The following is a 102138-nucleotide window of genomic DNA, read 5'->3' on the forward strand; positions in this document are numbered from 1 at the left end:
TCACGGTTGAACCTCCAGATGAATCACGCCGTGATACCCTCCGCGCGGACATGAGCGAACCACCTCGAGCGNCCAGGTCCCGACGAGGGAGGCCAGAAGGGGAAACTCTCCGCGATGGCTCCGGGGGCCGGACTCCTCCCATCGGGGCGCTTCCAGNAGAACCAGGGGCTGACTCTCCCGGTTCACCCTCCATCGCGCGCCGTCCAGGAGNTAGAGGGTCTCTTCGGGNGTGACGGTGCAGTTGCGGTGGTTTTCCCGATACTCCATGCGGAGCGTGTAGGTTTCGTCCTGCCGCAGCAGGGCCGTTCCACCCTCTTCAAGAGAGATTTCCCGCCCCGACTGATCTATGATGGTGTAGAGGTAGTCACAGGCGAAGGCAGGAGCCAGGGGAACAAGAAAAATGGTGAGTGTGATCAGCAGGCCTTTGTGTTTCATCCTCCCATTATCATTCCCCGTGGTGAACGTTCCGGGGGGGCTTTGTGAGGATTATGTGAAGATTTCGCTGTAGCCGAGGTCCTCAGNAACCTCGGGGAGTTTCGGGGGCCTCGGGGCCTTCGGTGCGAGCCGGGTTCCGGGGGATTGTCATGACAAATCTGGTCCCCTGGTCCTGCGAGCTCGTCGCCTCGAGAGAGCCCCCGTGAATCCGGGCGATCCGGAGAGCGATGGTGAGTCCCAGCCCTGATCCCGGGGTNCTTCGCGCGTATTCCCCCCGGTAGAGCCGGTCAAAGAGATGGGGCAATTCCTCAGGGGGAATAGGGGAGCCGCTGTTCGTAACGATGATCCGGGNCTCCCCGGGAGCGCATTCCAGAACGCACCGGACCGTTCCTCCCCGAGGTGCGTGGCGAAGGGCATTTTCCAGGAGGTTCGCCGTTGCCCGGTAGAGCAAATTCTGATCGCCCGTGATCNTCTGTGGTGGCGCAGTTTCCTCCTGCGGCAGCGCGGACTTTTCCGGAGAGGAGTCGGCCCCGCGGATCCCGGTCGGAGCAGNGNGGATATCCCAGAAGAGAGAGAGCTCTCTGGTTTTTCCCTCCTCGTTAAAGCGGTCCTGCAACCCCGCCAGGAAGGACTCCGGGGAGAAGGGGCGGATATCGGGGGCAAGGTCTGGAGCCTCGAGCCGCATCAGTTCATCCAGGTTCCGGATCAGCACCTCTATTCTTCCCAGCTCCCGCAGCATCCGGTGGATCCTCTCGGGTTCAGGAGTGTAGATGCCATCGGCGATCGCCTCCATCTGGGCCGTAACCATGGCCACGGGGGACCGAAGGTCGTGGACGACATCCTGGACCCACTGGGCGCGAAGCTGCTGCTCATTCCGGAGCCGTTCAGCGAGAATGTTGGCTGACCGGGCAATGGTGCTGATCTCCCGGGCACCCGCTTCGGGTATGGGAGAGAGGGTCTCTCCCGAGGCGATGCGGTCGATCCCGGCNGCCACCTCTGCCGCGGGGCGGGCCAGATACCTCGCCAGGAGCCCCGAGGAGATCATGGCGAGCGCTCCCGCCGCCACGAGTGCCCCCAGGGCGGCCCGGAAGAGCGCTTCCTGGAGGGCCAGGTTGGCTGTGTCCCGGTGGAATTGCGCTGTGCCAAAGGCGTAGTAGCCGATGTGCTCGCCTGCTTCGTTCNGGACCTCTCGCAGGGCCGTTTCTCCNGCNTCGCGCCGACGTCCTGCTCCGCGATTGGAGTAGATCATCTCCCGGGAGGTGNCAAATATAAAGACCGGGAGATCAGAAGGGAGGCGCGAGAGCGCCTCCGGTGGCGGAGCCCCGGGGAGAGGGGTTTGCTCGTGATGGTGCTGGAGGATCTCTGTGGCGATCGCCTTGACCGAGCTTTCCCGTTCTCTGCCCCAGGCGGTGACCGAGCGGGTGTATCCCGAGAAGAGGCCCGCCGCCAGGATGGCCAGCAGGAGGAGCACGGTGAGGAAAAAAGCGCCCAGGGTTCTTCGAAAGAGACTTGTCATCGTCCCGAATCCTTCCCGCCGGAGGGTGAGGACTCGCTGTCAGAGGAGGTTCTGCTGGAAAGGGAGGTTCCGGCAAAGCGATAGCCGAAGCCGCGTACCGTCTCGATCCAGGCCGGATTCCCCATCTTGGAACGGATATTCTTGATGTGGGTATCCACGGTTCGGGTTGAGGCGTCATGGATATAGTCCAGAGCTGACGAGAGAATCCGCTCGCGCGAGAAAAGGATCCCTTCGTTTTCGGCGAGCAGCAAGAGGACGCGCCACTCCGCCGCTGTGAGATCCAGGTGATTCCCTGCCAGGGTAATTCGGTGAGCCTTCTCGTCCAGAGCGAGATATCCCGTTTCGGGCGAGCCGGGAAGAACCCATCGGGTCTCCTCATCCCGGGAAGGGCCAGGTTCTCCGGGCGGGAGGGGCGCTGGCCCGGGGGGGGCGCGCTTGAGGACGGCCTGGACCCGGAGCATGAGTTCCTTCATGGAGAAGGGCTTTGTCACGTAGTCGTCTCCGCCCAGTTCGAACCCCGTGATCCGGTCCGATTCGGAGGTGCGGGCCGTCAGAAAGATTATCGGTGTGGTCAGGTGTTCCCGCAGGGATCTGGCGAAGTGAAAACCGTCGCCGTCGGGGAGCATCACGTCCAGGATAAAGAGATCAGGNTCTGCCTCCCTGGCGGCATCGATCACGCCGGNGAGGGNGCCGAAGGGACAGACCTGGTGTTCCGCCAGGGTGAGATAGGAGACGATCGCCTCCCGGAGCCCCTCGTTATCTTCGATTACGAATACCCGTGCCATGGATCCGAACCTCCTTCCTGGTCATGTCAGGCCGTGTCTGGTGATGTATCAAGTCCGGGGATACCGGGTCTCNCCATGGGGGATCATCCCAGGGCACCCTGCAGGACCTTCATCTCTCCTGTGACTGGCTCCTCCAGAGAGGATAGCCTGTACNGAGATCTTTCTCCACACCGTGGAAGTTTTCACCTCGTCTTTTCTTCTGGGGCTTGCCCTTGTGACCCCGTGGTCTTGCCCCCCCTGGAGGTGGTATCTTACCCGGGCTATGGATCTTTCATCAGAACGGTTCCTGAAAATACTGGATATTCTGGAAGAGGAGTATCGTGAGACTCCGAGCATGCTCGATTATCGTTCACCCTTCGAGCTGCTGATCGCGGTCATTCTCTCGGCCCAAACCACGGACGAGCAGGTCAACGCTATCCTCCCCGCTCTTTTTGGCCGTTTCCCCACGCCCCGGGAGCTCGCGGCGGCCCCGCAGGAAGAGGTGGAGGGGCTGATTCACTCGGTCGGATTCTTCCGGAGAAAAAGTCAGAGCATTATTGGTGCAGCCCGACATCTTTTGAACTATCATGAAGGTATGGTGCCGGACTCTATGGAGTCCCTCGTGAAAATTCCCGGTGTAGGACGAAAGTCTGCCGGGGTAGTGCTGTTGCACATCTACGGTGAGCCGGCAATCATCGTGGATACCCATTTCGGACGGGTCGTGCGGCGCCTGGGATTCAGCAGGGCCCTGGATCCGGTCCGGATCGAGCGCGACGTGGCGGAGGTTTTGCCACGACAGCACTGGAATGCCGCGAGTATGCGGTTGAACTACCACGGGCGGCGCTTCTGCTTTTCGCGCAAGCCCGCCTGCGACGGGTGTCCCCTGGCAGGGCTCTGCCCCTCCCGGGGCGAGGGCAGTGCTGCCGGGGAAGGGCAGGGGGAGCCCTCGTGACAACAGAGGAGCTCCGGGATTTGGCCCGGGAGGAAGGGCTGGAGTGGCTGGCGGTGATTGATGCCAGGGCAGCTCCCGAGGAAGAGGAGGTTTTTCGGCAATGGCTTTCCCAGGAACGGCACGGCACAATGGCCTGGCTGGAACGCCACGCACCGGTCAGGTATCGCCCCCAGGAGCTGCTTCCGGGGTGTCGTTCCATGATCTCCGTGGGATTCAACTATTATCAGCCTCTGCCCCCGGAGCCGGAAAGGCCGGCAGGGAGGGTCGCCCGCTACGCCTGGGGGCGGGATTATCACAAGGAACTGGGCAAGCGGCTCCGGCGCCTGGTCCGGGCCTTGCAGGATCGCTTTCCCGGGGATCACTTTCGCAGCTGGACCGATGCCACTCCGCTGGCAGAGCGGTATTACGCAGAACTCTCGGGGTTGGGGTTCACCGGCAGGAACAACCTGCTCATCCACCGTCGTTTCGGGAGCTGGTTTTTTCTGGGGGAGATCCTTTCTACGGCATCCCTCGCGGAGCACCGGCCTCACCAGGAAGAGGAGTGCTCCTCTCGAGCTGCCTGCCCCCACCGATGTTCCCGGTGCATCGATTCCTGTCCAACCCGGGCGCTGATCGGGCCACATCGGCTCGATGCCAGCCGGTGCATCTCCTATCTCACCATAGAGTATCGGGGGGTGATCGCCCCCGACCTGGCCGATTCCCTGGGGAACTGGGTCTTTGGATGCGATCTTTGTCAGGACTGCTGTCCTCTCAACGGGGGAGTTCCCTCCACCAGGACGGAGGAGTTTCTCCGTCACCGCAGCGGAAGCTTTCTCGTCCTGGCAGACCTTCTCTCCCTGCGGGAGGAAGACCTCCTCTCCCGCTTTGCCGGAAGCCCTCTCATGCGGGCGGGTCGGACCAGACTGGTGCGAAACGCCTGCATCGCTGCCGCCAATTCGGGGAATCTCGAGCTTCTTCCTTTGGTCAGAGCGCTAAGGGAGGATGCCGACCAGGTCGTCGCTGCCCAGGCAGAACAGGCCGTAGCCAGACTGGAGGAACGCCGTGACGGAGCTCCCTGAAAGTGTACAACAGAGATTGCAGGAGCTGGCCGAGACGTTCCTTGCCCGGCTCCCCGGAGATCTTCGGGCGTTGCAGGCGCAGCTCGATCAGTCCCAGACGGGAGATCAGGAGGCGTTACGGGGATTCCGGCTGGGGATCCACCGCCTTGCAGGAAGCGCTGCAACCTTCGGGTTTGAACGGTTGGGGAATGAGGCCCGACGCCTCGAGGAAGGGGTAGAGCTGGATCTTGCGCAGCGGGACAGGAACCCCTCGCAGGGTACCCTTCAGGGTTTTGCCGATTTTCTGGCCGTGGCCCGGCAGGTTCTGGGTGAGGTCCCCTGTGATCTGGAGGAACTCGAGTGCGAACCGGAGGAGGAAGCGTCTCTCCCCGCGAGGCAACAGGAAGCCCGCCACGCCGACGGCGGGATCGGTCGCGAGGCTGACGGTGAGGCTGACGGCAAGATCAGCGATGAGGCTGACGATGAGGCCGCCGAAGCTCCCGCGATCCCGGCAGAGACAGACCGGGTGGTGGTGCTGCTCGGCGCTGTCCCAGGGCTGCCCGAAGACCTGGCGGAACAGATGGCGGTCTTCCGCTTTGCCCTTCTTCTGGTACCCGAGATCGACCTGCTTCCCGAGGTGTGCGAGCTCCGTCTGGGGAATAGTCCCAATACCTACCGGTCCATGGCCCTGGTGGCTGGCGTCGATTTTTTCGCCGGCGATCCTCGATGTCTCCAGATTCTGGCTCGCCTGCGGGAACGCTACGGAGACCGAATTGTCTTTTCCCTGGTCGGGGTGGAGGACGATTTTGCCAGCCGTCTTCGGTCTGTGCGCTACGGGGCCAGCATCTTTCTGCCCGCCCCCCTCGACGTGGCCTCCTTTGTGGAGCGTCTGGACGATATCCTGCGAAGCAGGAGCGCGACTCCCTACCATATTCTGATCATCGATGACGACCCCGAGCAGGTCTCCGATACCGCCCTGATTCTGCAAGAGGCGGGGATGGTCACCTCGGTGGTAACTGACCCCAGCAATATCTTCCGCGTTCTCGTGGAATATCGGCCCGAGCTCATCGTTATGGATATGTATATGCCCCAGTGCAGCGGAATAGAGCTCACCAGGATCATCCGTCAGAACGAGAGCTTCGTGGGCGTTCCCATTGTCTATCTCTCGGTGGAGCAGGATACGGAAAAACAACTCGAGGCTCTGCGCAGTGGTGGCGACGGGTTCTTTGTGAAACCTGTAATCCCCGAGCATTTTGTTACTGCGATTCGCCTTCGGGCCTCGCGCACCAGGGCGATGCGTTTTTACATGGAGCGGGACTCCCTTACGGGCCTGCTGAACCACACGAACCTCAAGCAAAACCTGGACCAGGAGGTCCAGCGCGCCCGTCGTATCGGGCTCTCCCTGAGTTTTGTCATGATCGATTTGGATCACTTCAAGCAGGTAAACGACCGCTACGGCCATCTTGCGGGGGATCGGGTCCTGAAGAACCTGGCCAGGCTCCTGAGAGAGCGCCTCCGGCGCAGCGACACCCTGGGGCGTTACGGTGGGGAGGAGTTCGGACTGGTCCTCTTCGATACCGATGCTTCCTGGGCAGAGACGATCATGGAGGAGATCCGTCGGGATTTTTCCACCCTGCGTCAGAGCGATGGAACCAGGGATTTCACGGTGACCCTGAGCTGCGGAATCGCCGANTACCCCCGGTTCTCCTCGGCGGGNGCCCTGAATGAAGCGGCCGACAAGGCTCTGTATCTGGCCAAGGAGCGGGGTCGAAACAGGACGGTGATCGCCCCCTCGTGACGCTCTTTCTCNTGCCTTCCTTCTGCGGACTGGGGGTCGGTCCCCTGCGGATCAGCTCNCCNGGGNGGGCGGGGTTTCTCGGACGGTGGTTCTGCGGCAAAAGAGCTCCTGCCAGCAGGCACCCCGCCACCAGGACAGCGGTTCGGGGCCGGGCGATATCGAGATCGCGCTCAGCCAGAATGCCCGGGTTGCGGGGACAGAGAGCTTTTGGTTGAGCAGGAAGCCTTGGGCCTCAGGGGGAATAATCTCCCGGGGTTCCCAGGAGCAGACGATCCTGCTTTGAGGGGTGCTGAAGGATCGCTCCAGGAGAGATCCTCCGCCTCCGCTTCCTCCGTCTGATGGCCGGGCGTCTGTTGCCCGGGAGGACGATCCCCCCGGAAGAGCTTCTCGCAGTTCCCGAAATCCCCTGATTTCCAGGGGAAATCCCCAGGGGCTTCCTTCCCGGGAGTCAGGGGAATTTGAGGTGTCAGGAGCGTCGCAGGCCCTCCCGCCTGATTCTTCGGCGGTGAGGCATTGCAGGAGATGCTTCTTTCTCAGTCTCTCCAGGGTTTTGATCGTGGCAGATATTTCCTGCGGGTCGANCCCGGGGGGGCAGGGGGGGGCGTTCAGGGGGGAGAGGGGAGCCAGGGGGATCAGCGGGGGAAAGAGCCGCGTTGAATCCAGGCCGTAGCGCTGGAAGAGAAGATCCTGGAGATCTATCCAGGATCGTTCGATGTTGGCCGGTAACCGTAATACAGACACAATAATAGGCATTTGTCGGAGTCTATGCTACAGTATATCTATCATGGACGCAATTCTCCGCACGACCAACGAACAAATCCTGGGGGTGCTTCAGGGGTGGGAATCCCTGGAGGCGCTCTCGGTGCTCCGTTTTGGAACCGATCGTTACGATCCAAGTTTTTTCATCAGCTACGACGTCTACCATCGCGGGGCTATCCCCGGGCCGGGGGAGCGGGAGGANCTCTTCACCTTTGCNGCGGGCTTTGAGTCGACCCGGGATGGCGAGAAGGACCGAATCATGCTGGAAGATATCCCTCTCCGGCTCGAGTATAAATGTATNGATCAGGTTGACCACCTTGTGAGAGCTGCCTCGGAGGGTGCCGCCGAGGCGTGGTCGGTCTCGACCTACGGATTTTTCCGGCTTCTCCAGGCAACGGCGGTTCTGGAACGCGGGGACTGGCTCCGTTCGACCCGCAAGACCCTGCAGTATCTGCCCGACTCGTTCTGGCGCGCCCGGATCGCCGCCTGCCAGGCACGGATGGACCACGTTCTTGCCGATCTCACCAGCGCGGCCTACGCGGGGGAGACGCTCTTTTACCAGCTCTCCCTGGCGGCCTTTCTGGAGACGCTGGCGTCGCTCCTCTTCGCGGTGAACCGGGAGTTCGAACCCCCGGGTCGGACCCTCCAGGACTCGCTCCTGGCACTCCCGGTACTTCCCGAGGAGTTCGAGACCCGCCTGGCCTATCTCTTGCGCTCCGATGTCGATATCAGCGATACCCGCAGGCGGGAAATCGCCCGGCTCATCACTCTGAGTGCGCTTCGTCTCTCCTGAGAGGGGTCCGGACCGGCTGTACCCGGATCCGGAGCTCATCATTCTGCCCCAGTCGCGGGTGAACGCCTCCGGACCGGCTACACCCGGATCCGGAACCTCCCCGAAAAGAAAGGTAATTCTCATGACTGTTTTCTCCCGGGTTTTTCCCCGGACAGCTGACGTTGTTCGATCTGCGCGATCGTTGGTTCTGGCCCTCCTGATGATTCTCGGTGTCTCTCTTCTCACGGGGTGTAACACCTCCCTGGATTCCCTGAAGGTTGTCGTCCAGGGTGATGAGGGGGAAATNCCCCTGAAACTGCGCGATCTTGGCAGGCGGCGCACCGAAGAAGAAACCCTGGTGGGGCCCCTGGAAGAGGGAAAACGACCCTTCCGGTACCGCATCGAGGCAGCCCGGGAGGAGCCCCTTTCGGTATCGGGGTCCGATCCCCGGCTCATCGTGACCGTTTCGGGCGATATCACCGGTGGAGAGGTGCTTCTCTTTGCGGGAGATGAAGGCCTGCGCTATTCCTTCGGGGACGTNCTCATNGACAAAAGGACCGACACAGGCGGGGAAGAACCTCGACGGTATCGCCTCTCGTTCCCTCTGGCATCGCTGCGGAACGGCCCCTGGGAGGTGGAGTTCCGTGCACCCCGGGGATCCCGGGGATATCAGGTGGAGGAGCTCCGCTTCGGCCAGAGGAGCCCCGGGATCGCTCTTGGGGAGGTCCTCGAGGCCGACATGCTCCTCCCCCTGATCGCGAAGGATGATTCCCTGGTCTTGCCCGTGACAACCCGGCTCGTGCGGGACCATACCCATTCGCTGGAGATTCGCTACCAGGCNGGGGAAGAGCTGTTCCAGGATCGTCGGGACCGTCCCCGCCAGGAGCTGATCCTGGAAGGACCTGAGGGTGATCGACGATCCCTGCAGGTGAACCTCCGTCCGGGAGAACGCTCTATTGTTCTCTGGCCCCAGCGGTGGCTCCCCCGGGCAGAGTCTNTGACGATTCCTCTTCGNCAGGGTGTGGTTCTGGAGGGGGTNCGCCACCACAGCATCCCCCGGGACCCCCGTGAGCCGATCCTGATGGAGCTGGAGGAGCTCCAGCGATGGCCCCGGGAACTCTGGCGCCGGGACGATTTCGAGCTCTTTGCCTGGTCGGCCTATCCCCGGATACTCTGGATGGATCACCGAAGCTACCAGACCCAGGCGAGGATGTTCCGTCGCCTCGCCTTTTTTGTAGAGAAGCGGGGGTACCAGGGNCGGCTGCTCTCGAATCAGGAACTGGAAGATCTCCACGGCTGGAACGCCCACAACTACCGCCCCGAGGGGTTGGCCGATTTTTTCAACGCCGCCGAGGTGTCAGGNTTTGAACTGAACCCCGAGGANCTGGTTCTCAGGGAGATCGCCCACGACCAGGGGCTTTTGGTGAGACAGACCCCCGAGCAGGCTCCTCCGGGAGAACGGTGGCTTCCGGGAACGGGCGGGGTCCTGAGCATCAGTCAGGAGAGTTTCTCTCCCCTGCGAAGACTCCTCACGGTTCACGAGGCGATGCACGGCGTATTTTACGAGGAGCCGGAGTTCCGTCAGGCCGCCTACAGCTATTGGGATCACCAGTTGTCCCGGCGTGAACGTGATTTCTGGAAGATCTTTTTTTCCTGGATGTCCTACGACCCCGATGACAGGTATCTGATGGTAAACGAGTTTCAGGCCTACCTGCTTCAACAGGGGGAACGGTCGGCTAACTGGTATTTTGGAACGCGCATCGCCGAGCGCATTCGTCGGGCTCTACCGAACCGGGCCTCGGCGATCGATGCTATCCTTCGGGACTATCCCCGCACCTTCATCGACGCTGCGGCAGCGATCAACGAGGCGCTTTTCTCGGCTTCGGGGATGGTAGGGGGCGATCCTTTCTGTCTTATTCCCGGGGAGGAATGATCGGTCCCGAGGTCTTCGCCAGAGAGGGGGGCTCGCCCGGGGAACAGCGATGTAGCCGGGGGAGCGAGCCGCTGATCCCGCTGAAGCCGGAGAGCTCTCAGAAGGGTGAGCCCTTCCAGCGCTTGGGAAACTTCATGGTCTGACCAGTGTCGAAGCGCTCCAAACCGGGAGATTCGGGGCGTGCCCCGGCAGCGTTCCTGCCAGGAGGCCCGTCCCCGGAGGATCCGGACCCACTCACTGATCGTGAATTGCCCCGGCCGGGAGGCCACGGCGCCCAGGACCGCTCTGGCAGCAGGGGTCTCGGCCGTAGAGGGGTGAGTGGCCACGGCAGGGGGCGCTTCCTCTTCCTCACAGCGATCGCATCCGGAACAGGCGCCCTGCGAGACCGTCCCCATAGCTTCCAGGAGAGGTTCTCTCCGGCAGGTTGTCCCGAAGGCCATACGCTGGACACGGCTGGCCACTCCCGTGGCCCGATCTCTTCGGTACTCTGCCTCGGCACGGGGGTCGGCCAGGAGGATCGACTGGGCCCGTTCGCGGTCCCGTCCGGCGCGACCGCTCTCCTGGAGAAAAGCCTCCACCGAATCGGGCAAATAAGTGTGAATCACGGAACGAATATTTCCTTTATCAACACCCATTCCGTAGGCACAGGTTGCGCAGAGTACCGCCCGGGAGGACTCAAAAAAACGGTGCTCCCGAGCTTCCTTCTCGGATGTATCGAGCCCTGCGTGGTACCAGATCACCTGGTCCTCTCCCAGAACGGAGGCGACCAGGGCTGCGTAGAGCCGGGTCTCCCGGCGTGTCCGGCAAAAGACGATTGCCGGGAGAGCCAGGTTCTGCCCCGGTTTCCAGAGGGACCGAACATCATCGGGCGTGGCCAGGGAAAAGATGCTCCGTAGGCCACGCGCGAGGGAAAGACAGGGTTGAACACGGTAGGAAATATTCTCCCGGTCGGGGTTTCCCCGGATGAGCCGGGCCTCCCCCCGGGGGAAGACGCACTCCCTGATTCGGGCCAGGACCTTGTCTCCCGCTGTGGCGGTAAAGGCCGTTACCAGGGGAACCTCGAGTCGATTCAGGGTTTCTCCCAGGGTGAGATAGACCGGTCTGAAGCTGTCTCCCCATTCGCTCACGCAGTGGGCCTCGTCGATCACGGCGTGAACTACCCTGGCCCGTTTCAGATTCTGCTGGATTCTCTCATTTTGAAGGGTCTCGGGATTGGTAATGACGAAGTCTGCGTCTCCCCGGGATATCCTGGTCAGGGCCTTCTCCCGCTCTCTTCCCGACTGTCCTCCCCGGAGCTGGACAACCGAGAAGCCTCCCGAGGCCATGCGTCGGGCCTGGTCGTTCATCAGGCTCAAGAGCGGGTAGATCACCAGGGTGATCCCCGGGAGCGTCGCTGCGGGAAGCTGAAAGCAGAGGCTTTTTCCCGCTCCCGTGGGGAGAATGACGATCTGCTGCCCCAGGGCGAGGGCATCTTCCGATCCCGCAGCGGCCGCCTCCAGAATATTGCTGATCACCAGACGCTGGTAGGGAAAGAGAAAATCCAGGCCGAAACGGTTCCGGGCTATGTCGAGAATCGGGTCTTCCATACACTACGGTACATGAAACTGGGTTCGCGTGATTCCTTTCTGGTGCCCGATCCTTCCCGCAGGGAGAGGCCTTTCCGGCGGGTGGGAGGAGCGCTGCGTGGTTGAACGATGTAACGCTACAGAAAAGGTTCCCGGAAAGTGGATCCTCGCGTAGACAGGAAAAGAGGATTTTACCATACTTTACCGGGAACGATAGTCCGGGGGTGCCTGGAGCCGTTCCGTGGGTCAGATCCCGGAACGAACTACAGCGCAATGGGTGGGGAACCAGAGGAGAAGAGGCAGTTTTACATGAAGAGCTTGAAAACTCCGGAGAAGAGCGTCGCATGACACGTCCCGATCCCAGTGGCCCCAGAGAACCCCTTCTGCGGGACATGCTCCGGCGGGGGAGGCGGGCCTCGGGTACTCTGGCCATGTTGCTTCTGGTCTGGGTTATCTGGAACGAGTCGCTCTCCCTCTATACCATCCTGGAGGGGGCTATCCTGGCGGGCATGGCGCTCCTTGTGACAAACCGTTTTCTTCTGCGGGAACGCTACCAGGGTGTCTATCGCCTTGGGCTGGGGCAGGCCTTCCGCTATGTTGCAGTTCTTCTGGGAGAGATCGTCCGGTCCGGCATTCACGCGATCTACGTAACACTCACCAATCGAATCAACGTGGGAGTTGTGGACGTCCCCACCGATCTCGAGGATACTCTGGCGGGCGTGCTGGTGGCAAACGCGATCACCCTGACGCCGGGAACCGTCACTATCGATTACGACAGGAAGCGTTTCAAGGTCGTCTGGATCGACTGCCCCACCACCGATCCCGAGGAAGCGGGAGAGATGATAAAGGGGCGGTTTGAACGGGTCTTTCGGGGGAAGGAGCCCTCGGGGGATGAAGCTCCGGCAGCAGGGGAGCCACTACCACAGGGGGGAGGGGACAGCTGATGTTTCGTGTGGCAGCTCTGATACTCATCGGTCTTTCCACCTTCGGGAGCCTCTTGAGGGTCATTCTGGGACCCACCGTATGGGATCGTCTTCTGGGGATCGGCTTGGGGGCGAGCAAGGTAACCCTGGCAGTGGTGCTTCTGGCTGTTTCCATCCCCGAATCATATCTGCTGGACCTGGCTCTGCTCTTTGCAGTTCTGGGGTTTCTGGTCACCGTCCTTCTCGCGCGGTTCATAGAGCGCCAGGGTATCGTCTAGGAGCGTCTTTTGTGAGCGTGCTGGAGCTGATTCCCCTTCTGGGAAAGTCAATCATGATTCTTGGTCTTCTGATCACCCTCTTTGGTGTCTACGCGGTGCTTCGTCTCGACGGGTTTTATGCGCGGATCGTGGTGACCTCCAAGGTAGAGGCCCTGGGGTTCATGACCGTNATCGCCGGGGCGAGTATTCTGACCGGTTTCTCCCCGGTCTCGCTGAAGCTTCTGCTGATTCTCCTCTTCGAGCTCCTCACCGTTTCTGCCGGCGCCCACGCGATCGTCCGTTCGGCCTGGATCAGCGGCTACCGGACCCGTACGGTCACGGCACCGGGTGATCCGGTGCCGTCCCCAGGGAGGCCGGTCACGATAGCAGATCAGACCACCACGGGGGATCACTTCCGTGATTGAGACAGGAACGATTCTCCTCATGGGGGTCTTTGCAGCCCTGGCTATTCACAGCACGCTCCTGCGGCGGGCGGTGATCTATCTGGCGGTTTTCTCGCTTCTGGGAGCCTTTCTCTATGTTCTCTACGCCGCACCGGAACTGGCCATTGCCGAGGCGGTGATCGGAAGCGGCCTGGTGACGCTCCTGTATCTGGCGGCCCTGAAGCGAAACAAGGTCTATACCATCGCGGTACTGGCCGAGGGCCACCGGTACCGCATGACCGACGCCTACGTGAACTACCTGGAAAGAAGTCGCGCGCTCCGGGAAATACGGCATTTTTTCGAGTTGCGCGAGATGGAACCCCAGGTGGTTTTTTCCGAAGCAACCCTGGACGAGGCTCTGAGGGGAGACTCCTTCGACCTGGTTATCGTGGAAGAACAGGACGAGATCGTCCTCTACGGGTCCCGTGATACCTTCGCCCTGGAAGAGCTGGAACTGATGTTCCGGATTCACGGTACCGAAGCGGGTGTCCGGGTTGTCCGCTACGACCCCGAGGAGGAAGGGTGAGGTATTTTTTATCAGCCCTGCTGGTTTTAACCGTGTTTGCCGGGGTGACCGCCGTGGGAACCCTTCATCAGGAACAGCTGGAGCCCTCGATTTTTCTGTACATCACCAGTTTTTTCGAGAGGGACACGGCGGCCCACAATGCGATCGCCGCGATTCTTCTCAATTACCGCATGTACGATACGATGTTCGAAGCCCTGATTCTGCTGACCGCGATCATCGGGATGAAACAGTTCCTGCCCACTTCCAAGGAGTTGCGCGATGCCGATGAATAGCTCCGATCTGGCCGAACAGTCCATCGTTCTTCAGGTGGTGATCGGCTTTCTCTATCCCTTTATGCTCCTTCTGGGGTTCTACGTGATTCTCAACGGTCACTATACGCCGGGAGGGGGATTCCAGGGGGGAAGTGTCCTGGCAACACTCCTGGTGGCCCGCTACGTGGTCTCTCCCCGGGAGGACATAAACAGCGAGGAACTCCACCGGTACCAGAGAATTTTTCTGGCTCTTATTCTGGTTGCTCCTGCGGTGGTGCTTTTTCCGGGATTCCTTCACAGTTATCCCCGGATTCGCCCGCTCTATCTGACGGTGATGGATCTGCTCATCGGGGTCCAGGTGGGGTTCGGTGTCGGGGTGGCGGTCTTGCGCTTCGCCTTTTTTGAGGGGACCGGAAAAACATGGCGTTTATAGAATCCCTGACCGTGGCCGATCTGGCGGTGGCGCTCTTTTTTCTGGGGCTCTACGGGGCCATGACCCAGCGCAATATCATCAAGACGATCATGTCCGTGGGAATCATGGACGTGGCGGCGATCACGTTTTTCATGATGGTTAACCACCAGAGTGGTGCACGACCTCCCGTCTCGGGGGCCCACCCCTCGGAAATGGCTGATCCCCTTCCCCAAGCGCTGATGATCACGGCGATCGTTATTGGTGTCTCCGTTGTCGCTATGTGTCTGGCCATGTATATGCGGGTAGCGTACCGGTACGGTACGGCAGACTGGAAAATTCTTATCAGGCGCCTGGAGAAGTAGCCATGGAAGTTGTCGGTTCTCTGGCCCCGGGCGGGCCCTTCTGGATACCCCTCCACGGAATTGTTCTGCTTCCGGTAATCGCTGCTGCCCTGGCCTTCGCCTTTCCCCGCGCCTGGTATCAGAACATTCTGCTGGGTGCCAATGGGGTCCTCACGCTGGTGGCGGTGCTTCTCTTCCGGCAGGTCCGTTGGGGCGGGTCGGTGGTCCAGAGTCTGGCCGGGTGGCATATCCCCGTGGCGATCACGCTGCGGGCAGATCAGCTTTCCACCCCCTGGGTGCTTCTGACTGCGGTCTTCTTTACCGGGGCCTTTCTCTTCAGTACCCGGGGAACGTACCGGGACAAGACCTTCCTCTTTCTTTTCATGGTTCTCGAGGCGGCTATCCTCGGGATCTTCCTGAGCGGGGATATCTTTAATATTTACGTCCTCATGGAACTGGGAATGCTCTCTATCGCGATTCTCATCATGTACAAACAGGAGAAGCAGGCCGTGTACGACGCCATGCTCTACCTGATGATGAACTTTATCGCCATGGCGTTCATGCTCCTGGGGATCGGATATCTCTATCGCCTTACCGGGGTCCTGGATCTTCAGGAGATTCACCTCAGGCTGATGGATCTCGACGATCCCCGGGCGGGGCTGGTTCCCTATGCGCTCATCATGACCGCCGTGGCTCTCAAGTCGGCGCTTCTGCCGCTCTTCGGGTGGCTCCCTCGTGCCCATGGCGCTGCCAGCGCCCCGGCGATCGTTTCGGCTGTCCTCTCGGGGGTTCAGGTAAAGGCAGGAGTCTATCTGCTGGTACGTTTGGGCCAGGTCTTTCAGCCCCTGGTGGAGGCGGAGCTCTTTTTCATGGTGCTGGGTTTTCTCACCTCCACGGCGGGCTTTCTTCTGGCGATCGCCCAGAAGGATATCAAGCTCATTCTGGCCTATCACACGGTGAGTCAGGTGGGATTGATCGTCATGGGACTGAATATGGGGTCTCAGACTGCCTTCTGGGGCGGTATGTATCACATGATTAACCACGCTCTTTTCAAGGGAGTTCTCTTTCTCACGGCGGGAATCATCATAGAGGAGTACGGCACCCGCTCCTACGCCGAGATTCGGGGTGTCTTCAGACGGATGCCAGCTCTGGGGATCGCCACCATCGCAGGGGTTCTGGGGATCACGGGTGCTCCCTTCTTTAACGGGAGCATTTCCAAGTACTTCATTCACCAGGGGCTTCAGGGCAGCCCCGCCGAGCTGGGGTTGTATCTGATCAACTTTGGCACGATTCTCTCCTTTGTGAAATACTCCACCATTCTTTTGGGTCCTCCGCCGGCAACGCCTCCTTCGCCCCGGGATCCCTACGTAGCCACGGTATCGCTCCTTTTCGGGGGGGCCTGTCTGGCAGGAGGTCTCTTCGGGAGTGCTGCGGTGGAGCTCTTTTTCGGGCCATTGATCCCTGCAGGAGGCGCGCTGGCCCCGGAAAAGATCGCGCTTTTTGCGGCCACTCTGGTGCTGGCGCTCCTGACCTACCGCTTCCTGGTCTGCCGCATGGGGGAGGTTCTTCAGGCGGTGCGGATCTTCAAATTCAGTTTCAACCAGGTCACGGTTTTCATGACGCTCTTTTTTGCTGCCCTTCTGGGCTACGCCTACCTCGTGGCCTAGGAGGCCGTCCCAGGGCCGGTCCGGGGGCTGTCAGGGCCAGAGGTCGAGGAACGCTCTGGTCATGGTCCGGATCCTCTCGGGTGATGCCTCGGGAAGGACGCCGCGCCAGAGCGGTGCTTTCCCGCCACCCTTTGCCCCCAGCGGGGCCAGGACTTTCCGGCGGAGTTCTTCCTGGGGGAAGGGGTGGTCTTCTCCCACCACGATCGCCCAGAGCGCCTCGCCTCCGCAGCGGTTTACCAGGATAATGCGGCGCCGTCGATCGGTGCAGGCTTCCTCGGCCAGAGCTTTCAGGAGTTCCTCGGGTTCCTTCTCAAGGAGCAGTTCCCGGGGCGTCTCGGGGGAGTCTGCCGCCCCGAGAATGTGTCGCGCCAGAGCTTCCGTCCGCAGCCGGAGCTCGCGACGCAGATCCTGCAGCTCCCTCTGGCCCGCTTCGATGCGGTGGGGCAGATCCCGGGGATGGCAGGAGAGAAGGGCTGCGCTTCGGGTAATTTCCCGGTGGCGTTCCCGGTAATCGCGGAGCGCCCGGTTTCCTATCTTGAAAGACAGGCGCAGACGGTTGCGGATCGTCTCGTGGCCAACGGTCTGCACCAGGTTCAGAAGCCCTGTGCGCGGAAGATGCACGCCCCCACAGGCCACGCGATCGATCCCCTCGATCTCCACCAACCGTATCGTTCCGGTACGGCTGGTGGGGCGTCGCAGGGGATAGTGTTCCAGCTCCCTTTGGTCCACCGTGAAGGTGCGCACCGGTGCGTCCAGACGAATCTGGTGATTCACCTCGTCCTCTACGGCCTCCAGCGTTTCCCGGGGGAGCGTCTGGAGATCGATCTCGATGGTGGTTATCTCTGCTCCCTGATGGACACTCACCGTGTTTGCTCGGGCGATCCGGAATAGCGCGCCCGAGAGGAGGTGCTGCCCCGTGTGCTGCTGCATATAGTCAAAGCGGTGGTTCCAGTCCAGCTCTCCCGTCAGAATTGTTCCCTCCGATATGCTCTCGCCTGTCCTTTGGGGCGTATCGCCAGGTGTGTAGTCGGGCCTGTGTTCGGGCATGTACTCGGGAAGAGGCGACTCCAGGATATGAAGGATCTTCCCGTCGTGGTCTTTCCGGGTGTTCGTTACGGCGAATCCCTGAAGCGTACCCCGGTCTCCCGGTTGTCCCCCCCCTTCGGGATAAAAGAGGGTTCTGTCCAGGACCAGCTCTCTTCGGTCCCGGGAAATTTCCCTGATTTCTGCCTGGAAGGTTCGCGCCAGGGGATCCTGGTAAAAGAGGTGTTCCGTCATATCTCCACTGTACCAGAACCTCACGGTGTCGGAAAAGGAGGGCCCGGAAGACGCCGTCTCCCCGAGGAGCTCCGAGAGAGCCTGGGGTTCTCCGGGAACACCATGAGCGACCTCTTCCGACAGGCGGCGGTAGAAAGAGTGCCTGCCTTTTGTCATACTTGATCGTGGTACAGGCATTCTTCCGGAAAAGGGGTAAACAGAAGATGGGAGACGATCGATTTCAGAAGTTGCGAAAGATAATGCAGGAGCGCATCCTTTTTCTGGACGGAGCCATGGGGACCAGCATTCAGAAACTTGGTTTGGACGAGGATGACTATCGGGGAGAGCTCTTCCGCGAGATCCCGGGGCAGCTCAAGGGCAACAACGATCTCCTCTCCCTGGTGCTGCCCCGGGAGATAGAGAAAATTCACGAGTCCTTTCTTGCCGCCGGTGCCGACATTATCGAGACGAACACCTTTAACGCCACCAGCACTTCCCAGAGCGACTATGGCCTGGATGATCCGGGCTTTGTCCGGAACCTGAACTGTCAGGGCGCGAAGGTAGCCCGGGCAGCGGCCGACCGCTACACCGCGCTGACCCCTGATCGGCCCCGGCTTGTGGCGGGTGTTCTGGGACCCACCAGCAAAACCCTCTCCCTCTCTCCCGATGTAAACGATCCAGGATATCGGGCGATCACCTTCCAGGAGCTTTCCCGGGACTACACCAACGCTCTTGAGGGCCTCGTCGAGGGTGGGGCCGACCTGATTCTGGTAGAGACGATCTTCGATACCCTCAATGCAAAGGCCGCCCTCTGCGCCATTGGGGACTGGAACCGAAGGGCCCGCCGACCCGTGCCGGTGATGATTTCGGGGACCATCACGGACCAGAGCGGGCGCACTCTGTCGGGTCAAACCGTAGAGGCCTTCTATTACTCTCTCCGGCACGGAAATCCCTTCTCGATAGGTCTCAACTGCGCCCTGGGTGCGGACCAGCTGCGCCAGCACGTTCAGGCACTCGCCCGCGTGGCAGAGCATCCTCTGAGTGTCCATCCCAACGCGGGGCTTCCCAACGAGTTTGGGGAGTATGACCACGCGCCCCGGGACATGGCCACCGTAGTGGGGGAGATGGCCCGGGACGGGCTTCTGAACATTGTGGGGGGCTGTTGTGGGACCACGCCGGAGCATATCAGGGAGATCGTGGAGGTCTGTGGCGATATTCCACCCCGCCGGCCCCGCGAAAACCCCCGCACCCTGCGTCTGGCGGGGCTGGAACCCCTGGAAGTGACGGAAGCGACGGGTTTTGTGAACGTGGGAGAGCGCACCAACATTACGGGCTCCCGAAAGTTTGCCCGTCTGATCCGGGAGGGCCTCTACGATGAGGCCCTCGCCGTAGCTCGGGAACAGGTAGAGCGGGGTGCCCAGATCATCGATATAAACATGGATGAGGCCATGATCGATGGAGCGCGGGAGATGGTGCGGTTCCTCAACCTGATCGCCTCAGAACCCGATATTTCCCGGGTCCCCGTCATGATCGATTCAAGCACCTTCTCCGTGATCGAGGCGGGGCTGGCCTGCGTCCAGGGAAAGGCTGTGGTGAACTCCATCTCCCTGAAGGAGGGCGAAGAGATTTTTATCGACCAGGCCCGAAAGATACTCGACTACGGAGCCGCCACGGTGGTGATGGCCTTCGACGAGGAGGGGCAGGCCGATAGCGTTGAACGAAAGCGGGAGATTTGTCGCAGGAGCTATCGTATCCTGGTGGATCGGGTGGGATTCCCCCCGGAAGACATCATTTTTGATCCAAACATCTTCGCCATCGGTACGGGCATCGAGGAGCACCGGAATTATGCGCTTGATTTCTTCGAGGCCACGCGATGGATTCGTGAACACCTGCCCGGCGCGAATGTTTCGGGAGGGGTGAGCAATGTGAGCTTCTCCTTTCGGGGGATGGATGCTGTGCGGGAGGCGATTCACGCTGTCTTTCTCTACCACGCACTCCAGGCGGGAATGACCATGGGAATTGTGAACGCCGGGCAGCTGGCTGTGTACGACGAGATTCCCCGGGAGCTACGCGATGCTGTGGAAAATCTGGTTCTGAACCGGACAGAGGATGCCACGGAAGTGCTTCTGGAGCTGNCCGAGGGTTACGCCGGCCGCAAGACGGCTCAAAGGGAGAATTTGGAGTGGCGCGCTGCGTCGCTGGAAGACCGTCTGGCCCACGCTCTGGTAAAGGGAATTACCGAATGGATCGAGGAAGACGTAGAGGAGGCGCGACAGCAGGCCCCCAGGGCTCTGGCGGTTATCGAGGGGCCCCTCATGGCGGGGATGAACATCGTGGGAGAGCGTTTCGGCGAGGGGAAGATGTTTCTTCCCCAGGTTGTGAAGAGCGCGCGCGTGATGAAGCGGGCCGTGGCCTGTCTGGAGCCCTTTATCGAGGCGGAAAAGGCTTCGGGTGATGATTCATCTTCCCGGATAAAGATCGTCCTTGCCACGGTGAAGGGTGACGTCCACGATATCGGAAAAAATATTGTCAGCGTCGTTCTGGCGAGCAACAACTACGAGATAATCGATCTCGGCGTGATGGTGCCCGCCGAAGATATCCTCCGGGCAGCCCGGGAGGAATCGGCTGACATCGTTGGGGTCTCCGGGCTGATCACGCCCAGTCTGGAAGAGATGGTCTTTCTTGCACGGGAGATGGAGCGGCAGGGCATGAAGATTCCCCTCATCCTGGGAGGAGCTACCACCAGCAGAGTTCACACGGCGGTAAAAATTGCGCCGGTCTACCCCTCGGCCCCGGTGGTTCACGTGAAGGACGCCTCCCTCGCGGCAGGAATTGTCAAGAATCTTCTCTCTCCCGAGTCCCGCCAGGACTTCGCCCGTGAGATCTCCCGGGGACACCAGAAAGAACGGGAAAAGCGGGAAGCGCGAAACCGGGAACGGACCTTTCTCTCCCTGGGAGAGGCTCGGGAAAAGCGATTTCGCCCGGACCGTTCCGATCTCCCTCCCAAACCAGCCGTGCTGGGGGTGAGGCATTTTCCCGACTATCCCCTGGAATCTCTCCGGGACTATATCGACTGGAGTTTCTTCTTCGTTGCCTGGGAGATGCCGGGGAAGTTTCCCCAGATACTGGATGATCCCCGGCTTGGGGTCGAGGCGAGGCAGCTCTACCACGATGCCCGGGAGATGCTCGATCAGATGATCTCCTCCGGTGATATCGGCGCAGCTGGCGCTATCTTTCTCTATCCCGCAGCATCCACAGAGCGAGATACCATTCAGATCTACCGCGATGAATCACGGCGGGAGGTGATCGCCAGCTGGCACACACTTCGTCAGCAGAAACGAAAGGAACGGGTTCCCTATTATCTCTCGCTCTCGGATTATCTGGCAGAGGAAGGGTCGGGAATCCCCGATTATATCGGAGGGTTTTGTACCTGCGCCGGGCTGGGGCTGGATGAGTATGTTCAGCGATTTCGCGATCACGGTGACGACTACCGGGCAATTCTTGCACAGACCCTGGCTGACCGGCTCGCCGAGGCTCTTGCCGAGAAGCTGCACCAGGAGGTGAGGAAGAACTGGTGGGGCTACGCACCCGCAGAGGATCTCTCGCAGGAAGATATCCTGGCCGTGAGGTACCAGGGGATCAGGCCCGCTCCGGGGTATCCGCCCTGCCCGGACCATCAGGACAAGGAGATGCTCTTCTCTCTTCTGGAGGCGGAAAAGCTGGGCCTTACCCTTACGGAGAGCTACATGATGGTTCCCGCTGCGGCCACCAGCGGCTTCTATTTTTCTCATCCCGAGAGTCGCTATTTCAGCGTGGGAAAGATCCAGCCCGATCAGGTGGAGGACTGGGCCTCACGGAAGGGTATTTCCCGTGCCGAAGCGGAGCGGCTGCTCGCGCCGGTTCTGGCCTACGATGCCGGGCCTTCGCGGTGACGCCTGGACCGCCCGGAGAGCTTTCCCGATTTTCTTCTCCCCTGGTGCGTGATCTGGTCTGGGTTGCCCGCTGTGCGCCCCTGCTCGATATCCGCTGGCCCCCCGGCTCCATCAGGAATGAAGGGAAGCGGCCCTTTCTGGTGAGCGACCCCTCCCACTGGCTGCTGGAAGAGGACCTGGATGCGAGCTGGGAACGGGTGCGGCCCCTCTTGTCGGGTCTGGACGAGGACCCCTCACCGCTTGAACGGTGGATCGCTCCCTTCGCAGGAAGGCGTCGGGGGCACCTCTTCGAAGGGCTCCTGGCCTGGTGGTTTATGATGGACCCTTCCGTGGAGATTCTGGGCATGGATATTCCCCTGTACCGCCTCCAGAGGAGATCCCGCGGGAAGGAGGGCAACAAGAGAGGTTCCTCCCGACGCTCGCTGGGAGAGATCGATTTCATGCTGGATTGGGAGGGAGAGATCGTCCATCTTGAGGTGGCGGTGAAGTACTATCTGGGACTACCCGGGGCAGGCGCAGATCTCTCCCGCTATGTCGGGAGAGATTTCAGGGAACGGCTGGACGAGAAGGTTTCGCACATGCTCAACCACCAGCGGGAAACAACGGGGACCCCCGAAGGGGTGGCGGCCCTGGAGCTCCGAAAGATCCCCCGGCCCGACCGTCGCCTGGTCTCGTTGCGGGGGATACTCTTTCCCGCTTTAGCGGATCTCCCCGACCGGGAGGTGCCCCGATACTGGTGGGGGAGCCCCGGGGACTTTCTTCGTCGTCTTCCGTCTGACTCACGGTGGATGCTGGCCGGGGAAAATCACTGGTTCGGGTCGCCCTGGGGGGGATCCCGGGAGAGCTCCCGGACCGGACTGCGCTCCCGGGACGAGCTTTTTTCCCCGGAGGAGCTGCTCCGGCAGGAGTCGTGGTTTGTTTCGGGACAGCCCTGCCTGGTTATCGGCCGGGAGGAAACTCCCCGGGGCGACAGGGAGTTTTCCCGGGGGTTTATTTGTCAAAGGCAGTTTTAATCTGATAATACAGCGAGAGCAGGGGAAGGGGCTCGCAGTGGATCTTGCGGCAGGGAGGGTCACAGGAGATGCCGTCATTCAGGTTTTCCTCACCCAGGCTTGCAATAAGCTTCTCCGCCGATCCCTCTCCCAGAGCGAGGGCTGCCCAGAGGCTGAAATCTTCCAGCGTTCTCGTCATGGCCCTGCTAAAGAGAGTCGGCACGGTGGCGTTGCTGGTTCTGCTGGGGTCGCAGGGGTGTTTCCAGAGGAGCTGGTCCAGGTTTAACCCGTCCAGAATGAGGAGCTCCTCAGGGGGGTGAATGACCGAAAGCCACCGCGATGTGATGATGCCCGCCCGTTCCCGCGCACGGCCCTGGACAAAGTAATCGGCGCCGGGAGATTCGGTGAAGCGGTAGTAGCTCAGGCTGTCGTAGAGGGCATTGGCGATTCTCCGTTCCAGCTCCTGGTCGTCGCCGGCGCTGCGGAGGGAGTCCTGGATCGCCCGGGCCACGGATTTTCTGAAAGAAACCAGTTGATGCCGGCGGGGTGATATCCGGTCCAGAAAGCGATACTCCTGAACGCTCTGGTTCCGCAGGAGCCGCAACAGCTGGACATCGATGATGCGCTCGAGGAAGGCGTGCATGGCTGGTCTGTCGGGATGTTTGTCCGGAACCCCTCGCCAGCCGGCACGATAATTTACAAAGGGGTGGACCAGGCGGTCCAGCCAGACGTGGCTGATATAGCCCAGAGAAAAAGCCGCCAGTTCTCTCAGGTGCAGCGGGAACCCCGATCGGGGAGCCTCCTCCCGTGATTCTCGCGCCGAGAGCGCCAGGTGCGCCAGAATTCGGGCGTTTCCCTTTCGGTGGAGTATGGCGCCGTACCGGAAGGCTCGGGGTTTCCTGCGATGGTTATGAAGGAAAATATCTGGTCCCTGGGCCCCAAGCACGGCCAGCGATCTCAGGTGAGGGGTGTCGGGAAAAAAACCGGGAGGGATATTCCGCGGGTCGCCTTCGAGCGATGTGATGCAGAATTCTGCCAGAAGGGCATGACTGATATGACTTGGCACAGTAGTATCCTCCTTCCGGCACCAGTATTGAAAAAAGTTTATCTCTCCTGAAGTATAGCGGGTAATCAGCCGTTGCGGTACAGCCCATCCTCGCGTATCATGTCACACATGATTATTCATACCGGAGAAGCCCTGATTGACTTTATCCCCGTCCGGGACGCTGGCGGAAGAACCGCCTTTTTCCCCGCTCCCGGAGGGTCCCCCTATAATGCTTCCATCGCTGTGGCCCGCCTTGAGGCTCCGGCGGCGTTTTTCGGGAGAATTTCCCGTGATTTTTTTGGCGATCAGCTCGTCCAGGGGCTGGTGGATAACGGAGTCTCTACGGAACTGGTTCTGCGCGACCAGGCCCCCTCGACTCTGGCCTTCGTCAAGAAGAACGATCGTGGTGAGGCCCGGTATGCCTTCTTCGCCGAGGGAGCCGCCGACCGGCGTGTGCTCCCTGGGGATCTCCCGGAACTCCCCCAGTCGACCCGGGCCCTTCAGTTCGGTTCGATCGCCCTGATCCCCGATCCCGTGGGTGAAACGATTCTCTCCCTGGCGGAGCACTGTCGGGGCCGGTGTCTCGTGTCCTTCGACCCGAATATCCGGACCTCACTGGTGACGGACGAGGAAGAGTATCGCCGTCGCATCGCCCGGGGAGTCGCTGCCAGCACCGTTGTGAAGGTAAGTGACGAGGACCTGCTCTGGATGAGCGGTTCCCCGAACCTCGAAGAGGGAGCCCGGTCGCTTCTGGAGCAGGGCCCTTCCCTGGTGGTCGTCACCGAGGGCAGCGCCGGTGCTCGTGCCTGGTCCCGGGACATCGCCGTGGCAGTTCCCGCAGAAAAAACCTCCGTTACCGACACGATTGGTGCGGGTGATTCCTTTCACGCAGCTCTTCTGGCCTGGCTCCATCATTCCGGTTTGCTCGATACCGGGGCGATTTCCGGGCTCGGAAAGGACGACATCTCGGCAATGCTCCGTTTTGCGGGGGCCGTAGCAGCAAAGACCTGCAGCCGGGCGGGAGCAGATCCGCCACGGCTCTCGGAAGTCCAGACGCGCTTCCGTTCATGGTAGGAGAAGAACATGGCTCGACATCTGGAAGTTTCCCGAACCACCAAAGAGACCGATATTTTTGCGTCCCTCACCTTGCCCGAGAGTTCCCGGGATCGGGGCGCTGCCCGGGATCAGCCTCCTTCCGGGGGTGGGATCGCCGTAGATACGGGGATACCCTTCTTTGATCACATGCTTCAGGCGTTTCTTTTTCACGGGGGCTTCGCCGGTGAGATCAGGGCCAGGGGAGATCTGGAGATAGACGATCATCACACCGTTGAAGATACGGGTATCGTTCTGGGGACGCTCTTNGCTCGTGTTCCCGGAGAGTTCGGGCCGATTGAGCGTTTTGGCCACTCCCTGGTTCCCATGGACGATGCCCTGGGGGAGGTCGTGGTCGATGCCTGCGGCCGGAGCTATCTGGAGTACCAGGTCTCTTTCCCCCAGCCCTACGCAGGGAGATTCGATCTGGCTCTGGTCCGTGAATTTTTTACCGGCTTTGCCCAGAATGCCCGGATAAACCTGCATATCATCGGCCGCTACGGCCTGAACGGTCACCATCTGGCGGAAGCCCTTTTCAAGGCCACGGGCCGTGCTCTGGGAGAGGCCTATCTTCCTTCGGGGGCTGTGCGGTCCACCAAGGGAGTTCTCTAGGNTCGTGACGATCTATCGGCTGACACCGCAGCCCCTTCCCTCGGGGGGGCTCGTGTTGCGTCTTGGCTGGGGATGGCGGGTGTTCTTTGCGCTCCTCACAGCGATCTTCCTGGGGGTGGTGCTCTACGACGGCCAGGTTCTGAGTATCGCTGGCGTTCTGTCCCTGGTCTCTCTTCTGGCCGCGCTCTACCAGGAGTTCTGGTGTTTCGATCTCTCCTCGGACGAGATTATCTCCCGGGAGGGGCTTCTCTTCGTCGGCCGTACCCGGCGTTACCGGCTCTCCCGGGCCGAGAGACTCCTTCTCCGTCTTCGGGCGCCCTTCGATCCCGACGCGGCGGCCCCTTCCGGGGGAATGCTCCGGTCTCGTCGGCCCGTCTCCGCCCCTTTCCAGCGCGGCTACGTCCAGTTGTTTCTTGAACTCTCGCCGGTTTCGCCGGAGGATGCTCCGGAAGAGGGTTTCCTGCGGGGAGAATCCCTCCTCGTGCAGACCGAATCGCTCCGGAATCGCGAGAGTCTGCAGGAACTGGGGGAAGAGGTCTCCCGTGCCCTGGGAATCCCCCTGGAGCACCGCTTCGGATAGCTCCGGGGTGGGGTGGAAGGTCGGGGGGCAGGGCTTTCCCGCATAAAGGGTAACGGGACACGCACCTCTCGCAGGGGAAGCCCTCCCCGTGTCGGGCTACTCCGGCTGGTCCGTCTCGTTATGGGCAAGAAAGCACGCCACGCGGTGTTCCGGTTCCGTTTCGTGGAGCCGGGGGGCTGCTTCCTTGCACCGGTCCATCACAAAGGGACATCGTCCCGAGAAGATGCACCCCCGGGGCGGATTAATGGGGCTCGGCACGTCTCCCTCCAGAATGATCCGCTCGCGCTTGGCCCCGACCTTGGGGATCGGTATCGCCGAGAGGAGGGCCTTCGTGTAGGGATGGCGGGGCTCGGTGAAAATTTTGTGGTAGGTAGTTATCTCGACAATCTTGCCCAGATACATAACCGCCACGCGGTTACTGATATGACGGACCACGCTCAGATCGTGCGAAATGAACATATATGTGAGATCCAGCCGGTCCTGAAGATCCTGAATGAGGTTCAGAATCTGGGCCTGNATCGAGACATCCAGAGCCGAGACAGGTTCGTCGCAGACCACAAACTTGGGGTCCAGGGCCAGGGCCCGGGCAACCCCCACCCGCTGGCGTCGTCCCCCGTCGAGTTCGTGGGGGAAGGCGTTGGCCAGACGCGGGCTCAGGCCCACCAGCGACATGAGTTCCTGAACCCGTTCGATCCGCTCGGTTCGTGAATAGAGGTTGAAAATCTCAAAGGGCTCGGCGATGATCGCTGCAATGCTCATGCGGGGATCCAGAGATGCAAAGGGGTCCTGAAAGATAATCTGGGCATCCCTGCGGAAGTTCCGGATCTCTCTCCGGGGGAGGGTGGTCACCTCTTTCCCCTGAAAGACCACGTTCCCCCCCGTGGGCTCGACCAGACGGAGCACCGACCGTCCTGTAGTGGATTTTCCGCATCCGCTCTCTCCGACTATCCCCAGGGTCTCGCCCGGATAAATATCGAAGGAAATATCATTTACTGCCTTGAGAGTTCCTCGCTTTGTCTCAAAAAACTGTCTCAGGTTCCGGACCGAGAGAATGGGATCTTTCTGTGTAGCCCTGTCCATGGTGGTTATTCTCCTTCCTGCGCTTTCCCGGCGTCAGGTTCATCGGCTCCCGGCACCAGCCCCTCGTAGATCATGCACTGCACGTGATGCTCCGGGTTCAGATCGGTATGGGCCGGNGACCGGGTGCTGCAGAGATCGATGGCCTGGGGACAGCGGGGATGAAACCGGCAGCCCGGGGGCAGATTTGTGGGGTCCGGCATGAGCCCCTTGATCGGTTTGAGCCGGGGGACCTCCTCGTCCAGACTCGGAATCGAGTTAAAGAGNCCTCGCGTATAGGGGTGACGGGGCGTCTCGAAGAGCCGGGGTGTGGTGCTGTGCTCCACCACCGAGCCTGCGTACATGATCGCCACGGAATCGCAGACCTCGGCCACGACCCCCAGATCGTGGGTAATCAGGAGTAGTGATGTCCCGAACTCTTCCCGCAGGCGTTTCATGAGATCCAGTACCTGGGCCTGAATGGTTACGTCCAGAGCGGTGGTGGGCTCGTCGGCGATCAGAAGTCTGGGATTGCACGAGAGAGCCATGGCGATNCCTACGCGCTGCCGCATTCCCCCTGAAAACTCGTGGGGGTAATCATCGACCCGGCCTTCGGGAATGCCTACCAGTTTCAGCATATCTCTGGCCTGACCTTCGGCNTGTTTTGCCGTGAGATTCTGGTGAAGGGTGATCGCCTCGGTGATCTGGAATCCAACGGTGAGGACCGGGTTCAGCGATGTCATGGGATCCTGGAAGATCATGGAAATCCGGTTCCCCCGGATTCNCCGCATCTCTTCGGAGCGCTTTTTCAGCAGGTCCTCGCCGTCGAACCAGATCTCTCCCGTCTCTATTNTGCCCGGCGGGGCCGGCACAAGCTGCATGATGGAGAGGGCCGTGGTGGTTTTTCCTGCTCCCGTCTCTCCCACCAGGCCGAGGCTCTCGCCCCGTTTCAGCTGGAGGTCCAGATTTTCCACCGCCTGGACAACCCCCTCCTGAGTGGAATAGGTAACGTTAAGATTTTTGATCTCCAGTAATATATCGCTCACGATAACTGCTCCCTACTGTTTCAGCCGCGGGTCGAGGGCATCCCGGAGCCCGTCGCCGAGAAGGTTCAATGCAAAGATGGTGATAACGATGGCCAGGCCCGGGAACGTCGCCACGTGGGGACTCCTGCGGATAAGGTGGCGGCCCGACGAGAGCATGGCCCCCCATTCGGGGGTNGGAGGTTCGATGCCCAGACCGATNAAGCTCAGGCCCGCAGCGGAGAGGATGGCGATNGCCACACCCAGGGTTCCCTGCACGATGATGGGGGCCATGGAGTTGGGCAGGATGTGCTTGGTGATGATTCTGAAGTCGCTCGCCCCCACAGCCCGGGCAGCCTCGATGAACTCCTGNTCCTTGATGGAAATGACCGAGGCCTTCACAATTCGTGCGTAGACGGGAATNTTCGAGATGCCCACGGCGATCATGACGTTCACCAGCCCNCCCCCGAAAGCGGAGACGATGGCAATAGCCAGNAGTATCGAGGGGATCGCCANCAGTACGTCCATACAGCGCATCACCACGTTATCGACANTGCCGCCGTAGAAGCCCGAGAGGGCCCCCAGGGTCCCCCCCGCGATGAGGGCGATGCTCACGGCAACGAACCCGACCTGGAGCGATACNCGGGCTCCAAAGATGATCCGCGAGAGGATATCTCTTCCAAGATCATCCGTGCCGAGCAAGTGCTCCCTGCTCGGCGGGTCGGCGATGCGGGCAAGGTTCTGCTCCCGATAGCCGTAGGGGGCGACAACTTCGGCAAAGAGNGCGGTAAAGATGATTATCCCGATAACGGCGAGGCCTGCCATGGCCATGCGGTTCTGCTTCAAACGCCGCCAGACNTCNGCCCATTGGCTTCGGTGGGCCGTGAGCGCCTTTGCGGCGGGAAGGATTGTCTTGTCAGGGGCGTCGTCTTCCCGGTTTTGGGAGTGCTCACCGAGCAAGGGTTCGGTCTCAAGGCCATCAGATTCGAGTAAATCCGTTTTCAGGAGCGGCGGGTCTGTGGTTCGTCTTGATTCGGGTGTTTCAGATTTCATGGGAGTTATCCTCGTTATTTGTACTGCGCCTTGATGCGGGGGTCTATGTAGGCGTAGAGAATATCGACAAAGAGATTGACAATGCTGAAGGTGAGAGCCAGCAGGAGCACGCCTCCCTGGACGACGGGGTAATCCCGCTGGCGGATGGCGTCAACCATGAGGCGTCCCACACCGGGCCAGGAAAAGATCGTCTCCGTAAGAACGGCTCCCCCCAGGAGGTATCCGAACTGGAGGCCCACCACCGTCACGATGGGGATCAGGGCGTTTTTCAGGGCATGGCGATTGATAACCACCCGCTCGCTCAGCCCCTTGGCTCGGGCTGTCCTGATATAATCCTGACGAATTACCTCGAGCATGCTCGAGCGGGTCATGCGGGTGATAGTGGCCGCCGAACTGGTTCCGATGGTGAGAGCTGGCATGACCAGGTGGGCCGGTGTGCCGTAGCCGCTGGAGGGGAGTACGCGCAGCATGATAGAAAAGAGGAGGACCATCATGATTCCCTGCCAGAAGTTGGGCATGGAGACACCGATGAGGGCAAAAATCATCGAGAACGTATCGAAAAGCGAGTACTGCCGGGTGGCCGAGACGATACCGATGGGAATCCCGATGAGAACCGCTACAAGAACTCCGGCTGCAGCGAGCTGAAGCGTTGCGGGAAAGCGGTTAACCAGCTCCAGGGCTGCGGGTTGCCGAGTCACGAGGGATCGCCCCAGATCTCCCCGGAGGGCGTTAAAGAGGAAGCGTCCGTACTGGATCGCGAAGGGATCGTCCAGTCCCATTTGCGTTCTCAGGGCCTGGACCTCGGACTCCGGGGCGCGTTCTCCCAGGAGAAGCTTCGCCGGGTCTCCCGGGGTAAAGAACATGATCGTGAAAACCACGAAGGACACTCCCAGCATCACCGGGATCAGTAATAACACACGTCTCAGAATATATTTGTACATTTTCTCCTGCCTTGGGCCGGGTCTGAAGTTCCTGGCCGTTTCCCGTCGTATCCCCTGGGGGGTGACAAAGAAATCGCAGAAAGAGTCGGCCCGGGCATCTTTCGGGAGCCGTGCCCTTTCTGCGATATCTTCCCCTGATTCGGGAAGAATCCGACCTCTGCCGGGGAACCGGCAGAGGTCGGAGCTCCCTTCACGGAAGGGAGCGGTAGAGCCAGGCGGGAAGCCTAGTTGTTGTATACCTGATACAGGATATGGTGGCCCGCTGTGTGGGGCTCGAAACCCTGAACATAATCGCGGGTAGCGTTGAGCTCGTCCCGGAAAGCCAGGAAGGCCCAGGGGGCTTCCTCGAAGATGATTTCCTGGGCTCTCAGGTAAGCTTCCTCGCGGGCGGCAGGATCGGGATTCGTCTTGCCCTCCACCAGGAGCCGGTCAACCTCGTCGTTGGACCAGAAGGTGCGGTTCCCGGCATCGCCGAACTCTTCCGAATGAAAGAGGGAGTAGAGGCCGTAATCGGCATCACCGGTGACAGCGACCCAGCCGAGCATGAACATATCGTGTTCTCCCCGGGCCGTTCTGTCCAGGTAGGGAGCCCACTCGACGATCTCGATGCTCGCCGTGATTCCCACCGCCCGGAGTTGTTCCTGGAAGATCTCGGCGTACATTACCCTGACGGGGTTATCGTTGGTCCAGATCGAGGTGGAGAACCCGTTGGGATACCCCGCCTCGGCCAGGAGCGCTTTGGCTCGTTCTACATCGTGGCCGTATCCGGGAAGCCCGGTGTTGGCAAACTGAACGGTAGGGGCGAGTGGCCCCTTGGCGGTTGTAGCGTATCCACGAAACGCCACCTGCGTAGCTGCTTCGACGTCCAGAGCAAGGTTGATTGCCTGTCGTACCCGGACATCGTCGAAGGGTTTCTTCTGGGCGTTGAACCCCATGTAGAAGGTGGTAAGACCCGAAGTCTGAAAGCCTTTGATCTCTTCGAGGGCGGCGAGGTCACGGTAATCGTTGGGTCCCACATCGTAGATAAGATCGACCTCACCCGTTTCCAGGGCGATGGCGCGCTGGGTGTCCTCGGTGATGATGCGGAAGATGATGCGCTCGCTCGCGGCGGGACCCCGGAAGTAGTCGTCGTAACGGCTCAGCGTGAGGGAGTCGCCGGCGCGCCATTCCACGAAGGAGAAGGGGCCCGTTCCAACGGGGTTGCGCCCATAGTTCTCACCTGCCGCCAGAACAGCCGTCTTGTTCAAGATAGCCGTCGCGGGATGGGCCAGGTGGGTAATAAAGGGGCCGAAGGGAAAGGAGAGATGCATCACGAAGTTATAATCGTCGATGATTTCCACCCGCTCCAGGGCGTTCACCAGGAAAGCTGCGGGGGCGTTCAGTTCTCTCATGCGCTCGAAGGTAAACTTGACGTCCTCTGAGGTCAGTTCCTCGCCGTTATGGAAGTGTACTCCCTGGCGGAGGGTGAAGGCAAACTCAGTGGGGCTGATCACCTCGTAGGATTCGGCCAGACCGTCGCCGGTTACGGTAAGGTCCGACGTCTGGTACATCAGGGTGTCGTAGATCTGTTTTTTGACCCGGCTCGAGGGCTGGTCGTTCGTCCGGTGAGGGTCCAGCGACCGGGGATCTCCAGGCATTCCTACTACCAGGGTTTCGGCGTTGCTCCGTTTTGCCGGATGCTCGCTCGCCGTCTCGGCCCCACCGCAGGAAATGAAAAGACCGCCCAAGATAAGTGCGGTACCTGCTGTAATTGCTAAAACACGAAAATCTCTAAAAAAAAGCCGCATATTCTCTCCTTTTTGCCGCCTGTGAATCGAAAACTGCCTCTGTGCGAGTAATCNGTCAATGATACGGCGTTGCCCTGCCACAGGTCAAGGGAAGAAAGGGGGGGAAGGCGTGGTCGCACCGCTTTTATCCCATTCAGAACGATTCCTTCTTGCCCGTGGCCAGCTCGAGCTCTCCCGTGGTGCGGAGGATCTCCTCGATCTGGGAGTGGTTCACGTCGCTTACGCGGGAGATTCGGTAGCCTGATGAGTTTGGTCACTCTGCTGGCTGGTGTCTCTCATAAACCGTGCTGTCCGGCGCAAACCCCGAGGGGATAAAAAAAGCCTGACAGCGTAAGGTTTTACACTGTCAGGCGTTAGCGTGCGGCAGAGAGGACTTGAACCTCCACGTCCTTGCGAACACTAGCCCCTCAAGCTAGCGCGTCTACCAGTTCCGCCACTGCCGCGTCAGAACGATGCGCAAGATAGCATGGCCTTCGGGGAGTGTCAATACTTCCTGACGCACTGCCTGTAATTTTTTCGGCTCCGTTATTTCTGCTCCCCGTGGGGCTCGCCGAAGAGCGCTTCTTCCAGAAGGTCCAGCTGCCGCGAGAAGTGATCCATGGCCAGTTGAACCGGTTCGGGTCGCGTCATATCGACTCCCGCTACCGCGAGTGACTCCAGGGGAAAACGGGATCCTCCCGAGCGGAGAAACCTGAAGTAGGCTTCCCGTTCGCCGGGGCCACCCTCGAGGACCTTCCTTGAAAGGGTGATGGCTGCCGAGATTCCCGTGGCGTATTTGTACACGTAAAAGGCCCGATAGAAATGGGGGATTCTCAGCCCCTCCAGATCGAGGAGATCGGGGATCGTCAGGGTGTCGCCGTAATAGGCCTGGAGCAACTCCCGGTAGGCCTGGCGAAACCAGTCGACCGTCAGGGCCTTTCCGCTCTCAACCTGTTCGTGGACCAGTTTTTCGTACTCGGCGAACATGGTTTGGCGGAAGAGGGTGGCCACAATATCATCGACATGCTTGCTGATGAGGTAGGCTCGCATGGGACGGTCTTGTTTCTGCCCCGTGAACTGATCCTGCCCCAGAAGATGATGCACCAGGAGCTGTTCGTTAAAGGTGCTGGCAACCTCGGCCTCGAAAATCGTGTACTGGTAGTGCTGGAAGGGGTTGTTGCGCACGGAATACCAGGAATGCATGCTGTGGCCCGCTTCATGAGTCAGGGTAAACATGTCCCGTAGTGTGTCCTCCTTGTAGTTCAGGAGGATGTAGGGATCGCCCCGGTAACTTCCTGCCGAGAAGGCTCCGGATCGCTTCCCCTTGTTCTCGTACCGGTCTACCCAGCCTCCCAGGAGCCCTCCCCGCAGGGTGGTGACGTAGTCCTCACCCAGGGGAGCCAGCGAGGCCAGAACCGTCTCGACGGCCTCTTCGTAGGGATTATGGACCGTGATATCGGGGACCAGGGCAACGCGGGTGTCCCAGACGGCGGGGTCCTCCAGGCGCAGGGCGCGGGTGCGAAGACGGTAGTAGCGGTGCAGGAGCGGAAGGTTCTGCCGCACCACCGAGAGGAGATTTTCGTAGACCCGAGAGGGGACATCGTCGGGGAAGAGTCTCGATTCCAGAGCCGAGGAGAAATTTCTCACGCGGGCGCGGTAAATATCGAGGTTGACGCTGCCGGCGTAGAGCGCGGCCAGGGTGTTCTTGTGCTGGTCGAAGGAGCGGTAAAATTGGCGGAAGGCCCTTTCCCGGACGGCCCGGTCCCGATGTTCCAGGAGGCTGCCGAAGCTGGATTGGGTCAGGGTTCTGGGGCCCTCGGGGGTATCCACCTCGCCAAAATCGAGGTCCACGTCCAGGAGGGCGCTGAAACTCCTGGAGGCGGTCTGATTTGCCTCCTGCTGCATCGCCAGAATTCGTTCTTCGCCGGGAGCGAGCGTATGGGGCTTATAACGCAGGACCCGATTCAGGCTGATGCGGTATTCGTCCAGGCGGGGGTCTGCCAGGAGCTCTTCCATCGTGGCGTCCGGAATTTGCTGGATTTCGGGGGCAAAGAAGCTCGTGGCTGCACCGAGGCGGGAGGTGATTTGGGTATATCGGCTCAGCCGGTCCTGGTTTTCGCTCTTCCCGGCGTCCTCGGAGTGGCGAAGCATGGCGTAGTAGCCCAGGCGTTCGTCCAGTTCCTCAATCCTTGTCTGCAGATGAAGCCAGGCCAGGAGGGTATCGGCCGATTCGGACAGGGTGCCCGGGTAGGTGTGAACCTGCTCTTCCAGGCTGGAGAGGATCTGCAGGTCTTTCTCCCATTCCTCCTCGCTCCGGTAGAGCGATCCCAGGTCCCACTGGTCCTTCCGGGGGATATCGTCGCGGTGCGGTACAGTACTCATGCCAGGACGATACGGGAAGGGGCCAGACTGGTCAACCGGGGTTTCCTTTCGGCTGCAGTCCGGCCCCGCACGGTCACGTTCCGGTGGCTTCGATCCAGCCCGCAGCCCGGGCGAGTGCTCTCAGGGCCTTGGCGCGGTGGGAGATCTGATCCTTCTCGGCCTGGGGAATTTCGGCCACGGTCTGGCCGTGCCGGGGCAGGAGAAAGACCGGATCGTAGCCAAAGCCGGTCCTGCCGTCCCGAGGGGTTTCCACAATCTCCCCATGCCAGGTTTCCTGGGCCTGGAGATAGCGGTCAGCATCGTAGAGAAGCACGGCATTGCAGACGTAGTGGGCACCCCGGTCGCGGTGGTTCTGCAGTTCCTGGAGGAGTAGCGCGTTTCTGCCCCTGTCGTCCAGGGGAGGGGTGTCAGGGCTGTTTCCGTAACGGGCCGAATAGATGCCGGGGCGGTTCTCCAGGGCGTGGACACAGATGCCGGAGTCGTCGGCCAGGACGGGGGGGGGCTGGTCTCCGCAGAGGGTGGCCAGCTTCTCCTGCACCGTTTCCAGGGGAACATTCAGGGATGTTCCCGGGCGAAGTTCGCCACGGATCAGCGCGGCGAGCCCCTGGGCCTTCAGGAGCGCGTTCGCGGCGAAGGTCGTGCCATCCTCGACGACGTCGAAGGAAAACCCCAGATCGCGGGGTTGCAGAATCGTTACCGCTGCCGCGAGGTGTTCCAGAATTCCGTCGATCTCCCGTCGCTTGTGCTCATTGTTCGAGGCAAGAAGAATATACATCGTGCGATGCTACTGCGTTGCCAGGGATGATGCAAGGCGTTTCCCGAGGGTGTGAAGGGAGCTGTCGACCGTTCCTTTGGGTATCCCCAGAAGGAGTGCCACCTCTCTGTTCGAGAGGTGCAGGTTTTGACGCTTCAGCCGCTGGATATAGAGCAGCCACAGTCGTCTGTGGTGGTCACTTCGGTCCTTGAGCCTTCCCCGGATCGCAGGATCGGCCTCATGCAGATCCCGCTGGTATCTCATCATGGCTGAGTAGTGCCTGTCCCGGCGTTCCCGCAGAATCGTCCTTCGTTGGACGCGATCGGTCCGGTGCCGCTGACAGTATTCCCTGATGGCAGTGATCCAGGACAGGGGCAGGTCGAGGATGGCCGCGAAGGTCTCGCAGTCCTGACACGAGAGAAGAGGAACATTCTTGCAAAAGAGAAAGAGGAATTGCCTGTTCAGGGATTCCGCTGTTCCTGTTTCCTGGAGTGGGAGCAGGTCCGGCTCATGGGTGCCGTAGTGGAAGGTGATATCGGGCTCTCCCACGAGTTCTTCCCTGGCGAGCCAAAGGTCTCCTTCGTCGGAAAGGTAGATCAGGTTCTTTCGGTGTTCGATTCGTCTCCGCACATATTCCCGGCTGCTGTGATAGAGCGTGGTGGCCAGGTAGGCCTCGAAGGAAGACCCCTGATCCTGGTACCCTGTGGTCATAGGCATAAGCCGGGGATAGAAGTTGGCGATAATGTCTTCCACCTCCTCTCCGCCGAGGCGGTTCCGCCTTGAGAGGGCCTTCCGCATAAACTTCAGCGCCTCTGCAACAAACCTGTCCCACGAGATCTTTCCGGCGAGGTAGTCCTGATGGTAGTGATTCAGTGATTTCATTGTTCTCTCCTTGCCATAGTAAATGCAAAATCTATGCCAAAAAGAGATTGTTTTCGTTTTTAAATGATCATGGAGATAATTGCGGGATGTTTCTGGTGGTTATCTATGGCGATATCTCAGGCGGTATCGAGCAGGGCCTGTCTCAGACGGGGCAGGAATCGGTTCAGAGGCTCTTCTACAAAGGCGCCCGATGCCTTCTGGTGGCCACCTCCGCCAAAAGAGGCGGCCAGGGAACCCATGTCGGTCGTGTCGGTTGATCGAAAGCTGATCGCACACCCCCGGGGTTTTTCCTTTACCAGGGCTACCACCCGAACTCCCTCCACGGCCAGGAGGAGCCGGTAGAGCGCGTCGGAATCGCGGCGCCGGCCGAACTCTCTCTCATCGGCCGCTGTCTGGTAGGTGAGGAGNACCGANCCTTCCAGAAGGCGTTCGGCCCGTTGCAGAAGCCGTGCGATGAGCTGCCTGCTCTCCCAGGATCTGCCCGACGAGAGAAAACGGTCGGTTCCCTGGGGNGANGCCCCTCGCTGTGTCAGTTCTGCTGCTGCCAGAAAGGCAATATGCTGGTGAGGGGCCAGAAAGCGGAAAAATCCTGTATCGGTGGCGAGCCCCAGAAAGAGCCACTCCGCCTCTTCCCGGGTCAGGTCAAGGCCGAGCGATCGAATCAGGGCAAGAGTCAGAATAGTCGCGGCCGGAACCTCGGGAAGAATGAAGTGGACCCCCTGGAGCCGTTCTCCACTGGCGTGATGGTCCACCACGGCCAGGGGCTTTCCCCGGATATCATCGGCCAGGGGGCCGATCCGGTCCGCGCTGGAGCAGTCAACAATGATAACNGCCTCGAAGGAGGCCGACTCCGGGCGCGGAGAAAAATAATGTTCAAAGGGGAGGATCTCCTGTCGCTCGAAGGGACCGGAGTTCACGAGCAGAACCTCCTTGCCCAGTCGTCGGAGGGCGCTACCCAGGGCGAGCTGACTCCCCAGACAGTCTGCATCGGGTTCCTTGTGTCCTGCAATTACAAAAGAATGATACCGGAGGACAAAGTCTTNCAACTCCTCCGGTACCTCGAGAAGGGTGTCTTGTGGCATGTCGCTCCTGCTGCGTCAGTAGACGATACGAAACTCGTCGCTCTCAAAAGCTTCGCGGGGATCCTGGCTGCTCGGCAGGGCTCCCCACGTTCTGTGAGCGCGGTTGGAATGAACAAACAGGCGGAGGTGCGAGACCTCCCCGTTCCGGTAGAACACCGTGAGATAGGGGGCACTGGGGTGAGATGTATAGATTATCTCAGCCTTTCCCGCCGCTTCGGTGAACCATCGGCCAGGTATGTGGACGACGCCCGGGTAGAGATCGGAGCGACTGTAAATAACTTTATAGCCGAGCCTGTGAGGGTAGACGCGCTGGACCTGGACCGTCATGGCGAGCATCGATGACTCTGCTCCGCCCTGATCCTGCGAGAAAACCGGAACCGTCAAAAGGAGAAGGAACGCAGAAACTGCCAACGCCTTGATTGTTCTCATAAAAATATAGTACTACGCCAGCCCCAAGGAAGCAAGCATGACCGCCTTGATTGTGTGTTTCCTGTTTTCTGCCTGATCCCAGACTCGCGAGGCCGGTCCGTCGATGACTGTGGCGGTCATCTCGTTCCCCCTGACAGCGGGCAGACAGTGGAGGAAGATCGCCTCCGGTGCCTGGGCCATGACCTGGTCGGTGACCTGAAAGGGAGAAAGCAGGGCCTTCCGTTCAGCCTCCTGGCCCTCTTCACCCATGGAGACCCAGACGTCGGTGTAGATCACCCTGGCCTCGGGCGGAAGCGATTCAAGATCGGTGTGAACCGTAACGGTGCCGGGGAAGTCCTGGCGTGCGGCCACCGCTGCCAGCAGGTCCGGGTCGGGAGCCAGAGCCCGGGGGCAGATCACATGGTGGTGCATCCCCATAGCAGCGGCTCCCACGAGGAGACTGTTGCTCACGTTATTTCTGCCATCGCCGCAGTAGACCGAGACAACCCCCTCGAGGGCGCCGGTGTGTTCTTCGATGGTAAGCAGATCGGCCAGAGCCTGGGTAGGATGCCACTGGTCGGTGAGTCCGTTCACGACGGGAACTCCGGCGTGGCGCGCCAGTTTTTCCACGGTCTTGTGGCAAAACCCCCGGAACTCGATGATATCGAACATCCGTCCAAGAACCCTGGCGGTGTCTTCTATCGTCTCTTTTGCTCCAAGCTGAATATCGGCGCTGGAGAGAAAGACGGGATGTCCTCCCTCTTCGCCGAAGGCCGTTTCGAAGGCGGCTCTGGTACGGGTTGACCGCTTCTCGAAGAGCATCGCCAAAGTGCGTCCCCGGAAGCGCTGGGGGCGCTCCGCCGTGGCCTGCTCCTGTTTCACCCGGTGGGCGAGGTCCAGGAGATAACGAATCTCCTCGGGGGTAAAATCCATAAGCGCCAGAAGAGATCTTCCTTCAAGAGATTTCACGAAACGGGCCTCCTTCTCAGTGTATCGGTGCTATTCCGCGGAGGAGGCTGGTGCCCTGTCTCTGCGGACGGTAATCTTGTGCATCCCTCTTCGGGAGAGATATATTCGGATCGTCTCTGCATTGTTTGGGACCCTTGTGGTCCGGGCTACCCTGGGGCAGCCTCCTGATCGCCGGTTCTCCGACTGTCGGCATCCCGGGGTGGTTCCTCCGCTNCGTCCCCGCCGGGGAAGGCGATGGGGATGATCTGGTCAACCTGATCGACGTAGAAAAAGTCCAGGCCCCGGGTGTTTTCCCGGGAGAGGATCTCCACGTCGGCCTGGTTTCCCCGGGGAAGTATGACCCGGGAGATATCCCGGCGCTGGGCTGCCAGAAGCTTCTCCTTGATCCCCCCCACGGGGAGNACTCTNCCTGTGAGGGTTAGCTCCCCCGTCATGGCCAGGTCATCCCCCACGGGCACTCCCTTCAGGAGGGAGTAGAGCGCTGTGTAGACGGTAATTCCCGCCGAGGGGCCGTCCTTGGGAATCGCTCCCTGGGGAACGTGGATATGGATCGACTGGGAGGTTCTGTCGAAATTCAGCACCGCCGCAGCTGTGCCCGAGATAATTCTGCTCAGGGCGATGCGGGCGCTTTCTTTCATCACGTCGCCCAGGCTTCCCGTGAGAACCATCTCGCCGGGGCCTTTCAGAAGGGCTGCTTCCACGGAGAGGAGAACCCCTCCCGTTTCGGTCCAGGCAAGTCCCTGGACACGCCCGGGAGGGTTCTCGTCGTGCCGCTCCAGATCGTGGCGATACCGGGGCGGACCCAGGAGACGGTTGATCGTTCCCGATCCCAGAGTCCTGCTGAACGCCTCCGGCGGGGTGCCCTCTTCGAGAAGCTCTCTCGCCAGCTTTCGGGTCACCGAGGCGATCTCCCGTTTCAGGCTGCGAACACCGCTTTCGGTGGTATATTCCGTGATGAGCGTGGTAATTGCGTCCTTTCTGAAGACGATCTTGCNCTCTCCCAGGCCATTTTCCCGGATTTGTTCGGGAATGAGAAAATCCCGTGCGATGCGGCGTTTCTCCGGTTCGGTATACCCGGGAATTTCGATGATCTCCAGACGATCCCGGAGTGCCGCAGGAATGGTATGGAGCGAGTTGGCCGTGGTCAGGAAGGTGACTTGGGACAGATCAAAGGGGATCTCGATGTAGTGATCGGAGAAGGTGCCGTTCTGCTCGGGGTCGAGTACCTCCAGGAGCGCGCTCGAAGGGTCGCCCCGGAAATCGGTCCCAATNTTGTCNATCTCGTCCAGGAGAATGACGGGGTTGTGTTCCTCGGCCCGTTTCATGGCCTGNATGATTCGGCCGGGGAGGGCTCCCACGTAGGTCCTGCGGTGCCCTCTGATTTCTGCCTCGTCCCGGACACCGCCGAGAGAGAGCCTTACAAAGGCTCTGCCCAGGGCGCGGGCAACGGACCGGCCCAGCGAGGTCTTGCCCGTTCCCGGAGGACCGACAAAACAGAGGATGGGGCTCTTGATTTCGGGGTTCAGGGAGTGAACAGCGATATATTCCAGGAGTCGATCCTTGGGTTTCCGCATATCATAGTGATCCTCGTCGAGGATNTCTGCNGCCCGGTGGATGTCGATCGCCTCACGCGGTGCCTGCTCCCAGGGAAGGTCAAGAAGCCAGTCCACATAGGTGCGGATGATGCCGGATTCGGGCGAGACCGGGGGGAGCTTCCTGAGGCGGTCCATTTCCTTGGTGACCCGCTCGGAGACGGCCTGGGGGACGGCCTTTGCCGTGAGGCGCTCCTTTATCTCCCGAAGAGTATCGTCCTCGGAGGAGTCTTCGCCCAGCTCCTTGTTGAGCTCCCGAATTTGCTCCTGCAGAAAGTAGTCGCGCTGGTTTTTCTCGAGGCGACGGCGAACCCGATCTTTTATGGAGCGNTTGAGCTTGAGCAGCTCCACCTCGCCGTTGAGGAGGTCCGAGACGTGTCGGACCCGCTTTACCGTGGATCGTTCCTGGAGCAACTGNAGGCGGCTCTCGCCGTCGAAGGAGACATAGCCAGCTACCAGATCGGCGATCCTGTCGGCACTCTCCGCCGCTGCCACCTTGCGCTGAATGTCAGTGGTGATTACCCCCGAGAGGATGGCGTATTCCTTGAAGGTATCCTGAATAACCCGAACCATTTTGGGGAGCACCCCCTCGGGGTCGGTNCGGTCGGGAACGATCGCCTCGGTCCGGGCCAGAAAGAGTCCCTCCCGGAGGGTTGTGGTCTTCCGGGTAACCCGCTCCTGCCCCTCCAGCATAACCCGCACAGCCCCGTCGGGCATCTTCATGAGTTGTACAATGTGGACGATTGTTCCGGCGGGATGAAACATCTCCGGTGAAGGAGATTCCCCCGGCGGGGGATCGTGNGGGTTCTTCTGGGCCACGGCCAGGACCTTTCGNTCACTCTCCATGGCCTGGCGGATNGCTGCTTTCCCCTCGTCGCGGGTTATCACCAGAGGAAGAAGCATCCCGGGAAAAAAGAAGGTCTCTTTCAGGGGGAGGAGNGGAAGCTCCGGCTGCTCCCGCTTCCCGGGGATNAGTCTCATGCCGANTTCTGGATNACTTCAATGACCGGCTTTTGTCCCTTGAGGATATCATCCTTTGTGATTGCCACGCGNTTNTCNCCCTCCATTGAGGGGATCTCGTACATCACCTCGGTCATGATACGCTCAACGATAGCCCGCAAACCCCGGGCGCCTGTCTTGCGAGTCAGTGCCTGCTCTGCGATTGCCTCCAGGGACCCCTCTTCAAAAACAAGATCAACGTTATCAAGGCGCATCGAGAGCTGGTACTGNTTCACTACGCTGTTTCGGGGTTCCTTCAGGATTCGCGTCAGCGCGGTGATGTCCAGATCCTCCAGCGTGACATGGATNGGAAGGCGTCCCACAAACTCCGGAATGAGCCCGAACTTGATCAGGTCATCGGGATGGATCTGCTTGTAAAGGCTGACCAGGTCTTTTTCGGCCGAGGTCTGCACGTCTGCCCCGAANCCCATGGGTTGCTTGGAGATGCGGGAATCGATGACCCGATCGAGGCCAACAAAGGCTCCTCCCACGATGAAGAGGATGTTCGAGGTATCGATGCGGATCATCTCCTGGCTCGGGTGCTTGCGTCCTCCCTGGGGAGGAACGGAGGCGCTGGTCCCCTCGATGATCTTGAGCAGGGCCTGCTGGACGCCCTCGCCACTCACGTCGCGGGTGATCGAGGCGTTTTCGCTCTTCCGCGCGATCTTGTCGATCTCGTCGATGTAGATGATCCCCCGCTCGGTGGCGGAGATGTTCCCCCCCGCTGCCTGGTAGAGCTTGAGGAGAATGTTCTCGACATCCTCCCCCACGTAGCCCGCTTCGGTGAGGGTTGTAGCATCGGCTATGGCAAAGGGGACTTTCATCTTTCGCGCCAGGGTCTGGGCGAGGAGCGTTTTCCCCGTCCCTGTGGGACCGATCAGGAGGACGTTGGATTTTTCCAGTTCCACCTCGTCCTCCAGGTCGACCTTATGGCTGATTCGCTTGTAGTGGTTGTAGACCGCCACGGAAAGAATCTTTTTTGCTGCGTCCTGGCCGATTACGTAGTTATCGAGATACTCCTTGATCTCCTTCGGACTGGGAACCGTCTCGAGGATGGTGGAGGTGAGGATATCGTCTTCCTCGTCGATCATGCGCTTGCATACATTTACGCATTCGTCGCAGATGTAGACCCCCGGACCCGCGATGAGTCGCCGGGCGTGTTCGGCCTTCTTTCCGCAGAAGGAGCAGGACTTACCGGTTTCATTTTTTTGTTTTATCATTGGTACCTCGAACAAGAATTTCGTCTGCTATCCCGTAGGCTACACCTTCCCGGGCAGACATGAAGTAGTCCCGTTCCAGATCCCGGCCAATCTCGTCGGCGGTTTTCCCGGTGTGGAGGGCGAAGTAGTCGATCAGCATCTTTTTCAGCCGGACGATCTCGCGGGCCTGGATGCCGATGTCCGTGGCCTGCCCCTGGGCCCCACCCCAGGGCTGGTGGATGAGTATCCTGGAGGAGGGAAGGGCCCGGCGTTTTCCCGCAGCTCCTGCCGCGAGGAGGAGCGCCGCCATGGATGCTGCCTGTCCCATGCAGATCGTCTGCACGTCCGGTCTGATGTACTGCATGGTGTCGTAGATGGCGAGCCCCGCCGTGACAGACCCTCCGGGGCTGTTTATGTAGAGGCTGATGTCCTTTTCAGGGTCCTGACTCTCGAGAAACAGCATCTGCGCCACCACGAGGTCGGCAACGGCGTCGTGAATCTGGCCGTCCAGGAAGATGATCCTGTCCTTCAGGAGGCGGGAAAAGATGTCGTAGGAACGCTCGCCGATGCCGGTCTGTTCTACAACGATCGGCACCAGCGTATTGCTCTGTTCATTCATACCCGGAAACTTACCCATTCTCGGCCATCAAGTCCAGATATTTGATCTTGTCGCCGGCTTTCACGGTGCTTTTTTCCAGGAGACGGTCAAAAAGGGCTCGTTCGGCCAGATCCTGCTTCACATAGGAAAGCATATTGTTATTCCGGTAATATTCAAGGATCGGCTCGGGATCGGCCTTTCGCTCCTGGGCGTCCTTGCGAACCTGCTCCTCCGCTTCGTCGTCGCTGATTTCGATTTTCTCGAGCTCGATCAGTTTCTGGGCGATCAGGCTGCGCTTCAGGCGCTCCAGGGCCGAGGGGCGCCACTCNTCAAAGATCTCGTCCCTGGTTTTCCCCTGGAGGGTAAGGAGTTGCTCCAGCTGTTCCGGCGTGGCGCGGTACTGTTCGGCGAGTCCCCGCCAGCTCGATTCGAGCTCCGTCTGTACCATCGAGGCAGGAATATCGAGCGGTGTATTCTCAGATATCTGGTTCATGAGTTCGTCGATCATCATGTTCCGGATCTTCTTCTCGGCGTTCCCGGTGAGGCGCTGCTTGATGTCCTTCCGGAGATCCTTGAGGGTCTCGAACTCGTCGCTCACATCCTGGGCGAACTCATCGTCCAGTTCGGGCACATCGCGCTGCTTGATCGTGGAGACCGTTACCTGAAGGCGTTTTTTCTGCCCCTTCAGGGATTCGTGGTCATCATCGGAGGTGTACTCTTTCTCTATGGTCCGCGTCTCGCCCCGGGAGAAGCCGATCAGGTCCTTGTCGATGCGGTAGAAGTTCTCTTCCTGGCCTGCGGTGATGGTGATATCTTCCTGTCGTGTAGCTTCCAGGGGGACTCCCTGATCGTCGAGTTCTTCCAGTGTGACCGTGACGATGTCACCCTCTGCCACGGCGCCCTCTTCCTTCTCGATAACCAGGGCGTTCTGTTGCCGCAGTTCTTCCAGCTCCCGGTCCTCATCGGCCTTGGTGATGGATACCTTGGGCTCCGTTACGGTGAGGCCCTCGTAGGTTCCTGGAGTGACATCGGGGAAGACATCGTAGGTGACGCTGAAGGAAAGGGGGGCGTCCAGGTCGAGTTCCAGATCTTCTTCTACCAGGGTAGGCCGTGTGTAGGGAAGGGGGCGCTCTTCCACATCCTTCAGGGCCTCTTCAAGGCCGGCCTCGAGGAGGTTCTGAAGGGCCTCAGCGCGGAAGCCCTCGCCGAAACGGCGTTCCAGGATATCCCGGGGCACTTTGCCCTTGCGGAATCCCTTGATCTGAGCCGATTTTGCGTATTTCTTGACGAGGTCGTCGTAGGCCACCCGGACTTCATCCTGGGGGATTGTGATGTGTAGCTGTACCGCCGAGTTTTCGCGTTTCTCGATCTTTTTTTCCTGGATCATCTGTAACCCTCTCGAACATACCAGATTTCAAAATAGTAACAAAAAAGGCGATTCGGGGATTCCCGAACCGCCTTACTATAGAGAGAGCGAGAGACGGGATTCGAACCCGCGACATCCACCTTGGCAAGGTGGAGCTCTACCACTGAGCTACTCTCGCAAAAACGGCTCGCATGACGCGAAACCCGGAGCGGTAGGGTTGGTAACTCCACGATCGGATCTTGCGTCCCTTCCGTGCGAGAGAAGGGACTCGAACCCTTACGCCGTTCCGGCACCAGATCCTAAATCTGGCGTGTCTACCAATTTCACCACTCTCGCTAATGCTAGCCAAAGGCCTGCATTATGTCAAGCACCTGGAGCGCATTTTAGCGCTCCTTTTTGCCAGCCCTGAGCCGTGAAGGGATCGAACCTTCGACCCGCAGATTAAGAGTCTGCTGCTCTGCCAGCTGAGCTAACGGCCCAAAATGTGTTGTACGCCCGGCAGGATTCGAACCTGCGACCTGCGGATTCGAAGTCCGACGCTCTATCCAGGCTGAGCTACGGGCGCATCAACAGGGTGGATGACGGGACTTGAACCCGCAACAACCAGAACCACAATCTGGCGCTCTACCATTGAACTACATCCACCGCGTGTGTCGGGAGGAATATGCCGTGTTGCTCATTTTTTGTCAAGCCGGTTTCGCGATTTTTACCGCCAGGAAGGCGCGCTCCCAGGCGTAATCCCCAGGGGTGATCCCTTCGCACCCCCGGCGAAGTTCCTCCAGAATTCCAGGCTCGCCCAGACGGAGGATCTCTTCTGCCAGGGGCTGGCCCGCACCAAACCAGCTTTGAACCATCGGGGGCGTGATCTTCCGCTGAACCTTGGTGTGGATCCAGGATTGCAGGGCGATGCCATGGGATTCCTCCGGGAGAGGGAGGCGAGAGAGAGNCTCTTCCCACAGGGGAGGGCGCGGGGGAAAGATATTCTTCTCTGCCCGGGAAAGGGTCTCCCCCGTCCGGGCTGACAGGGAGAGAAGGTCTCCCAGGAGACGGGAAGGGACGGTTCCCCGGGATGGATCGAGGTCGAGGAAGAGAAGGGTCCCCCCGGGCGCGATCAGGGGAAGCAGCCGCTCCAGAACGGGCAGGGGAAGATCTCCGGGCCAGAGGCGACAGAGGATCCGGTCGAAGGGCCCCGAGTAGTCACCTGCTTCTGCAGGAACGATCCCCGGTTCTGTCGGGCCCGCTATACGAGGGGCCTCGAGATCCTCCAGGGGAGAACGTTCCAGAAGGTGTCGCATCGATTCGATATCCCGCTGGTCCGATCCCCAGGCGAGGGTGAGTCCCCCGGGGGTTCGTCGCAGCGTCTCCCAGAGGAAAAGCTGGAGGGCGGCCCCGCAGAGAAGAACCCTGTCCGTGGAAAGGGGCCCCAGAAGTGCCAGGGCCTGATCTCTCAGGGCGGTGGCTTCTTCCAGGGTTGCCTCGTCCATGCGCTGGAGCCACCGGCTCGATGCCCCTCGTGATGCTCCCAGGGTGTATATCTGGAGCGGCTGTTCCTGTTCGGCCGCAAGTTGAAGCCGCCGCCGTTCTTCCAGGACCTGTCGGCGCGATCCTTCCCACCCCTGGTCTCCAGGGTGATAGAAGATGTTTCCCTGAAGGGTTTCGGGAAGATACTGTTGAGCGACCCAGTGGTCCCGGTAGGCGTGAGGATAAAGGTAGCCATGTCCGTGCCCCAGAGAAGGCCCGTCTCTGGACGGATCCTGAAGATGTGAAGGAACATCGTCGGAACGAGCCTCCTGAACCGCCTTGATCGCGTCGAAATACCCCAGGGTAGAGTTCGATTTGGGCGCCATGGCGCAGTAGAGCGTGGCCTGGGCAAGGTGGAACTGCCCCTCGGGCATTCCCACCCGATCAAAGGCGTCGGCGCAGGCCGTGACCCGGGAGATCGCCTCGGGATCGGCCAGCCCCACATCCTCGGCGGCGAGGATAAGGAGGCGCCGGAGAATATAGCGGGGNTCTTCTCCCGCCAGGATCATTCGGGCGAGCCAGTAGAGCGCTGCGTCAGGGTCAGACCCGCGGAGGGACTTGATAAAGGCCGAGATCGTGTCGAAGTGGTAGTCGCCGTCCTTGTCGTAGAGGACAGCCCGCCGCTGGATGCTGTCCTCGGCGATCTCCAGGGTGACCTCNATAGAGATTCCCGGGGCAGGGGGGAAGGCATCACCGCTGGTTTCCACAGCGAGCTCCAGGGCGTTCAGGAGCGTCCGGGCATCGCCCGAGGCGGTTCTGACCAGATGATCCCGGGCATCCCGGGTAAGGTTCACCGGGTATCGTCCGTAGCCGCGATCGGTGTCGCCCAGGGCGAAGTCGATCACCCGGTGGAGGTCCTTCTCTGTCAGGGATGTCAGGAGGAAAACCCTGCTTCGCGAGAGCAGGGCCTTGTTGACCTCGAAGAAGGGGTTTTCCGTGGTGGCCCCCACCAGAATGAAGAGGCCCTCCTCAACCCAGGGCAGGAGCGCGTCCTGCTGGCTCTTGTTCCACCGGTGGACCTCGTCGACAAAGAGGATCGTCCGCTGGCCGGTTCTCTCGGAAAAGCTTTGGGCCCTGGTGATTGCCTCGCGGATATCCTTGACCCCGCTGAGAACGGCGTTCACCGANATAAACTGACTGCAGGTTTTTTCGGCGATAACCCGGGCCAGGGTTGTTTTTCCGGTGCCGGGAGGCCCCGAGAGGATGAGCGACTGGAGCTGATCGGCCTCTATGGCTCGGCGAAGGAGTTTTCCGGGGCCCAGGATATGCTCCTGGCCGATGAACTCCTCCAGGGAACGCGGGCGCAGCCTCGCCGCCAGGGGAGGTCGCGCCTGCCCGAAAAGGGATTGTTCCATCGTGGTCTGNGCCGGTTTCTCAGGAAGGGAAGAGTTCCGCAGGGTCTCCCCGTTCGGACGAGAGCTGCCGCTCCTGGAGAACCAGGGCCTCTTCCTGACCGGCGAGCTGGCGGAGTCGTTCTTCCAGATCGGCAATCTCGTTGCGGGTCTTTTCCTGATGCCTGCGACAGTGAGCCAGCTCCTTCTCTACCGATTCCAGTTCCTGGCCCGCCTGGAGTCGTTTCAGTATCGATTCCTGGTGGCTGATCTCCTGCCGGAACTCCCCGATCCGCTGGAGGTGGCTCTCGAATCCGGGGAGAGATTCCTTCTCGACGATCGCCCCGATGGCAGCCGATAGTGTTGTGAGCTCCTCTCTGGCTCGAAGGATGTCCTCCTCCCGTTCTCCCCGGGCACGATCGAGGGCCCGGTTCGCCGAGAGAGCGTTGAACTCCTCTACCAGCTGGCCCGATTCCCGGGTGAGTTCCTGTCGTTCCCGGTCGATCTCCTTCCAGCGCGCTCGTGCGGCCATGAGGGGCTCCGATACCCGGTTCAGTTCCTCGTCGTTTACCTGTTCGATAAAGTCGCCCTGGGCGAGTTGCTCTCCTGTAGTCTGGAGGAGGTCGGGCAGGCGGTTTTCNCGAACGTTCTTCCGATTTCGAAAGTAGAGGGTCTTGCCCCGGGTTTTTATTTTTTCCAGGAGCGGGGCTTTTTCTTCGGAGGTCTCCCTGGACCCCAGAGAATTGATTCGGGATTCCAGATTCTGGATCTCGTCGTGGTAGCTCGCCAGGGTTTCAAAGATCGACGAGTAGCCGGCGTCGATCAGGGATGATTCCTTGAAGAGGCGAAAGGCCACCGCTCCGATCTGTTCATACACTCCCGAGAGCCTCTTGTTCAGGGTGTCACGCTCCTCCTGCAGGCTCTTCAGCTTCCGTTTTATCTCTTCCTGGCGGGCATCGATATGCATCATCCGGTCTATGGCGGTGCTGGCTGTCTCGATCTTTTGCCGGACTGCCTGATATTCCTCCACAAGGGAATCCACCTGGGGTGGGCGTTCCTGCTGCGGAAGATCCACGGCGTAAAGACCCGCCTCCTGGTGGGCCTGCTCGAGCCCCTGCAGTGTCCTGGTTTGTTCCTGTGTGAGGTGGCGGATTCGTTTTTGATAGTCTTTCATGGTTTCTCTCCCTTCTCCTGATCGAACGCCCGGGACAGGCACGGTTCATCCCGAAGTATACGACAAAATCCGGCCCAATGCCCGTCATTATAGTGACCTCGTTCCCGAAAAAGGTCGNACAGAACNGCCAGATTCGTCTGGACGACCCCTGTCCGGATAAAGCTGGCAGGTAATTGAGCACGAAGCGAAGACCGGTCTTTCTGCTCGATACAGGCGTTCAGGTTTGCNATGACCCCTTCGGGAAGGGGTGCTTCGAAATCCTCCTGGGTGAGCCTGCGCTGGTCATCTTCGGCCGTGTCTGGCCGTGTGCGGAGCCAGAGTACTTCCGGAAAGTAGGCCCGGGCCTGGTTCCACCACGACTCGGGGGCCCGAATTTGAAGGGTTACTGCCGAAAGCCACAGCGAAGATTGCGCCGCCTCCCCCTGGTTTCTACGCAGGGAGATCTCCCGGGTGTTGTCGGGGATCTTTATCGTTCTTGGTCCATCCTGCAGGATCACGTCCATAATCATCTCGGGACTCCTCTTCCGGACCCGAAGGTCCGGAGTATCAGTTAAAGAAGTTTGTTATATCCTCGGTATCAGGTTTCTTGAGGATCTTCCGTATACGGTGCTCCATCAGGCGACGCTGATAGCTCTCCTGCAGGGCCCGTGATGCTTCTTCCATGCGTTCCAGAGTCGATCTGCTCTCCAGAAGATGCTGTTTTTGCTCACTACTGAAGACATCGGTCGTTACCAGGAGAAAGGAAAGTTCTTCGTGATCGAGCTGTTCCAGGATTGCTCTGTCGATNTCGTAGCCTGCTGTTCGGGCGAACTGCTCCAGGTGGTGGATCGCTCGCAGGGCAGCCGAGGTATGTTCCTGCTCGTCCCGGGTTTGGGCCGGGTCGTCGTGAAAGATGGTGACCTCTGCTTCCAGGTAGGGCAGTTCCCTATGGAGTCGGGAGACGTGAAAACGCTCGGTTCCCGCCGCAAGAAGATCCAGTCGTCCGTCGTCGTAGCGATTGATCACCGATTCAATCCGGGCGAGACAACCGGTTTTCAGAATGGAGTTGCCCCGGTGGAGAAGGACTCCGAAGGGAAGGTCCTCTTCCAGGCACCGCGCTATCATCAGTTGATAGCGTTTCTCGAAGATGTGCAGGGGCAGGGGCATTCTCGGCAGGAGGACTACTCCCAGGGGAAAGACAGGTATACGTATCACGCCTGTAAAGTACTCACCTCCGGGCGGGGAATCAAATGACAAGTTTGTCCAGGGCTTGGGTTGTTTCTTCCCAGGCTGCATGGATCTCCTCCAGAGACTGTTCCAGGCAAGGTACTCGGGTCTGGCGCTGCTGGATCGCCTGGGGGTCCCGGTATATCTCGGGAAGCGCCATTTCCCGGTGGAGCGCGGCAAGCTCATCCTCGAGCCGCTCGATCTNGGCCATTTGTTCTGCCTCGAGCCGCTGGAGACGGCGAATTTCACCCTTTCGTGCCTTTTGCCGGGCGTAATCGTCGGCGGCTGGGGTGGGTGTGCCCTGTCCGGATGTATCTCCTCGGGATAGGCCGTTTCCGTTGTGCGACGAGCCGGATCCAGGGATCCGCGCCCCGGCAGAATCGGGGTCGTCGAAGATTTTTCCCAGGGAACTTTCCTCGAACTCCCGGAACGTCCCGGGGTAGAACTGCCAGTTCTGGCCCGGTGCCGATCCATCGGGCCAGAGAGCCAGAACATCGGTCGTGACGGCCCGCAGAAAGTGACGGTCGTGGGAAACGATGATCACCGTTCCCCCGTAGGTTTTGAGTGCCCTGGCGAGCACCTCCTGACTGGTAATGTCCAGATGGTTGGTGGGCTCGTCGAGGATCAGAAGGTTAAGAGGCTGCAAAAGAAGGGCTGCCATGGCCAGGCGGGTCCGTTCGCCCCCGCTGAGGACTCCCAGCCGTTTTTCCACGGCCTCGCCCCGAAAGAGGAACGCTCCCAGAATGTCTCGGACCGAAGGAAGCGATTCCGATGAGGCCTGTTCTTCCAGGTAGGTCAGGACGGTCAGGTCTGGGGGGAGCTTCTCCGGGGTGTCCTGGGCAAAATAGCCTGTCAGAACACCCGTTCCCTTTTTCAGGAGGCCCTGATATTCCTGGTCTTCCTGCGCGAGGATGCGGAGCAGGGTCGATTTTCCCGCTCCGTTTCGGCCCACCACGGCCAGCCGTTGTCCCCGGTTCAGGGTGAAGGAGAGGTTTTTCAGCACGTTCCTGGAGCCGTAGCTGCGCGAGAGATCAGCTGCCTCGAGGACGATCTTTCCCGAGGGAGCCGCCGGGGGAAGAGAGATGGTTACCGGGGCAAGATGCTCAGGAATTTCGACCCGTTCTATTTTTTCGAGCATCTTGATTCTGCTTTGAACCTGACGCGCCTTGTTTGCCTGGGCGCGGAAGCGACGGATGAAATCTTCCTGGCGGGAGATCTCCCGCTGCTGTTCCTCCCAGCGTTTTACCAGGAGGGCCACCTCTTCCTCGCGCTGTTTCTCATAGGTGCTATAGGGTCCCCGATAGCGTTTCACCGATCCCAGGAAGAGTTCCAGGATCTCCCGGGTGGTATCATCCAGAAAGGCCCGGTCATGGGAGACCAGAAGAAATCCCCCCTCGAAGGAGGTGAGAAATCCGGCAAGCCAGAGCCGGGATTCGCTGTCCAGATAGTTTGTGGGCTCGTCGAGAAGGAGGAAATCCGGGCGAGCCAGAAGGGTCCGGGCGAGGGCGACCCGCATGGCCCAGCCTCCGCTGAGTGTCGCGATTGGCCGGTCCAGATCTTCCCTGGAAAAGCCCAGCCCCTTGAGAACCCGGTGGAGAAGAACGTGGCGGGTGTGGTAATTGCTTTCTTCCAGTTGTTGATCGATGGCAGCCACTTCAAGGAGAAGGCCCTCGTTGTGGGGTGATGCTGCCAGGGCTTGGGCCTTCTCCCTGCGTTGCTCGGCCAGGGCTCGTTCCCGCCGGAATCCCTCTTCGGCGACCTGGTAGATCGTTGCTCCCGGCGGGAAGGAGCTCTGTTGGGGCAGGTAGGCCACGGTCGCCCCCCGGGCGATGCTCACGCTGCCGCTGTCGGGGGGTGTTTCTCCTGCCAGAATTCGAAGGAGGGTTGTTTTCCCGCTTCCGTTGGCTCCTACCAGGGCAGCGCGGGTGTCCCTGTTCAGGGTAAGTGAGACGCCCGAGAGAACCTGCTGCCCTCCAAAACCGAGGGATGCCTGGGTAACGGAGATCATGAGCGCCCTGTTACTCCTGGTAGAANCGGAAGAAGAGCACGATCGGTGTTGCCGGCTCTGACTGGATCACGCCACGATCGTCGATGGCGCTCTCGGGGATATAGACGAAGCGGACGCCATCGTCGGTGAGGGTGTAGAGAAAGGCCGANGAACGCCCCTCCTGCATGCGGAGTCTTACGGCCCCATCGTAACGGCTCCGCAGATTTCCCGCGATAAAGATGCTGAACTCCATGGTGGCNTGGCCGGTAAAGGCAGCAGGCAGAATGTCCGGGACCAGCCGCTGATACCCTTCCCAGCGCACGCCCCCCCTCTCATCGAGCTCCATGGAGCCAAAGGCTGTGCTCACCAGTCCGCTTCCGCGACTCAGGAACTCTTCCAGNACCTCCCGGCGCCGGTCCCGTTCCTCCTGGATGATTTCCTGNAAATCATCGTCGATGAGGAAGAAGGTCTCTCGCCGCTGACGGTCATTGAGCAGAAAGGTCGCTTCAAGCCGTTCATTACTGCCGAGAGTGAGGGTCAGGTCTGCTTCCTCGAAACGAACCGCATTCAGCCCGGCGGCCTGATATTCCTGATAGGAAAATTCTCTCTCATAGGTTGGCAGGACTATCCGGAAGGATGAGTCATCGAGGTCTCCGAACAGGCCGAAGCGGGGAGAAAAAAGCTCGAGGTTGATCTGACCGGAGCGAATCATCTCTTCGAAATAAAGGGGGCGCCACACCGAAGAGCTGATATCGCGTACCAGGCGGTCCAGCTGATCCTGGTCGTCCGAAGCGTCCAGGGGGCGTCCTCCGGCGCTGATAAGCTCGATACTTCGGCCGAAGACCCACCCGGTAATACCCGATTCCGTGAGCGCCTGGTACCAGTACCCCAGGAGACCTGCCTCGTTGGACATCTCATCGGTGCGGCCCAGGATCTTTACCACTTCTCCGTCGCGCAGGCGATAGAGACGGGTTGTGGTGCGATCGGGCATGGCTCGCACGGGCAGGGCAGTCCGGAGACTGCGGGCATAGGTATCCTGCCAGGGCTCGAAATCCCGAGCAAAGCTTTGGGCAGGATCTTTTTCATCGAAAAGGGTGATTCTGTTTATATCGAGNGTGCGGGACTCCCCCTGGGTCTGAACGGTTACGGTGTTCTGGATACGCGATGTCTCGGTGACAGCCAGGATATCTCCCGCTGAGAAGGACGAGTCCGCTTCGGGCCAGAGCACTACAGCGTAGCCGATAACACGGGGAGAGCAGGAAGCAAGAACAACGAGGGAAGCCCCTAACGCCAAGAGAGATTTCATAGCGCTTCAATATGATCACAACCGGCAACGGCAGGTCAACCGGCACGGGCAGGGCCGTCGGGANTAGCGGTCAATGACCCGTTGACATGCCCGGAGCAAGGATGACCAGAATTCTTCCCTGGCGGAGCAACTCCCGGTTGTGGGGGGATGCCAGTATGCGGTCTGCATCCTCGCGACTTATGATGATATCTGTGGGGTGTACACCAAAGGCCTGGCGCGCCATGATTCGCAGGGGATCCCTTCCGATTCGTTCTTTCCAGGGCTCTTCATCGCAGGTTTCTGTGTAGGCAGCTACGCCCCAGCGGTTGATCGCCTGGGGTAACAGCATGTCCTGCTCCAGGACCGGTCTGAGGTCGGTGTCAAAGATCTCGGGCAGCAGGGCCGGGACGATCCGGGTGGACTCCTCCGTACCCCGCAGGGGGAGTTCTTCGGCTGCGTAGATTAGTAATCCCGTAAATTCCCGAGTAGGAACCCAGGAGAGAACCCGCTCCATTCTGAAGGGATGCTGGTGTTGAAGAAAGAGACTCGCCACGTCGGGGAAGAGCGGGACCCGGTAGCTTTGGGTAACGGAGCGGAAATCCCGGGCCGGACGGGGGAACCCCCGCTCTGCCCGATCAGCGAGGTTCCTGATTTCTGCAGCGAGTTCCGGTTGTGTCAGGATGGCATCCCTGATGGTGCGGGTCGAATCGATTTGCAACGAGAGGAGTTCCGAGAAAAGGAGTGAGGGGAAACTTTCTTCCAGCTCTCGCTGGACCCGGTACAGTTGAGCCGGGTTGCTGCGGTCATTCTCGGAGACCCTTCGGGTTACGGTTATTTCCAGAAGGCTCTCTTCCCAGTTGATGGTGCTTTCTGTGCGGTCAGATTCCAGACCCGTCACGGGGAGGGAGGCTGCAGAGAGGCAGGAGAGGGTGACCAGAATTCTCAAAAGCAGGCTTTGTCGGGTGATGTTCCAAGATGTCGCTGCTGATCTTTCCGAGCGTGCCATTATCGCGATTGTCGGCACCCCCGAGGTGCATCTGAAGGTGCTTCGTTCCGGGAGCCTCCGGTAATGCTAGAAGGCCTCGCCAAAGAGAATTCCTCCCCACTCCCAGTTCCCGTGGACCTCGGGGTCGGCCGGGAAATCGATTCGGCGGAAGTAGAGGTACCACGTGGGAATCCGGTGTGACCAGCCCCAGGTGCGCAGATAGGCCTCGCTGGCGTTGGAATTGACCTCCAGATCCCGGCTGAAACGGACACGGGAGCGACGCAGGAAAGCTCCGATATCAAAGGTGGGGATGTCGCTGTTGGCGTCCATCTCGTCCTGTTGCCAGGACATGGTAAAAAAGTTTTCGCCCGCCCGGTGCCGAAGAAGCGCTGCCGGATCCTGTCGCCACAAGGCGTTTTTTATGCGTGCCACCAGGGTGTCCAGATCCTGGTGGGTCCAGCGACGGCCCGAATCGTAGAAGGTAACCTGGCGTTGCGCCTCCTGGCGCGCGTTCGGTTCCCCTGGAATCTCTGTGCGGGGGTGAGCCAGAAAGACGCGATAGCTCTCAAAGGCCTCTGGCCACCGCCCCGCCTCTCCGTAAGCCTTTGCCAGGTGGTAGGCCACGAGTCCGCGATCCAGGGAGTCGCTGTACTGATCCTGGAGGTAATGCAGGTAGTCTACCCGCTGTCGGGGGTCCTGCTCCAGGGCCAACAGGCGGTTTATGGCAACCCGGTGAGAGGCTACACCGCGCACCGTGACGTCGGGATAGCGGAAGAGAGCCCGTCGGTAATAGTGGCGGGCGAGTTCTCCTGCGCCTTTCTCCCGGTAGAGGTCGGCCGTCACACTCAGATAGTAGCCGTTATTCGGGTCGTCCCGGTATCGCGCTACGTGGGAGGTGAGAAAGGCGATCATTCCCTGGTCTCCCTCGTTCTGGCGTATCGCCCGGGCTGCCCGTTCAACCACGGGAAAGGGAGGCGTTCGTTCTCCGAAAGCTGCGTAGTTCTGCAGGGGGACGATCCGCGCGTCGGCAGGGTCCTGAAAGGAGACCATGAGAAAAGCACCGAGCGTCAGGATCAGCAGGAAGACAGAGGTTGTGATACGTCCCATTTCTCCCTACAGAATATATTGAGTTTCTGTTATTGGCAACATGGGGCTCTGCGGGTACACTACGGGCTCGGGCGGGTGCTCTGGTTGTTGTGAAGGCCCTTCGGGCCAAATCGGGGGCTCCCGCCGGAGGGCTTGAGAGAGGGCGCTGCGGGAACGGGTGGCGCAAGGACAGGTGGCAGACGATAACGACAGAACAGACGAAAGGAGAGTCCTGGTGGAAGAAATCATACGAAAAGAGGGCGACAGGCTTGTTGTGCCAAATAATCCGGTAATCCCCTTCATCGAGGGTGACGGCACGGGGCCCGATATCTGGGCCGCTGCGGTGCGCGTGTTCGATGCCGCCGTAGAGAAAGCCTACGGGGGGAGTCGGAAGATTCAGTGGAAAGAAGTTCTGGCCGGAGAAAAGAGCTTCAGAAAGACCGGGGAGTGGCTCCCCCGGGAGACGGAAGATCTCTTCAGGCACTACCTGGTGGGGATCAAGGGGCCCCTGACTACGCCCGTGGCTGGCGGGTTCCGAAGTCTGAACGTCGCCCTCCGGCAGCGCCTGGACCTCTATGTCTGTTTGCGTCCGGTGGCCTATGTGCCGGGCATCCCCTCACCGGTGAAGCGTCCGGAAGATGTGGATATGGTGGTTTTCCGGGAGAACACCGAAGATGTCTACGCCGGTCTTGAGCTCGAGTCGGGCACGGCCGATGCGACACAGCTCATACAGTTCCTGAAGGAAACCTACGGCTGGGAGATCCGTCCCNATTCGGGCATCGGAATCAAGCCAATCTCTCCGGCCGGTACGGAGCGTCTGGTTCGGGCAGCGATCAATTACGCCATTCGGAACAACCGCAAGAGTGTTACCCTGGTGCACAAGGGCAACATCATGAAATACACCGAAGGGGCTTTTCGCTCCTGGGGGTACGAGCTGGCAAAACGCGAGTTCGGAGATCGTGTGGTGACCTGGGACGACTGCGGAGGGGATGCTCCTGAAGGAAAGATCCTCATCAAGGATGCCATCGCCGATGCCTTTCTCCAGCAGATTCTTACCCGGGCGGCCGAGTTCGATGTGGTTGCTACGATGAACCTGAACGGGGACTACATGAGCGATGCTCTGGCTGCCCAGGTGGGAGGGATCGGAATCGCCCCGGGGGCAAACATCAACTACGAGTCGGGGTACGCAATTTTTGAGGCCACCCACGGTACGGCGCCAAAATACGCCGGCAAGGATATGGTAAACCCCAGCTCGGTTATTCTCTCGGGACGGATGATGTTTGAATACATGGGCTGGCAGGAAGCGGCAGATCTGATCTTCCAGGGGTTGAAGGGGGCGATCGCCGCCGGAACGGTCACCTACGACTTTGCCCGTCTTATGGAGGACGCCCGGAAGGTCTCTACCAGCGGGTTTGGCGAAGCGATTATCAGCCACATGGTAGCCCCGCCGGTTGATGCGTAACGCCCTATGCCTGTACAGCGGCGCATCCTGATCGGTTCCGGTCTTGCGGCAGGAGGGGTTGCCCTCCTGCCCTTTACTACGGGCCTGCTCTCCATGGGTGATACCGGCGGTGGATTTCTTCTGATCGCTGCCGGAGTTTTTCTCCTGTATCGGGCTTTCCTGCCCGGTGGCCGGGAGGTTAATGTCTTCTCCGGGACTCTGCTGACGCTCCTGGGTGTATTCTTTGTTCTCCAGCAGTCGGTCCTGACCCAGACCGATATCAGAACACTCTGGCCGGTCTTTGTTACTTCGGCGGGGCTGGCTCTGGTTGCCTATGGTTTTCGTCGGGGGGANCGATATCGCTATTCCCTGGTGATACCGGGGGTAGCCGTTGTGCTTCTTTCGTTTCTCTTCCTTCTTTTCAGCCTCGACCTTGTCCAGGCAAGTCTCGCTTCGCTGGCTGTGCGCTGGTGGCCGGTGCTGCTTGTTCCTCTGGGTGTCCTGATACTTCTTCCGGGTCGGGCTGGTCCGGAGGGGGACGAGGCGCCGGGCGGGGAGGAGCCCCCGGATCCGCTGGACCTGATCGAGGACGACGATCTGGAGGCCGATTCCCAGCTCTTCCGGGACGCTTCCCGGAAGCGAACGGGTGAGGAGTAGCGATTGCGATCCCCGGGGGAGGGTCACCCCGGGGTGGTGGGCCTGCTATGCCGGCGAGTGCAGGGCGGTTTGCCGTTTCAGGTGGTCCAGCAGAACAATCGCCGCCATAGCCTCGATAACCGGAACAATCCGGGGGCAGATGCAGGCGTCGTGTCTTCCCTCGGTCCTGATTGTTCGCGCTGTTCCCCCGGTATCAACNGTTTGTTGCGGCCGGGCGATGGAGCTGGTGGGTTTTACAGCTACCCGGAAGATGATCTCTTCGCCCGTGCTGATCCCCCCGATAATTCCCCCGGCGTGGTTCGTGGAAAACCCTGCGGGGGTCATCTCGTCGTTATGCTCGCTTCCTGTCATGGCAGCAGCGGCAAAACCGGCGCCAAACTCGATCCCCTTCACCGAGCCGATCGAGAGCATGGCCCGGGCGAGTTCCGCGTCGAGTTTGTCGAACACAGGCTCCCCGAGGCCCGCAGGGACTCCCTGGAGTCGACACTCGATGATGCCTCCCACGCTGTCCTGGGTCTCCTGGATAGCGGAAATCTTCCGGAGCATCTCCCCGGCTGCCTCGGGATCGCAGGCGCGCAGGGGGTTCTTCTCGATCTCGTCGGGCTGGTAGGTTCTGCAGGTTATGCCGGCGCTCGCCCTGGTATAGGCTGTCGCCGATATGCCCCGGGATGCGAGAATTTTCTTCGCGATCGCCCCTGCTGCAACCCGTCCCGCTGTCTCCCGGCCCGAGGCCCGGCCGCTTCCCCGCCAGTCCCGAAGGCCGTACTTCTTCAGATAGGTGTAATCGGCGTGGCCCGGCCGAAAGAGGTCCTTGATGTCATCGTAGGCCGAGGGGTCGGCATCGGAATTGTAGAGAATCACCAGCAGAGGGGTTCCCGTGGTCTTGCCCTGAAAAATCCCCGAGAGAAGGTGAGCNCGGTCGGGTTCCTTTCTGGGGGTAGTTACCGAGGACTGACCCGGTTTCCGGCGGTCCAGTTCTTTCTGAATGTCCTCTTCCGAGATNTCGACCCCGGGGGTCACCCCATCTACGACGACGCCCACGGCACCCCCGTGGGATTCCCCGAAGGTTGTGATCCGGAAGACCTCGCCAAAGTTGTTTCCTGCCATGATGTACCTCGGTAGTTTCAGTATTGTTGCTCTGCCGCTCCGGGGGTGTTCTCCCCCTTTCGGTCGTGCAGCTTCAGGATAGCCTGGGCAACCTCGCCAACGGTGAGATGCGAAACATCCACCAGGTGATCAGCCTGCTCCCGATAGAGAAGATCCCGGCGGTTGGCCAGGCGAAGAAAAGACCCTCGCGGATCCTGGGGATCCAGAAAAGGGGGAATCCCGCCGGCAGCGATTCTCCCGAAGAGTACTTCAGGATCGGCCCGGAGGTAAAAGATCGGACGGCACTCTTCGAGGAGCTTCATTGCCTCGGGGTTGTCACAGACTCCGCCGCCGGTAGCGATAATAAGGCGTTCCTGTCGGGGCATCTCCAGGGCTTCCTGAAGGGCCAGATATTCCTCCCGGGCAAAGGCTTCGTGCCCCAGCTCCTGAAAAAGTTGCCGCAGAAGCAGCGCCGGGGTGCTTTCTGGAGAATCGCTTGAGGGCGAAGGGCAGGGGAATCCCCTCCGGGCCGCCCGCTCCAGGATGATCTGGTCGGTGTCGATGTGGTTCGTCCCGGGCCAGGTCCGGGAGAGCTCCCGGGCTACGCTGGACTTTCCGGCGTGTTTGAGTCCCGTCAGGGTGAGATATGCAGGGAGATGCATCAGGGTCTGGAGAAGGGCGCCGGCTTTGCGATCTCGTAGCCCTGGAGATAGTCCACGCCGATCTCCTCCAGAAGCGCTCTTGTCTGACCGTCCTTCACGAACTCGGCGATTGTTTTCATGTTCATCACGTGGCCGATGTCGTTTACCGCCACCACCAGGGCCCGGTCGATGAGATCGTCGGCAATATCCTTGACAAAGGAGCCGTCGATCTTGAGGTAATCCACGGGGAGCGTCTTGAGATACGAGAAAGAAGAAAAACCGTTGCCGAAGTCGTCCAGCGCAAAGGTGACGCCGAGATTTTTCAGTCTGCGCATGAAGGCCGTGGCACGGGAGAGGTTCGCGATCGCTGCCGTCTCGGTTATTTCGAGACAGATCTGTGACCCCTGGACAGTATGGGTGCTGATAAGCTCCTCGGCGTAATCCAGAAAGCTCTCGTCGGCCAGGGATGCACCGCTTACATTAATGCTGAAGAGAGGGGTGCGTCCCTCGGTGTGCATCGCTGCAAGAAGATCGAGCGCCCTGGCGAGGACCCAGCGATCCACGGCGGGCATGAGGTTGTACTTTTCTGCTGCCGGTATGAAATCAGAGGGGCTTATGAGCCGTCCGTCGGTGTCGACCATCCGAATCAGCACTTCCTGATGATCCCGGGCCGCGCCGTTGGCAGAGACGATGGGTTGTCCCCAGAGTTCAAACTGGTTGTCATCCAGGGCGTGGTTGAGCCGCGAAATCCACTGCATCTCGCCCCGCCGTTTCAGGAAGGTGTAGTCTTCCATCTCGTAGACCTTGATGATGTTTCCGCCCTCTTCCTTGGCGAGGTACGAGGCATCGTCGGCTGCTGCTAGGATGTTGTAGATATCGGCATTGGTTCCCCGGACGGGGACGATGCCGATGCTGGCGGTGACGTGGAAGGCGTGTTTCTGCCAGATGAACTTGCGGTTCAGGCTTGCAAGAATCGCGTGTGCCGACGTCATGGCCCGGGCGATATCGGTATTGATCAGGAGGATTCCAAACTCGTCTCCCCCGAGACGGGCCAGCAGATGCTCCTCCGAGGCCACAATCCCCTTCACGTCGCTCGAGACCTGGCGCAGGAGTTCGTCCCCGGCCTGGTGCCCGCAGACGTCGTTGACGATCTTGAACTGGTCCAGATCCAGATAGATCAGGGTGTGCTGGAGAGGCGAGTCCTGGGCTGCATCGGCGACCTGCTTCAGGCGGGAGAAGAACTCGTCCCTGTTCATAAGCCCCGTCAGGGTGTCGTGGCTGGCNTGATACTCGATAACCTGGGACATCTTGCGGAGGCTGGTGATATCCTGGAAGGTGACCAGCGCCCCGTCGGTGCCGTAGTTAGTCCGTATGGGGGAGATCGATCCGGCGATGTCGACGCGTCCTCCCTGCTCCGATTCCAGATAGACGTTTTCGAAGGTAAAGGTGTCACCCCCGAGAACGGATGCGAAGGGAATTGTCGCGGGGAGTTGGGAGTGTTCGTCAAAGAGCGAGAGCACCTCCTGCAAGGGGTGACCCGTAACGTCCTGGTCAAAGACTCCTGTCAGATCCCGTGCAACGGGGTTCAGAAATTTGATCTCCTGGTCGGCCCCCACCGCAATGAGCCCATCGTTCATGGTGTCGAAGATCGTCTCGAAGAGCTGTTCCTGTTCCTGGAGTTTGCGGTCCACATCGGCCTTGTAGAGCGCGATGTCTATGGTGGTCCGGAGTTCCCGCTCCTTGAAGGGTTTCAGGACGTAGCCTACGGGCTCGGCCTTTTTTGCTCGGGCCACGGTGTTGTCGTCGGCGTAGGCTGTGAGAAAGACCACGGGTGTGCTCTGTCGTTGCTTGATCTCCAGGGCGGCGTCGATGCCGTCCCGTTCCCCCCCGAGCATAATATCCATAAGGATTATGTCGGGGTAGTGTTCGAGGGCCTTGGCTACGGCCTCGTCAGCTGTGGCGCAGAGAGCAACCACGCGATATCCGAACTTCTCCAGACGTCGCTGAAGATCAAGGGCAATGATCTTCTCGTCTTCTACGATTAATACTCGTCGGCTCACCATAGCAGTTGACCAACAGCATAGAAGGTCTTGGGAGAAAAAGCAACGATAAAGAGCCGGGCGGTCATGTCTTAGAGTTCCAGAACCCGCTTCAGCTCTGCCGGTTCGAGCCGGAAGGGGGCGCCTTTTCCTTCGAGGAAATGGTGTTTTTCAAGAAGATGGAGAGAAAGATCGCTTACCAGGAGGGGCGTCCCCTGGGGCTGGCCGTTCCGGGCTGTCACGATAGTGGCGTTGATCTTTCGAAAGACTCCATCCTCGAAGGGGGATGCCAGCCGCCCCCGGGCTTCGCTGATCGTCACGATCCATTTTCCATCGACCGTGACAGGTTCGCCCAGACCTTTTCGCCCTTCCTCTATCAGATGTCGGAGCCTGTCGGCCACATCCTGAAAGGAGAGATCCAGGCGTGAGAACTGTTCCTCGTCGGCCTCGATAATATCCGCCAGACTGCGGTGATCGTCGCCGAGAAAGCCATCGGCGGTAATAACACCGGGCTGCATATTGGCNTGGGCCCTGGTGTAGTGGGGGGACATCTTCATTTCGTTCTCCTCCTGGTCAGGCAAATTTATCGAAGAAAATATCTTCCGATTTCATCTCATTGGCGGTCATGACCGCCATGCAGGCATCGAGCATGCCCGGGCTCCCGCAGAGATACCCCTCCTTGGGATGGTCCCGGGATATCTTCTCCTTCAGATAGCGGTCCAGAACCTCGGTGATGAGCCCCGTGGCCCCCTGCCAATTGTCTTCCGGCTGGGGTTCGCTCAGGGCGGGGATGAAGTGGAAGGTCTCGAAGGAGTTGTCCAGTTCCTCCAGCCATTCCAGGTAGAAGAGGTCTCGCAGGGAGCGGGCTCCGAAGAAGTACCATATGTCCCGATCCTGCAGCGTTCCCTTGTCGATCATGTCCTGAAAGATGCTTTTGAAGGGGGCCATACCCGACCCTCCCGCCACGCAGATCATGGCTGCACCGCTTTCGCGTACGGAGAAGTCGCCGAAGGGGCCCACCAGGCGGATCGTGTCTCCCTCTTTCAGATGCTCGTGCACATAGGTGGTGACAATACCACCCGGTACCAGGCGGATAAGAAACTCCAGTTCGCTTTTCCTTCCGGGGGGAGAGGAAATGGAATAGGCCCGCATGGTTCGCTCCCTGATCTTGCCGTAGGGGGGGATTTCGAACTGCCCGTACTGCCCCGAGAGAAACGATACCTCCCGTCCCGGAGGAAGATCGCAGAGAACCTCCTTGATGTCGTGGGTGACATCNTTGATGGAGGTGACAGTTGCGGAAAAATCCTGAACATTGAAGAGTTCTTCCGGTATCTCGATTGATACATCCTGTTTGAGCTTGATCTGGCAGGAGAGACGGACCTTCTGCTCCACCTCTTCTCGGGAAAGGTAGGGGGCCTCGGTGGGCATGACCGGGCCAATGTCGCTCTGTACCACAACCTTGCAGGCCCCGCAGCTCCCCCGGCCACCGCAGGCCGAGGGGACAAAGATCCCTTCCTCGGCCAGGCCGAAGAGCATGGGCTGTCCCCCCTTGAGGGAAAGCTGTTTTCGTCCGCCATTGATATCCAGGGTTATCTCGCCGTAGTTGTTTACAATCCTGTCGGTGATTGCAATGAGAGCTGCCAGGGCAGCTGCTATGGATCCCACCGCCAGGGGGGCGGTTAAAAAAAGTGCGTCCATCTGTGGGTGCTCCTCTTCGCATTCCTGTATGTCCGGTTCGGCCGTCCCGCTCCGGAGCGAGTTCTTACTGAACCGCCAGCATTCCCGAAAAGCCGATGAAGGCCATGGCCATGAACCCGATGGTGATCATGGTGAGACCCGGACCCTGCAGGGCTGGAGAGACTTTGGATTTCTCCGTCTTCTTGCGAATCGCCGAGAGTAGCATGATCGCCAGCCACCAGCCGAGCCCCGACCCGAGACCGTAGATCACCGACTGCAGCAGGGTATACTGGCGGATCTCCATAAAGAGGGAGACACCCAGAATGGCGCAGTTCACGGTGATCAGGGGAAGAAAGATCCCCAGGTTCAGGTAGAGCGCCTGGGAGACCCGGTCGATGATCATCTCGAGCATCTGCACCACGGCAGCGATGGAGACGATGAAGACAATGAACCTCAGGTAGACCAGGTCCAGAGGAATGAGAACGTGGTGAAGGATGAGCCAGTTGATCGCCGTTGTTACCGTCAGGACCACCGTCACGGCCATACCCAGACCGTTGGAAGAGCTGGAGTCCTTTGAGATCGCGATGAAAGAACACATCCCCAGAAAGTTTGAGAGCAGAATGTTGCTCGTTATGATGGATGCAAAGAAAAGCGAGAAGGGATTCAGAAGCGTCTCTGCGTTCATGCTGTGGCTCCTTCCTTGTTCATGATTGTCTTGCCGATCCAGATGATAATTCCCAGAAGGAAGAAGGCGCTGGGAGGAGTGACCATGATGATCCAGGGTTCAAAACCCGAGGGAAGAACGGGGAAACCCAGGACCGTTCCGAAGCCCAGGAGTTCCCGCACGAAGGCGATTGTCATGAGAACTCCCATGTAGCCCATTCCGCTGGTGACCCCGTCCCAGAGCGAGAGAACCGGGGGGTTGCTCTGGGCGAAGGCTTCAGCTCGCCCCATGATGATGCAGTTTGTTATGATTAGTCCCACGTAGGGGCCGAGGGCTCTGCTGATGTCGGGCAGGTAGGCCCGCAACAGAATATCCACGATGATCACGTAGAAGGCGATGATCAGGGTCTGGACGATCATGCGAACCTTCCGTGGAATGAGGGATTTCATCAGTGATACCGTGAGATTCGACATGGCCGTAACGAAGACCACCCCCAGGGTCATAATCAGGGTGTTGATCATGAGGTTTGTCACAGCCAGGGCGGAACAGATTCCCAGGATCTGCATGAAAATAGGGTTATTCGTCCAGAGGTTCTCCCTCATTATTTCCTTCGGGCTGCTCATAATTCAACTCCCAGGGCCGAGGCGATCCGCTCCAGCTCGTTTTTAAAGATCACTCCCATTCGTTCGCTGGTACGAGTCGCCCCCGTGATCGCGTCGATCTTTCCGTTTTCCTTGTCCGTGTCGCCCTCTCCCGGGGCGGCTACCCGGATTGTCCCTTCGACGATTCGGAGGTCCCGGAGTTGCTCCTTGAACCACCCCTCGGTGATACGACCTCCGAGGCCGGGGGTTTCTGTCTGGTCCACAATCTCCAGCCCCCTGGTCCGGGCCAGGTCACCGGTGACGGCCAGTACTCCCTCGATGGGTCCCCAGACACCAGAGCCGATGAATTCCTTGGCATAGACCCCGGTTTCTCCGTCGTCGAGGCGAAAGAGGGTGATTCCCTCCCGCTCGATCTCTTTGACCTCCCTGAAGGCCTCCTGAATCTGGTCGGGGCCGGAGGTTTCCACCCCCAGGGCAGAGAGGATCGATCGCTGCCTGGTGACCTCCCGGTTCCGTTCCACCCGGGGGGCCGTGGTGTGATGCGCAAAGGACAGGAAGAGGACGAAAAGGAAGGAGATAAAAAAAGTAAAACCTATGGTATAGGGTAGACTCTGCTTGTTCATCGAGCTGCTCCCGCAGGGTGAATTTTCCTGGTCTTCTTTTTTGGAGCTGGCAGGTGTTCATCCAGGAAGGGGCTAAAGGTGTTGGCCACCAGGATGCCAAAGCTTGTTCCTTCGGGAAAGCCCGCCAGAGTCCGGACGGTCATGGAGACACCACCGATCATGAGTCCGTAGATGAACTGTGCCAGGGGCTTGTTGGGTGCGGTGATCGGGTCGGTGGCCATGAAGACCGTAACAAAGAGGATGCTCCCGCTCATCATGTAGGCTGCCAGGGGGACCATCGCCGAGAAACCGGGAAAGGATGCCGGGCTTAGCCCGGGAATGAGCCCCCCAAAGAAGAAGGCCCCTGCCGCGGTAAGCGCCCCCAGGAAGGTGGAGACCATGGTTTTCCAGTTGGCCGTTTTGGTCGCCACCAGAAAGAGAGCCGCCAGCAGAATGAGGATTACGCTGGATTCTCCCGAGGAGCCTCCCCGGAATCCCAGGAACAGGTCCATCAGGGGCGGGATCTCGCCGGTGCGCAGGAGCGCCAGAGGGGTAGCTGCCGTCACCGTATCGACGCCTGCAGCCTGGGCCGTGCCGAAGAGGCCGGAGAAGCCCTGCGGGCCCCGGGAGGCGGGAACGATCCATCCTGCGTTATATGGCACGGGAAAGGAGAGAAAGATAAAGAGCCGCCCCGCTATGGCAGGATTGAAGATGTTCCTGCCGAATCCCCCGTAGGCCTCCTTGGCGAGGGCCACGGCGAAGACGATACCCACCAGGGTGATCCAGAGCGGTAGTGCCGGTGGAAGCGCCAGTGCGTAAAGAGCGCAGGTTACCAGGACGGCCTCGCTTATTTTTTTGCCCCGCTGCCGGGTAAAAAAATACTCCGTGGCGATCCCGCCGGCGAAGACAACCGCCGTTTGCATCAGAACGCTCCAGCCGTAAAGAAGTACCGCGAAAAAGAAGAGCGGTATCAGCGCGTAGATAAGGCGCCGCATAACATCCTGTTTCTGAAAATACTGATCGATCACGAGTCCTCCTCAATGCTCTCATTAGTATAGCAACAGCCCTTGTCAAAGGTACAGCGGAAAAACAATACCTTTTTTATCAGGATTTGTCAGGTAAATCACCGGATATCCTTTGACATTATGAGAGGTTTTATTACTTTACATCGGGACAAGGTCAGAACAATATAGAAATATGATTATGAATNAGCTCAGGAGGAGTACATGAATTCAAGGGAGTTGCTCGACGCTCTGGAACGCGTCCTGGATTCGTCCAGTCGGGGTGTGATGGCTACCGTTGACAGCCAGGGAGGGCCCCGCCTGAGGTGGATGGTGGCGGGGACGCTACGGGGGGCGTCGGAATATGTCTATGCCGTCACGTCGCCGGATTTCCGGAAGGTAGCGGAGTTGGAGAAGAACCCCCGGGTCTCCTGGATGTTCCAGGACGAGAAGATGGACGAGATCATCCACCTGCGGGGAGAAGCCCGGGTTGTGGATAATCCCTCCCTCAAGGCAGATGTGCTCGAGGCGATCGGCAAGGATCTGGCGAACTTCTGGCGTGCCAACGCCATGGAGAGCGATCTGGTTGTTATCGAGACGGTTCCCGACGAGATCGAGGTCTTTTCGGTCTCCCGGGGAGAGCGGACACGGGCGTCCCTGGCTGAGTAAGGGGGCGGGGAAACAGAAAACGAGGCAGGGATAACAGAAAAATGAGCGAGAAGAAGAGTCAAAAGACGAGTGATGTCGGAAATTATAACGGCGAGTTCCTGAAAAAACTCCTGCGCGATATGGTGCTGATCCGACGCTTCGAGGAGAAAACTGCCCAGATGTACGGCCTGCGGAAGATCGGCGGGTTCCTTCATCTCTACAATGGTCAGGAAGCGGTGGCGGTGGGGGCGGTGGCTGCCCTGGATATGGAGAAGGACTACCTCCTCACCTCCTACCGGGATCACGGTCATGCTCTGGCGGTGGGAATGGACCCNAAGTCTGTTATGGCAGAGCTCTACGGAAAGATTACCGGCTGTTCCCGCGGCAAGGGTGGTTCCATGCACATGTTCGATGCAGAACGCCACTTTCTTGGAGGAAACGGGATCGTGGGGGCCCAGATTCCCATCGCCACGGGGGTCGCCTTCAAGCAGATGTACCATAACGACGGTGGGGTGACCCTCTGCTTCTTTGGCGATGGAGCGATTCACCAGGGAGCGTTCCACGAGAGCCTTAATCTTGCAAAGATATGGAACCTTCCGGTTATCTACATCGTCGAAAACAACCAGTTCGGTATGGGGACCGCCGTGAAGCGGGTGTCGGGGGTGGAAGATTTCTCTCTTAAGGCGAGCGGTTACGATCTGCAGGGGAAAATTATTGACGGTATGGATGTGCTGGCGGTTTATGAGGGAATAAAAGAAGTAGCTCGGGATGCCCGGGAAAAGGGGAACGCCTGGCTGCTCGATATCAAAACCTACCGGTATAAGGGGCACTCGGCCAGCGACCCCGCAAAATACCGCACCAAGGACGAGCTCGAATCCTACAAGCAGCAGGATCCGATACTCCGCCTCAAGGAACGCCTGATTTCGGCAGGAATCATCGCCGATCAGGAGTACCAGGAGATGGACGCGGAAATCAAGAAAGAGGTTCAGGAGGCGGTTGATTTCGCCGAGAAGAGCGCCGAACCGGCTCTCCATACCATGTACGAGGATGTTCTGGCGTGAGAGAGCGCAGATCGCAGGGCCGATCTTAACGGCCGATCTTAAGGAGACAGAAACGATGCCGGAAATACAGATGCGTGAGGCGATTCGTCAGGCCATGGACGAGGAGATGGCCCGTGACGGGAACGTGTTTCTTCTGGGCGAGGAGGTNGGCCAGTACAATGGCGCCTACAAGGTCAGTAAGGGACTTCTTGATAAATACGGTGAGCGACGGGTGCTGGACACGCCCATCGCAGAATTGGGGTTCACCGGTCTTGCCGTGGGGGCCGCCTCGGTGGGGCTCCGGCCCATCGTGGAGTGGATGACCTTCAATTTTGCCCTCCTGGCCCTGGATCAGGTGGTGAACAACGCTGCCAAACTCCGGCACATGTCGGGGGGGCAGCTCAAGGTTCCCATAGTCTTTCGGGGGGGAAACGGGCCGGCGGAGTATCTCTCGTCCCAGCACAGCCAGGCTTTGCAGAGCTACTTTGTGCACGTGCCGGGGATCAAGGTGATCTCTCCCTCCACGCCCTACGATGCAAAGGGGTTGCTCAAGACAGCGATTCGTGACGACAACCCCGTGGTGATGTTCGAGAGCGAGATGACCTACGGCCTTACGGGGGAGGTTCCCGAGGAGGAATACCTGATCCCCTTCGGAAAGGCCGACATAAAGCGGCAGGGTAGCGATGTGACGATCATCTCCTTTTCCAAACCCGTTCACATGGTTTTGAAGGCTGCCGAGGTTCTGGCTGAAATGGGAATCGATGCCGAGGTGGTGGATCTGCGAAGCCTGCGTCCCCTCGATGAAAAAACGATCTACGCCAGCGTGGCAAAGACAAATCGCGCGGTGATTGTCGACGAGGCCTGGCCCATGGCCAGTGTAGGTTCCCACGTGGGGTGGCTCATTTCCAGGAACTGTTTTGATGATCTCGATGCACCGGTAGAGCTTGTTGCGAGCGAGGACGTGCCCATGCCCTATAATCATACCCTGGAGCTGGCGGTGCAGCCCACGGTGGAGAAGATCGTCGCTGCCGTAAAGCGGGTTTCGTACAAGGAGTAGAGGAATGGCAGAAAAAATACCAATGACGGCGCTTTCTCCGACGATGGAGGAGGGCACAATCGTAGGATGGAGCAAGAAAGAGGGGGATTCCGTTGTAGCCGGTGATGTGCTGTGCGAGGTAGAGACCGACAAGACAACGGTAGAGTATGAATCGTCCCAGGAGGGCACTCTCCTGAAAATAATTCTGGGCGCCGATGCCCGGGCTGCCGTGGGGCGAACGATCGCCCTGATCGGAGAGCCCGGGGAAGATATTACCGGGCTTTTGAAAGAGGTAGATCAGGAAGCCGCTTCGGAGACGAAGGGGGAGGCTGAACCGGATACGGCACCTCAGGGACAGAAGGACCAGCAGGACGATCAGAACGCCCCGGGGAAGGATCACGCGAGTGAAGCGGATACTCCCGGGAAAGAGCGTCAACCCGAATCGTCTCCTGCCTCGGGTCCTTCGGGAGATTTCGGGGCGGGGGGCGACTCGCACGAGGTGCCCCGGGGCAGGGCTTCGGCCAGTCCCCTGGCGGTAAAGATCGCTGCCCGGAGAAATATCCCGCTCCATCTTGTCCGGGGAACCGGTCCAGGAGGGAGGATCGTCAGAGGGGACGTCGAGGCCTTTCGGGGCGTGCCCGGGGGCGCCTCCTTCCAGGAGGTCGGAGGGGGCCAGGGGCAAGACGCTCCTGGGGGGATTTCTGCCCGGGATCGAACCATTCCGGTGACGGGTTCACGGGCGGTCATAGCCGAGCGGTTGAGCGAGAGCAAGTTCAGCGCTCCTCACTATTATCTGACCAACTCTGTCGAGATGGACAGGCTCGTGGAGCTCCGGGCGAAGATAAACAGCGGGGGAGATGAGAAGATCTCGCTGAACGCCTTTTTCATCAAGCTTGTGGCCGAGGCCCTGAAACGTCACCGGGGGATTAACGCGCTCTGGCAGGGGAAGGAGATCATCGAGAAGGGGAGCGTCGATATCGGTCTCGCCGTGGATGCGGGAAAGGGGCTCATAACGCCGGTCGTGAGAAACTGCGAGGTTCGGGGCGTGCGGGAGATCGATCGGGATCTCCAGGAACTCATCGGGAAGGCCCGCGAGGGCACGCTGAAAAGCGGAGAGTACACGGGAGCCACCTTTACGATCAGTAACCTCGGATCGTTTGGGGTGGAAGAGTTTACGGCGATTATTAACCCTCCCGGTTCGGCCATCCTGGCCCTGGGGGCGAGCAAGCCCGCTCCCGTGGTCCGGCACGACGGGACCCTGGGTGTCGCTTCGGTGATGAAGATGACCCTCTCCTGCGATCACCGCGTGATCGATGGAGCGGCGGCTGGCCGGTTCCTGAAGGAGCTCCAGCAGCTTCTGGAGGACCCGGCCCGGGCCATCCTCTAGGGATTACTGTTTCCGGGGAGCCTCCGCCTGGCTCCCGGGGATCCAGAAAGTTTCGGGAGGGGAACTCCCGGAAAGGGAGGGGGAGCTCCAACAGGAGGCTCCTTGCGTGAGTGAAGTGCGACACAAAATGAAGGGGAGAAACGATGAGTGACCACGATTACGATGTGCTTGTCCTCGGGGCTGGTCCGGGAGGGTACGTAGCAGCGATACGAGCCTCTCAACTGGGACTCCGGGCTGGTATCATAGAGAGAGAAGCTCCCGGAGGGGTGTGCCTGAACTGGGGATGTATCCCTTCGAAGGCCCTGATCCATCAGGCTGGACTCGTCCGTTCCGTGGCGGATCTGGAGAAGATTGGTGCCCGGGTAGATTTGAAGGGGCTGGATTACACCGCGGTTCACCGGAAATCCCGGGAGGCTGCACAAAAGCTCTCCAAGGGAGTTCAGGCGCTCCTGAAGAAAAACAGGATTGATTATATCGCCGGTACCGGGGTGATCACGGGCCCCGGAGAAATTCTCCTCCAGGAAACCCGGGAGGGGGGATCACCCTCGGGAGAAGCTTCGGGAGAAGCCGCGAGGACGCTCACGGCACGGTATCTTCTGATCGCCACGGGATCGCATCCCCGGGAGCTGCCGGGGTTCGAATTCGATCACAAAAAAGTTCTCTCTTCCCGGGATATTCTGGGCCAGAAGGAGCTTCCCAAAAGCCTGGTGATTCTGGGAGCTGGCGCGATCGGCATGGAGTTTGCTTACGTAATGAACGCCTTCGGAGTCCAGGTCACGGTGGTGGAGATGATGGACCAGATTCTGCCTCTGGAAGACGAAGATGCCGCCGAAGTTGTGACGAAGGCCTTCAAACGGTACGGCATAACGATTCACACCGGAACCAGGGCGCTTTCGCTGGACACCACAGGCCAGGGTATCTCGCTGGTTGTGGAAAAGACGGGAAGTCAGGAAACTCTTCAGGCAGATCAGTTGCTTGTGGCGGTGGGCAGGGCTCCCAACACCACGGGAATAGGTCTTGAAACGGTGGGCGTTGCCCTGGATCGCGGCTTTGTGACCGTGGGCGATTACTGCCAGACCAGTGTGCCCGGTATCTACGCTATAGGCGATGTCACGGCATCTCCCCTGCTCGCCCACGTGGCAAGCAAGGAAGGGGAGATCGCCGTGGAACATATGGCGGGGGAGAGCCCCGAGAAGCGAATCAATCCCGGGGAAATACCCTCGGCCGTCTACTGCGAGCCCCAGGTTGCCAGTTTCGGCCTCACCGAGAGAGCGGCCCGGGAGCAGGGTGTTCCCGTCGAGGTGGCGTCCTTCCCCTATCGGGGTGCGGGCAAATCGGTTGCTGTGGAAAAGAGCGAGGGCCTGGTAAAGATTATCTATGACGGGGAAACCCGGGAGATTCTGGGAGGTCACGTGGCCGGAGCGGACGCCACGGAGCTGATTCACGAAATCCTCCTGGCAAAAAAGGCAGAGCTGCTTCCCCAGGATCTGGCTACCATGATCCACGCGCATCCCACGCTCTCGGAAGCTGTAATGGAGGCGGCCCGCAAGGCCGAAGGCTGGGCTATTCACGGCTGAGAGCGCTCCCGAGGGTGATCCCGATCCTTCCCCGGGGTGTTGTAACACACGCCGGGGAAAGGGTATTCTTGAGCCNCATGAGTAGCAGTTCCGAGAAGAGTAAACCCGAGACAACACCCCGGCCGGGACAGGGGGGGGCTCTCCAGGGTCAGCAGTTCCGCATGCCCCTGGCGCTCCTTCGCGCCAACACGGCATATCTCTTCGTTATCGCTCTGGTAGCGGTGGGGGCCGTTTTGCGGCTCACGGGAAGTATCTTCATTCCCTTTGTAATCGCCCTGCTCCTCTCCTTTGTTTTTGCTCCTGTGGTGAGTACTCTGGTAAAGCACAGGGTGCCCCGCTTTCTGGCGATCACCTCGGTGCTGGCGCTCTTTCTCTTTCTCGGCTATCTGGTCGTACTTCTTCTCTACTCTACAGTGCACAGTCTGCTCCGGGAGTTTCCCAAGTACCAGATGCGTTTTACCGTCCTGCTTCGGGAGGCTATCGAGCAATATAACCTGCCCGCCGATATTGTGAGCCAGCTTGAGATAACCCGCACCGTGGGGAACGCAATCATCTCCTTCTCGGGTAACTTCATGGCTTTTATCAGCGGCTTTATGGTGGTTATTATCTTCCTCCTCTTTCTGCTGGTAGAAAAACCCTACGTCCGCAAAAAGATGGAACTCGCCTTGGGCGACGAAACGCGCAGACGCCTGAATCGGGTGTTGGCCCATATCAACAGCCAGATTGCCCGGTATCTGGCGATCAAAATCCTGGTGAGTTCCATGACGGCCGTGATCGTCTATGTCCTGTTTACAATTATCAAGGTTGATTTTCCCCTGATCTGGGCGATCATGACCTTTCTCTTTAATTTTATTCCCTCCATAGGGTCTGTGGCGATCACCTTTATCACGGGAGTCTTTGCGGTGATCCAGTTCTTTCCCGACTGGAGCCCCATCCTGGCGACGATCATCGGCATGAGTATCACTCAGTTCATTATCGGAAATGTGGTGGATCCCAAGATGCTGGGGGACCGGTTGAACCTGAGTCCTGTGGTGATCCTCCTCTCGCTCCTTCTCTGGGGATGGCTCTGGGGACCGGCCGGGCTTTTTCTGGCGGTTCCCCTGACGGTGGTTATCAAGATCGTTCTGGAACATATTCCCGGCCTCGAACCCTTCGGAATTTTGATGGGTACCGGTAACTTTGCCCCCCGCCGGGTCAGGTCTCGCGGGGCCAGACCGGGCTGGCGCAAAGCCCACAACGGAACGGCCAGCCAGGAGACGGAAGGTCCCCGGTAGACCGTAGGAGCCGTGAGGTCCCCGGCAGAACCGCCCGGATTGGTGATCCGAAGGGTGCGCCGCAGCGGCACAGAGGATATCGCGCAACAAACACGGCAGAGAGGAAGAACAGCACTGTGGAAACTACCAAGGACACCTACGACGCCCCGGAAGATCAGGCAGAACCCGTGTACGGAGCGGGGCAGAAGCCTCGTATACTCACGGGGGATCGCCCTACGGGCAGGCTCCATCTCGGACATTATGTCGGCTCTCTGCAGAACAGGGTCAAGTTGCAGGATCAGTACGAGTGTTTCTTCATCATCGCCGACCTTCATACCCTCACAACGCGTCCCGAGAAGAGNGCGATCCAGGAGATCGCAGGAAACGCCCGGGAGATGGTTCTGGACTACCTAGCTGCCGGTGTCGATCCCGACCGCTCCACGGTCTACCTTCAGAGCGCAGTTCCCGAAATCTACGAGCTGAATCTTCTCTTCGAGATGCTCGTGACGGTTCCCAGGCTCCAGCGTCTGCCCAGTCTCAAGGATATGGCGCGTAGCGCGAACCTCCAGGAGATGCCCTTCGGGCTTCTGGGGTATCCGATCCTGCAGAGCGGGGATATTCTGCTTCCCCGGGCTCACCTGGTGCCCGTAGGGAAGGATAATGAGGCCCACGTGGAGCTCACCCGGGAGATCGCCCGGCGTTTTAACAATCTCTACGGCGAGGTTTTTCCCATTCCCCGGGTTCTGGTGGGGGATGTTCCTACTCTGGTGGGAACCGACGGCAAGGCCAAGATGTCGAAGTCCCTGAACAACACCATCTACCTTTCCGACAAGGCTCAGGAGGTGGAGAAAAAAGTTCGGGGCATGTTTACCGATCCCAATCGGGTGCGCGCCGACGTGCCTGGTACGGTCGAGGGAAATCCGGTCTTTATTTACCACCGGATTTTCAACCCCGACACGGCCGAGGTGGGCGAGCTGGAAGAGCGCTACCGTTCCGGTACGGTGGGTGATGTGGAGGTCAAAGAGCGCCTGGCCGAGGCGCTGAACCGCTTTCTGGACCCTCTTCGGGAGCGGAGAGCGGCCTACGAGGCGGAGAAGGGGTTGGTGGACCGGATCATCCTGGAGGGGACGATGCGGGTGCGCGAGGAGGCCCTCAAGACCCTGACGGAGGTGCGGAAAGCTACCGGTCTGGGCGGGGTCTGGAACAGTATTCGCCGCAAGGCCGAGAAAGCGGCCCGGCAGGAATGAGCCGGGAGCCTCTGGCGGGATCGGAGATCTCGCAGGAGCAGATAGCACGATTCCGGGAGACGGTCTGGACGGTTTACCGTCGCCATTACCGGCCCATGGAGTGGCGAAGCGATCCCTCTCCCTACAGGGTCTTCATCTCGGAGATCATGCTTCAGCAGACCCAGGTTACCCGGGTTGCCCGGAAGTTTCCTCCCTTTCTGGAACGGTTCCCCGGTTTTCCCGAACTTGCCCGGGCTTCTTTNCCCGAGGTCCTCGCCCTCTGGAGTGGCCTGGGGTATAACCGGCGTGCCCGCTTTGCCCGGGATTCGGCCCGAATAGTTGTGGAGGACCATGGAGGAGTTCTGCCCCGGGACCCCCTGGTGCTCCAGACCCTTCCGGGGATTGGTCCCAATACGGCTGGTTCTGTCGCTGCCTTCGCCTTCAACGAGCCCGTGGTTTTTATCGAGACAAATATCCGTCGCGTCTTTCTGGAACATTTTTTTCCGGACCGCGAGAAAGTCCCGGACCGGGAGATACTTCCTCTTGTGGAGGCCGCCCTGGAGAGGGATCGCTCCCGGGAGTGGTACTGGGCGCTCATGGACTACGGGGTTCTTCTGGGGCGGGGGGGGAAGAACGCAAACAGGCGTAGCGCCCACTACGCGGTCCAGACTCCCTTTGAGGGAAGCGACAGGCAGATCCGGGGGGCCCTGCTCAGGCTCCTGCTCNAGCAGGGGGAGGTAGTGGCCCAGGACGCTCCGGGCTATCTGGGGCATCCTCCAGAACGGGTTGCTCCCGTTCTGGAGGGCCTGGTCCGTGAAGGAGTGGTTGAACAGGATGCCCGCGGAAGGGTCGTGCTCCGTTCATGAGTCCCCTTCCGGCAGGCGCTGGAAGGGCCTGGCGGGGGAGCTTCTTTTCGGGGAGGCAGCCCCCCCGGAGTGATCTCCTCCCCGGGTTACCCGCGGGCCGCCTCCTCGACAAGATCACGCTGCCAGCGGATCATGCGTTCTGCCAGGGGGCGGTTTTCGCCGGCGCAGTCCGCCAGAATGCGGAAGACCGGTTCGGTCCCGCTCCCCCGCATCCAGAGAGAGGCCCTGGTTTTTCCCTGGGAATCGAGGAAGATCACACGCAACCCTCCCGTTTCGTTTCCCCTGCGGTTCCCCGGACCCCGGGTTGCCCGGGTTCCCTCGTAGTTCCACATCTCCCAGGAGGTAACCCCCAGGGTCTCGGCCAGTTCCCGTTCCAGGGGGGCGATCTTTCGGGGCAACAACGATTCGTAGCGCGCTTTCAGATCCTTGTGGGAACAGGAGCCGACGTGCATTTTTGCCAGAGGATCATCGGTTTCGATGGTGGTGTAGCGGGGGAGCAGGTTTACCACCTCCGAGAGAAGCAGGGGTTCTTCCGAGGGCAGCTGTATCTGGCACTGGTCTGCCAGAACGCGCTCCAGCGAGAAGGCATGGAGTTTCATCATCGCCAGAACGGTGCTCAGGGGATCGCGTACCGTGGCCGGTGGCACGATAGCCCCGCCGTTTGATCCCTCGCCGAGGATGGGGATCGACCACCCCAGGTCCTGTTTTTCCCGGGCCAGGGAGATCACGTTTGCCTCACCCACCTCGGCCCGGAAGAGGGTTGCCCCAAACCAGTCAGCGATCTCGTCNATTCGTGCCGAGGTAGGTCCGTTGGCAACGATCCCCACTTTCCCGGGAGCAGCTCCGCTCCGGTGGAGCCAGGCCAGCTCTGCCGCCACCACCAGCGCAAAGACCTCCTGAGCCTCCAGGGAGAGGGCCGCGCCCGTTCTGTCCATGAAAACCAGGTTCCCCCGGTCTCCGTCGTTATCGGGGGCATAGCCGATCTGGAACGCCGGGTCCTGGCGATGGTGTTTCTCCAGAAGCTCCGCTGTCGGCGCGAGGCCGGGACCCTCGGGAAGGATCTGGTTCCGGATCATCCCGGGCTCATCGTTCTGGAGGACCAGGCGGGCTCCGAGCCAGGGCAGAAGCGTGCGGTCCACGCTGGTGGTGCGGGCACTGCCGTTCAGATCGGCCACGATTCCCAGGGGGCGTTCCGCCAAAGCCTTCCGCAGGGGTACAAGGAACTCCTGCTCCAGGGGGCTCTCCGGCCCCTCTTCCGTAGTTGTTCCACCGGCAACGGCCAGGGCAAAGCGGCGGTAGGATTCCCGGGCTGCCTCCTTGTGAGCCGGACCGACCCGATCCAGTTCTGCCAGGGTTTTGGCGGGGAGGGCCAGAGCCCGTTCCAGAAGGGGCTGAGCCACTTCCTGATCCGGGCCAAGCTTTCGGAAGGCCTCGATCAATCCCCAGGCCTCGGAGCCGGGAAGGACGGCTCCGTCGGAAAGGCCGAACTTGAAGCCGTTGTACCCCAGGGGATTGTGGCTGGCGGTGATATAGAAGAAACCGCTCAGGGTATCGCTCTGCTTCGTGTAGGCCAGAATTTCCGGGGTGGTGCAGACGCCAAGGTATTCCGGGGAAATGCCTTCGGCCAGAAAGGCTCTCATGGCCGCCTCGGCTATGGCAGGCCCCGTGGGACGGGTGTCGGTAGCGACGGCAACAACGAGATCTCCCGAGGGGTTCTTCGTTTTGAGATAACCGGAGAAGATAGAGGTGCCCAGTATCACCAGATCCCGCTGGGCCGGTGATATGGCGGGCGACGAGGAGTGCTGGTCAGGTCCAAAGCAGAGCCTCCAGCCCGATGCCGAGAGAACCATGTTCTGCAGGAGGGCCGCTCGCTCCAGACTGGTGCTGAGCAGCTCCGGATTATGATGATTTATTGTATTCATGGGCGGAGTATACCAAAGAGGTTGATCTTTTCCATCGGCGCTGGTGATAATGGAAGGAAAGTAGGCAAGGTGGAAGACATGAAAAAGATTTTGGTCATCGACGAGTCCCAGCTTTTCAGGGACTACCTCAAACGAAAGCTTGAAGATTACGGGTTCACCGTCTTTACCGCCGTGAGCGGTCTCGACGGCGCCACCAAACTGCGGCGGGAGCTGCCGGATCTCCTTATCTCTGATTTCCACCTGACCAGGAAGCCTGTCACCGAGCTTCTTCGGGAAAAACAGTCCAACCGGAATACCCAGGACATCCCCGTTATCATCGCCTCCTCCAAGGTTGATCGGGCATCGCTGGTCTCGGTCGCACCCTACAAGATCAGGAAGTTTCTGACAAAGCCACTGCGGGTAGACGCCCTTCTCAAGGCGGTGGGAGAGACGCTGGGTGTCTCCGTTACGATCGATGAGACGCCCTGCATCATCGAGGCTCACGTGAATGACGATATCATCTTCATCGAGGTTGCCCAGGGGATCAACCGGGAGAAGGTGGATCTCCTGCGGTACAAGCTGACCGAGCTGATCGATCTCTACGATCTTTCAAACCCCAAAGTTCTGGTCATGATGTCCGGTCTGGAACTCACCACGGCAGATTCAATCAAACTCTCGGCGTTGCTCACCACCATCGTGGGNGCTACGGGGGTGATGAAACGCTATTGCAAGATTCTCACCAGGGATTCCCTGGTACGNGATTTNGTCTCCCACCGTCCNGATTTTTCGGGGATCGAGGTAACGGGCAATCTCGATGCGATTATGGACGGTTTGCTGGGGAAAAAAGTGGGGGGACCGATCCTGGAGCAGAAAAACGATGCCCGGGACGATCTGGTTCAAAGGACCGCTCCCAAGAAGGACAAGGAGGAGGCGATCAATATGCGCTTCGAGGAGGAGCGGTCCGGGGCAAAGGATTTCTCCACCCTGGGGGACAGCACGCGGGTCTCGATCGTCGACGATGATCTCGTTATCCAGGAACTGATCAAGGCGGCCTTCTCCGATACCAGTGTAACCATCGACACCTACGATAACGGAAAACTCTTTATGGAGAGTTCCCTGGGGNGGGANTCGGACCTGGTCTTTCTGGACCTGATGATGCCCGAGATGGATGGCTTCCAGGTTTTGCGGGCTTTGAAGGAGGAGCAGACCAAGCTCCCGATTGTGGTGCTCTCGGCTTTGTCGAAACGGGAAACGGTTCTGGAGGCGCTTAAAATGGGAGTGACCAGCTACATGATCAAGCCCTTGAAACCCCAGGATATCCGAACGAAGGCTTCGGAGATTCTGCAGCTGAACTTTTAGCTCTCCATGAAAGACCAGATAGGGCAGCGGTTCCGGGTCGTCTTTGAATACTCTCCGATCGGGCTCGTCATCATGGACGGTTCCGGCAGGATTGAGTACGCGAACCAGGCGGTTCGCACCTTCCTGGGGTGTAGCGGAGAGGANCTGGCGGGGGGCTTTCTCACAGCTTTTTCTCACTGGGACGACTCGGATTTCTTCCAGGCGCTTTTTTCGGAACTCCTCGAGGGGGACCGCGATTCCTTTCAGGTTGTNTCCCGGTGCAGACCCCGTAATCAGGAAGAGGCTTGGTGGCGGGTTGATATCAGGGCTGTCCACGCTCCGGGCCAGGTCCCCTTTCTTCTGGGGGTGATCGATGACGTGACATCCCAGAAGAACGACGAGGAACGGCTTCGTCGGGGCAAGGAAACAGCCGAGGCAGCAACACGGACAAAAAGCGCCTTTCTGGCCAACATGAGCCACGAGATCCGGACTCCTCTCCATACGATCAACGCAGTCTCGGAGCTTCTCCGCGAAACCAATCTGGACGAAGAACAGATCGAGTACCTCCAGCAAGTGCTCTTTGCCGGGGACGTCCTGCTGGGGCTCATAAACGATATTCTGGATTTCTCCAAGATCGAGGCCGGTCGGCTCCAGCTGGAATCTATCGAGTACGATCCGGTGAAGACCATCGAAGGCGCTGTGGATATGGTGAGCATGCAGGCGCACCGTAAGGGCCTGGAGGTGATCCTNTCGATCGACGGGAAGATCCCCGCAACCATTCTGGGTGATCCCGCGCGTCTGCGTCAGGTTCTGGTGAACCTGGTGAACAACGCCACAAAGTTCACCGCCCAGGGGTATATCAGGATCTCCGCCGAACGGCGTAATGTTTCCGGTGAGGACCTGCTGCTGGTGCAGGTTCGGGATACGGGTATCGGTATCGATCCGGCTCGCCAGGACAGACTCTTCAAGCCCTTCAGCCAGGTTGACGCTTCGATGACTCGCAAGTTTGGGGGGACGGGGTTGGGTCTCTCCATTTCCCGTGATCTTGTGGCGATGATGGGCGGGCGGATCGGGGTGAAGAGTCGCCCCGGGGTAGGATCAAACTTCTGGTTTTCCCTTCCTCTCAAGGTGACCGATGAGAGCCCCGGTGGGTCCCCGGTACCGGCAAATCTTCCTCCCGGGTCGACAGTCCTGATCGTGGACGATAATCCCGAGAGTGCCCGGGTTATCGGAAGGATCCTCGCCTCCTGGGGCGCAGAGATGCAGGTGGCCTCCAGTGGAGCCCGGGGAATCGCCGCGCTTCGCCAGGCCTCACGGACGGATCGGGCCTTCTCCTTTGTGCTGGTTGATCTCATGCTTTCCGATATGGACGGCTGGCAGATGGCATCGGAGGTCCGAAACGACGAGACGATCCAGGCCATGCCCATGATTCTCATGACTCCCACGGGTATGAGTACGGGCGAGGCCAAAATGAAGCTTCTCCGCTGGTTTGACGGCTACATAAGCAAACCGGTAAAAGAGGGGGCTCTGTCCCAGACCGTNGCGGAACTCCTTTCGGGAGGGCTCGAGGAGCTTCAGGAGGTGTCCGAGGAGGATCTCCGGCAGGGACTGTCTCCGGAGGCAGAATCTCCCGCCCTGCCCGAGACGGTGCTGATCGCTGAGGATCATTTTGTAAACCAGCAGCTGTTCCAGACTATTCTGGAGAAGAAGGGGTTCCGCACGATCCTTGCGGCTGACGGGGTGGAGGCTCTCCAGTGCGTCCGGGACTTTCCGGAGATCGGCCTTGTCTTTATGGATGTCCAGATGCCCAACATGAATGGCTACGACGCAACGATCCGGATTCGCGAGATGGGGTGCTCCGTCCCGATTGTCGCCGTCACGGCGAATGCCCTGGCAGGGGACCGCGATCGCTGTGTTCGGGTGGGGATGAACGACTACATGACAAAACCGTTCAAGAAATCGGATATCGATGATGTTCTTCTGAGGCTTCAGGGAAGAGGCTTTTTTGTTCCTTCGCCCGCCTCCACGGGAGCCCCCGAGGAGATGGAAGGGCTGGAAGAGATAGATGAGCTTGAGGAGATTGACGAGGTTGAGGAGATCAGGGAAGTCGGGGATCTGCAAGACCCCGGAGCGTTCCCCGATGGCCTTCAGAAAGAGACGCTCCCGGGGAGTCTGGTGCTTCAGGAGGACGACGAGGTGAGCCAGGAAATGGAAGAGGCAGAAGAATCGGCAGAGGAGAATTCGGCAGCTCCCGCAGATTTCGCGGCAGCTCTCGAGGCGTTTATGGGAGATGCTGCCACGGCAGAGCGAGTGATCCGTCAGTTCGCGGAACGACTTCCCGGGCAGCTCGAGAAGATCCGGCAGGATCTGGAGGGGGAGCGCTTCGGCGAAGCGCGCATTACGGCCCACGCCATAAAGGGAGGGGCCTGGAATTTGTCCTGCCAGCCCCTGGGTGATGCTGCCAAACAGCTCGAAGAGGCGTGCGCNGAGGAGAACGGGGTCCGGGCCCGGGAGGAACTGCCCCGGGTGAAGAAGCGGGCCCGGCAGTTTATCAGCTATATTCAGGAAGAAGATTTTTTTCCTTCCCTGTAACCAGAGAGCCCCCNGGTTGTTATACAGGTGAGATCATTGTTGGTTTCTGCTGAACCCCCGGGGATTTCACCTCCTTTCCCCCGGGGGTTTTTTTGTGCGCCTCCTCCTTCCGGGACTCCCCGGGGTTACCCGCTGGTTCCTGCCGCAGCCAGATAGAACAGTCTGGTTGATGTCACCCGTGACCTGCGCTCTTGCAGAACGGTGGCCAACAGCCAGCGCTGTTGATGGCGGTGCCGTGCCAATCCCTCGCATCGGACAGACGCGAGGGGTCGCCACGTTCCCCCTGCGGGGAGGGTAGGCGATCACCGGGCAGGGGCGCTATAGTAGGGCCTCTGGCACCCTTCGACGAAGGGTGCGCTCACTCGATTTTTACGTGAGTTGATTCTTTAACCTGGTAAGAATACTCGATAAAGGAGAGCCCTGTAATGAAGAGTACGGTGCACACGAACAGTTTTGGCGTCCGCAGGAGCCTGGATACGCCCCTGGGAGAGGTGAGTTATTTCAGNCTCGAGGCTCTGGCGAACCAGGGGTTTCCCGGCATCGAGCGTCTTCCCTTTTCCNTGCGCGTTCTGCTCGAATCGGTTCTCCGCAATGAAGATGGTTTTGCCGTCACAGGGAAGCACATCGAATCGCTGGCTTCCTACTGCCCGGCGAATCCAGCCAGGGAAGAGATCCCCTACAAGCCCGCCCGGGTGCTTTTGCAGGATTTTACGGGGGTACCCAGCGTGGTCGATCTGGCGGCGATGCGCAGCGCCATGGCCCGTCTGGGGAAAGATCCCGCCAGCATCAATCCCCAACTCCCGGTGGATCTGGTGATCGACCACTCNGTTCAGGTCGACTACTTCAACAGTCCCGGAGCGCATCAGCAGAACACGGACCTGGAGTTTTCCCGAAATCGCGAACGCTACGAGTTCCTTCGCTGGGGACAGGGGGCGTTCCGGAACTTTTCGGTGATTCCCCCGGCCAGCGGGATCTGCCATCAGGTAAACCTGGAGTATCTGGGAAAGGTCGTACAGATCGCTGCCGACAGTTCCGGCGAAAAGGTGGCTTTCTTCGATTCTCTTGTGGGTACCGANAGCCACACTCCCATGATTAATGGCCTGGGGATTATCGGCTGGGGGGTCGGGGGAATNGAGGCCGAGGCGGCCATGCTGGGCCAGCCTGTCTACATCCTCTCACCTGCTGTTGTGGGGGTGCGTATCACGGGTGAACTCCGCCAGGGAATCACCGCCACCGATCTGGTTCTCCGGGTGACCGAGATGCTTCGGGAACACGGAGTGGTGGGGAAGTTCGTGGAGTTTTTTGGTCCTGGCCTGGAAGAGATGACCGTTCCCGATCGGGCCACGATCTCCAATATGGCACCCGAGTACGGCGCGACCATGGGATTTTTCCCGGTGGATCAGCGAACCCTGGATTATCTCTGGTCGACCGGCCGGAGCGAGGAGCTCATCAGGACGGTTGAACTCTATTGTCGCGCCCAGGGGATGTTTCGTACAGCCAATTCACCGGACCCCGATTTCGAGACCGTTCTCCACCTTGATCTCGGTGACATTCAGGCGAGTCTGGCCGGTCCCAAGCGACCCCAGGACCGAATCGCCGTGAGTTCTCTCAAGGAGTCCTGGCAGAACCTCCTGACCGCTCCCGTGGAGGAGCGGGGTTTCGGTCTGGCGCCGGAGAAGCTGACCCGCTCTGCCCCTCTGGCTGCGGTGGACGTCGCCGGAGAGGGGGCCCAACCAGGAACGAGCCGGGAGTCTCTGACCCACGGAGACGTGGTGATCGCCTCTATCACCAGCTGTACCAACACCAGTAATCCCAGCGTCCTCTTGGGGGCTGCGCTTCTTGCAAAGAAAGCCTGGGAACGGGGGTTGCGCCACAACCCCTGGGTAAAAACCAGCTTTGCCCCCGGGTCGGTGGTGGTCACGGAATACCTCCAGCGCGCCGGTCTCATGGAATACCTGGAGAAGATGGGGTTCTTCCTGGTGGGCTACGGTTGTCTCACCTGTATCGGAAACAGCGGGCCTCTCCCTGCACCGGTCGCCCGGGCTGTGGAAGAGGGTGACCTGGTGGTTGCCGGAGTGCTTTCGGGGAACCGTAATTTTGAGGGTCGGATCAACCCCCATACCAAGGCAAACTTTCTCGCTTCTCCCCAGCTGGTTGTGGCCTACGCCCTGGCGGGAACGGTGAACATNAACCTCGAAGAGGAGCCCCTGGGTCACGACGAGACGGGTAACCCCGTCTATCTCCGGGAGGTATGGCCCACCGGGGAAGANCTTCGGGAGTACCTCGAGAAGGCCCTGGACAGGGATGCCTTTATCGCCAGCTACAGGGGAATCGAGGANTCCAACACCCAGTGGAACGCGATTCCTGCGAGCCAGGAATCGATCTATCCCTGGAGCGAGACCTCGACCTACATTCAGGAACCGCCCTTCTTTCAGGAGATCTCCCTGGAGGTTCGTCCTGTAGAACCGGTGCAGAACGCCCCGGTTCTGGTCATGGCGGGTGACAGCATCACCACCGATCATATCAGCCCCGCCGGGGCGATCGATCCCGCGAGCCCCGCCGGTGAGTATCTCCAGAGCCTGGGTGTCACCAGGGAGGAGTTCAACTCCTACGGGAGCCGACGCGGCAACGACCGGATCATGACCCGGGGAACCTTCGCAAATATTCGGTTCAGAAACCTCCTGGTGCCGGGAACGGAGGGGTCCAGGACGATTCACATGCCCACGGGGGAAGAGGTGAGCATCTTCGAGGCTGCCCGCCGATATGGTCAGGAGAAGACCCCCACAATCATCCTGGCGGGTAAGGACTACGGCATGGGGAGTTCCCGGGACTGGGCCGCCAAGGGAACCTACCTTCTGGGTGTGCGGGCGGTGATCGCCGAGAGCTACGAGCGGATACACCGGAGCAATCTTGTGGGAATGGGAGTGCTGCCCCTGCAGTTTCTGCCTGGTGAGAGTGTCCGTTCTCTGGGGTTGAGCGGTCGCGAGACCTTTTCCATCGCCATAGACGATTCCCTGGAACCGGGCCAGACCGTAACAGTGACGGCTTCGGCTGATGGGGAGAAGCCCCGGGAGTTCTCCGTGCTTTGTCGGATCGATACTCCCGTGGAGGTTGTCTACTATCGAAACGGGGGAATCCTGCCAACGGTTCTCAGGGCCCTGGCGGAGACGTGATATACAGGCTGCCCCCCGTTCCTGACCTGGGGGGCACCGTGGGAACCCGTGAGGATTTCCGGGGAGATTTTCGGGATGAAGGCGTGGAGCCTCCCCGGGGGTATCTCCCCCCCGGGAGGGCGCGGCTCTCTGGGGAGATCGGACCCCGGGGGGTCAGGGTGTCCCGTCAGGGTCGGGGCAGGCCTGTTTTTCCAGCAGGTGAGACCAGAGAATGCCTTCGCCCGGGGAGACCTCCTNGGCGATGGGGGTCCCCAGGATTACATCCCAGTAGCGGGGGTGGAGTCCGGGGGTGAGGTTCCGCTCCGAGCGCAGGATCGCTGCGTTTTCCCCGGAGATGATATCACCGGGTCTCAGGCGCTCCACGGCGTGGATGCTCCTGTTGGTATAGCCGTAGTTGCGTTGTTCCGAGGGAGCCANGTGCTTTACCCCCGAGCCAAGTACGGTTTGTACACGCTCCTCGCCGTAGCGGTGCGAGAGCTCCCGGGTGATGGCTACCTGACGTCGGCGTAACTCCACCGGGTCGTCCCGTCCCTCAAGAAGCTCCTCAGCCACAGCCCGCACCTCCTGAACCATTCCGGTGAANTCCCGGGGTTCCAGGGCGATAGCGTCGTCCAGGCCGGAGTTCTTCCGGCTCAGGGTAATGTGCTTCTCGATCATCGAGGCTCCCGTGACGGTGGCCAGCACGGGAACCAGAACGGGGTCCAGGGAATGATCAGAGACACCCGCCGGGACGCCGAAGATGCGGCTGATCGCGGGGATCGCCCTGAGATTATACTCCTCTTCGGGGGCGGGGTAGGAGGTTATGCAGTGGAGCAGGGTGATCGACCGTGCTCCGGCAACGCGTACGGCATCGATGCTCTCGGCCAGATCGGCCACCGTGGAGACCCCCGAGGAGAGAATCATGGGGACGCCCATGGCCGCGATGAATCGCAACAGGGGAAGGTGATTCAGTTCGGGCGAGGCGATCTTGTATTCCTGCATGCCCAGGCGGCGGAGGATTCTGGCGCTCTCCAGGCCGAAGGGTGTGCAGAGAAACTGTATCCCCGATTCCTCGCAGAGTTCCATCAGGCGTGCGTAGAACTCTGCGGGCCGTTCCAGTTCGCGGAAACGCTCGTAGAGGGGGACGGTTCCCCCGGGCAGGGAGACCGATCCCGCCCGGGGGTGGAGGAGCTCATCGGCCAGAACCATCTGAAACTTTGCCAGGTCTGCCCCCGCCTCGGCGGCAGCCTGGATCAGTTCCCGGGCCAGAGAGAGATCTCCCCCGTGGGCTGTTCCGATTTCAGCGATGATCCGGGGATGACCTGGTGTCATGGGCGCTTCCGGGGAGGTGCGGGGATGGTGTCGAATCCCNTATAGGGCTGGAGAGCCTGGGGTATCCTGATGGAACCGTCTTTCTGCTGGAAGTTCTCCATGATCGCAATGATCGCCCTGGAGACCGCTATGGCCGTTCCATTCAGCAGGTGCGCGTATCCTCGCTCTTTTTTCCCATCGGGGCCTTTTTTGTTGTAGCGGATATTCAGGCGCCGGCTCTGAAAGTCGGTGCAATTGGAGGTGCTGGTGATCTCGCCCCATTCCCCGGCGTCGCCGCGTCCTGGCATCCAGGCTTCCAGATCGAACTTGCGGTAAGCCGGGCCTCCCAGGTCGCCGGCACAGATGTCCAGGACGCGAAAGGGGATCTCCAGGCGCGAAAAAATTTCTTTCTCGATGTCCAGGAGTTTCTGGTGCATCCCGGGGGATTCCTCAGGAAGACAGACCACGAACATCTCTACCTTGGTAAACTGGTGAACCCGGTAGAGTCCCCGCGAAAACTGCCCGGCCGATCCCGCCTCGCGGCGGAAGCAGTGGGATATTCCGGCCATGCAGATGGGGAGTTCCTCTGCGGGTATAGTCTGGTTCGCGTAATAGCCGCCCAGGGTTATCTCGGCCGTTCCCACCAGGCTGGTCTCTTCTCCCTCAAGATTATAGATGTTCGATTCGGGCCCCCGGGGGTTGAAGCCGATTCCCGCAACCACCTGGGTGCGGGCGATGTCGGGGGTGATCATGGGGGTAAATCCCTGATCTCTCAGGATATCCATGGCGAAGCGGGTCAGGGCCAGTTCCAGATAGACTGCTTCGTTCCGAAGGTAGTAAAATTTGGCCCCCGAGACCTTGGCGGCTGCTTCAAAGTCAACGAGATCGAGTTTCTCGCCCAGTTCGACGTGATCGGAGGGGGGGAAATCAAAGACCGGCGGGGTGCCCACGATCTCCAGTTCCCGGCTGTCTGATTCAGCGCTGCCCCGGGGAACGTCGGGGTGGGTCATGTTGGGAAGCTTGTCNGCCAGCTCCTGGAGGAGNAGCTCCGTCTCGGCCAGGCTCTTTTCGGACCGGGCGATTCGCCCTTTCAGGGTTTTTCCCTCTTCGATCAGCTTCTGCCGTTCTTCGGGGGAGAGGTCCCGCTTCTTCATGGCCTGGGCGTTGGCGTTGCGCTCGGCACGAAGAGCCTCGGTTTCCTGAATCAGTTCGCTCCGTGTATCGTAGGCGGCGATGATGGCCCCTACGTCGGCCGTGGCGTTNCGTTTCTCCAGGTTTTCTTGTACCAGTTCCGGGTTCTCCCGGACGAACTTAAGGTCCAGCATGGGAGTGATTGTATCCGAGAGAGGCCCCCGGNAACAACCAGCCCCCGGCTAATATGCCCGCCCCCGTTACGGGGAGCCCTGNNNGNTCTCCTGCTCCTCTGCGCTCTGTGCCAGCTCCCGTGACCGACGGGCTGTGCGGCTGACGGCCTCCATCACCGCTGCCTGGAGACGGGTGTCGGCCAGGGCGTGGATTCCTGCGATGGTGGTTCCTCCGGGTGAGCAGACGCGGCTGATGATCTCCTGGGGGTGAGTTCCTGTGTGAGTCACCAGGTCTGCTGCTGCCCGGACAACACCGCAGGCTGCCTCCAGGGATTGGCCGTAGGGAATACCCTCTTCGACCCCCCCCAGGGCGAGGGCCTGGATAAACTCCAGGGCAAAGGCGATCCCGCTGCCCGAGATCGCCGTGATGGCGTGGAGTTGCTGTTCTTCCAGGGTCAGGAGCGTGCCCATCCCCGAAAAGATGCGGAGCGCTTCCTGGCGGGCCTCGTCGGGAAGAGTTTCGGCGAAGGTGATGCCCGTCACGGAGGATCCGATCTGGGCGGCCAGATTTGGCATCATCCNGATTATCCGTCTCGAACCGAGGAGAGTCTCGAGAGTCCTCAGGGATGTTCCTGCCAGGAGCGAAACTGTGAGAAGTCTCCCGAAGGCCTCGGGACGGGCCGTGCGAATCGACCGGGCCAGCCCCGGCAGTTCCCCGGGCTTTACTGCCAGGATCACCAGATCAGCCCAGAGCAAAAGGTCCCCGGGAGTTGCGGAAAAATCAGANGCGGAAAACTCCTTCAGAGCNNCACCTCTTCGGGAGGGGTCCTTTTCAGCGAGGCCGATTTCCAGTTCGGGATACCGGGTGTGGATCGCCCTGGCCGTGGCGCTTCCCATAAATCCTGCACCGATGAGTCCTATCTTTTTCATTTTTCTGCTCCTCTGGTTCCTGATAAATCATCCGCAGTATTTACTCCAGGCCGGAAAATCCCTGGCGGCGCAGCAGATCGTAGAGAACCAGCGCCACAGCATTGGAGAGGTTCAGCGATCGGAGTTCCCGCCGCAGGGGAATCCGGTAGGTCCGGTCNGCAAAATCCGAGAGAATCTCGCCGGGAAGCCCTCTGGTCTCGGGACCGAAAACGATAAAGAGAGGGNNCTCTGTGGAGCAACTCTCCCCGGCCGGGGGCGGGGGGAGNGGTATNTCGGTGTACCGTCGCGCCCCCCGGGTGGAGAAAAAAGCCANATTTCCCTGNTTCCCTGCGACGTAGTCCAGGAAGCTGGGCCAGTCCGGGTGGGTGGAGATGGAGAGATAATCCCAGTAATCGAGCCCCGCCCGGCGCAGATGTTTGTCGGAGATGGAAAAACCCAGCGGCTCGATCAGATGGAGAGGGGTCCCCGTGGCTGCGCAGGTGCGCGAGATGTTCCCCGTGTTGGGGGGGATCTCCGGTTCAAAGAGAACCACTTCAATCATGGCAGGCTCCGGTTCCTTTCTCCCTGGTCCCTCCGCCCAGAGCTCCGCGCACCACCATCGCCTCGGCTCGTTGCCGGGGAAGCTCGGCGATCGAGACCAGCGAGGCCCGGGAGACAAGGAGCACCCTCTGAAGGNGCTTTTTCCCGGTGCAGGTGGAACTCAGGCGAATCCGGGCAGCGTCCCGGCTCTCTTCGAGCCTCCTCCGAAGGGCCGGCATGAGGAAGACCGCCGAAGCGGTCATGTCGAGGACAGGCCGGGTACAGCAGCGTGGAAGGGGGGCNGTCAGGCGGGTCAGTCCCCGCAGGACCCCCGAGGGGCCGCAGAGATTCACGAGGGTGAGGGCCACCGTCACCGCTGCGGTGAGGCGCGCGGCGTAACTTGTCCAGGCCAGNAAGGTCTCCAGGGAAGGGGATGAGATCAGGCGTGCCACCAGGACCGCTCCAAGCATGACCAGGAGNCCTCGCAGGGAGCGCCAGAGGTAGCCCGGTCTGCACCCGCCTGGCCAGACAGCCAGAAAAAGAGTTGCTGCTCCCGCAGCCAGGGCCAGCAGCGGTGCGGTCACGGCCAGAAGGATCGCCTGGAGAAGGATCGCTCCCAGGAGAAGGGTAGCGCAGAAGGCGTCTGATNGCAGCGGAGCCGCTCCTGCGGTCCGGCGGGACGAGGCGGGGCGGGGAGCACGGGCGGGGCGCATCACGAGAAAACCCTCTCTCCGGCCAGGGGTCGCAACCCCTGAGCCGGGGTAATCAAGTCGACCCCTCCCGAAGGATCACCCTGATAGAGCACGCGGCCCTCCGAAAGAATCACCAGTTGATCCACCAGGGGCCAGATATCCTGGGACTCGTGAGATGCCAGGATAACCGCTCCCCCTTCGCTCCGGAGTAGCTGAAGTCGGTCCAGAAGGTTCTGGATGGAGGGATAATCCAGCTCGATAAAGGGTTCGTCCAGGAACAGGAGCTCGGGCCGGCCCATGAGCGCCCCGGCGATTGCCAGCCGTCGGCGCTGTCCCCCGCTCAATTCTGCCGGGGCCCGATCCAGCAGGTCCGTCAGCCCCAGGGCAGAGAGGATGCCCTCGTCCAGAGAGGTCTCCCGGGGCAAGCCGATGAGCAGGTCTTCCCGGAGGGTCGCGCCGAAGAGCTGTTGCTCGGGGTTCTGGAAGACCACCCCCGACAGGCGGTGGAGGGACGAGGCATCGTTTCCCAGAGGCCGTCCCTTGAGGAGAATTTCTCCCCGGTACCTCCCGGTGAGCCCCAGCATGGTGCGAAAGAGCACCGACTTGCCGCACCCGTTTGTCCCCAGAAGGAGCGTGATCGTTCCGGGATGAATTGTCAGGGTGATATCGCGGAGGATCTCCCTGGGAGGATCTCCCAGGGAGACCGAGACCGCCTTCAGNTCCAGGATCGCCATAGGGAGGAGGGCAGGGAGCGTAGCAGGACGATCACCGCACCGGCCTTGAGGAGGTCCCCCGGTATAAAGGGAGCCGTACCGATCCAGAAAGCGCGGGAAAGGGGCATTTCGAGAATCATGGCGAGCCAGGGCAGGCCGATCAGATGGACCAGGGAAAAGCCCGCCAGAAGAGCAAGGATCTTTCGTGCCATCGATGCATCGTGGGGGGAGGCCCCTGTTCCCCGGCCAACCCGGATCATCCAGGAGGTGATCGCCGCCGCCGGAAGGTAGGAGAGGAGAAACCCTCCCGTGGGACCGGCAAAATGGGCGAACCCGCCGGTGGCTCCCGCAAAAACGGGCAGTCCCAGTGCCCCCAGGAGCAGATACGTTCCCGTGGCCACCAGGGCCCAGAGAGGTGTCATTACCAGTCCGGTGATGATGACAAACATGTTCTGAAGCACGATCGGCACGGGCGACCCCGGAAGAGGAACCGAGACAAACGCCCCGGCCGTTATCAGGGCGATGCAGACAGCTCCTACCTGGGTCCGCAGGGCGTAGGAAATATCAGGGTTGGTGGTGGTGCTGGTCATTGTAGGTGATCTCCTTTGTCGGAAGGCGTTCGATGCAGGGCCAGTTCTCGTTGTCGCCCTGAATCCGTTGTAATACCCGTTCTGCTGCGTGGCGGCCGATCTGGTCGATGGGCTGGGCGATCGAGAGGCTGGGCACACTGGATACAGCAGAGAACTCCATGTTATCGAAGGCGGCAAGGTACAGATCCGGGGGGATCTGACCGCGCTGAAAGCTGATGTAGCGGATCACCCCGATGTGCATGAAGTAATTGGCGATCATCACCGTGCGCGGCGGGTCGGGTTGCTCCATGAGATTCTTCATGAGGTGATACCCGCTCTCTATGTGAAAGTCACCAAAGAGAAGATGTTCTTCCCGGGGAGGTATCCCCTGGTCGCGAAGGGCCTGGATGAACCCCTGGTATCGCTCCCGGGCTGTGAAGATGTGGGGTTGCCCCCCGATAAAGCCGAAGGAGCGATGCCCACCGGTGGCCAAGCGGGTGATGGCCCGGTAGGTGGCCTCCCTGTTGTCCACCAGGACGGCGTCGGTGGTGAAGTTCTCTACGAGTCGGTCCACCAGAACCAGGGGTACCCGGGCCTGCAGAGCCAGGGCCAGATGGTCCCCCCTGCTGCCGCTGGGAATGGCGATGATCCCGTCCACCTGTTTCTCGAGAAGCAGCTCCAGGGCCGCTTCCTCGCGTAACTCGCTCTCCCGGGCGTTCACCACTATCATGGAGTAGCCTTCTTCACCCAGACGATCCTCCACGCCCCGGGCGACGCGCATGAAAAAGACGTTGTCTATCTCCGGCGCGATCAGCCCCACCGAGAGGGTCCGCTTGGACTTGAGGCTCCTGGCTACGGTGTTCACCTTGTAATTCAGGAGCGACACCGCATCAAGCACGCGTTGCCGCGTTGCAGGAGAAATGCGGTGATCGTTGTTGACAACCCGCGAGACCGTGGCTGTGCTTACCCCGGCCTGACGAGCTACATCCTTTATTGTTGCCCCCACGAGGCTGGATGGTAGCCATCGAGGGGGGCGGTGTCAATGCGTTCGGCCAGGGCCCTGGTGCGGCGCNCGGGAAAGGGGCGCCACCAGAGGTTCTACCCGAGAGCCCGCAGGGCTCGGGCGTAGTCCGGCTCCTGGGATATCTCAGGGACCTGTTCGCAGTGGATGACCCGGTTCTCCTCGTCCAGCACCACCAGGGCTCTGCTGAGAAGCCCGGCGAAGGGGCCCTCCAGAATCTCACAACCGTAATCCCTGCCGAAGGATCTATCGCGAAGGTCACTCAGGGTCACCACGTTCGAGACCCCCTCGGTTTTGCAGAATCGGGTTGCCGCGAAGGGCAGGTCCCTGCTGATGGTGAGGCAGACCGCCTGGGGCCGCTTTGCCATCTCCTTGTCGAACTTCCTCGCGCTGGCCGCGCAGACGCCGGTATCCAGGCTGGGGACGATGTTCAGTATTTTCTTTTTCCCGGCGAAATCGCCCAGGCCCTTGTCCTGGAGCTTCTCGTCGGTGAGACGGAAATCCGGAGCTTCCGTGCCCGGGGCGGGCAGGGTTCCCGAGGTTCTTGTGGGTGTTCCCTTGAATGTGATCGTTGCCATGGTGAAAAGATAGGCCCTGGAGGCAGGCCGGGCAAGAGATTTCTGCGGGTGCGGATATGGATGTGGGGGCGGGTGCATCGATGGCCTGCGGTGACCATCGGTTGAAGCTGCGCCCGGTGGGCCCCTGCCTCGCGGGGGGCTAATCCCCGGACAGATCCTTGAGGCTCATCACGGCGGGAATGGCGCGAATACACTTGATAACCTTCTTNAGGTCCTGGCGGCGTTCAACCTCCAGGGTGAAAATCGCCTCCAGATTCCCCGAGGGTTCCTCGTCTATCTTCCCCTGGATAAGATGGCCGTGAACCTTGCGCACTGCCCCTTCGATTTCGCTGAAGAGGTCATTGGTCTTCCGGGCGATCACCCGAAACTGGTGGGTCACCTTGGGAGATACCGTCTCCCATTCAACCTCGATAAGCCGCTCGTCCACGTCGGGAATGCTCTGGAGACTCCGGCAGCTTCGCTTGTGAATAATGATTCCCCGACCCCGGGAGACATACCCCACGATATCGTCGCCGGTTCGGGGGGCGCAACACTGGGCAAAATGGATGAGCAGGTTTTTCTCTTTCCCCACCCTGATCTCTACCTTGTGCTGGTCGAGAATTTGCGATGTCTCGGGCGAAAGTTTTCTCTGTTCTCCCCGGGGCCGCTCCTGTTTTCCCTTCTGTCCCTGGGAGGCCCCCTCCTGAGGATGGGAAACCTTGCGGGCCACGATGCTCTGGTTGATGATCAGNTGCTCGTCGTGCTTGTTGAGCCAGGCCCGTATCTTGCTGCGGGCCCGGGAGGTCCGGGCGTAGCGAAGCCAGTTCAGGTGCGGGTGGGCATGGGGATTTGTGATGATCTCGATCACCTGAGTGTTCTGTAGTGGTTGCCTCAGGGGAATGATCGAGCCATCAGCCTTGGCTCCCGACACGTGGTGTCCCACCTCGGTGTGNATATGGTAGGCAAAATCGATCGCTGTTGATCCCTTGGGGAGCTGGATCGCATCGCCCTTGGGGGTAAAGACGTAGATCGAATCACGGAGAATCTCGCGCTTGATCTCCTCCAGAAACTCGTTCGAGGTGATCCGGGAGTCGCGCAGATTTTTTACGCGATTCATGATCTCCAGCTCCACGGGGCGATTCTGGTTTCGCCCGGACCCTTCCTTATAGACCCAGTGAGCGGCGATCCCGTACTCAGCGGTGCGGTGCATCTCGTGGGTACGGATCTGGAACTCGATGACCCGTCCCTGGAATCCCAGAACGGCCGTGTGAAGGCTCTGATACTGGTTGGCCTTGGGCATGGCGATGTAGTCCTTGAACCGTCGGGCGATGGGTGGCCAGAGCCGGTGGACCATCCCCAAAATCTGGTAGCAATGGGTGGTGTTATCGCAGAGTATCCGGATGCCCAGGAGGTCGTAGATCTCGTCGATGTCCTTCCCGAAGCGTTTCATCTTCTGGTAGATGCTGTAAAAGTGCTTTGCCCGGGTCTCCACGGTGATGGTCAGGTTTTCTTCCCGGGCCGCCTTCAGGACGGCCGTTTTCACCCGCTCCAGGTAAGCCGTCCGGTTGTTCCGCTTGTCCGAGACCCAGGTCTTGATCGACTGATAGATTTCGGGATGAAGGTGCTTCAGCGAGAGATCTTCGAGCTCGTCTTTCATCCAGCTGATCCCCAGCCGTTCCGAGAGAGGGGCGTAGATGTCCAGCGTTTCCTGGGCGATCTCCCGCTGACGGGGACCCTGTTTATACCCCAGGGTTCGCATATTGTGGAGCTTGTCGGCCAGTTTGATGAGGATTACCCGCACATCCTTGACCATGGCCAGGAGCATCTTGCGGATCGTCTCCGATGCCTGGACGTTCCGGTTCTGGGCGTTCACCATGGCAATTTTGGTGACGCCCTGAACAAGGCTCTCCACCTCGCGCCCAAAGATCCGTCTGAGCTCGTTGCGGGTCATGTGGGTATCTTCCAGAACGTCGTGGAGTAGCGCTGCCACGATGGTGGCGGCGTCCATGTTCAGGAAGATGAGGATCTCTGCCACCTGAAGAGGGTGCACGAAGTAGGGCTCTCCCGAATCCCGCAATTGGCCCTCGTGGAGNTTTGCAGCGAGCTGTGCTGCTTCCAGGATTCGCTCCTGTTCCGGGGCNCGGTAGGAGGATGTAATCGTCTGCAGTTCCTCAATCGTGGTGATCATCGTCTCGCTTCTTCCCCGCTTCCTCTGGGCCTCGTTCGTCTAGGCTTNCCGCCGGGCCCGGATGACCCGATCGTGGCCGGCATAATCTGCTGTAATCACTACGTCGGCAAAGCCGCAGCCCTCGCATATTTCGCGGATCGCCTCGCCCTGGCCCGAGCCGCATTCCAGAAGAAGCTCCCCTCGGGGGGAGATCTTTTCTGCTGCCTGGGGGATCAGCTCGCGGTACGCCCGAAGGCCGTCTTCCCCTGCTTCCAGCGCCCGGGAGGGTTCTCCCCAGCCCCGGGAGAGAACAGCTTCGGTCTCCTCCCNGGTCAGATAGGGCGGGTTTGCCGTGACGATATCCACCGGCGGGGCCAGACCCTCGAGCCAGGAACCGATCCAGGAGCTGATCGCCCCGGCATCTCCCAGAATATCCCGGGCGTTCCGGCGAGCCCACTCCAGGGCGTCGCTTTCAATATCGGAGAAGCTGGGGACCAGCCTGAGGCCCCGGGCGGCACATTCTGCCGTCACCGCGATGGCCACGCAGCCTGAACCGGTACAGCAATCGTGGTACCGGACGGGCCCGGACCTCTCCATGATCGCCTTCAGCGTCTCGTCCACAAGAAGCTCCGTCTCGGGACGGGGAACGAGCACCCCGGGGCCCACGGAAAAGGACATCCCCCGGAACTCTTTCCTTCCGATAATATACGCTATAGGCGTACCGGAGGAACGGGCTTCTGCCAAATTTCTGAATATATCGATCTGCGGTGGGGCGATGACCGCCTCCAGGGGCTGGCCCAGCTCCGCCAGCAGCGCTGCCCGGCTCTGCCCCGTGGCGTGTTCCAGCAGAAGGAGCGCGTCGAGCCAGGGGGACTCGCTCGTGCCCTGGAGTTTCTTCACGCTCTCTGCGACGAGGTCCCGAAGTGTCAGGACGAGAGCTCCTCTTCCATGGTGTGCAGCCGCAGCGCTTCCACCACCTCCGAGAGGTCTCCCTCGATAATGTGATCAAGTTTATACAAGGTGAGATTAATTCTGTGATCGCTTAACCTGTTCTGGGGAAAGTTGTAGGTGCGGATCCGTTCGCTTCGGTCACCGCTTCCGATCTGGCTTCGTCGGTTCTGGGCCATCTCGTCGCGGCGTTTTGCCTCTTCCTGTTCGAAGAGGCGGGCCTTGAGGACGCGCAGAGCCTTGGCCTTGTTCTTAAGCTGGCTCTTTTCGTCCTGACAGATTACTACCAGACCGGTAGGGATATGGGTGATGCGCACAGCCGAATCGGTGGTGTTCACGCTCTGTCCTCCCGGGCCGGATGAGCGGTAGACGTCGATCTTCAGATCCTCCTGGCGTATCTGAATGTCCGTCTCTTCGGCCTCGGGGAGTACTGCCACGGTAACGGCCGAGGTATGAATGCGCCCACCCGACTCGGTGGAGGGAATCCGCTGAACCCGGTGGACTCCGCTCTCGTATTTCAGGTGGCTGTAGACTTGGGAACCCGCCACGGAGAAGATAATCTCCTTGAAGCCCCCCACCTCGGTGGCGTTCGTCTCGAGGATCTCGATCTTCCATCCCCGGTCCTCGGCGTAGCGAGCGTACATACGGTAGAGGTCCGAAGCGAAGAGCGATGCCTCGTCACCGCCCGTGCCTGCACGAATCTCGAGGATCGTGTTTTTTTCGTCCAGCGGATCGGGTGGAAGCAGGAGAACCTTGAGTTCCCGTTCGGTATTTTCGGCCTGTTTTCGAAGGGATATCAGCTCTTCTTCGGCGAGATTCTTCATCTCCTGATCCTGTTCCTCCTGGACCAGGAGTTCGTTCTCGGCTATCTCCCGGGAGGCCTCCTGGAGACGGTCCCAGGCCTCGCTGATTCCCGAGAGGCGGGCGTGTTCCCTCATAATCTCGACAGCCCGCTTTTGATCGCGGTGGAGATCGGGGTCGGCCACGAGGAGTTCTACCTCGCGGAGGCGGGCCTGAAGCTGGTTGATTCGATCTATAAGATGGCTGTCCACGATGTCTCCTGTTCTTACCGGCCTCGCCGGCGGTGGGACTGGAGAAAGCCGAAGAGGCTTCCGATAACGCCCCCCGCGATATGGGCAAACTGCGAAACCGTATCCTGCCGGAGTGAATTGGCGATCTCCTGCGTGAGGAAGAGCACCACGATCAGGATGAAGGTCAGGGGGATCTCTCCCTGCCGAATGTTGGTGAAGGAGATCAGGAGAATCATCATGAAGACGATGCCGCTCGCCCCAAGCAGCGCTGTGGGAAGAAAGAGAACATTCAGCAGCCCCGTGACAACGGCGGTGATGGTCATCATGATGAAGAGACTGGTGGAGCCGTACTTTTCTTCCAGGATCGGCCCGAGGAGGAGGATGAAGGAGAAATTACCCATGAGGTGCCCCCAGTTGGTGTGACCGATGACGTGGGTGAAGAGGCGCAGGTAATCCAGGACGCTTCCCGGGTCCATCCGGGCCCGTACCAGAAAAAAGGATTGGGTCAGGCCGGGAAAGACCGTCTGGTTAAGCAGGAGAACAAGCGAAGCGCAGAGGGCAAAGGAGAGCGTTACCGGCGCGTTGTATCGTATTTTCATGACGGTACAGTAGTTTTCGTGTTACAGGACTGTCAATACTCTTGATGAGCCGCAATCTTGATGATCTGTGATCTTGATGACCTGCGATCTTGATGAGCAACACGATCGGCTCTGCCCGGTTCGTGGCGGGTTTTATTTCTTCCCACGGGGAGCAAGAAATGAGTATCCTTCGGATATGAACGATTCCTTTGAGCGAAAACCGGACTGGCTTAAAATCCAGCTGAATACGACAGAAAACTTCCGCTATCTCAAGCGGTTAATGCGGGAGGAGCGGCTTACCACGGTGTGTGAGGAAGCCCGATGCCCCAATATTCACGAGTGCTGGGGAAAACACAAAACGGCAACCTTCATGGTTCTGGGTGAGATTTGCACTCGTCGCTGCCGGTTCTGTGCGGTGAAAACGGGTGTTCCCCTCGCGCCGGACTGGGGGGAACCCCAACGAGTCGCCGAGTCGGTGGCAAAGATGGGGTTGGTCCACGCGGTTATAACCATGGTCAATCGTGATGATCTGGCCGACGGGGGAGCCTCGGTGGTGGCCGAGACGGTGCGGGCGATTCGCGGGGCTGCCCCCGGATGCGCCGTGGAGCTTCTCACGGGAGATTTCCAGGGAGACCGCGAGGCGCTGGGGCTGGTCCTGGAATCAGAACCCGAAGTGATGGGGCATAACCTGGAGACGGTGCGGCGTCTCTCGAGGCAGGTTCGCTCCCGCAGCGACTATGACCGCTCGCTGGGGCTCCTGGCCGCTGCCCGGGATATAGCACCCGGCCAGGCCCTGAAGTCGAGCCTTATGCTGGGGCTGGGAGAGACCGAAGACGAGGTTCTGGTCGCCATGGATGATCTGCTGGACCAGGGCGTGACAATTCTGAACCTGGGGCAGTATCTCCAGCCCACGCGTCGGCATCTACCGGTCCAGCGTTACTGGACTCCCGGGGAGTTTGCCCGCCTGCGAGAACGGGCTCTGGAAAAGGGGTTCAGCTTCTGCGATGCGGGACCCCTGGTTCGTTCCTCCTATCACGCCGGGGCAGGCTATCTGGAATATCTGAGAAACGCCAAGACCTGATCCAGGAATTTCCGAATCCCCGGGAGGGGCGTTCTTCCCCGGGCCCGGTCCTGGCCGATGAATCAGGACTACAGAACCGGCCTTCTCTGTCAAAGTATCCCGAAAAAANGTTCGGGGAGGCAGAGAGAATGNCAATGCACGAGGGTCGGCGGGGGACCAGTGGATTCAGATCGCTTCAGGGGCTCTTNCTGGNGCTTTTCGGTGGGGTATCGATCGGCCTGCTTCTTCTGGTATCGGCCTTCATGGTCTGGCAGGTGGNTCGGGTTCAGCGGGCGACGGTGAGCGAGATGGCCGATCAGATCGTGGAGGCCCGCACCGCCGAGGTGGGCCGATGGCTCGCCGGGCATCTCGATATCGTCCGGACCATGAGCGAGAGGGTGATCATCAGCGGCGGGAATTTCGATGAAATCTCCCGGGATCTGCAGAGTCGCCATAACCGCATACACCGGGACCACGAGAATATCTATTTTATCGATCTCCAGGGTAATTTCATCACCAGCGATGGCCTGACGGGGAACCTCATGCACCGCGACTACGTGCAGGCGATCTACCAGGAAGGGCAGTCCTGGGCGATTTCCAATGGGGTGATAAGTGTTGCCACGGGAAATGCGGTTGCTGCGGTGGCGCACGAGGTGCGGGACGATTCCGGCGACCCTGTGGGAATCGTGGCAGCCTCGGTAACGCTGGCGGGGTTGAGCGAACTGGCCGGCGAGATGCGGTTTGGCCTCGAAGGAATGGGCTCGGTGGTCGACGGCACGGGGCTGGTGATCGGCGATACGCGGCCCGAGATACGGATGAACCTTAATGTTGCCAACGCTTCGGGGTACACCGGTCTGGAAAGTATAGCAGAGGATATGCTGGCCGGACGAAGTGGCCACGGCGACCACACCATCCCGGACGGGCGGCGTTTCCGGGCGGTCTATCGTCCGGTCCCGGGGTCACCCAATTGGTCTGTGGCGTATCTTCTGCCCCATACCGATTTAAATGCCCCCGTGGTTCGGCTGGTGAGGATTGTGGTGTTCTCCATAGCCTGTGCCGCCCTGGGAATCCTGGTGGTGATTATGGTATACACCCGGCGCTTTGTGGGAATCCTCCGGGAGTGTGCAGAGCAGGCCGAGGAATACGCTGCCGGAGATCTGACCCNTGATTTGACCAGTGAGTACGAGCAGTCTTTCCTGAGGCGTCGCGATGAGCTGGGATCCCTGGCGCGGGCCTTCGAGAAGATCCAGGATAACATCGAGTCCGTGATCGGGAGCATAACTCGTGGTGCCACGCACCTGACCGATACCAGCCAGAACGTGAATAACGCAGGCAGGGAAATGGCCAGGGGGTCGGCCCTGATTTCCGGGATGGCCCAGGGGCTTTCCCAGGGATCCACCCAGCAGGCAGCGTCGGTAGAGGAAGTCTCGGCCTCGATGGAAGAAATGGCCGCCAGTNTTCAGCAGAGTAGCGATAANGCCACCACCACCGAGAAAATGGCGCTGGCCTCGGCTGAACGGGCCGAGGAGAGTGGCCTGGCCGTTCGGGAGACGGTGGAAGCCATGAGAGAGATCGCCTCCCGAATCACCGTTATCGAGGATATTGCCCGGGAGACGAATATGCTCTCGCTGAANGCAGCGATCGAGGCGGCCCGGGCAGGAGAACACGGCAAGGGCTTTGCCGTCGTCGCGGTCCAGGTACGAAAGCTTGCCGAGAACTCCGCCTCGGCGGCCAGGGAGATCAGCGGTTTGAGCAACCGATCGATGGAAATCGCCGAGGGGGCGGGTCTGAAACTGGAGGAGATGGTTCCCGATATCCGGCGAACCGCCGAGCTGGTTCGGGAGATCGCAGCCTCGAGCCGGGAAATGACCTCCGGGGCCCGTCAGGTTAACGCTGCCGTGGGAGAGCTCGATCAGGTGATTCAGCAGACGGCATCTTCCTCGGAAGAGATGGCCGCCACGGCCGAAGAGCAGTCTGCTCAGGTGGATGGCCTGGCGGCAACGGCCGATGCGCTTCTGGAACAGGCTCGGAGNCTGCGCGNATCGGTCTCCTTTTTCAAGCTTCGCCAGAATATATAAAACGGAAATGATGTCCGGACTGTAGCGATGGTGGAGAATCGGGTTGATCGGAAAGGGACTTCNGCGTGAGCCGGGCCGATGGTAAAAATCTGCGGGGTTGCGCTGTTCCAACGTGCTGGAGGAGATGTCGGGTATGATTGAGGTNGATTTTGCGTATCAGGAGCAGAGTGGGATNCTGACGATCCTGGTGAAGGGTATCATTACGCACAAGACAGGGCTGTTGCTCGGTGAGCATGTGNTACAGGGGGTAGAGAGGTTCGGTTCGCACCGGATCCTGGTGGACCTCCGCAGGGCCCGAAACACTTCTCCCCTGTTTGAGAACTACCGGGCCGTATACCGTTATAAGGAGCAACACAGCGATATCGCCCGGATCGCNGGGCCTCTTCGTATAGCCTTTCTGACCGATCCCGATGATTCGAGTCATGATCTCCTCCTGGCAATGCTGGCCACGGTATGCACCGATACTCACGCCCGTCTCCACAGCAAGGACGANGAGAGCGCCCGAGGATGGTTGCTCTGGCAGCCCGGTAGTTCGAAAATTGAGAATGCTGCCGCAGGATAGCGCGGAAGAGGCGGGGAAGGTAAAAAAAATCAGGAGGAGAAGTTGAAAAAACTGAAGAGTGTCCCTAGACGGATTGCCGCTGTCAGCGTCCGCCTCTGTTGTGTTCTGGTTCTCGCGGGAGGCCTTGCTGGATGCCTTGCGGGCCGGCCGAGCATGAACAGGCTAATAGGTAATGTGAACAGCGGATTTCATCATGCGCATCGGATAAATCAGACCGGGAGCTTGGGAGACCTGCTGGGAAGGCTCGACCAAATCAGGGGCGACCTCCAGAAGATACACTCACGACGGGAAGAACTCGGAGATACGCAACGACGACAGCTGAACGATCTGCTCGTGGAGAACCGCTATTTCGGGTTTGAGGAGTTCCGATTCTGACCACCTTGGGTGCGGTGCGATCCGGGAAGGGTGGGAGTATCTTGAGACTGGGGTAGCCATTCCTGCTTCCGGGGTACCTGTATTCACGCGGTGGCGCGGGACAGATCGACGCGATGGAAGGCCAGGACGGTTTTTCAGAAAAATTGTCTTCCATATTACGAAAAAAATGTTGTGTTTTGCGAAACACCAGTGTATCCTACCGGGGCTCGTCCAGGAGCTCCGAACAGTCTGATGCGTGGTGTCAGGCGGATGTAAACCCGGTAAATGCAATGCAAATAATTTCTCCTGCAAAGCCTTGAGGCTTCGGTGCCGGGTGAACCGGGCCAGTGCGAAAGGCTGTGACAGGCTCACAGAGGGGTGGAGGTGTGTCATCGTTTGTATTCCTTGTTGCGACCATCGGCGTAGTAAATAGTTTTCTCTTTGCCCTGCTCGCCTGGAAGGCCCGACCGTTTGCCCGGGAATATCGTCATGCAGGAACGTGGTTATCGGTGATTTTCCTCTGTTTCGGGATCGCCCTGGCCCGGCTCTTGTACCGGGAGTTATATAACCCGTCGGAGAAGCCTCTCCTTTTCATGACCTGGCTCTCGGTCCGCTGGATCTACGGGCCGGCCCTGTTGTTCTATGTTCGGTCCGTGCTGACCCCGGAACGGCTGCGGGGCTGGCGAACTCTCCTGCCACACAGCGTGCCCTTTCTGCTACACTTTGTCGTTTTGACACCCCTGATTCTCTCCTTTCTCCCCGATCTCATCCCCGGCAGAGAAGACGGGGGATTGGGCTACGTCTTCTCTGCCGGGCCCGTGCTGGCGCAGGTAGCGCATTTCTTTTGTTATGTGGGGCGGATGAACACGGAGTTATTCGAAGCGTCCATCAAGAGAATTGGCAACCCCTTTCTTGAGGAACGGCGTCAAGCCTGGATTATCACGGTTGTTACGGCGGCTCGGGTAACGACGGCGGTTTTTCTGGCGCTAACCCTGGGCTACGCCTTTTTTCACCTGCCCCGGCAGATACTGATCGTTACCGCACCCTCAGAGCAGTTTCCGTTTCACCGCATCACCGCCGTCTACATGTTCCTGCTCCTTCATTATACGGGATACAAGGGACTCGATATCGGTATTGACGAGCTCCTTCCCCGATCTTCCCGGTGCAGGGATATGTTATCCGTCAGGGGAATACCCGGGGGCATGACCGGAAAACCAGTTGAAACGCAGGAGTCCCCGGGCCCGGATGATCGGAACATGAGCCGCTACACTCGTTCTTCCCTGAGTCTTGTCGAGGCGGTGAGAATTCTGGCTCGAACGCGTCACCACGTGGAGACTCGGGAGCGATATCTCGACGCAGATCTTACCCTGGATTCGCTTGCCCGGGAGCTCGGTCTGAGTCGCCACGCCCTCTCCCAGGCCCTGAACCAGGTCCTGCAACAGAACTTCTCGGAGTTCATCAACTCCTATCGTCTTGAGCGGGCCCAGAAGCTTCTCCGCGATCGATCGGCAGAGCGGATAAATCTGATTGACGTGGCCTTCGCCTCGGGGTTTCGCTCGAAATCGAGCTTTAACGCCCTCTTCAAACGCTATTGTGCCATGACCCCCTCGGAGTACCGCAGGCGCTACGAGAAGCAGGAACTCCCCGAGGACTCGCCTCTGGTGGCTCTGTAGCCCCCCGGAGGGGGCCTCCCCGACGATTTAGGACGATTGTGGGGGTGCTTACGTGGTCTTCTGGGCTTCGATCCTCATTTTACAGATTGAGTCATCATGCTGAGCCGGAAATTTCTGAACGAATCGGAAAATTCAGAGCGTTATAGAGTATCTTTGAGGTTATAATTATCTTATGGGAAGAAAAGCACGCAGACAAGACGGTGAAAAAAACTCGCCAGGAATCAAAAGATCGGGAAAAAAGAGGAGATCGGAAAGAAGAGAGGCAAGATCGTTCCCGACATTTCACCTCCGGTTGCGGGCCAAGATGCTCCTCGCCTTTGGTTCGCTCTCCCTGATCATCCTGGGAGCGGGTGGCACGGGAGCCCTGCGGATCGCCCGGCTTCACCAGGATGCCCGACAGATTACCGATCAGGCTACCCCCCATCTCTACGCCATCATGCAATCCCGTCTGGCTGTCATTCAGGCCCAGCTCCTGCTCGAGAACGTGATCGCCGGTTTTGAGAATTCCCAATCCCTCGAACGGGTTCGGGCTCTCTCTGCCCTTGCCAACGACTATCTGGAGGCGGTTATCGAGGGAGGAGTTGTGGAGGGACAGGAGTTTCTTCCCGCCTCGTCGGAGGACGCCGAGTTCGCCCTGCGTCAGCTCCAGACCTACTCCCTGTCCATGCGAACGATGGTGGAGAATCGGGTTCATTTCTTTGAAACGGCAGGCCGGGATAACGTAACCCTCCGACAGGGCTTCATCCGCAATCAGCAGCAGTACGAGAGCGCCGCCGAGCGGGCCCAGACCGTGATCGACCGGGAGGTTCTTGAGACGGTGGCGGTGATGAACGCCAACGCCGCCCGGGGGATGCAGCTCCTCCTGGGGGCCACGGCGGTGAGCCTCATCCTGGCCCTGGTCCTGGCGATCGGCCTCTCGCGCCACGTGGTCAACCGGGTGCGCCTCACCCGGGATATCGCCAGGAAACTCGCCACGGGGGACCTCACGGCCCGCGTGACCGTCCGGGGCCACGACGAGATCGGCGAGATGGGTCGGGATATCTCCTCGGCCGTGGAGGGGCTGAACCGGATCGTGGGAACCGTGGTGGAACGCATCCAGGTTCTGAACGCCACGGGAGAGCAACTCGCACAAAACGCCGA

General features: G+C 60.0%; 83 protein-coding genes and 6 tRNA genes (1 of these 89 running past the window's edge). 35 read left to right on the forward strand and 54 right to left on the reverse strand.

Translation table 11 applies throughout. From position 1 onward, the window contains the following. The 3 genes from B071_RS18610 to B071_RS0111550 all read right to left on the reverse strand — a co-directional run. Positions 1-193, reverse strand: the start of a protein-coding gene (locus B071_RS18610) for a 4Fe-4S binding protein (protein ID WP_083914906.1). The gene continues 1223 nt to the left of window position 1, outside the view; the window shows 193 of its 1416 coding nt (coding positions 1-193); its start codon is at positions 191-193; the stop codon falls past the left edge of the window. Between the two features lie 324 nt (positions 194-517). Further along, positions 518-1951 carry a sensor histidine kinase gene (locus tag B071_RS0111545; RefSeq protein ID WP_018527240.1) on the reverse strand — a complete coding sequence of 478 codons (1434 nt, stop codon included), beginning with the start codon at positions 1949-1951 and terminating at the stop codon, positions 518-520. After that, positions 1948-2736, reverse strand: a complete 789-nt coding sequence (locus B071_RS0111550; RefSeq protein WP_018527241.1) for a response regulator transcription factor — start codon at positions 2734-2736, stop codon at positions 1948-1950. The genes B071_RS0111545 and B071_RS0111550 overlap by 4 nt, the downstream gene beginning before the upstream one ends. Positions 2737-2998: 262 nt before the next feature. Here B071_RS0111550 and nth point away from each other — a divergent pair, with 262 nt between their 5' ends. From nth to B071_RS17365, 4 genes are all read left to right on the forward strand, one after another. Continuing rightward, a complete protein-coding gene (nth, locus tag B071_RS17355; RefSeq protein WP_018527242.1) occupies positions 2999-3667 on the forward strand; it encodes an endonuclease III in 669 nt (222 codons plus the stop codon). Next, positions 3664-4725 (forward strand): tRNA epoxyqueuosine(34) reductase QueG, encoded by a 1062-nt coding sequence (gene queG / locus B071_RS17360; protein ID WP_018527243.1) that lies wholly within the window; start codon positions 3664-3666, stop codon positions 4723-4725. The genes nth and queG overlap by 4 nt, the downstream gene beginning before the upstream one ends. Continuing rightward, positions 4709-6502 (forward strand): diguanylate cyclase, encoded by a 1794-nt coding sequence (locus B071_RS0111565; RefSeq protein ID WP_026245191.1) that lies wholly within the window; start codon positions 4709-4711, stop codon positions 6500-6502. The genes queG and B071_RS0111565 overlap by 17 nt, the downstream gene beginning before the upstream one ends. A gap of 1018 nt (positions 6503-7520) precedes the next feature. Further along, entirely contained in the window at positions 7521-8054 is a 534-nt protein-coding gene (locus B071_RS17365; RefSeq protein WP_438829696.1) for a DUF4037 domain-containing protein, read from the forward strand. A gap of 1803 nt (positions 8055-9857) precedes the next feature. Here B071_RS17365 and B071_RS17375 read toward each other — a convergent pair. Further along, on the reverse strand, positions 9858-11552 hold the full coding sequence (locus B071_RS17375) for a RecQ family ATP-dependent DNA helicase (protein ID WP_018527248.1): 1695 nt from the start codon (positions 11550-11552) through the stop codon (positions 9858-9860). Positions 11553-11875: 323 nt separating this feature from the next. On the opposite strand from B071_RS17375, the gene B071_RS18620 reads away from it, so the two are divergent. From B071_RS18620 to B071_RS0111625, 8 genes are all read left to right on the forward strand, one after another. Continuing rightward, positions 11876-12475: a Na+/H+ antiporter subunit E gene (locus B071_RS18620; RefSeq protein ID WP_018527249.1), complete on the forward strand. Its 600-nt coding sequence runs from the start codon at positions 11876-11878 to the stop codon at positions 12473-12475. Then, positions 12475-12732 carry an MrpF/PhaF family protein gene (locus B071_RS0111595; RefSeq protein ID WP_018527250.1) on the forward strand — a complete coding sequence of 86 codons (258 nt, stop codon included), beginning with the start codon at positions 12475-12477 and terminating at the stop codon, positions 12730-12732. Before B071_RS18620 ends, B071_RS0111595 begins: the two co-directional genes overlap by 1 nt. Before the next feature lie 53 nt (positions 12733-12785). Next, positions 12786-13136: a cation:proton antiporter gene (locus B071_RS17385; protein WP_438829697.1), complete on the forward strand. Its 351-nt coding sequence runs from the start codon at positions 12786-12788 to the stop codon at positions 13134-13136. Continuing rightward, positions 13129-13680, forward strand: coding sequence for a Na(+)/H(+) antiporter subunit B (locus tag B071_RS18625; RefSeq protein WP_018527252.1), 552 nt, complete (start codon positions 13129-13131; stop codon positions 13678-13680). Before B071_RS17385 ends, B071_RS18625 begins: the two co-directional genes overlap by 8 nt. Continuing rightward, the gene (locus tag B071_RS19750) at positions 13677-13952 is read left to right on the forward strand and encodes a Na(+)/H(+) antiporter subunit B (protein ID WP_018527253.1); all 276 of its coding nucleotides are present in this window, start codon (positions 13677-13679) and stop codon (positions 13950-13952) included. The genes B071_RS18625 and B071_RS19750 overlap by 4 nt, the downstream gene beginning before the upstream one ends. After that, complete coding sequence (locus tag B071_RS17395) at positions 13939-14364, forward strand: MnhB domain-containing protein (RefSeq protein WP_083914914.1); 426 nt, start codon at positions 13939-13941, stop codon at positions 14362-14364. Before B071_RS19750 ends, B071_RS17395 begins: the two co-directional genes overlap by 14 nt. After that, positions 14352-14705: a sodium:proton antiporter gene (locus B071_RS0111620; protein ID WP_018527255.1), complete on the forward strand. Its 354-nt coding sequence runs from the start codon at positions 14352-14354 to the stop codon at positions 14703-14705. Before B071_RS17395 ends, B071_RS0111620 begins: the two co-directional genes overlap by 13 nt. A gap of 2 nt (positions 14706-14707) precedes the next feature. Then, positions 14708-16351, forward strand: a complete 1644-nt coding sequence (locus B071_RS0111625) for a complex I subunit 5 family protein (RefSeq protein WP_018527256.1) — start codon at positions 14708-14710, stop codon at positions 16349-16351. Positions 16352-16381: 30 nt separating this feature from the next. On the opposite strand, the gene B071_RS0111630 is transcribed toward B071_RS0111625, so the two are convergent. After that, entirely contained in the window at positions 16382-17785 is a 1404-nt protein-coding gene (locus tag B071_RS0111630; RefSeq protein WP_018527257.1) for an alanyl-tRNA editing protein, read from the reverse strand. Between the two features lie 47 nt (positions 17786-17832). Between B071_RS0111630 and metH the strand changes: the two genes are divergently transcribed. Both metH and B071_RS0111640 read left to right on the forward strand, forming a co-directional pair. Next, on the forward strand, positions 17833-21540 hold the full coding sequence (gene metH, locus B071_RS0111635; RefSeq protein WP_026245193.1) for a methionine synthase: 3708 nt from the start codon (positions 17833-17835) through the stop codon (positions 21538-21540). Then, entirely contained in the window at positions 21537-22553 is a 1017-nt protein-coding gene (locus B071_RS0111640) for a DUF1853 family protein (protein ID WP_157703205.1), read from the forward strand. Before metH ends, B071_RS0111640 begins: the two co-directional genes overlap by 4 nt. Here B071_RS0111640 and B071_RS0111645 read toward each other — a convergent pair. Further along, positions 22531-23598, reverse strand: coding sequence for a hypothetical protein (locus B071_RS0111645; protein WP_018527260.1), 1068 nt, complete (start codon positions 23596-23598; stop codon positions 22531-22533). The two genes, B071_RS0111640 and B071_RS0111645, sit on opposite strands and share 23 nt — an antisense overlap. 108 nt (positions 23599-23706) lie before the next feature. Here B071_RS0111645 and B071_RS0111650 point away from each other — a divergent pair, with 108 nt between their 5' ends. The 3 genes from B071_RS0111650 to B071_RS0111660 all read left to right on the forward strand — a co-directional run bounded on the left by B071_RS0111650 (position 23707) and on the right by B071_RS0111660 (position 25861). Further along, positions 23707-24651 (forward strand): carbohydrate kinase family protein, encoded by a 945-nt coding sequence (locus B071_RS0111650; RefSeq protein ID WP_018527261.1) that lies wholly within the window; start codon positions 23707-23709, stop codon positions 24649-24651. Positions 24652-24660: 9 nt separating this feature from the next. Further along, a complete protein-coding gene (locus B071_RS0111655) occupies positions 24661-25281 on the forward strand; it encodes an imidazoleglycerol-phosphate dehydratase (protein WP_018527262.1) in 621 nt (206 codons plus the stop codon). 4 nt (positions 25282-25285) lie between these two features. Further along, a complete protein-coding gene (locus tag B071_RS0111660) occupies positions 25286-25861 on the forward strand; it encodes a hypothetical protein (protein WP_018527263.1) in 576 nt (191 codons plus the stop codon). Between the two features lie 96 nt (positions 25862-25957). On the opposite strand, the gene B071_RS0111665 is transcribed toward B071_RS0111660, so the two are convergent. From B071_RS0111665 to B071_RS17420, 27 genes are all read right to left on the reverse strand, one after another. Then, positions 25958-26941: an ABC transporter ATP-binding protein gene (locus tag B071_RS0111665; RefSeq protein WP_018527264.1), complete on the reverse strand. Its 984-nt coding sequence runs from the start codon at positions 26939-26941 to the stop codon at positions 25958-25960. A gap of 5 nt (positions 26942-26946) precedes the next feature. Next, positions 26947-27963: an ABC transporter ATP-binding protein gene (locus B071_RS0111670; protein ID WP_018527265.1), complete on the reverse strand. Its 1017-nt coding sequence runs from the start codon at positions 27961-27963 to the stop codon at positions 26947-26949. Between the two features lie 12 nt (positions 27964-27975). Further along, complete coding sequence (locus B071_RS0111675) at positions 27976-28992, reverse strand: ABC transporter permease (protein WP_018527266.1); 1017 nt, start codon at positions 28990-28992, stop codon at positions 27976-27978. Between the two features lie 14 nt (positions 28993-29006). Continuing rightward, on the reverse strand, positions 29007-29933 hold the full coding sequence (nikB, locus tag B071_RS0111680) for a nickel ABC transporter permease (protein WP_018527267.1): 927 nt from the start codon (positions 29931-29933) through the stop codon (positions 29007-29009). A gap of 224 nt (positions 29934-30157) precedes the next feature. Then, positions 30158-31660, reverse strand: coding sequence for a glutathione ABC transporter substrate-binding protein (locus B071_RS0111690; protein WP_245534080.1), 1503 nt, complete (start codon positions 31658-31660; stop codon positions 30158-30160). A gap of 419 nt (positions 31661-32079) precedes the next feature. After that, positions 32080-32163, reverse strand: a tRNA-Leu gene (locus B071_RS0111700). 82 nt (positions 32164-32245) lie between these two features. Beyond that, positions 32246-34081: an oligoendopeptidase F gene (pepF, locus tag B071_RS0111705; RefSeq protein WP_018527270.1), complete on the reverse strand. Its 1836-nt coding sequence runs from the start codon at positions 34079-34081 to the stop codon at positions 32246-32248. A 73-nt stretch (positions 34082-34154) separates the two neighbouring features. After that, positions 34155-34856 carry a non-canonical purine NTP pyrophosphatase gene (locus tag B071_RS0111710; protein WP_018527271.1) on the reverse strand — a complete coding sequence of 234 codons (702 nt, stop codon included), beginning with the start codon at positions 34854-34856 and terminating at the stop codon, positions 34155-34157. Positions 34857-34865: 9 nt separating this feature from the next. Next, a complete protein-coding gene (locus B071_RS0111715) occupies positions 34866-35717 on the reverse strand; it encodes a hypothetical protein (RefSeq protein WP_018527272.1) in 852 nt (283 codons plus the stop codon). A gap of 116 nt (positions 35718-35833) precedes the next feature. Next, entirely contained in the window at positions 35834-36799 is a 966-nt protein-coding gene (locus B071_RS0111720) for a DHH family phosphoesterase (protein WP_018527273.1), read from the reverse strand. 15 nt (positions 36800-36814) lie between these two features. Then, complete coding sequence (locus tag B071_RS0111725; protein WP_103681112.1) at positions 36815-37228, reverse strand: hypothetical protein; 414 nt, start codon at positions 37226-37228, stop codon at positions 36815-36817. A gap of 12 nt (positions 37229-37240) precedes the next feature. Then, a complete protein-coding gene (gene argF / locus B071_RS0111730) occupies positions 37241-38176 on the reverse strand; it encodes an ornithine carbamoyltransferase (protein ID WP_018527275.1) in 936 nt (311 codons plus the stop codon). Between the two features lie 146 nt (positions 38177-38322). Then, a complete protein-coding gene (lon, locus tag B071_RS17400; protein WP_018527276.1) occupies positions 38323-40749 on the reverse strand; it encodes an endopeptidase La in 2427 nt (808 codons plus the stop codon). Further along, positions 40746-41987: an ATP-dependent Clp protease ATP-binding subunit ClpX gene (gene clpX, locus B071_RS0111740; RefSeq protein WP_018527277.1), complete on the reverse strand. Its 1242-nt coding sequence runs from the start codon at positions 41985-41987 to the stop codon at positions 40746-40748. The genes lon and clpX overlap by 4 nt, the downstream gene beginning before the upstream one ends. Beyond that, positions 41968-42585, reverse strand: a complete 618-nt coding sequence (gene clpP, locus B071_RS0111745) for an ATP-dependent Clp endopeptidase proteolytic subunit ClpP (protein ID WP_026245194.1) — start codon at positions 42583-42585, stop codon at positions 41968-41970. The genes clpX and clpP overlap by 20 nt, the downstream gene beginning before the upstream one ends. A gap of 10 nt (positions 42586-42595) precedes the next feature. Further along, positions 42596-43951, reverse strand: a complete 1356-nt coding sequence (gene tig, locus B071_RS0111750; protein WP_018527279.1) for a trigger factor — start codon at positions 43949-43951, stop codon at positions 42596-42598. Between the two features lie 85 nt (positions 43952-44036). Then, positions 44037-44108, reverse strand: a tRNA-Gly gene (locus B071_RS0111755). Between the two features lie 75 nt (positions 44109-44183). Next, positions 44184-44266 (reverse strand) — tRNA-Leu (locus tag B071_RS0111760). 70 nt (positions 44267-44336) lie between these two features. Beyond that, positions 44337-44409, reverse strand: a tRNA-Lys gene (locus B071_RS0111765). A gap of 11 nt (positions 44410-44420) precedes the next feature. Continuing rightward, positions 44421-44495 (reverse strand) — tRNA-Arg (locus B071_RS0111770). An 8-nt stretch (positions 44496-44503) separates the two neighbouring features. Beyond that, positions 44504-44575: transfer RNA gene (locus tag B071_RS0111775), tRNA-His, on the reverse strand. 41 nt (positions 44576-44616) lie between these two features. Further along, positions 44617-46806, reverse strand: coding sequence for an AAA family ATPase (locus B071_RS17405; protein WP_018527280.1), 2190 nt, complete (start codon positions 46804-46806; stop codon positions 44617-44619). A gap of 1696 nt (positions 46807-48502) precedes the next feature. After that, a complete protein-coding gene (locus tag B071_RS19755) occupies positions 48503-49231 on the reverse strand; it encodes an LON peptidase substrate-binding domain-containing protein (RefSeq protein WP_438829694.1) in 729 nt (242 codons plus the stop codon). After that, the gene (locus tag B071_RS0111800; RefSeq protein ID WP_018527284.1) at positions 49182-51170 is read right to left on the reverse strand and encodes an ABC-F family ATP-binding cassette domain-containing protein; all 1989 of its coding nucleotides are present in this window, start codon (positions 51168-51170) and stop codon (positions 49182-49184) included. Before B071_RS0111800 ends, B071_RS19755 begins: the two co-directional genes overlap by 50 nt. Positions 51171-51180: 10 nt before the next feature. Beyond that, positions 51181-52455, reverse strand: coding sequence for an SH3 domain-containing protein (locus B071_RS0111805; protein WP_018527285.1), 1275 nt, complete (start codon positions 52453-52455; stop codon positions 51181-51183). A 70-nt stretch (positions 52456-52525) separates the two neighbouring features. Continuing rightward, entirely contained in the window at positions 52526-53380 is an 855-nt protein-coding gene (locus tag B071_RS18635; protein ID WP_018527286.1) for a TP0624 family protein, read from the reverse strand. A gap of 126 nt (positions 53381-53506) precedes the next feature. Beyond that, positions 53507-54526: a tetratricopeptide repeat protein gene (locus tag B071_RS17420; RefSeq protein ID WP_018527288.1), complete on the reverse strand. Its 1020-nt coding sequence runs from the start codon at positions 54524-54526 to the stop codon at positions 53507-53509. Positions 54527-54740: 214 nt separating this feature from the next. Between B071_RS17420 and icd the strand changes: the two genes are divergently transcribed. Continuing rightward, complete coding sequence (gene icd / locus B071_RS0111825; RefSeq protein ID WP_018527289.1) at positions 54741-55967, forward strand: NADP-dependent isocitrate dehydrogenase; 1227 nt, start codon at positions 54741-54743, stop codon at positions 55965-55967. A gap of 93 nt (positions 55968-56060) precedes the next feature. Beyond that, complete coding sequence (locus tag B071_RS20125; RefSeq protein ID WP_438829698.1) at positions 56061-56603, forward strand: LiaI-LiaF-like domain-containing protein; 543 nt, start codon at positions 56061-56063, stop codon at positions 56601-56603. A gap of 45 nt (positions 56604-56648) precedes the next feature. Here B071_RS20125 and aroC read toward each other — a convergent pair whose 3' ends face one another. From aroC to B071_RS0111875, 8 genes are all read right to left on the reverse strand, one after another. Next, positions 56649-57710 (reverse strand): chorismate synthase, encoded by a 1062-nt coding sequence (gene aroC, locus B071_RS0111835; protein ID WP_018527291.1) that lies wholly within the window; start codon positions 57708-57710, stop codon positions 56649-56651. Between the two features lie 17 nt (positions 57711-57727). Continuing rightward, entirely contained in the window at positions 57728-58351 is a 624-nt protein-coding gene (locus B071_RS0111840; RefSeq protein WP_018527292.1) for a shikimate kinase, read from the reverse strand. Beyond that, positions 58351-60393 (reverse strand): EAL domain-containing protein, encoded by a 2043-nt coding sequence (locus B071_RS0111845; RefSeq protein ID WP_018527293.1) that lies wholly within the window; start codon positions 60391-60393, stop codon positions 58351-58353. The genes B071_RS0111840 and B071_RS0111845 overlap by 1 nt, the downstream gene beginning before the upstream one ends. Before the next feature lie 549 nt (positions 60394-60942). Beyond that, positions 60943-62067, reverse strand: a complete 1125-nt coding sequence (locus B071_RS0111855; RefSeq protein ID WP_018527295.1) for an NADH:ubiquinone reductase (Na(+)-transporting) subunit F — start codon at positions 62065-62067, stop codon at positions 60943-60945. A 64-nt stretch (positions 62068-62131) separates the two neighbouring features. Next, entirely contained in the window at positions 62132-62731 is a 600-nt protein-coding gene (locus tag B071_RS0111860; RefSeq protein ID WP_018527296.1) for an NADH:ubiquinone reductase (Na(+)-transporting) subunit E, read from the reverse strand. Next, a complete protein-coding gene (locus tag B071_RS0111865; RefSeq protein ID WP_018527297.1) occupies positions 62728-63333 on the reverse strand; it encodes an NADH:ubiquinone reductase (Na(+)-transporting) subunit D in 606 nt (201 codons plus the stop codon). The genes B071_RS0111860 and B071_RS0111865 overlap by 4 nt, the downstream gene beginning before the upstream one ends. Further along, a complete protein-coding gene (locus B071_RS0111870) occupies positions 63330-63935 on the reverse strand; it encodes an FMN-binding protein (protein ID WP_018527298.1) in 606 nt (201 codons plus the stop codon). The genes B071_RS0111865 and B071_RS0111870 overlap by 4 nt, the downstream gene beginning before the upstream one ends. Beyond that, entirely contained in the window at positions 63932-64942 is a 1011-nt protein-coding gene (locus B071_RS0111875) for an RnfABCDGE type electron transport complex subunit D (RefSeq protein WP_018527299.1), read from the reverse strand. Before B071_RS0111875 ends, B071_RS0111870 begins: the two co-directional genes overlap by 4 nt. A gap of 198 nt (positions 64943-65140) precedes the next feature. Here B071_RS0111875 and B071_RS17425 point away from each other — a divergent pair, with 198 nt between their 5' ends. The 8 genes from B071_RS17425 (at position 65141) to B071_RS0111915 (ending at position 73948) form a co-directional block, all read left to right on the forward strand. After that, on the forward strand, positions 65141-65584 hold the full coding sequence (locus B071_RS17425) for a pyridoxamine 5'-phosphate oxidase family protein (protein WP_018527300.1): 444 nt from the start codon (positions 65141-65143) through the stop codon (positions 65582-65584). 41 nt (positions 65585-65625) lie between these two features. Next, positions 65626-66624, forward strand: a complete 999-nt coding sequence (gene pdhA / locus B071_RS0111885) for a pyruvate dehydrogenase (acetyl-transferring) E1 component subunit alpha (RefSeq protein WP_018527301.1) — start codon at positions 65626-65628, stop codon at positions 66622-66624. After that, positions 66611-67660 carry a pyruvate dehydrogenase complex E1 component subunit beta gene (locus B071_RS0111890; protein ID WP_083914920.1) on the forward strand — a complete coding sequence of 350 codons (1050 nt, stop codon included), beginning with the start codon at positions 66611-66613 and terminating at the stop codon, positions 67658-67660. Before pdhA ends, B071_RS0111890 begins: the two co-directional genes overlap by 14 nt. A gap of 4 nt (positions 67661-67664) precedes the next feature. After that, the gene (locus tag B071_RS0111895) at positions 67665-69026 is read left to right on the forward strand and encodes a dihydrolipoamide acetyltransferase family protein (RefSeq protein WP_026245197.1); all 1362 of its coding nucleotides are present in this window, start codon (positions 67665-67667) and stop codon (positions 69024-69026) included. A 143-nt stretch (positions 69027-69169) separates the two neighbouring features. Beyond that, entirely contained in the window at positions 69170-70603 is a 1434-nt protein-coding gene (gene lpdA, locus B071_RS0111900) for a dihydrolipoyl dehydrogenase (RefSeq protein ID WP_018527304.1), read from the forward strand. 77 nt (positions 70604-70680) lie between these two features. Further along, complete coding sequence (locus tag B071_RS0111905) at positions 70681-71877, forward strand: AI-2E family transporter (protein WP_018527305.1); 1197 nt, start codon at positions 70681-70683, stop codon at positions 71875-71877. 167 nt (positions 71878-72044) lie between these two features. Next, entirely contained in the window at positions 72045-73103 is a 1059-nt protein-coding gene (gene trpS, locus B071_RS0111910; RefSeq protein ID WP_051075308.1) for a tryptophan--tRNA ligase, read from the forward strand. A gap of 146 nt (positions 73104-73249) precedes the next feature. Beyond that, complete coding sequence (locus tag B071_RS0111915; RefSeq protein ID WP_438829699.1) at positions 73250-73948, forward strand: HhH-GPD family protein; 699 nt, start codon at positions 73250-73252, stop codon at positions 73946-73948. Positions 73949-74034: 86 nt separating this feature from the next. Here the strand turns inward: B071_RS0111915 and B071_RS0111920 are convergent, their stop codons facing one another. Continuing rightward, complete coding sequence (locus tag B071_RS0111920) at positions 74035-75870, reverse strand: hypothetical protein (protein ID WP_018527308.1); 1836 nt, start codon at positions 75868-75870, stop codon at positions 74035-74037. Between the two features lie 78 nt (positions 75871-75948). On the opposite strand from B071_RS0111920, the gene B071_RS0111925 reads away from it, so the two are divergent. The 3 genes from B071_RS0111925 to acnA all read left to right on the forward strand — a co-directional run bounded on the left by B071_RS0111925 (position 75949) and on the right by acnA (position 82952). Continuing rightward, on the forward strand, positions 75949-77208 hold the full coding sequence (locus B071_RS0111925; protein WP_018527309.1) for a response regulator: 1260 nt from the start codon (positions 75949-75951) through the stop codon (positions 77206-77208). A gap of 6 nt (positions 77209-77214) precedes the next feature. Continuing rightward, entirely contained in the window at positions 77215-79779 is a 2565-nt protein-coding gene (locus B071_RS18640) for a PAS domain-containing hybrid sensor histidine kinase/response regulator (protein WP_018527310.1), read from the forward strand. Positions 79780-80204: 425 nt separating this feature from the next. Further along, positions 80205-82952 carry an aconitate hydratase AcnA gene (acnA, locus tag B071_RS0111935; RefSeq protein ID WP_018527311.1) on the forward strand — a complete coding sequence of 916 codons (2748 nt, stop codon included), beginning with the start codon at positions 80205-80207 and terminating at the stop codon, positions 82950-82952. Between the two features lie 153 nt (positions 82953-83105). Here acnA and B071_RS0111940 read toward each other — a convergent pair whose 3' ends face one another. The 12 genes from B071_RS0111940 to B071_RS0112000 all read right to left on the reverse strand — a co-directional run bounded on the left by B071_RS0111940 (position 83106) and on the right by B071_RS0112000 (position 95292). Next, a complete protein-coding gene (locus B071_RS0111940; protein ID WP_018527312.1) occupies positions 83106-84263 on the reverse strand; it encodes an N-acetylneuraminate synthase family protein in 1158 nt (385 codons plus the stop codon). After that, positions 84260-85567: a serine--tRNA ligase gene (gene serS, locus B071_RS0111945; protein WP_018527313.1), complete on the reverse strand. Its 1308-nt coding sequence runs from the start codon at positions 85565-85567 to the stop codon at positions 84260-84262. The genes B071_RS0111940 and serS overlap by 4 nt, the downstream gene beginning before the upstream one ends. Positions 85568-85633: 66 nt before the next feature. Next, positions 85634-86476, reverse strand: coding sequence for a pyrroline-5-carboxylate reductase (proC, locus tag B071_RS17435; RefSeq protein WP_018527314.1), 843 nt, complete (start codon positions 86474-86476; stop codon positions 85634-85636). Positions 86477-86516: 40 nt separating this feature from the next. Beyond that, entirely contained in the window at positions 86517-87017 is a 501-nt protein-coding gene (locus tag B071_RS0111955) for a tRNA (cytidine(34)-2'-O)-methyltransferase (RefSeq protein ID WP_018527315.1), read from the reverse strand. Between the two features lie 690 nt (positions 87018-87707). After that, entirely contained in the window at positions 87708-88421 is a 714-nt protein-coding gene (locus B071_RS17440; protein WP_018527317.1) for an ABC transporter ATP-binding protein, read from the reverse strand. Beyond that, positions 88403-88990 carry a biotin transporter BioY gene (locus B071_RS0111970; protein ID WP_018527318.1) on the reverse strand — a complete coding sequence of 196 codons (588 nt, stop codon included), beginning with the start codon at positions 88988-88990 and terminating at the stop codon, positions 88403-88405. Before B071_RS0111970 ends, B071_RS17440 begins: the two co-directional genes overlap by 19 nt. Then, positions 88965-89975 carry a LacI family DNA-binding transcriptional regulator gene (locus B071_RS0111975; RefSeq protein WP_026245203.1) on the reverse strand — a complete coding sequence of 337 codons (1011 nt, stop codon included), beginning with the start codon at positions 89973-89975 and terminating at the stop codon, positions 88965-88967. Before B071_RS0111975 ends, B071_RS0111970 begins: the two co-directional genes overlap by 26 nt. Positions 89976-90067: 92 nt before the next feature. Further along, positions 90068-90568: a thiol peroxidase gene (gene tpx / locus B071_RS0111980; RefSeq protein ID WP_018527320.1), complete on the reverse strand. Its 501-nt coding sequence runs from the start codon at positions 90566-90568 to the stop codon at positions 90068-90070. Positions 90569-90707: 139 nt separating this feature from the next. Further along, positions 90708-92735 carry a RelA/SpoT family protein gene (locus B071_RS0111985; protein ID WP_018527321.1) on the reverse strand — a complete coding sequence of 676 codons (2028 nt, stop codon included), beginning with the start codon at positions 92733-92735 and terminating at the stop codon, positions 90708-90710. Between the two features lie 39 nt (positions 92736-92774). Continuing rightward, the gene (gene prmC, locus B071_RS17445) at positions 92775-93644 is read right to left on the reverse strand and encodes a peptide chain release factor N(5)-glutamine methyltransferase (RefSeq protein WP_083914922.1); all 870 of its coding nucleotides are present in this window, start codon (positions 93642-93644) and stop codon (positions 92775-92777) included. Then, complete coding sequence (gene prfA, locus B071_RS0111995) at positions 93641-94714, reverse strand: peptide chain release factor 1 (protein WP_018527323.1); 1074 nt, start codon at positions 94712-94714, stop codon at positions 93641-93643. Before prfA ends, prmC begins: the two co-directional genes overlap by 4 nt. 14 nt (positions 94715-94728) lie before the next feature. Continuing rightward, a complete protein-coding gene (locus B071_RS0112000) occupies positions 94729-95292 on the reverse strand; it encodes a rhomboid family intramembrane serine protease (RefSeq protein ID WP_018527324.1) in 564 nt (187 codons plus the stop codon). A 175-nt stretch (positions 95293-95467) separates the two neighbouring features. Between B071_RS0112000 and lipA the strand changes: the two genes are divergently transcribed. From lipA to B071_RS0112030, 5 genes are all read left to right on the forward strand, one after another. Then, positions 95468-96352 carry a lipoyl synthase gene (gene lipA, locus B071_RS0112005; RefSeq protein WP_018527325.1) on the forward strand — a complete coding sequence of 295 codons (885 nt, stop codon included), beginning with the start codon at positions 95468-95470 and terminating at the stop codon, positions 96350-96352. A gap of 287 nt (positions 96353-96639) precedes the next feature. Further along, positions 96640-98409, forward strand: a complete 1770-nt coding sequence (locus B071_RS17450; RefSeq protein WP_498365810.1) for a methyl-accepting chemotaxis protein — start codon at positions 96640-96642, stop codon at positions 98407-98409. Positions 98410-99013: 604 nt separating this feature from the next. Beyond that, a complete protein-coding gene (locus B071_RS19760; RefSeq protein WP_157703208.1) occupies positions 99014-99346 on the forward strand; it encodes a hypothetical protein in 333 nt (110 codons plus the stop codon). 365 nt (positions 99347-99711) lie between these two features. After that, positions 99712-100998 (forward strand): helix-turn-helix domain-containing protein, encoded by a 1287-nt coding sequence (locus B071_RS0112025; protein WP_157703210.1) that lies wholly within the window; start codon positions 99712-99714, stop codon positions 100996-100998. Positions 100999-101302: 304 nt separating this feature from the next. Continuing rightward, positions 101303-102138, forward strand: an 836-nt coding sequence (locus tag B071_RS0112030; RefSeq protein WP_215730297.1) for a HAMP domain-containing protein, incomplete at its 3' end; no start/stop codon positions are given.

The sequence above is a fragment of the Alkalispirochaeta alkalica DSM 8900 genome (assembly GCF_000373545.1).
GTDB classification, from domain to species: Bacteria; Spirochaetota; Spirochaetia; order DSM-27196; family Alkalispirochaetaceae; genus Alkalispirochaeta; species Alkalispirochaeta alkalica.

Bases quoted from the DNA above. Each gene is read 5' to 3' on its own strand.
- nth (WP_018527242.1), top strand. From the start codon at position 2,999: ATGGATCTTTCATCAGAACGGTTCCTGAAAATACTGGATATTCTGGAA.
- B071_RS17375 (WP_018527248.1), bottom strand. From the start codon at position 11,552: ATGGAAGACCCGATTCTCGACATAGCCCGGAACCGTTTCGGCCTGGAT.
- B071_RS18620 (WP_018527249.1), top strand. From the start codon at position 11,876: ATGACACGTCCCGATCCCAGTGGCCCCAGAGAACCCCTTCTGCGGGAC.
- B071_RS0111595 (WP_018527250.1), top strand. From the start codon at position 12,475: ATGTTTCGTGTGGCAGCTCTGATACTCATCGGTCTTTCCACCTTCGGG.
- B071_RS17395 (WP_083914914.1), top strand. From the start codon at position 13,939: ATGCCGATGAATAGCTCCGATCTGGCCGAACAGTCCATCGTTCTTCAG.
- B071_RS0111620 (WP_018527255.1), top strand. From the start codon at position 14,352: ATGGCGTTTATAGAATCCCTGACCGTGGCCGATCTGGCGGTGGCGCTC.
- B071_RS0111625 (WP_018527256.1), top strand. From the start codon at position 14,708: ATGGAAGTTGTCGGTTCTCTGGCCCCGGGCGGGCCCTTCTGGATACCC.
- B071_RS0111630 (WP_018527257.1), bottom strand. From the start codon at position 17,785: ATGACAAAAGGCAGGCACTCTTTCTACCGCCGCCTGTCGGAAGAGGTC.
- B071_RS0111650 (WP_018527261.1), top strand. From the start codon at position 23,707: ATGATTATTCATACCGGAGAAGCCCTGATTGACTTTATCCCCGTCCGG.
- nikB (WP_018527267.1), bottom strand. From the start codon at position 29,933: ATGTACAAATATATTCTGAGACGTGTGTTATTACTGATCCCGGTGATG.
- pepF (WP_018527270.1), bottom strand. From the start codon at position 34,081: ATGAGTACTGTACCGCACCGCGACGATATCCCCCGGAAGGACCAGTGG.
- B071_RS0111710 (WP_018527271.1), bottom strand. From the start codon at position 34,856: ATGTATATTCTTCTTGCCTCGAACAATGAGCACAAGCGACGGGAGATC.
- B071_RS0111715 (WP_018527272.1), bottom strand. From the start codon at position 35,717: ATGAAATCACTGAATCACTACCATCAGGACTACCTCGCCGGAAAGATC.
- B071_RS0111725 (WP_103681112.1), bottom strand. From the start codon at position 37,228: ATGAGAACAATCAAGGCGTTGGCAGTTTCTGCGTTCCTTCTCCTTTTG.
- clpP (WP_026245194.1), bottom strand. From the start codon at position 42,585: ATGAATGAACAGAGCAATACGCTGGTGCCGATCGTTGTAGAACAGACC.
- B071_RS17420 (WP_018527288.1), bottom strand. From the start codon at position 54,526: ATGGGACGTATCACAACCTCTGTCTTCCTGCTGATCCTGACGCTCGGT.
- B071_RS0111840 (WP_018527292.1), bottom strand. From the start codon at position 58,351: ATGCATCTCCCTGCATATCTCACCCTGACGGGACTCAAACACGCCGGA.
- B071_RS0111860 (WP_018527296.1), bottom strand. From the start codon at position 62,731: ATGAACGCAGAGACGCTTCTGAATCCCTTCTCGCTTTTCTTTGCATCC.
- B071_RS0111865 (WP_018527297.1), bottom strand. From the start codon at position 63,333: ATGAGCAGCCCGAAGGAAATAATGAGGGAGAACCTCTGGACGAATAAC.
- B071_RS0111870 (WP_018527298.1), bottom strand. From the start codon at position 63,935: ATGAACAAGCAGAGTCTACCCTATACCATAGGTTTTACTTTTTTTATC.
- B071_RS17425 (WP_018527300.1), top strand. From the start codon at position 65,141: ATGAATTCAAGGGAGTTGCTCGACGCTCTGGAACGCGTCCTGGATTCG.
- B071_RS0111895 (WP_026245197.1), top strand. From the start codon at position 67,665: ATGGCAGAAAAAATACCAATGACGGCGCTTTCTCCGACGATGGAGGAG.
- lpdA (WP_018527304.1), top strand. From the start codon at position 69,170: ATGAGTGACCACGATTACGATGTGCTTGTCCTCGGGGCTGGTCCGGGA.
- B071_RS0111905 (WP_018527305.1), top strand. From the start codon at position 70,681: ATGAGTAGCAGTTCCGAGAAGAGTAAACCCGAGACAACACCCCGGCCG.
- tpx (WP_018527320.1), bottom strand. From the start codon at position 90,568: ATGGCAACGATCACATTCAAGGGAACACCCACAAGAACCTCGGGAACC.
- B071_RS0112000 (WP_018527324.1), bottom strand. From the start codon at position 95,292: ATGAAAATACGATACAACGCGCCGGTAACGCTCTCCTTTGCCCTCTGC.
- lipA (WP_018527325.1), top strand. From the start codon at position 95,468: ATGAACGATTCCTTTGAGCGAAAACCGGACTGGCTTAAAATCCAGCTG.